This is a genomic window from Paenibacillus sp. HB172176 (genome assembly GCF_011947265.1).
In the GTDB taxonomy this organism is placed as follows: domain Bacteria; phylum Bacillota; class Bacilli; order Paenibacillales; family Paenibacillaceae; genus Pristimantibacillus.
This window is the reverse complement of record NZ_JAATHD010000004.1, coordinates 230,685-346,027: the sequence shown is the minus strand read 5'-3', so window position 1 is coordinate 346,027 and position 115,343 is coordinate 230,685. Positions and strand designations below refer to the sequence as shown.

The 115,343-nt window shown below is 51.8% G+C and carries 72 protein-coding genes, 1 pseudogene and 3 CRISPR repeat arrays (2 of these 76 cut by a window edge); of the genes and pseudogenes, 11 read left to right on the top strand and 62 right to left on the bottom strand.

Annotation, left to right across the window (positions count from 1 at the left end; translation table 11 throughout):
- The 3 genes from HFP08_RS08545 to HFP08_RS08535 form a co-directional block, all read right to left on the bottom strand.
- Positions 1-3,058 carry the 5' portion of an ATP-binding protein gene (locus tag HFP08_RS08545; RefSeq protein ID WP_168120162.1) on the bottom strand. 200 nt of this gene lie to the left of the window's left edge, so 3,058 of the gene's 3,258 nt are visible here — the first part of the coding sequence; its start codon is at positions 3,056-3,058; the stop codon falls past the left edge of the window.
- Between the two features lie 286 nt (positions 3,059-3,344).
- Positions 3,345-3,959, bottom strand: coding sequence for a hypothetical protein (locus tag HFP08_RS08540; RefSeq protein WP_168120161.1), 615 nt, complete (start codon positions 3,957-3,959; stop codon positions 3,345-3,347).
- Positions 3,960-4,100: 141 nt separating this feature from the next.
- Positions 4,101-4,799 carry a CTP synthase C-terminal region-related (seleno)protein gene (locus HFP08_RS08535; RefSeq protein WP_168120160.1) on the bottom strand — a complete coding sequence of 233 codons (699 nt, stop codon included), beginning with the start codon at positions 4,797-4,799 and terminating at the stop codon, positions 4,101-4,103.
- A 382-nt stretch (positions 4,800-5,181) separates the two neighbouring features.
- Here HFP08_RS08535 and HFP08_RS08530 point away from each other — a divergent pair, with 382 nt between their 5' ends.
- Positions 5,182-8,181: an S-layer homology domain-containing protein gene (locus HFP08_RS08530; RefSeq protein WP_168120159.1), complete on the top strand. Its 3,000-nt coding sequence runs from the start codon at positions 5,182-5,184 to the stop codon at positions 8,179-8,181.
- A gap of 76 nt (positions 8,182-8,257) precedes the next feature.
- Here the strand turns inward: HFP08_RS08530 and HFP08_RS08525 are convergent, their stop codons facing one another.
- Both HFP08_RS08525 and HFP08_RS08520 read right to left on the bottom strand, forming a co-directional pair.
- Positions 8,258-8,770 carry an acyl-CoA thioesterase gene (locus HFP08_RS08525; protein ID WP_168120158.1) on the bottom strand — a complete coding sequence of 171 codons (513 nt, stop codon included), beginning with the start codon at positions 8,768-8,770 and terminating at the stop codon, positions 8,258-8,260.
- A gap of 48 nt (positions 8,771-8,818) precedes the next feature.
- Entirely contained in the window at positions 8,819-9,313 is a 495-nt protein-coding gene (locus tag HFP08_RS08520) for a DUF1572 family protein (protein WP_240941195.1), read from the bottom strand.
- A gap of 167 nt (positions 9,314-9,480) precedes the next feature.
- Between HFP08_RS08520 and HFP08_RS08515 the strand changes: the two genes are divergently transcribed.
- From HFP08_RS08515 to HFP08_RS08490, 6 genes are all read left to right on the top strand, one after another.
- Entirely contained in the window at positions 9,481-10,479 is a 999-nt protein-coding gene (locus HFP08_RS08515) for a globin-coupled sensor protein (protein ID WP_168120157.1), read from the top strand.
- A 21-nt stretch (positions 10,480-10,500) separates the two neighbouring features.
- Positions 10,501-11,346, top strand: a complete 846-nt coding sequence (locus tag HFP08_RS08510; protein WP_168120156.1) for an AraC family transcriptional regulator — start codon at positions 10,501-10,503, stop codon at positions 11,344-11,346.
- 198 nt (positions 11,347-11,544) lie between these two features.
- Positions 11,545-12,696, top strand: a complete 1,152-nt coding sequence (locus HFP08_RS08505) for a Gfo/Idh/MocA family protein (protein WP_168120155.1) — start codon at positions 11,545-11,547, stop codon at positions 12,694-12,696.
- 15 nt (positions 12,697-12,711) lie between these two features.
- A complete protein-coding gene (locus tag HFP08_RS08500; RefSeq protein WP_168120154.1) occupies positions 12,712-13,884 on the top strand; it encodes a dihydrodipicolinate synthase family protein in 1,173 nt (390 codons plus the stop codon).
- Between the two features lie 35 nt (positions 13,885-13,919).
- Positions 13,920-14,741, top strand: a complete 822-nt coding sequence (locus HFP08_RS08495; protein WP_168120153.1) for a sugar phosphate isomerase/epimerase family protein — start codon at positions 13,920-13,922, stop codon at positions 14,739-14,741.
- An 82-nt stretch (positions 14,742-14,823) separates the two neighbouring features.
- Positions 14,824-16,050, top strand: coding sequence for a Gfo/Idh/MocA family protein (locus tag HFP08_RS08490; protein WP_168120152.1), 1,227 nt, complete (start codon positions 14,824-14,826; stop codon positions 16,048-16,050).
- A 679-nt stretch (positions 16,051-16,729) separates the two neighbouring features.
- Here HFP08_RS08490 and HFP08_RS08485 read toward each other — a convergent pair.
- From HFP08_RS08485 to HFP08_RS08410, 17 genes are all read right to left on the bottom strand, one after another.
- The gene (locus tag HFP08_RS08485) at positions 16,730-17,992 is read right to left on the bottom strand and encodes a sulfatase family protein (RefSeq protein WP_168120151.1); all 1,263 of its coding nucleotides are present in this window, start codon (positions 17,990-17,992) and stop codon (positions 16,730-16,732) included.
- 14 nt (positions 17,993-18,006) lie between these two features.
- Positions 18,007-19,512, bottom strand: a complete 1,506-nt coding sequence (locus HFP08_RS08480) for an extracellular solute-binding protein (protein ID WP_168120150.1) — start codon at positions 19,510-19,512, stop codon at positions 18,007-18,009.
- 22 nt (positions 19,513-19,534) lie between these two features.
- Positions 19,535-20,410, bottom strand: coding sequence for a carbohydrate ABC transporter permease (locus tag HFP08_RS08475; RefSeq protein ID WP_168120149.1), 876 nt, complete (start codon positions 20,408-20,410; stop codon positions 19,535-19,537).
- 1 nt (position 20,411) lies between these two features.
- Positions 20,412-21,335: an ABC transporter permease gene (locus HFP08_RS08470; protein ID WP_168120148.1), complete on the bottom strand. Its 924-nt coding sequence runs from the start codon at positions 21,333-21,335 to the stop codon at positions 20,412-20,414.
- Positions 21,336-21,649: 314 nt separating this feature from the next.
- A complete protein-coding gene (locus HFP08_RS08465) occupies positions 21,650-23,884 on the bottom strand; it encodes an AraC family transcriptional regulator (RefSeq protein WP_168120147.1) in 2,235 nt (744 codons plus the stop codon).
- 453 nt (positions 23,885-24,337) lie between these two features.
- Positions 24,338-24,406 carry a putative holin-like toxin gene (locus HFP08_RS29230; protein ID WP_240941226.1) on the bottom strand — a complete coding sequence of 23 codons (69 nt, stop codon included), beginning with the start codon at positions 24,404-24,406 and terminating at the stop codon, positions 24,338-24,340.
- A 273-nt stretch (positions 24,407-24,679) separates the two neighbouring features.
- Positions 24,680-25,303: a CRISPR direct-repeat array (repeat unit 32 nt; unit sequence ATTTCAATCCACGCATCCGCGAGGGATGCGAC).
- A gap of 230 nt (positions 25,304-25,533) precedes the next feature.
- Positions 25,534-25,824: a CRISPR-associated endonuclease Cas2 gene (gene cas2, locus HFP08_RS08460; RefSeq protein ID WP_168120261.1), complete on the bottom strand. Its 291-nt coding sequence runs from the start codon at positions 25,822-25,824 to the stop codon at positions 25,534-25,536.
- Between the two features lie 9 nt (positions 25,825-25,833).
- The gene (cas1c, locus tag HFP08_RS08455) at positions 25,834-26,865 is read right to left on the bottom strand and encodes a type I-C CRISPR-associated endonuclease Cas1c (RefSeq protein WP_168120146.1); all 1,032 of its coding nucleotides are present in this window, start codon (positions 26,863-26,865) and stop codon (positions 25,834-25,836) included.
- Positions 26,862-27,524 carry a CRISPR-associated protein Cas4 gene (gene cas4, locus HFP08_RS08450; protein WP_168120145.1) on the bottom strand — a complete coding sequence of 221 codons (663 nt, stop codon included), beginning with the start codon at positions 27,522-27,524 and terminating at the stop codon, positions 26,862-26,864. The genes cas1c and cas4 overlap by 4 nt, the downstream gene beginning before the upstream one ends.
- A 1-nt stretch (position 27,525) precedes the next feature.
- Entirely contained in the window at positions 27,526-28,389 is an 864-nt protein-coding gene (cas7c, locus tag HFP08_RS08445; RefSeq protein WP_168120144.1) for a type I-C CRISPR-associated protein Cas7/Csd2, read from the bottom strand.
- A 27-nt stretch (positions 28,390-28,416) separates the two neighbouring features.
- Positions 28,417-30,360, bottom strand: a complete 1,944-nt coding sequence (gene cas8c, locus HFP08_RS08440; protein ID WP_168120143.1) for a type I-C CRISPR-associated protein Cas8c/Csd1 — start codon at positions 30,358-30,360, stop codon at positions 28,417-28,419.
- The gene (cas5c, locus tag HFP08_RS08435; protein WP_168120142.1) at positions 30,357-31,082 is read right to left on the bottom strand and encodes a type I-C CRISPR-associated protein Cas5c; all 726 of its coding nucleotides are present in this window, start codon (positions 31,080-31,082) and stop codon (positions 30,357-30,359) included. The genes cas8c and cas5c overlap by 4 nt, the downstream gene beginning before the upstream one ends.
- 39 nt (positions 31,083-31,121) lie before the next feature.
- Positions 31,122-33,599: a CRISPR-associated helicase Cas3' gene (gene cas3 / locus HFP08_RS08430; protein WP_168120141.1), complete on the bottom strand. Its 2,478-nt coding sequence runs from the start codon at positions 33,597-33,599 to the stop codon at positions 31,122-31,124.
- A gap of 479 nt (positions 33,600-34,078) precedes the next feature.
- Positions 34,079-39,288: a CRISPR direct-repeat array (repeat unit 32 nt; unit sequence ATTTCAATCCACGCATCCGCGAGGGATGCGAC).
- Between the two features lie 242 nt (positions 39,289-39,530).
- On the bottom strand, positions 39,531-40,937 hold the full coding sequence (locus HFP08_RS08425; RefSeq protein WP_168120140.1) for a TIGR02679 domain-containing protein: 1,407 nt from the start codon (positions 40,935-40,937) through the stop codon (positions 39,531-39,533).
- Positions 40,934-45,121, bottom strand: coding sequence for a TIGR02680 family protein (locus HFP08_RS08420; protein ID WP_168120139.1), 4,188 nt, complete (start codon positions 45,119-45,121; stop codon positions 40,934-40,936). The genes HFP08_RS08425 and HFP08_RS08420 overlap by 4 nt, the downstream gene beginning before the upstream one ends.
- A gap of 6 nt (positions 45,122-45,127) precedes the next feature.
- Positions 45,128-46,363 carry a TIGR02678 family protein gene (locus HFP08_RS08415; RefSeq protein ID WP_168120138.1) on the bottom strand — a complete coding sequence of 412 codons (1,236 nt, stop codon included), beginning with the start codon at positions 46,361-46,363 and terminating at the stop codon, positions 45,128-45,130.
- Positions 46,356-47,861, bottom strand: coding sequence for a TIGR02677 family protein (locus HFP08_RS08410; RefSeq protein WP_168120137.1), 1,506 nt, complete (start codon positions 47,859-47,861; stop codon positions 46,356-46,358). Before HFP08_RS08410 ends, HFP08_RS08415 begins: the two co-directional genes overlap by 8 nt.
- A gap of 196 nt (positions 47,862-48,057) precedes the next feature.
- On the opposite strand from HFP08_RS08410, the gene HFP08_RS08405 reads away from it, so the two are divergent.
- Positions 48,058-48,459 (top strand): hypothetical protein, encoded by a 402-nt coding sequence (locus tag HFP08_RS08405; protein WP_168120136.1) that lies wholly within the window; start codon positions 48,058-48,060, stop codon positions 48,457-48,459.
- Between the two features lie 400 nt (positions 48,460-48,859).
- Positions 48,860-51,649: direct repeats of the CRISPR family, unit length 32 nt; unit sequence ATTTCAATCCACGCATCCGCGTAGGATGCGAC.
- Between the two features lie 199 nt (positions 51,650-51,848).
- Here HFP08_RS08405 and HFP08_RS08400 read toward each other — a convergent pair.
- From HFP08_RS08400 to HFP08_RS08320, 18 genes are all read right to left on the bottom strand, one after another.
- Positions 51,849-53,009 carry a UxaA family hydrolase gene (locus tag HFP08_RS08400; protein WP_168120135.1) on the bottom strand — a complete coding sequence of 387 codons (1,161 nt, stop codon included), beginning with the start codon at positions 53,007-53,009 and terminating at the stop codon, positions 51,849-51,851.
- A complete protein-coding gene (locus HFP08_RS08395; protein ID WP_240941193.1) occupies positions 53,006-53,335 on the bottom strand; it encodes a UxaA family hydrolase in 330 nt (109 codons plus the stop codon). Before HFP08_RS08395 ends, HFP08_RS08400 begins: the two co-directional genes overlap by 4 nt.
- Before the next feature lie 15 nt (positions 53,336-53,350).
- Positions 53,351-54,742 (bottom strand): HEAT repeat domain-containing protein, encoded by a 1,392-nt coding sequence (locus HFP08_RS08390; RefSeq protein ID WP_168120134.1) that lies wholly within the window; start codon positions 54,740-54,742, stop codon positions 53,351-53,353.
- 139 nt (positions 54,743-54,881) lie between these two features.
- Positions 54,882-55,400, bottom strand: a complete 519-nt coding sequence (locus HFP08_RS29225; RefSeq protein WP_240941190.1) for a sulfatase/phosphatase domain-containing protein — start codon at positions 55,398-55,400, stop codon at positions 54,882-54,884.
- A gap of 30 nt (positions 55,401-55,430) precedes the next feature.
- A complete protein-coding gene (locus HFP08_RS29220) occupies positions 55,431-56,342 on the bottom strand; it encodes a sulfatase (RefSeq protein ID WP_240941188.1) in 912 nt (303 codons plus the stop codon).
- 31 nt (positions 56,343-56,373) lie between these two features.
- The gene (locus HFP08_RS08380) at positions 56,374-57,807 is read right to left on the bottom strand and encodes a sulfatase family protein (protein WP_168120133.1); all 1,434 of its coding nucleotides are present in this window, start codon (positions 57,805-57,807) and stop codon (positions 56,374-56,376) included.
- An 18-nt stretch (positions 57,808-57,825) separates the two neighbouring features.
- The gene (locus HFP08_RS08375; RefSeq protein ID WP_240941224.1) at positions 57,826-59,334 is read right to left on the bottom strand and encodes an ABC transporter substrate-binding protein; all 1,509 of its coding nucleotides are present in this window, start codon (positions 59,332-59,334) and stop codon (positions 57,826-57,828) included.
- Between the two features lie 117 nt (positions 59,335-59,451).
- Positions 59,452-60,204 (bottom strand): response regulator transcription factor, encoded by a 753-nt coding sequence (locus HFP08_RS08370; RefSeq protein ID WP_168120131.1) that lies wholly within the window; start codon positions 60,202-60,204, stop codon positions 59,452-59,454.
- A 4-nt stretch (positions 60,205-60,208) separates the two neighbouring features.
- Positions 60,209-62,011, bottom strand: a complete 1,803-nt coding sequence (locus HFP08_RS08365; protein WP_168120130.1) for a sensor histidine kinase — start codon at positions 62,009-62,011, stop codon at positions 60,209-60,211.
- Positions 62,012-62,052: 41 nt separating this feature from the next.
- Positions 62,053-63,336, bottom strand: coding sequence for a sulfatase family protein (locus HFP08_RS08360; RefSeq protein ID WP_168120129.1), 1,284 nt, complete (start codon positions 63,334-63,336; stop codon positions 62,053-62,055).
- A 53-nt stretch (positions 63,337-63,389) separates the two neighbouring features.
- The gene (locus HFP08_RS08355; RefSeq protein WP_240941187.1) at positions 63,390-64,238 is read right to left on the bottom strand and encodes a carbohydrate ABC transporter permease; all 849 of its coding nucleotides are present in this window, start codon (positions 64,236-64,238) and stop codon (positions 63,390-63,392) included.
- Between the two features lie 15 nt (positions 64,239-64,253).
- Positions 64,254-65,231, bottom strand: a complete 978-nt coding sequence (locus tag HFP08_RS08350; protein ID WP_240941186.1) for a carbohydrate ABC transporter permease — start codon at positions 65,229-65,231, stop codon at positions 64,254-64,256.
- A 204-nt stretch (positions 65,232-65,435) separates the two neighbouring features.
- Positions 65,436-66,275 carry a hypothetical protein gene (locus HFP08_RS08345; protein ID WP_168120128.1) on the bottom strand — a complete coding sequence of 280 codons (840 nt, stop codon included), beginning with the start codon at positions 66,273-66,275 and terminating at the stop codon, positions 65,436-65,438.
- A 237-nt stretch (positions 66,276-66,512) separates the two neighbouring features.
- Entirely contained in the window at positions 66,513-67,664 is a 1,152-nt protein-coding gene (locus tag HFP08_RS08340) for a Gfo/Idh/MocA family protein (protein ID WP_168120127.1), read from the bottom strand.
- A complete protein-coding gene (locus HFP08_RS08335) occupies positions 67,661-68,506 on the bottom strand; it encodes a class I fructose-bisphosphate aldolase (protein WP_240941185.1) in 846 nt (281 codons plus the stop codon). Before HFP08_RS08335 ends, HFP08_RS08340 begins: the two co-directional genes overlap by 4 nt.
- A 44-nt stretch (positions 68,507-68,550) precedes the next feature.
- Positions 68,551-70,044 (bottom strand): L-arabinose isomerase, encoded by a 1,494-nt coding sequence (gene araA / locus HFP08_RS08330; RefSeq protein WP_168120126.1) that lies wholly within the window; start codon positions 70,042-70,044, stop codon positions 68,551-68,553.
- Positions 70,045-70,064: 20 nt separating this feature from the next.
- Positions 70,065-71,111 (bottom strand): aldose 1-epimerase family protein, encoded by a 1,047-nt coding sequence (locus HFP08_RS08325; RefSeq protein ID WP_168120125.1) that lies wholly within the window; start codon positions 71,109-71,111, stop codon positions 70,065-70,067.
- A gap of 24 nt (positions 71,112-71,135) precedes the next feature.
- On the bottom strand, positions 71,136-72,011 hold the full coding sequence (locus HFP08_RS08320) for a class II fructose-bisphosphate aldolase (RefSeq protein WP_168120124.1): 876 nt from the start codon (positions 72,009-72,011) through the stop codon (positions 71,136-71,138).
- 144 nt (positions 72,012-72,155) lie between these two features.
- Between HFP08_RS08320 and HFP08_RS08315 the strand changes: the two genes are divergently transcribed.
- On the top strand, positions 72,156-73,652 hold the full coding sequence (locus HFP08_RS08315; protein ID WP_168120123.1) for an FGGY-family carbohydrate kinase: 1,497 nt from the start codon (positions 72,156-72,158) through the stop codon (positions 73,650-73,652).
- 810 nt (positions 73,653-74,462) lie between these two features.
- Here HFP08_RS08315 and HFP08_RS08310 read toward each other — a convergent pair.
- The 17 genes and pseudogenes from HFP08_RS08310 to HFP08_RS08230 form a co-directional block, all read right to left on the bottom strand.
- Positions 74,463-75,218: a DeoR/GlpR family DNA-binding transcription regulator gene (locus HFP08_RS08310; protein ID WP_168120122.1), complete on the bottom strand. Its 756-nt coding sequence runs from the start codon at positions 75,216-75,218 to the stop codon at positions 74,463-74,465.
- 226 nt (positions 75,219-75,444) lie between these two features.
- Positions 75,445-77,277: an alpha-1,3-galactosidase-related protein gene (locus tag HFP08_RS08305; RefSeq protein ID WP_168120121.1), complete on the bottom strand. Its 1,833-nt coding sequence runs from the start codon at positions 77,275-77,277 to the stop codon at positions 75,445-75,447.
- The gene (locus tag HFP08_RS08300; protein ID WP_168120120.1) at positions 77,267-78,613 is read right to left on the bottom strand and encodes a sulfatase family protein; all 1,347 of its coding nucleotides are present in this window, start codon (positions 78,611-78,613) and stop codon (positions 77,267-77,269) included. The genes HFP08_RS08305 and HFP08_RS08300 overlap by 11 nt, the downstream gene beginning before the upstream one ends.
- Positions 78,610-80,775 (bottom strand): alpha-galactosidase, encoded by a 2,166-nt coding sequence (locus HFP08_RS08295; RefSeq protein ID WP_168120119.1) that lies wholly within the window; start codon positions 80,773-80,775, stop codon positions 78,610-78,612. The genes HFP08_RS08300 and HFP08_RS08295 overlap by 4 nt, the downstream gene beginning before the upstream one ends.
- Positions 80,776-80,806: 31 nt before the next feature.
- On the bottom strand, positions 80,807-84,229 hold the full coding sequence (locus HFP08_RS08290) for a right-handed parallel beta-helix repeat-containing protein (protein ID WP_168120118.1): 3,423 nt from the start codon (positions 84,227-84,229) through the stop codon (positions 80,807-80,809).
- A gap of 45 nt (positions 84,230-84,274) precedes the next feature.
- On the bottom strand, positions 84,275-85,240 hold the full coding sequence (locus tag HFP08_RS08285; protein ID WP_168120117.1) for an alpha/beta fold hydrolase: 966 nt from the start codon (positions 85,238-85,240) through the stop codon (positions 84,275-84,277).
- A 44-nt stretch (positions 85,241-85,284) separates the two neighbouring features.
- Positions 85,285-87,618, bottom strand: a complete 2,334-nt coding sequence (locus HFP08_RS08280) for an alpha-L-rhamnosidase-related protein (protein WP_168120116.1) — start codon at positions 87,616-87,618, stop codon at positions 85,285-85,287.
- Between the two features lie 22 nt (positions 87,619-87,640).
- On the bottom strand, positions 87,641-89,272 hold the full coding sequence (locus tag HFP08_RS08275; RefSeq protein ID WP_168120115.1) for an extracellular solute-binding protein: 1,632 nt from the start codon (positions 89,270-89,272) through the stop codon (positions 87,641-87,643).
- A gap of 107 nt (positions 89,273-89,379) precedes the next feature.
- Positions 89,380-90,273 (bottom strand): carbohydrate ABC transporter permease, encoded by an 894-nt coding sequence (locus tag HFP08_RS08270; protein ID WP_168120114.1) that lies wholly within the window; start codon positions 90,271-90,273, stop codon positions 89,380-89,382.
- Between the two features lie 18 nt (positions 90,274-90,291).
- Positions 90,292-91,155: an ABC transporter permease gene (locus HFP08_RS08265; RefSeq protein WP_168120256.1), complete on the bottom strand. Its 864-nt coding sequence runs from the start codon at positions 91,153-91,155 to the stop codon at positions 90,292-90,294.
- A 237-nt stretch (positions 91,156-91,392) separates the two neighbouring features.
- On the bottom strand, positions 91,393-93,645 hold the full coding sequence (locus HFP08_RS08260) for a helix-turn-helix domain-containing protein (protein WP_168120113.1): 2,253 nt from the start codon (positions 93,643-93,645) through the stop codon (positions 91,393-91,395).
- A gap of 517 nt (positions 93,646-94,162) precedes the next feature.
- Entirely contained in the window at positions 94,163-94,576 is a 414-nt protein-coding gene (locus tag HFP08_RS29585) for an S-layer homology domain-containing protein (protein WP_346768726.1), read from the bottom strand.
- A 36-nt stretch (positions 94,577-94,612) separates the two neighbouring features.
- Positions 94,613-99,838: pseudogene (locus HFP08_RS29210) on the bottom strand (polysaccharide lyase family 8 super-sandwich domain-containing protein); the annotation flags it as partial.
- A gap of 1,289 nt (positions 99,839-101,127) precedes the next feature.
- Positions 101,128-103,080, bottom strand: a complete 1,953-nt coding sequence (locus tag HFP08_RS08245; RefSeq protein ID WP_168120110.1) for a glycoside hydrolase family 66 protein — start codon at positions 103,078-103,080, stop codon at positions 101,128-101,130.
- Positions 103,077-103,901, bottom strand: coding sequence for a carbohydrate ABC transporter permease (locus HFP08_RS08240; protein ID WP_168120109.1), 825 nt, complete (start codon positions 103,899-103,901; stop codon positions 103,077-103,079). Before HFP08_RS08240 ends, HFP08_RS08245 begins: the two co-directional genes overlap by 4 nt.
- An 11-nt stretch (positions 103,902-103,912) precedes the next feature.
- Complete coding sequence (locus tag HFP08_RS08235; RefSeq protein WP_168120108.1) at positions 103,913-104,797, bottom strand: carbohydrate ABC transporter permease; 885 nt, start codon at positions 104,795-104,797, stop codon at positions 103,913-103,915.
- A 497-nt stretch (positions 104,798-105,294) separates the two neighbouring features.
- Positions 105,295-106,662, bottom strand: a complete 1,368-nt coding sequence (locus tag HFP08_RS08230; RefSeq protein ID WP_168120107.1) for an ABC transporter substrate-binding protein — start codon at positions 106,660-106,662, stop codon at positions 105,295-105,297.
- A 287-nt stretch (positions 106,663-106,949) separates the two neighbouring features.
- Between HFP08_RS08230 and HFP08_RS08225 the strand changes: the two genes are divergently transcribed.
- Together HFP08_RS08225 and HFP08_RS08220 are read left to right on the top strand one after the other, a co-directional pair.
- On the top strand, positions 106,950-108,815 hold the full coding sequence (locus HFP08_RS08225; protein ID WP_168120106.1) for a hypothetical protein: 1,866 nt from the start codon (positions 106,950-106,952) through the stop codon (positions 108,813-108,815).
- Positions 108,816-108,828: 13 nt separating this feature from the next.
- On the top strand, positions 108,829-109,896 hold the full coding sequence (locus tag HFP08_RS08220; RefSeq protein WP_168120105.1) for a glycoside hydrolase family 88/105 protein: 1,068 nt from the start codon (positions 108,829-108,831) through the stop codon (positions 109,894-109,896).
- A 35-nt stretch (positions 109,897-109,931) separates the two neighbouring features.
- On the opposite strand, the gene HFP08_RS08215 is transcribed toward HFP08_RS08220, so the two are convergent.
- The 5 genes in view from HFP08_RS08215 to HFP08_RS08195 are tightly spaced (at most 56 nt apart) and all read right to left on the bottom strand, a layout consistent with a single transcriptional unit that may run on beyond the window.
- Complete coding sequence (locus HFP08_RS08215; RefSeq protein WP_168120104.1) at positions 109,932-111,518, bottom strand: arylsulfatase; 1,587 nt, start codon at positions 111,516-111,518, stop codon at positions 109,932-109,934.
- Between the two features lie 17 nt (positions 111,519-111,535).
- The gene (locus HFP08_RS08210; RefSeq protein WP_168120255.1) at positions 111,536-112,792 is read right to left on the bottom strand and encodes an alpha-L-fucosidase; all 1,257 of its coding nucleotides are present in this window, start codon (positions 112,790-112,792) and stop codon (positions 111,536-111,538) included.
- 35 nt (positions 112,793-112,827) lie between these two features.
- A complete protein-coding gene (locus HFP08_RS08205; RefSeq protein WP_168120103.1) occupies positions 112,828-113,985 on the bottom strand; it encodes an SGNH/GDSL hydrolase family protein in 1,158 nt (385 codons plus the stop codon).
- Positions 113,986-114,041: 56 nt separating this feature from the next.
- Positions 114,042-114,863 (bottom strand): carbohydrate ABC transporter permease, encoded by an 822-nt coding sequence (locus HFP08_RS08200; protein ID WP_168120102.1) that lies wholly within the window; start codon positions 114,861-114,863, stop codon positions 114,042-114,044.
- 8 nt (positions 114,864-114,871) lie between these two features.
- Positions 114,872-115,343, bottom strand: the 3' portion of a protein-coding gene (locus HFP08_RS08195; RefSeq protein WP_168120101.1) for a carbohydrate ABC transporter permease. Its footprint extends 458 nt past the window's final position; 472 of the gene's 930 nt are visible here — the last part of the coding sequence; the start codon falls outside the window, past its right edge; its stop codon occupies positions 114,872-114,874.

The following is a 115,343-nucleotide window of genomic DNA, read 5'->3' as shown; positions in this document are numbered from 1 at the left end:
CCACCGTAATAATCGCCTCAGCCGCTCTCACGCGAACCGCGACCGCAATTCTTCCGCCGTCCTCCCGCTTCATAACGCCATGCCTTACCGCATTCTCGACTAGCGGCTGAAGCGTCATCGGCGGCAGCATGCAGGTTGCAGACTCCTCCACATCGAATGAAACGTTCAATCTGTCGCCGAATCTGGCTCGTTCAATATGCAAATACGCCTCCGTCAGCTCGAGCTCCTTCCGAAGCTCCACCAGCTTTCTTGCAGGACTGAAGTCGAAGCTTCTGCGCAGATAACGGCTGAGATGCAGAAGCAAATCATGAGAAATTTGCGGCTCGTCCAGCGACAGGGAAATGATTGTATTCAGAGCGTTGAATAGAAAGTGGGGCTTAATTTGCGCCTGCAGAAAAGCCATCTCTGAACGGACGGCCTCCTCGGCGGAGCGCCTCATCTCGATTAAAGTTCTCACCCTCGCTCGCAGCTCATGCGATTGAAAAGGCTTCGTCAGGAAATCATTCGCGCCGCATTCAAAGCCGTACAACAGATCCTCCGCATCGCTTCTTACCGTGGTCAGCAGCACGGGCAGCTCGATTATCGCATAGTTCTCCCTTATGCGTTTGGTCGTCTCATAACCGGACAAGCCCGGCATCATAACATCCAGTATCACCAAGCCGATCCGTCGCTTTCCATCCTCCAGCATCTCAAGAGCGGCTTCCCCGCTGGATGCCGTCCATATATCATAAGGCTCATCTGCCAGGACCGCCTTCAGAACGGATAAGTTTACCCCATCATCATCAACAGCGAGAATGATCGGCTCCAAGCTTGCTTGTCCTTCAGTTGAACCAGCCTTGCCGTCTGCATCTCGTATGAAGATTTTTTCCGTCGCAGCACGCCCTGTTCCCGTGACAACACTATTCCCGGCTTCGTCAACCGCCTTAATCGTTGCCTCCACCTCTCTCGTACCTGCCCGCAGATGTTGAAAGCTCAAACCGCTGATGACTTCAACCCGATTGCCAGCCGCATTCTCAATGCTGGAAAAGGCTTCAACGACAGGCAACGTGAAGGAGAATACCGAGCCCCTGCCCGCATCCGAGGACACCTGAATCTCACCTCCATGGAGTTCGACCAGGCGCTTCGTAATGGCGAGCCCCAGCCCCGATCCTCCATACTCCTTCGCAACGGCTGTGCCTGCCTGTTCGAAAGACTCGAAGATGGCATCGAGCTTATCCGAAGGAATGCCGATGCCGGTATCCGCAACCGCCACATGCACCCAGCCGCCTTGTGCCCATGCCGATACCGAGATGGTTCCGCTAGGCGTAAATTTAATAGCGTTTCCAATCAAGTTATAGAAGATCTGCAGCAACCGATTCTCGTCCGCCAGCACGTCCGGCAGCTTCTCCGGCCATTCCAACTGCAACTGAACCTGCTTCCCTCCGATGAAATGCCGGAAAACCTCCTCCTGCGCAGATAACGCCGCACGAATATCGACAGGCTTCAGCTTCAGTTGGATGCCGTTATGCCTGAGCAAAGATAAATCCAGAATATCGTTAATGAGGTTCGACATTCGACGCGCCACCGAAACAACGAGTTCCAGTTGTTCCCGTTGGGCAGTGTTGATCCGTCCGGACTTGCCTTCGGATAAAGACTGCGACAGATTCAGAATGCCATGCAACGGCGTCTTCAGCTCATGCGTTGTATTCGTCAGAAATTCATCCTTCAGCTCATTCATCGCGATCAGCTCCTTCGACAGCTTGCCGATCGTTCGATACGCGTTCGTGAATCTTCTTGCCAGTTCAAGCGCTTCAATAAAGACCAGGAGAATAAAGCCATACTGCACAAGCTGCATCCCCATCCCGATTCGATAACCGTCATTATACAGAATATCATGCACCGCCGTCATTACGAACAACAGCCAGCCTGTCAATTGCAGCAGGGCTCCGTCGCGGCCGCGCCACAGCGCAAGCGCGAAGCCGTAAATCATGTAGACGAACGCGAACAAAGCGATAAGCTGGAAGACGCCAAGAAACCTTGTAGAGATTTCAGCCGGAAGCAGCAGTGCCGACGCCATAAATCCACAGCCGATCCATACAAGCAGTCTGGTCAAGCGACGGCTGAACTCGAGGGGATAGAGCTCGCGAACAAAGAGCGTCGCCATCGTGACGCCGCCGTAAAAACTTAAATACTCGAGCCTAATAATTAGCCGGATAGAGATATCAGGAAAAATTTCGGCGATATAAATCCCGCCAACGACCCATTCGCGAACCGCGCCGAGCAGACAACAGATACCGAAATATAAGGTTGAACGCTCAGAGCGAAGCAGCAGGAAGACGGCGATCTGATAGAGACCGAGAAGCGCGCAGCCTCCGAACACAGCCAAATCAATATAGGTTTGCCGCTCTTTCATCTGCTGCATCGCCTGCTCGGTCCCCAGCGTCAGGCTGAACCAGATGCCGCCTTCGGGATAGAGCGTATTCGCAGCTTGAAGCGTCAAATCGAACTCTCGCGCCGGGGGCTCAAAGTAGATTGTTTGCGGATTATAGGCTGATTTCGTGAATGCCTTCTCCGCCGAAACATGGCCAGCGTCAGCGATCTCTTGACCGTTCACATAAATCCGGTAGGCAGGAGCAATGGCAGGGATTTGCAAACCCAGTTTGCCGCTTTCTCCGTCAGTCAGTACCTTAAGCCGGTAAGTGGCATAGCCTTTGCCCGACTTATCGTTCTGCGACCAGAGGCCGGGCATCTCCGCGAATTCCTCGAATTCGGACTCGTCGTCGAGCTCTGACGCACTGCCCTCGAATCCGGACTCTTCGCCGAGCTCTGGCGCACTGCCCTCGAAGTTGAACTCTTCGCCGCCAATCAGCAGCCTCTTCCAATAGAAGGACCAGAATCCGTTCAAGCGAATGGAACCGTCCTTCTCCAAGCTCCAGTTCCGCAAATCCAGCACGCCATTCTCCGCCTTAGGCTGTGAGTGCCCGGCGCCAGCGCCGAGTATCGGAAGTCCGATACCGATTATGAATAGAAGGAAGAAGGCTACCAATGTCGCCAGTCGTCGTTTTCTTTGTCGTTTCATCGTCAGTAAGCACCGCCATTGTTTGTCGAATGCACACATTTATTTGCTTATTTTCATCATAACATCAAATAGCCTGTACATCAGAATCAGATCGAGGGTCTACAGCGCATCTTGCATGAACAAGCACACACGAACTGGAATTTCTCCAGTATATAGTGGCCTTATCTCGTAATTAAAAACTTGTATGGGATTTTCTCCAGCATATTCGTCCACATTAAGCTGGAGCAATTCCAGTATATCCGGTACGGTATTCGAGGTTGTTCTTTCTCCAGAATGTTCGGTTCTCTCAGCTACTTGACTGCCTAGTCCACCTGTTCTCGTAGAGATTGGATACAGTCAATTGAACGACCCCCGTTTCTTCTGTAGTAACTTTTTTCGAATCATACGCTTCTGAGGGGAAGATGTAGAAGTAAAAATCATCTCCGTCCTTAAAGTTAATACCTCCGTACCCCATTACCGAGCATTCGTAGCTATTCCCGTTATATTCCGCAATCATCTTGGCAGACATTGTTGTTGTGAATCCATTATCCGAGTGGTCATGCTGTGCTCCTGATATTAATGATGCTCCTGAGAGAGAATAAGCGCCTTTGGAACGGAAGCCTATCCGATAGCCGCCGGTGCTGCGACTCCCCGTATTATCCACCGAACCCACTATAATCTGATGACTTCCATCATTAAGAAGTTCTTTCCCGATGTTACTCTTCAGATCAGACAAATCAATCAAAACAGAATATTCCCCAGCTACAATATGACTATTCTCATCGGTGAAATCCTGCGTATTATTCACTATCGAAGCCATACCAACCGTCCATAATGCGATATAACCCACTTGCCAAAGAACAAGCCAAGCCGCGACCAAAGTTGCAGCTAGAAGTACAAACAACCTTCCCCTTTTTGCCATTATAATTCTCCCCTCTTCTCAGAGATCGTTATATATAGTCTATTTCAAGACAACTTCCACTTTATCGCCAACCGCATTCGCCGCTTGAATGGCTATATTTCTTGACAGAACTAATTTGTTCTCCATTTTCTCCTCCAACTATTAGAATAGCCTGCTGCTATGCTGAACGAATGAAGTGATGATAGGATGCGGATGCTCTGAGTTGGATCTTGCTTGGGGTACGAAAAGCGTGCCGATAAAGAATGGATGCTTGGACAACTCGATAATTCGAGATTCGCCGGTATGGTCAACTCCGACTGTGCGGAGTCCTCTCTCCTCCAATAGCTTTTGATAGCCTGGCGTCAGTCCGAAATTGCAATAGTAGTTTTCGGTAATCGCTGCTTCTCCGATTGCGCGATAGACGGCAGAATGAGGGGCTATCAGCTTAATGTCCAGACGTTGCCCCGCCAGCGAGCAAGACAGCCTGCTCACGATGAGATTCGAAGCATAAGGATCGTATTCCGCATGCTCTGCATCCGCAATGCCGAGCACATTTCTGGCGAATTCGATTACGATATGCTGATATCCGCCGCAAGTCCCAAGAAGCGGCACTTTATGCTCTCTCGCATACCCGATAATTTTGAGAGCCGCCTCCATGCTCAGGTACGGACTGCCCGGCGCTATGAGATAACCCGTACACTCCAATGTAATTCTCTCGAATTCCTCTTCTATTCGCAAGGTCGAGATCCACTCGGTTTCAAGCGTCGCGTTCAGCCTGCGGCCTGAATGCTTAATTGCGTCATTCGTCGCGATATGATTGGGCGAATCCGCTTTGAACTCGCCAATGATTCCGATCTTCACTCTATCAGCCTCCTACATTGTCGTCGCGTAGCTTCCTATAGAATCACTTCTAATTCTCTTATATAATTATAACTTTAATAGGCATAATCAGGAAGCAGGACAGCCGATCAATGATGCATGCCAAGAAGAAAAAAGGACTAAAAATTCTGTCGAATTTAGGTAAAAAACACTATGTCATTTGACCCACAAATGCTATTATAAATAGTGATCAAATAAGCTAGTACATCTTTCAACTTACATGAGGGGGAACACGCCGAAATTCAATTAATCACATGAGAGAATTGCCCAATCGTAGAATGAGCAGCATGCAGCGAAGAAAGAATGATTGAAGCGTGAAGCAAGAAGATGTTCCTAATTTCATGAAGAAAAGAGGATTACAGCTATGAAGCACTCGTTTAAGTTTAAGACAGTTGCTGTATTTTTAAGTTTTTTGGTCGCTATTGTTACTTTAATGCCGGTAATGGGAAGCAATCGCGTTAGCGCGCAATCAGATCCCTACCAGCCGAAAACAGATGAGTCCCCTGCTTATACAGGGCCTTTGACATGGGTTGACTTTACGTCTCCTTATTACAATCCATATTCGAATTCGTATACGACTTTGAGCGTCAGCGAAAGCGTGTATGTGCCGTTTTCAATAACAATTGATGGTTCAAATAATATGTACATGGGAGAGCTTGGCTCACAATCAGATATGAATGTCGTAAACTACGGAAAAGTAGAAATGATGTCGCTTGATACCAAAGTGAAAACCGATCTTACCTATGACGGTGACTTTCATTACATATCCAGCATTGCCGTGGGTCCAGAGGGGAATGTCTATGTTACAGATAACACGCTATATTTCTTTGGTGAGTTAGGCTCCCAAAGCGATAATATTGCAAGCATATGGATGCTTGAACAAGGATCCGAGCAATGGACTAATATCACTTCGACACGAGATTTTAAATACGCAAGTGGTATCGCAACCGATAAATCGGGAAATGTTTATGTAATTGATAGTTACTTGAATATTGGTTTTAATTCAGATGAAAATACGCCGAACGAACCGATTGTGCCTGCCATTTTAAAACTGAACACAGCTAGTCAAGAATCGCCCTCATGGATTGATATTACAGGAAATCTGTTTCAGTCCAATACTGAAAATGATATCTCATCAGCAATAGATCTTGCCGTTGATGGAGCTGGAAACCTATTCGTCACGACATTCACTTATCATCCAAGCAACACTCAAGATCCGAACAACACCCAAGATCCTAGTAATACGCAAGATTCGGGAAATAGCGAGTTCCCTAGTAGAATTTTCAAACTGCCCGCTTACTCAAACTCTTGGACGAATATAAGTCCTACTACCACATTCGAAGTAACGGAGACGACTCAGCCCACGATGTTTATACCATTTGGCATCGAAGCGGATCCATATGATAATATTGTTGCAATGAACTTTTTTGACAACACCGTAATGAAACTGAATTATAACGGCGGTGAAGAGAATTGGGTAAACATGGATGTCCTTCCAACCGCCCCGTCGATCCCATACTTCAACTTTTCTCTCGCATCGGACAACAAAGGATATTTGTACCGGGTAGATCTAACCACCTTTACGATCAAAAAAATGTTGGCCACCTTGATCTATGATGGAAACGGAGCACTCGGAACACCTGAGGCTGTGGCAGGATATGAAGCTAATGCAACAGCTACAGCAGCAGGTCAAGGTAATTTGACGAACGGAGACCTCTCATTCAATGGCTGGAACACGGAGTTAGACGGCTCTGGCGATAATTATGCACCCAATGCTCCTATCACAATGACCGAAAACACAATCTTATACGCCCAATGGTTAGAAGGACCGACTGTGTCGGCAATCGATCTCGACAGCTCCGCCTACTCCCTATACATCGGCGGTACGCATCAGACTGCAGTGACAGCCCAGCTTTCGGATCAAAGCACAACAACTCCTGCCACTGGCGTAACTTACAATTCCAGCGACGCAGGTGTAGCAACAGTCGATACAACAGGGCTGGTAACGGCGGTTGCCACAGGCCAAACCGTTATTACCGCCACGTATCAAGGGCATGAGGCTCATGTGGATGTAACGGTGAAGCTGCGGAGCAGCGCACCTGTCGTGAATAACAGCGTGGAAATCATCGTAGACGGCGTGAAGCAGGAGCAGCTTGCTACAGCCAAGAATGAAACAGTCAACGGCGTAACCGTAACAACAATTCAGATCGACAGCCAGAAGGTTATCGACAAGCTGAACCGCGAGCAGAACAAGGTGCTGACCATTCCTGTGAAAAGCGACAGCAAGGTCATTGCCGGCCAATTGAACGGCAGCCTGGTCAAGGCGATGCAAGCTCATGAAGCGATTATCGAGATTGTAACCGACAACGCATCGTACTCGCTGCCCGCTTCGCAAATCGATATTGATGGTATTTCCGCGCAGATTGGCAAAAATGTGAGTCTCGACGACATGGTGATTACCATTCAATTGTCCGAGTCCTCCGATGATCAGAAGGCTCAAGTAGAGGCTTCAGCCGGCAGCAATAACTATCAAATCATTGGCGCTCCACTGAACTTTGAAGTGACGGCTTCCTACGGTACGCAATCCGTAGACGTGAATCGCTTCAACTCGTATGTCGAACGCACGATAGCTATTCCGGACGGCGTGGACCCAAGCCAGATTACAACAGGCGTTGTGCTTACGAATGACGGTGAACTGTTCCATGTTCCTACCTCCGTCGTAGACAAAGATGGCAAGTACTATGCGCAAATCAACAGCCTGACGAACAGCACGTACTCTGTCATCTATAATCCAAAAACTATGAAAGATGTTGAGGGGCATTGGGCGCAAGCTGCTGTGAATGACATGACTTCGCGCTTGATCATTCGCGGCGTAACGTCGACAGAGTTTGATCCCGACGCGGCAATTACAAGAGCCGAATTCGCAGCGATTCTGACTCGCGCGCTGGGCATTCAAGGCAAATCTTATGGGGGCGTCTTTACCGATGTTGACGCAAGCGCATCGCTTAGCGATGCCGTGCAAGCAGCGGTAGAATACCAGCTCATCAATGGATACGAGGATGCTTCGTTCCGTCCCGATCAGACAATTACCCGTCAGGAAGCGGCGGTTGTTCTGGCCCGCGCCTTGAGCATTGCTAATCTTGATGTGGAACTGTCCTCTGAAGAGGTTAGCACCCTACTAGCTGGTTTTGCAGATGACAACACCGTAGCAGGCTGGGCGCAAGAAAATGTAGCTGCGGCGATCAGCCTGAACCTTCTGAACGGCAGAAATGGCCAGCTTGATCTAGGCGCGAATCTGACTCGCGCAGAAGCCGCAACGCTCGTTTATCGTCTTCTGACAGAAGCAGGCCTCATTAACGAATAATGGAATCGCGCCTCTCGGCGCACCAGCAAGAAGCCCCGCAGCCACTTGGCTGCGGGGCTTCTCATTCGTTCCGAACCTATTCCCAAGGAAACTTGGTAAGAAGATAATCGGCGAACTTCTTGCTTTCCTCTCTGCGATGCTTCCTCATCCGCGTCCGATATTCAGCCGTCTCGAACAGCTTCCTCTCTTCCTCGGTTTCCGGGATAACCTGAGGCACGGGAGAAGGATGACCTTCATCATCCAGAGCAACGAAGGTCAGAAATGCCGTTGCGGCAATCTTGCGCTCTCCGCTGTTCATATCCTCGCAGATGACCTTCACGAATACCTCCATTGAGCTCGTCCCCGTGTGCGTGATGAACGATTCCATCGAAACGGAATCGCTTGGCCGGATGGGATACAGGAAGTCGACCGAATCTGTCGATGCCGTAACCGCTGAGCAACGGCATAGCTTGGCAACGGAGATGGATGCGATGTCGTCGATATAGGACATCAGCTTGCCGCCGAACAGCGTATTATGATTGTTCACGTCGGTTGGAAACACGCGAGATACCTTGAAGCAGCGCGTCTCTCGTATGAATTTTGGTTGCATGGATTCCCTTCTTTCGTCTGTGGATGAAAGGCCTGTTGCGGCTGATTATCAGATCGAAGTGGAGATATAATCTTCGTTCTTACACATCTTGGCTATGTACAAAATTTGCCCCATATGCTCCGAATAATGCGCCGCGCATTGATGCAGCATGTCGAGGTTTGTCCGCTCGCGCTTCCGCACCTGCTGCTTCTCTTCGAATTTTGCTGCTGACATGTTGTCAATTGTATGGATGGTCAGTTCCAGAGAGCCGGTTATCCTTTCTATTAATTGCGATTTGGTTATGAACTCATGCATCAGCTCTTCTTCTCTGTTTCGCTGAATTTCTCGTTTTAGAATTCCCTTTACGACTCGCTCCTGCACATTGCCCTCTATATGCTTCACCAGAGTTGCGATACTATGACTGTTATCATTCGGGCGCCAATTTAACTCCTCATCGTCTAGCTGCCGGATAGCCAATACTGTACGTCTGAGAATTTCTTCAAACTTCGCAATCAGCCACGCTCGATGAAATGCCAACACTAGGTCACTCACTCCTTCTTTCAAATGTCACTTCCATCTCAATTATCATTATCCAATATATTCTGTTCACTTGTATAGCTGATAGACAAAAATACCATATTGGGTGCAAGTCCAGGACCCAATCTGACACAGGATGTGATAATATTAAGTCATACATGCTCTTATTCTCAAATCACATTGGAGGATTCACGATGATTCAAGTAGATGCTGCCAGATCGAAACAATTGAAGTATATTGGATTGCAGGACGAAGACCTGATTTTCTTGAAGGAGCAACGGAAACATTTTGAAGCGATAACCGATATTGTCGTAGATCGCTTATATGAGAATGTGAACCATCAACCGGAATTGGCTGCCATTATCCAGAAGCACTCGACGATTGAACGGTTGAAGGAAACGCAGCGTTGGTACTTCATGACCATGACAGACGGCGTCATTGACACGGAGTTTATCGAGAAGCGCTTATACATAGGCAAGCTGCATTCGAAAATCGGCCTGACATCGAATTGGTACCTGGGTACGTATATGCTCTACTTGGACATAGCGACACAGCAATTGCAAGAGGTTGCTCCCGCAAACTGGATGAAAATCGTGCTTGCTCTCTCCAAGATGTTCAACTTCGATTCCCAGCTTGTGCTGGAAGCCTACGAGCAGGATGAACAGAAGAAGGTGCAGGATCTCTACGAAGAGAGACAAGAGACGCTTAGCAAGGTCAATCAAGCCGTTCAGGATCTCGCAGCTATGATCGTGGAATTGAGCGAAAGCAGTCAGACCGTTTCGGTTTCGGCGGTTCACACGTCGGAAATTCAAACCAGGGCGCATCATGAAGTAGAGAAGTTGCATGCCAAGATTGGAGATTTGCAGGATGTAGGCACAATTCTTCAAGGCATTTCGGATCAAACGCATTTGCTTGGTCTCAATGCCGCTATCGAAGCCGCCCATGCGGGAGACAACGGTCGCAGCTTCGGTATTGTTGCCAATGAGATTCGAAAGCTTGCCGCCCATTCCAAGGAATCGCTGGAGATGATCAAAGCAACCTTGCAGGAAATTTCGGCTTCTCTTCAAGAGGTGATGCAGGATTCTGCAGAAACCGTGTCGCTTGCCAAGCATCAAGCAGCCAGCTCTTCAGAGCTCGCCTCCTTCGTGCAAATGATCGAAACCGTCACCAACGAGCTTGAAAATATAAGATAATTCGGCGGAGGTTTTGCCGCGATGATTAAACAAATCGACTTAACCGGAAATGAAATCGACATCTACGAGCAAAAGCATATGGGCGGCCATCTTGTGTCCGAGCATTATCATCAGACCCATCAACTGCTGTTTGTGTTGGAGGGCGAAGGCGCAATTCGGCTGGATGGAACAGTTCAGCCGCTGACCGTTGACGATACAGCTCTAATCGTGCCTTTCTCTGTCCATTCGGTCATGTCCGACTCCAGGTTGACCTTGCTGGTGTTGGCGTTTGATGCAGAGGCGCTCGATCTAGATTTGAGAACGGAGCTGCTTACGGTCTATTTCCCGGCTTCCTGCCTGACAAGACCGGGCTTGTTCGTCGCGAGCGAGCTGCGTCAGCTGCTGAGGAAAATGCTGTTCGAGCAGTCAAGGGAGCATTCGCCTCTCGTTCGGCTGTCGCTCAAGGTCCAACTGTCTCAGCTATTGCTCTTGCTGGTCCGTTCGACCGGCACGGAGGCTGCCGGAGCCGGCGCCTATTCCAGCTCCAGCTCCAACAAGCTGCGCGCCGAGAAAATTCGCGGTTATATTGATTCGAAGTATTTTGATCCGCTGACCGCGGGAGATATCGCTTCCAGGCTTGGCATCAGCACGCGGCATGTCAACACGATTTTCAAAGAACGATACGACATGACGCCGATGCAATACCTGGCCGAGGTGCGCATTCGCGTCGCTCAGAAGCTGCTCGCGGAAACGGGCAAGGACATTATTTCGATCTGCTTCGAGGTCGGTTACGACTCCGTGTCCACGTTCTACCGGTCGTTCAAAGCCGTGACAAAGCTGTCTCCGAAATCGTACCGGGAGCTGAACGCTCAGGTTCAGGGCGAGTAGCCGAAGAAATTCCTCCGAATATACAATTGTTGAACTCATCGCCATGCATTCCCCTCCCCTTCGGCTTAACTCCGGAGGGGATTTTGCTTTGACCCCACATTCACTTCCGAAATTGAGAATCACGTTCCCGGAGTTGTAAGAAAAGCGCTTTCGCAGCGGCTACAATACAGATATACAATGCGAAGGGAGCAATGAATCATGACAGTTCGAACAATCGGCATTATTATGAACGGCGTTACCGGAAGAATGGGGACTAACCAGCATTTGATCCGTTCGATTCTCGCGATTAGAAAGCAAGGGGGAGTCGCGCTTCCAAATGGGGACGTCATTATGCCGGACCCGATTCTGGTCGGACGGCAGGAAAGCAAGCTGCAGGCGCTGGCATCCGCTCACGGCGTCGAGCGCTATAGCACGGATCTTGAGGCGTGCCTGGCGGATCCGTACAATGAAATTTATTTTGACAGCCAAACAACGCTGCGCCGCGCGGAAAGCATCAAGCAAGCGATTGCCGCGGGCAAGCATATTTACTGCGAGAAGCCTACGGCGGTCGATCTCGATGGCTCGCTCGAGCTGGCGCGCATTGCCACAGAGGCCGGCGTGAAGAACGGGGTCGTGCAGGATAAGCTGTTCTTGCCCGGCTTGCTCAAGCTGAAGCGCTTGATCGACTCCGGCTTCTTCGGTCGCATCCTGTCCGTTCGGATGGAGTTCGGCTACTGGGTGTTCGAGGGCGACTGGCAGCCGGGACAACGACCTTCATGGAATTACCGCAAGGAAGACGGCGGCGGCATTGTCGTCGATATGTTCGCGCATTGGCGGTATGTGCTCGAGAATTTGTTCGGGGGAGTGAAATCCGTTTCTTGTCTTGCCGCTACGCATATTCCGAAGCGTCTGGACGAGCAAGGCGTTCCTTACGATTGCACGGCGGATGATTCGGCTTACGCGATGTTCGAGCTGGAGGACGGCATTATCGTGCAGGCCAACTCATCATGGGCGGTGCGCGTCGACCGCGACGATCTGCTCACGGTGACGGTCGACGGCACGGAAGGCAGCGCAGTGGCGGGCTTGCGCGATTGCAAGACGCAGCACCGGGTCAACACGCCGAAGCCGGTATGGAATCCGGATATCCCGAATCCGTTCCAGTTCCGCGACCAATGGGTGGAGGTGCCGGACAACGCGACGTTCGACAATGCGTTCAAGATCCAATGGGAAATGTTCCTGAAGCATGTCGTCGTCGACGCTCCGTTCCCATGGGACCTGCTCGAAGGCGCGAAGGGAACCCAGCTTGCCGATCTTAGCTTGCAATCGTGGCAGGAGCGTCGCTGGATTGATGTGCCGCAGCTGAGCTTGTAAGGGAGGAGAACAGAGATGACCAAATCGCTGCTGCTCCCCCGCGCAGAGGGAGCTCTCTACGAATATACGCCAGGCAAAGCCTCTTCGTTCGCCGTCCCGGCCAAGCCGTTCACGAGCCGCATTGCCTTCTCGGCCGCCCATGTCGTCTGCGATCCGTTAGCAGACAGCGATCCGCTGCATAGCGCGAAGATCGATTGGGATGCGACGCTCGGTTACCGTCGCCACTTGTGGTCGCTCGGCTTTGCCGTGGCAGAGGCGATGGATACCGCCCAGCGGGGCATGGGCCTCGACTGGGAACGCTCGAAGGAGCTTATACGCGCTTCCATCAAGGAAGCGCGCTCGGTAGGCGGCAAGATCGCCTGCGGCGCGGGAACCGATCACCTACTCCCGAGTCCTTCTGTCACAATTAACGACGTGGAAGCCGCCTATGAGGAGCAGGTCAGCTTCGTCGAAGGCGAGGGCGGTCAAGTCATCCTGATGGCAAGCCGCGCGCTCGCTGCTTGCGCGACGGGGCCCGAGGATTACGAGCGGGTGTACGGGCGCATTCTGAGCCAGGTGAAACAGCCGGTCATTCTGCATTGGCTCGGCGACATGTTCGATCCCGCCTTGGCCGGGTATTGGGGCTGCAAGGACGATCTCGACGCAGCCATGGATGTTTGCTTGCGCGTCATTCGGGCCAACGCGGACAAGGTGGACGGAATCAAAATATCGCTGCTCGACGCCGGCAAAGAAATCAAAATGCGACGACTGCTGCCCCAAGGCGTCAAGATGTACACCGGCGACGATTTCAACTATCCGGAGCTGATCAAGGGCGACGAGCAAGGCAGCAGCCATGCGCTGCTCGGCATATTCGACGCGATCGCGCCGGCCGCCGCTCAGGCGCTTCATGCGCTCGACGCGGGCGACTTGGCCAGATACGAGACAATTATGGAGCCTACCGTCGCCTTGTCTCGCTATATTTTTCAGAAACCGACCTACGCCTACAAGACGGGAATCGTGTTCATGGCCTATTTGAACGGACATCAATCGCATTTCCGCATGATTGCCGGAGCGGAGGGCTCGCGCTCGATTATCCATCTCGCCGAGCTGTTCGTGCTTGCCGACCGGGCCGGGCTGCTGGCCGATCCGGAGCTTGCCATCGAAAGGATGAAGCCACTGCTCGCGCTCGCAGGCATTCGGCCGCAATAATCGTTAACCATGATGAATATTCGGGAGGGATCAGGATGGAACCGCTTCGTTCCATAGACAGACTCAGCTTGAACCAAATTACGACCGATCGGCTCAATATGCGCGAGGCAGTTGACGCTTGCGTACGCGCCGAAGTGCCATGGATTGCCCTGTGGCGGCATAAAGTCGCCGAGACCGGCCTCGCCGAAAGCAAGCGGCTTGTACGGGACGCGGGCCTCAGCGTCTCCAGCCTGTGCCGCGGCGGTTATTTTCCGGCGGCAACCGCTCCAGAGCGCAAAGAACGGATGGACGACAATCGCCGCGCTATCGAGGAAGCGGCCGAGCTTGGCGCGGACGTGCTTGTGCTCGTCTGCGGCCCGGCCCCGGACCGCGATATCGATTTCGCGCGCAAGACGGTCGAGGAGGCAATCGCAGAGCTTGCTCCTCTCGCCCGCTCGCATGGCATCAAGCTCGGCATCGAGCCTCTCCACCCGATGTACGCCGCCGAACGCTCCGTCATCAATACGCTGGCGCAAGCCAATACGCTGGCGGAACAGCATGACCCGCAGGATGTCGGCGTCGTCGTCGACGCGTTCCACGTCTGGTGGGATCCCGAGTTGTATACGCAAATCGAGCGCGCCAAGGGGCGGATACTCGGCTTCCACGTATCCGATTGGATCGTGCCAGTGCCCGACCTGTTGATGGGCAGAGGAATGATGGGAGAAGGCGTCATCGAGCTGCGCCGGATGCGTCATGCCGTCGAGTCGGCTGGTTACACGGGAGCGATCGAGGTGGAAATCTTCAATCGGCAAGTATGGGATATGCCGGGAGACAAAGCGCTCGCTCTCATCAAGGAACGTTATTTGCAGCATGTTTGAGCTTGCGGCTTGGGCGATTCGTTCGAATCTCCTTCTTGTCATCGCTTGGACAATGGCATAGGTTGTCACGGAGGGAAGCAAAATGAGAGTTTATCGCGCTGCGCTGATCGGAATCGGAGGATTTGGCGCTCAACATGTGAATATTCTGAAGCAGCTGGCTGATGAAGGCTCTCTGCGGATAGTCGCTTTCGCCGATCCGAATGTCGGCGCCAGTCAGAGATCCTTCGAAACGCTGACCGCAATTGGAGCCGTCCATTACACGGATTATGCCGAGATGCTCACGCTGCATCCGGACATTGATTTCGTGGCGATCGTCACACCGATCGCCACGCACAAGCCGATCTGCATCCAAGTAATGCGGATGGGCTTTCATGTGCTAGTGGAGAAGCCTCCGGCAGTCACGATTAACGACTTGGACGAGATGATCGCCGCCCAGCGGAAGACCGGTCGATTATGCCAGGTGAACTTCCAGAATACGTCGGGCCAGGCGTTCCAAACCTTGCTTGAGAGGCTCCGCTCCGGCTCGCTTGGCAAGGTGGAGCATGTGGTTGGCGTCGGCATGTGGAAGAGGCTCCGCTCGTACTACGACCGCACCCGATGGGCCGGGAAGCTGGTTAGCGACGGTCAGTATGTGCTGGACGGGACATTCAATAATCCCCTCGCTCATTTGCTGAACAATTGCTTGCTTGCCGCTGGCGTCGGTGACGGCCACGAATCGCTTCCGGAATCGGTGCAGGCCGAGCTTTACCATGTTAATGACATCGAGGGAGACGACGCCTCTTGTATTCGCACCGTGATGGCTAACGGCGCTCGCGTTCATTTCTACGCGATGCTGTGCCACGAAGCCAACGAACTGCCCTGCATTACCGTATACGGAACGCAAGGCGAGGCGCATTGGAATTACCGGAATGAGCTGACGATACGCGCGCGGAACGGCGAAGAAAAATGGGCGTATGGTTCGTCCGACTTAATGCGCAGCATGTATCTGAATCTCATGGAAGCAATCGAGTCCATGGATAAGCCGCTCTTCTCGCCAATCGAGGCATGCCGCAGCTTCGTGCTCGTATCTAACGGGGCCTATGAATCCGCCCGCGCCATTCACGCTATTCCAGGAGAATTCATAAACGAGCGGGAGGAAGGGAGCTCCACGGTAAGACTGCTGCCAGACCTGTCTGCGAATATGAAGTTCGCGGCAGCCAATCGCCAACTGTACAGCGAATACCCGTTTCCTTGGGCGGTGTCGACAGAACCATTCAGCTTAGAGGGCTATCGACGCTTCGAGCTGCCGGCCGGAATGGCGAGTAATTAGTGTTCGGATGTCCTCATCCTCAGGTCGAGCTCCCGGCCGGCATGGAGCCCTGCTAACGGTCGGCGACCCTCTGTCTGAGCAGGTATGGTATGGAACTTCCTGTGCACTACCCCGCGAGAATTCGCTCTTCGCACTGCACGCCGTCGGAAATGAGATGAGACGCCTAACGGCGTCTATTAAAAGCAGCGACCTGTTCTAACGGACTTTTTCTCCTCTTAGACAACCAAGCGAGCGAAAACACAACCAAATTAACCCGCTAAGAAGCGAAAATATCCGTTAAAAATCTGGGTTAGCTAAAAAGAGCCTCTAAGGGTCGAAAAGATCCGTTACAGTTGCAATCATAAATCCTTAGAATTTGAGAAGACGCCTAATGGCGTCTTTCTCAAAGGTAATCAGCTCAAACTTGTAGTACCGCGCTGTTTTGGAAGCTGTAACGCTGGTAATCAACGTTGCAGAGTGGAAGGCTGCCCAGCTCGGGACTGTAACGCTGCTCACCAGCGCTAGACGGGAATCCCCTACGGGAAATTTTATACGCTTATTTAGTTAAAAGCACCGCTTGCGACACCAGCCCCAAAAGGGCAAGTGCTCTAAGCGGTGCTTCCTTTTCTCAACAAATGTCAGTCATCGGCAGCCACAATTACTTGCGGCTCATTCTATTCCTAGTCTTGTTCGCCGGGGCTCAAAATGCAGGGTTGATTCGAGCGCCTGCCGGTTTCGGCACATGACCTGCAAGCAGAGGATCATCCGTCCGCTGCATCCAACTCGTCAGCCGAACTTGCAGCGATTGGCGAATTTCAGCATACTCAGCTCGTCCCGCAAGATTCACCCTCTCTACGGGGTCCAGATATAGATCAAACAGCATCTCCTGCTCGCGGGTTTCCTCCTGCAATCCATGCTCCATCAGGAAGGTCTTGCTTAACCCGTCATCGATATTCGCCGTTACATGCCGGCCATGCTCCTCGTACAGTCTGATGTACTTGTACCGCGAAGTTCGAATACAGCGCATAGGCTCATAAGCGGCATGATAGGATACCTCGGCGTAGACCTCCTCCCTCACCTGGTCTGCCTCGCCAGACAGCAACGGAAGCAGAGAGACACCTTGAAGCCAGTCCGGCTTATCCAGTTCGAGCAGCTCGCAGAGCGTGGGAAACACATCCACCTGTGAAACTAAGGCATCCACGGCTCCCTGCTGGGGAAATCCGCCGGGATGCTTCATAATGAGCGACACGCCAATGCCGGTATCATACAACTGGCACTTCATGTGCGGGAAGGCGATGCCGTGATCGGTCGTATACAGAATCAGGGTATTCTCAGCCTGACCCGATTGCTCCAAAGCCTTCAGGACGATCCCGATGCTGTCATCCATTACTCTTGCCGAGGTCATGTATCTGGCCATATCCTCACGGGTATCCGGATGATCGTAGAACATTGCGGGAGGCATGACATAATCCGCTCGAATATCGGGATCCGCTTGCGGATAGGTTCTGTGCGTGTTGAACATCCCGAATGATAGAAAGAAGGGCTGATCGGATCCATAGTCATTAATATAGTCGGCCGCAAGGGCGGCATTGCGCCGATCATCCGTGCCGGATTCAACTGGCAAGACATCCATGTAGCCAAGGTCGGCTGGATCTTTGGCTTCATGCTGGACGCCGCACAATACCGTCTTGAAGCCGTTCTCCCGCAAGTGCGTTGCCAGATGCCGCTCAGGGTTCGTAAGTGAAAACCCTCGATGCGTCAGGCCCAGCATCCCGCAGGAATGAGGCGACATCCCGGTTAACAGGGCAGCCCGGCTTGGCGAGCAAGTCGGAGCCGCGCAGTACGCTTGCCGGAACAGCACCCCCTCCTCGGCAAGCTTCATAAGATGAGGGGTCGGCGCCTGATAGCCGTAAGGCTGAATATATCGACCAGTATCATGGGAATGCAAATAGACAATATTCATGGAATGATCATCCTTTAAGATTGACTTTGTTCGTATGCGGCAGTTAATTCCTCAATGATATCCTGCCCGCCGTTCTTTTTCCAATCCTCTATCGCTTTCGCCCAACCTGCTTCATCGATATCGCCCATAATAAACTTGATTCGCGCATCCGCAATAATCTTGTCAAGCTGCGCCTTCTTTTCGTTACTGGTAGGGGAATCCAGGGTCAGAGCGGGATCGGCCACAGCCGCTTTCTCATTTTCCGCATTCATCTCCACCGCTTGTTCATGAAGCGGGTCGAGAACACCTGGCGTTGAATTTTTCACAATATCTCCTACAGCGAGTTGACCATAAGGCTGAATAAGCTTCGAGAAGGCATCTCCCTCTAAATATTTGGCCTTACCATTTTCAAGGGTATACGTCTTATCTTTAATGCCCCAATTGAACAGATCGGACATGTCTTTGTCCATTAATTGATTGAAGAAGGTCAACACCCTCTTTAGCTCCTCTTCCGTCTTGACTGCTTTTTTCGAGATGAGGAAGAAGCCGTTGCTTCCCCGTTCGGAATAGATCATTTTGCCGCGCGGTCCTTCGAGAAGGGAGACCATCCCGACTTCAGCTTCAGGATCTATCTTCTGTGCTTCCTGCTGCCTTACCAAGCCGTTAGCAGTAATTTGACGCATGGCTCCCGCTTTCCCCGATTTCCAGATATTGAACCAGAGATCGCGCGAAGTAATCGCAAAGTCTTGATTGATGAGCTTCTCGTCATACAGCTTGCGGTAGAATTGCAGCGCTTCCAAATAAGCGTCTGTTGTAAAGGAAGGGAATAGCTTGCCATCCTCCACTCCCCACTGATTAGGCGCTCCGAAATAGGCGGTGATCATATCCATATTGAACAAACCATCGTTCTCGATAAGCCCGTAGGTATCGTCCTTCCCATTGCCGTCAGGGTCCTCGGTAGCGAAGGCATGCACCATAGTATAGAAATCATCCAGGGTCTTGGGCTCCGGAAGTCCGAGTTTCTCCAGCCAGTCTTTGCGATACACAAATGTATTCCGCGCCAGATCCCGAACCGACGGAATTCCGTATACCTTCCCATCGACCTTCAGATTATCATAGACGAGATCGTTAATGGAAGACAGATTCGGATAGTCGTCCAGATAAGGACCGATTTCCCAGAAAAGCCCGTCTTTGATGGCGTTGACCTCGGCTGTCGAATAGAAGGATTTGATCGCGGTCGGCAAATCCCCCGAAGCGACCATAACATTGAATTTCTCCGCACGCGTGGAGTCAGGAACCGCCTGCAGATCCAGCTTCGTGTTAGTATAATTCTCAATGATTTTCACGACCTCGGAATTGTTCTCCGGCGGCGCAATATCATAGTTGAACATCAGGCTGATCTTGTAGGGCTTCTCTGCCCCACCCGTTTCGTTCCCTTGATTCTGATTAACGTCCTGCGTTGAACCGTTGTTGCTGCAGCCCACCATTCCAAGCAATGACAGACCTGCTATCGCGCCGATGAACCAATTTCTTATTCTCATATACATAACCTCCCCTTTTCATTTAACCTTTCACGGAGCCTAGAAGAACGCCTTTGGCAAAATGCTTCTGCAGAAATGGATAGACGAGCATGATCGGAACGGTGGCAAACACGATCACGGCCATCTTGATAGACTGCGGCGGCAGGACCGTCTCATCCGATATGGAAGAGCTGTCTCCGACAGTGCTCTGGGACAGGATGACGATCTGCCGCAGCAGCACCTGAATCGGCCATTTCGAATTGTCGTTGATATACATGATCGCTTGAAAGTACATATTCCAATGACCGACTGCGTAAAACAAAGCAAACGTCGCCATAGCCGGCAAGGATAACGGCAATACGATGCGAAGCAGAATGACCATGTCATTAGCGCCATCGATCTTGGCGGACTCCTCCAACCCCTCCGGAATTTGCTGAAAGAAGTTTTTGAGAATGATCAAATAAAACGCGCTGATCGAGGTTGGGATGATGACCGACCACATACTGTCAAGCAATCCCGTCCACTTCACGACGAGAAAGGTTGGAATGATCCCGCCGCTAAACAAAATGGTGAAAATTACAAACATAAGAAGACCTCTTCTTCCTAACAGGTGAGTCTTCGCCAAGGGATAAGCCATTAAACTGGTCATGACCAGATTGACAATTGTACCGCAAATCGTAATCAGAATCGAATTGTACAGACTTCTCATCAAGGTATCCGTGGAGAAGATATAGCGGTATGCCTCGAGTGACCAGCCCTTCGGGAAAAGAATCAACCCGCCTTCGGCGATCGTCTTCTCATCCGAGAAGGACAGCGCGATGATATAAATAAACGGAAATACCATAAGGATGGCGATTAATGCTAACACCGCGGCATTGATGACATCAAATCCCTTTAAGCCGAAGGAGCGCTTCTCCATATTAGAACACCCCCTCTTCGCCGGATTTCTTGGCCAAATAATTCGCAACCACCACAAGAATCAAGCCTACCAGCGACTTGAACATCCCTACCGCGGCGCTGTAGCTGAAATTCCCTTGCAGCAATCCTACCGTGTAGACATACGTATCGAATACCTCGCCAACCTCGCGATTCACCGCATTGAGCAGCAGCAGGATGTGTTCGACCCCTTGCTCCAATATGTCTCCCAGTCTCAGAATAAACAAAATCACAATCGTACTGCGCAGCGCGGGCAACGTAATATGCCATAGCTGCCGCCAGCGATTCGCCCCGTCAATTCTGGCTGCTTCATAGAGCTGTGGATCGACTCCGGCAAGCGCGGCAAGGAAGATAATCGTTCCCCAGCCCGCATCCTTCCAAATAACTTGCGTCACTTGCAGCGGTCTAAACCAGTCCGTGCTCATCAAAAAGTTGACTTTCTCCAGACCGAGCACTTCAAGAAATTCATTCATAAACCCGCCTTCCGGCGTCAGGAACAAATAACTGATGCCTGCGATGACGACCCATGAGACGAAATGCGGAATGTAGACCACCGTCTGAATGAATCTCTTGAATACCTGATGTCTCAGCTCGTTCAACATGATGGCGAGCACAATTGGAATCGGAAAAAAGAAAATGAGCTGATAAGCGGACAACAGAATCGTATTGCGGAACAGCATCCAGAAGGTCGGTTCTGAGAACAAGCGATCAAAATGCTTGAGCCCTACCCACTCGCTCTGGAACAAGCCCAGCCCGGGGGAATAATTTTGGAACGCAATCACGACACCCCACATTGGTAGATACTTGTATACCAGAAAAAAAATAATGCCCGGCAATAACATCAAATACAACCAACGATCTCGAAGCAATTGCCGTTTCCATCGACGAGCCGTTGACACGTGCTGCATGAGGTTTCCTCCTTCCCGTTTGTATTCTCACCTTAAGCCAGTTTCGCGCCGGGCGTCTATATGCACATCGCTCTCATATGAGGCGTCGCTTCTTGCATAGGTCGATGGTCTGCGCACGCCCATTGCCGCAGCATTGTGCGCCATGTTGCCCCAGCTTCAGGTCATTTGCTGCATATGGAGCCTTCCCCTTTTGACGAAGCAGCACGATGAGAAAAGGACTATCCTGAAAATCATCGCGAGATGAATTCCAGAATAGTCCTGACATCGCCCAGGCACAGCAATCGCTTCTTAGCCCGGTGGAGACGAAGCTACCGCTACCGCTTCCTCTCCCGGTAGATCGCAGGGGTCATGCCCTCCATCTTTCGAAAGTACCGAATAAAGGCCGCCGTGCTCTGATAATGCAGCTTTTCCGCGACCTGTTGAACCTTCATATCGCTCTCGATCAGCAATTGCTTGGCCATCTCCAGTTTCGTGTTCGCCATATAATCGCTGAAGCTCATGCCCATTTCCTTCTTGAACACTCTGCTTAAGTAATTGGCATTGAAATTCATGAAATCCGCAATCGCCTCAAGCGTAAGATTTTCCTCGAACCGGGTATGAACCGCCTCTTTGATTTTTTGAGCCATTTGACTTTGATGCGACTGTTCGCGGGCAAGCATTAGATCAAACAACGGTTCCAATCCCATATTCGTAAACCATTGCCCCAGTTCCTCGAAGCTTGCGGTTCGGAACAAGGATTGGACATGCTCCACATCCAGCAGCATTTTCTTCAAGGTTTGCTCGTCTCTTTGAAGCAAGCCGATTAACTTGACGAACAACTGATAAAATAACGCCTGCGCTTCGATCTGAGTAAACCGCCGTTTCTCAACTTCCTCCAGGATGCGGGCTGCGATCTCATTCGCCGCTTCCCGATCTCCGCTTTGAACCGCCTCCAACAATTCCTGCTCTTGACGCGCAGGGTACGTGATCTCCAGCAATCTGCCCGGATCCGCTTCCTCCGACCGCATGATTCCGCGATAACCGGTTCGCTGGCAGAAGCGCAGAGCGGCAGTCGAATCGGCGAACGCGACGGACGCTTGCTCCAGCTCCTCATGAAATCGACTGACGCCCATTTGAATCTCCAGACCAAGAAACGTATAAATCTTTTCTTTGATTTCCTCACAGATGCGCATGAATCGATCATCCGCCTGCGCTTTCCCCTGGGAAGAATCCACAACGATCGCCACGCAGCTCTCATTCATAATGACCGGATGAAACGGCTGCGCCGCTGTCAAAATCTCTTCCATCATGTTTTTCACGGCATACAGAATCAGTCCCAGGTCTCCCTCCTCAAACCGGGATCTATCGAGGGAATACACTCTAAGCGTCAGAACACTGAATCGTCTCCAGTCGCCAGTAATATCGAACATCTCGAGATGCCCATTGATTTCTTTGCCGCTTAGTTGACCGAGAAGGAGCTTGATGACGAACAGCTCATGCAAATAGGGATATTGTGTCTGCAGCTGCTTCTGAAGCTCCAATTTATTGCCAAGCAGCCCTTGAATACCTGTGCGGATATACTGAATCTCGTCTCTGGCGTCCGACGAGATCAGATCGTGATTGGAGCCTGCGACCATATCTCGCAATAATCGGATCGGAGAATAGAACATTTTCGAGCCTTGCCAAGCAAGACCGAGTGTAATCAACAAGATCGCTAAACAGACAAACAGCGTAACCCAGCCGATCGCTTTCGACTCCTTCGTAATGTCGGACAGATGAACCAGAGAAACATATTTCCAACCGTTATAAGCCGAATTCTGAACCGTAATCAACATTGGATCGCCGTTCAACGCGATGTCGATATCCTGCCCACTCGACTGGAGCCGCAATGCCTTCTCAAGCTTGTCTTGCTGCACCTCCGAGCTCAAAGTTTCCGAATTCCGAAAAATCATTTCCAGATTTTCATTGTAAATGACAGTGTCTCCGAAGCTTTCGCTTAGAACCAGCGAGTTAAACAATCGAGAGGAGAACTTCAGGACAAACGCCGCCCTGGGCGGAGATTGGCCTGACAGGAAAGGCAATGTCTTAATTAACTGGACCGCCCCTCCCTCCGATTCCGTGTCCCACTGCGTATGATTGGACAGAAAGTCGGACCACTCCGAAAGCTTGTCTGCATCGTCCAGCCGTTCTAGTCCCGTATAGCTGATGAGCCACTTTTTATCCAGATTGACGAAAGAGACGCTTTCCACAAAATCAAAGACCTGGAATCCCCGAATGGTCTTATTCAGTTCATTGACCACCTCGAATTGATGCCGATCCAGATCCAGCCCCAAGGCGGAGACGGCCAGCGTTGAATTGGCAAATTGGGTAGCCATAATATGCGCGGTTTCCAGCTTATGCTCGACGCTGTTCTCGGCCCGGCTCAAGATTTGCCGATTGGCCTCTTCCACCTTGTGCTGAACGACCGTCGAGGCGCGTTGATACGAGAACACACCCATTGCGATAACGGGAAGCGCTCCCAAAATCAAGCTGTATACAAATAGTTTTTTCAGGTAGCTGTACTTCATCATGCAAAGCATTCTCCCTATGCAAATGTAGTAGTCTCATTATAGGGACCCTGCATGTGATAAGCAATAAGCATCAGATGACCAAATAAGTAGTCGCTTGCTGCATATGGCATAGTGTAGGTGGGGAGGGCATGCGGGGCGTGGTTCGTGACGAGATGGCGGTCTGTTTATCAATAAATATGTTGCGGGAGATGATGTAACGATTGGCGCCAACGACATGCGTAATCCAAACTTTGGCGAGTATCTGAAACAAATGGAAGGTTGGGCCAATTCTGCGCTCAGTCAGCGCAAGGTTTTCCCATAAGTTCACTTCTTTTTCTAAATGTGTTATCATATCTTAAAAAGAGCCGAGTGCTAGTAACACTCGGCTAGACAAAAGGCTTGGATGGGGGTAATCCCTTCTAGTCTAAATCGGGAAAAGAACCCACCTTCGGCGGACAACCTTGGGGTGGGTTCTTACTTTTTCTTGAAGTTATTCGAGATGTATGTCAGTAGTGCAAGAATAAATGATCCGAATAATAACATGATCGTTATTGCTGCTTCTACCTTCATGGCATCACCTCCCCAACGTTTACGAAGTAAACGTACTTCGTAAGCATATTCTCGAAGGGATACCATGCCCACCCAAGATTCGATTGTCATAACCATATTGTACCATTATGAATTAAGATAATACAGAACACATATTCTTGTTTTTAATTGTTTTTGGTATCTATACGAATTTCGTTTATTTCCCCTACCTTGACATCCATATAGGATGCGACGTGCCGAACGCTAGTAAAAGCTGCGCATCGGACTATTTCAATCCACGCATCCGCGAGGGATGCGACTAGATGATTAAAATCGTCAATACGGTATCGACTGATTTCAATCCACGCATCCGCGAGGGATGCGACGCGGCTGCGCGTATGGCATTCGCGCTCGCATCGATTTCAATCCACGCATCCGCGAGGGATGCGACGCTATGTTGCACAGATCGTACGGGGTTATGTCGAGGATTTCAATCCACGCATCCGCGAGGGATGCGACCCTCCTTTGAAAATTTATCCATAGAAGTTTACAAATTTCAATCCACGCATCCGCGAGGGATGCGACTGACATTGGTCATATAGTCCATGACCAAGCCGCATTTCAATCCACGCATCCGCGAGGGATGCGACTCCGAGGAAGACGACTTTGCTCCATCCCCCGATATTTCAATCCACGCATCCGCGAGGGATGCGACATTCGATATTCATCACCGTCAATTGTTTCACGTGATTTCAATCCACGCATCCGCGAGGGATGCGACCGGGATCGGCATATTGTTTTTCGTCCGAAAGTGATTTCAATCCACGCATCCGCGAGGGATGCGACGCAAATGAAAAAGCTTCCCCAGCTAGTTTGTGGAATTTCAATCCACGCATCCGCGAGGGATGCGACAGCGAATTCAGCCTAAAAACCCTGCTTTTCGCTTCTTGCTCCATACAAACTGACTTAAAACAAGTGCAATTGTCTTTGTTTTCTTTTGTTTTGCCAAAAACCAAACAATATCAAAAATAAAATCCGGTACGAATCCCCCAGGAATTTCATGTTCGCTTCACATTCGCACCCGAGATTCGCACCACCTTGAACACTCAGATGACCACATATTCATGAGCGCTCCCACCTACTCAAAAAATCAAAGGCCCTTCCAAATCAAGCGAAGCCTTCGCGCCAATATGCTCCACCTTGCTCTGATAGTTATTGCCCAATTGATAGAATCGTAGGCTGTCTTGCTCTTCCTCAATAATATCCTTCAGCCTCAATTTCAACTGGGCAAACTGTGTGTTGTCCACAATACATTCGAATACAGAATTTTGCACGCGCTGACCATAAGCGAGACAGGTTTTCGCCACTTGGCGCAAGCGGCGCTGTCCGGCGCTGCTTGTCGTACTCACATCATATGTAATCAACACCAACAAACGCTTCACCTACTTCCACAGAAATGGCGGATACTCATCCAGATCTCCTCTGAGATACCTTGCAAGCAGCATCGCTTGAACATGTGGCACAAGCCCCCAACTAATCTTCTCGCTTAGAAAGGGATGCGTAATTTTCTCTTGCTTCTTCTCCTGCCAAGCTGCAAGGAATTTCTTCCTGGCCTCGTCGCTCATCAGGACGGCTCCATTCTCCTTCTGCTCGAAATCCTTCTGATCCACCAGCTTCTTATTTACCATTGTCAGGACAAACCTGTCAGCATACACCCCGCGCAGCTCTTCCATCACATCGAGAGCCAATGATGCGCGTCCCGGACGATCCCGATGCAGATAGCCTACATAAGCATCTAGCCCCACGCCTTCAAGCGCAGACCTCATATCATTAGCAAGAAGCGTATAAGCGAATGACAGCATCGCATTCATATTATCGAGCGGCGGTCTGCGAGATCGGGTGCGGAAATAAAAATGTTCCTTTTGCTGTAATATCATAGGGTCCAACAATCGATTGTAGCTAATCGCCGCCTGTCCTTCGAGACCGCGCAGCCTCTCCAGATCCTCACAAACTCGAATTTCCTGCATCAACTCCGACAACTGGCGGGAGGTTTCCTTGAAGCGGTCAACCTCAATTCGAAGCGGATAATCCCGGGTCATCCTCTCCAGCATCCACTTCTGATTATACACCTTGCCTGTAATGAAATTACGCGCGATTCGGGCCGATTCCGTCTCATCTTCTGACAGAGCATACTGCCGTTTGCGCAGAGTCACATTGCCATTGCTCTCTCCAATAACTCTTGCAAGGAACCTGCCGTTCATCGTCAGAAACACCATCGAAATATTACGTTCCGCGCAATAACCCATTAGCCCGGGGCTCGCTCCCGTATAACCGAAAGCCACGATCGACTCCAGATTATGGAGCGGTACTTGCCCCAGCTTCTCCTTGCTCTTCTGAAGCACAATGTTGTCTCCCTCAAGCGACATATACATATCCGGCTGGGTGACATACAGCGTATTCAACAGCTTCTTCATTCAGCGATTTTCCCTTCGAGATAGCCTTTGACCGAACGCTTGCTCATAAGCTCCGGCATACACAGATCTTCCAGCGAGCAGCTCCGGCAGAATGCCCCCGTTTTCACTTTTGGCGTATGCCTGCGGCGATAATACTCCTGCATTTCACAAGCAATGTCAACGACCTCCGACTTTAACGATTTAGAGATGTCCACCTCAACCCTGCGCTTGATTTCATGATAAAAGATATAGCCAGTACGCACCTCGCATAGCAGCATATCCTCCAGGCAAACGGCCTGTGCGGCAAGCTGAAGCACATCCTCCTCGCCGCGCTTCGGCTTGCCGCGTTTATATTCGACTGGCACAGCGCGATAGTTCCCTTCCTCGCCGCTTATAGGAACGCCGTCTTGATCGTGGACAAACTCGACCACATCGCAGCGACCGGAAAGACCAAGACGGGGAGACTTGATCGACATGGCTCTGACAATCAGCTTGTCCCCCCGTTTTTCCCGAATGGAAGGCTGGTCTGCTTTCTCGTGAAGATGCTGACCTTCAACTGTGAGCACATTTTCCTTCCATTGTTGTTCGATATGGATGAGCGCCCACTGCCGCTTGCAAAACTTGAAATGCTGAATGCCCGACAACATTAAATAGTCGTCCTCATTCTCGAACAGCTTCATTTTATTGACCGTCCAATTCTTCGACAGCGAGCCCCTCCAACGGCAGCACGCCAAAGGAGTAATCCTCGTAGCTCTTCGGCTCATGCTTAAGTCGCTCAACAAGAAGCGAACGATGCACCTTGGCCGAGGAATACTGCCCCAGCTTGGAGCTGTGCTTCCACCAATATACCTTGTTCACCTCCATGCTTCCTTCCGGCCGCGCCGAGGATACATCGTTCGCGAACAAGGTTTGCAGCGCCAGCTTGATTTGCTCCGCGTCCTCTTCCGTAAATCCCGTCTTCTCCGCAAGCTGGGTATTAATGCTGCCGTAGAATACATACACGCCAGACTCCACGCGATGCTTCATTCCCATTGTATCGGAGCCTCTGGAGGTGCCCGGCTCGGAGTTCACGCTCTTCGTGATCTGATTGCTGGCGATGTCGATCGGCTCCAGGCTGATTGCCGGATGGAGCGAGACAGGTCCTCTGACGCCAACAGACACACCCGATCCATTCTTGTCGCCTTTGAACGCAAACACCTGTCCGAAGCCTCGCACATCAATCCAATTCAAGCATGCAATGCGAGCGAATTCATCATTAGATGCATTTTTTGATGACAGTATTTTGGCTAAGTCCTCATTCCCCGCCGCCCGCTCCCGCAAGCTGCCGAAGCTGTCATCCTTCCTATCATTTGATTGCACGAAGATGCTCTCGCCCAGATCCTGCAGCCGATTGCGAATTTTGCGTTTGATCGCCACATCCGAAATTTCTCCATGACCATCATAGTTTTGCCGCGGGCGGTTGCCATTTAGAGGATCGCCGTTCGGATTGGCCTTTTTCACCGACAACACAACAGCAAAGTCAATTTTATTACTCAAAATACCCATGCTCATCTCTCCCATTCCTTATTAGGGTTAATCCATTGCCTCTTCACTGTCGTCTACATCCAACTCTGCGTTCCCGTCCTTTGACTTCTTCTGATACAGCTCATGACGTTGGCTATAATAGCCTAACAAATAAGGACCTTTCAGCGGCTCATCATTATAATCCTCAACCTTCATAAGCGCCCCGACCTCGTCCAGCTTGCCGGACAAATAGGCCGCCTTCGCTCCAAGCTTCGCCTGATAAGGCTGCAAGCATTGCTGAAGCGTATTCCATGTTCTCGCCGGATGATTGACGAACGCATTCATGTAGCGAACCGCATTCGTAGCCCGCTGCTCATCCCCAAGCGCCCTTCTCTCCAGCACATCCGCTATAGCGAGCAATCTGCCGAACAAGTAATCCCGGCTTGTGTTCTGTGTATCCAGCGCCAATTCCATTCCCTCCCCATGTTTTTGATCAATCAGCCGCTTATTAATTAGAGCGCAGGCAATGCTGAGCGTTTTCTCCCATTCCCACTTCTCAAGCGCTACTGGATTGGAAGCCTTCCTGAAAGCGTTATCTACAATATCATGCGGCATAGGTCGTCCATCCAAAATAACAGGCAACATTCGTTCCATTAGCCCTTTAACCAGCTTATCGTCCGCACGCGGTCCATAAGCGGCAAGTGCTATGTCTCGCACAGAAGGAGCGCCTCGAAACAGCACATAATCCTTCTGCTCATTTTTCCGATAACGATGCAACCAAGAGCATTCGACATGCCATTGCTTCAGCTTGTCGAAATAGTCGTCCTGCTCCATCATCCGATAATACAATACCGCCATGCGCCCCGTCGTTGCCGAATCCAGTACCAGAACGTTCACCTTGGCATCCTTGTGCGGCTCCTGCCCCAAGCGATGACGCAGTCCATTAATCGCCTTGCTTACTTCCTCCGCATATTCGCGATTGGTGAAAGCAGGCGTCGCCGCTTTCTCCGCTCGGTCTGCATCCAGATCAAACGTATCCTCCAACGGATCAATCATATCGGGATTACCATCCGACCATACCAGAAACACGCGCCCATCCAGCGTTTTACCTTGGCGGTTAATGAGCCATTTGAGCGCATTATGCGCCTTCTGCGACACATCGAATCCAATGCTCGCCGCATCTGCTGACTTCTCAAAGCGCCCCCGATAGGTGAAGCCGGTGGAATCATTGGAGGAGATCAGCTTGGCCTTGTCCGCCGCATGACGAATCTTGTTTGCATGCCGTTCCGTGCTTGGCAGCCGATCTCCCATCACATAGCAAATATCCTGACTGCCCAGCTTTTCGCTATAATAATTGATAAAGGATTGATACATCGCTTGATCCTGCCAGGTTTTCTCCAATATCTTGTGCGGGGAATATACGGTAAATCGGACAAAAGCATCCTCCTGATCGCCAGCCACAGCTCCGAATATATCCGGCCGCTGCTTGGACAAATGCTCAAAGGAATTGTCCCATTTTGCAATCAGCTTATTTTGACTGTCTACATACAACACACGCTCTCTTATCAGATCCGTAATCAAGGTCCCTTGGCTGAGATAGCGGTAAATACTCCTGACCGAATCGACAGCCGCCGGCGACTCCGCCCAGTCGCGAAGCTGTTCAATATAGGCCGCATAATGCTCGAATTTCTTACTATTCGTCCCAAACTGAGCATAATCTCCGGCAACATAGCTCAGCTTGTCATGCAGAGGGTACGGATAGACCGCGCTGCCGGATCGACTCGCCGCCTCTTCCGTAGCAGGAATGAGCGTACTCATCTCTTCCTTGCCGCTAATGACACTCGCTCGATGGAATTGTCCATTTCCCATAATCTGCACTTCAATATGAGCGTTCTGAGTCGTATGGCAAATCGGCAGCAGCGTGAATTCAGCTCCGTTTCGTTTTCTCTCGCTGACTCCCACCTGTTCCAGATTAGCTTCATAGGTCTTATACAATTGCAGCAGCCAGCTCATAGACTCTCCCCCTCCTCCATGACTTGTGCATACAGCGCATCTGCATCCTCAACATTGTTGCTGTCGAATACCTTTGCTTTCATATCTCCAATCGTTCGAACCCGTATACAGTCCTCGGGCCTGTCGAAGGTAATCACGCCATCCTTCATATTGGGCTGCCACAATCTGACCTCGAGTTGATCCCTTCCGGTTTCATCCGGATAGTTAATCCCGTGCACCATTGTACCGAGACTTAGCTGCCCATAATCGTCATAATAGCTCTCGCCCTCACCGAATTCGCAAGGCTCCACATAGGCTTGACATTCCCGCGTTCCGAGGAAAATATCTCGTCTGCCTCCAGCTTGCAGTGAGCGCTTCAAAATATTGTGATGCTTATGCTCATTGCGATCATGCGCCAATTCGGGACGGTGCTCGTTAAATTCAAAATACGCTCGCACTTGATACTCCACATCGCGCAGATAGGTATAGTTCGCAAGCGTATTGCCCCCACTGTACTCAATCGGCCTGACTCCTTTGGATTCCATGCGAATCTTCTTCATCAGTCGAACAGCATCAACCCTCATGAGCAGGGTTGGCTTCCAATAGATCGATTCAACAATCCCTTTAAGCGCCTGATAGGTTGGAACCTGATAGCTCAGCTTCTCGCCGCCCAGCTTGGTCAGCGGATCGGTGAACAAGGCGTATGGGCCGTAGACCTTAAACTCTATCGCGTTTCTTGGCAATCGATTCACCTCCTTTCGTGCATGAAATGTACGTTACTCTCAAAACATCGCCAGACCCAAAGCCCCATCACTATTAATATTCAGCCCATACTGATCGTCATAAGCATTTTCGCGCAAAGCAAGCATCTTTCCATCCAATAAAGGATAAATTCCGCCATTCCGATCAAGCGCCTTAAGCTCAGGCTGAAACACATTCACCGTGTAACTCTGTGCCTCGCGCAGAGCCTGCGACAGCTCCGCAATACTGCCTCCTCCATTCAGACGCGCAATCAAGTCACGTCCTTCCTCGCCATAAGGGGCAATAACAGAGGTCGTCTGATCACGAATAACCTCGAAATGCTCGGCTGCCGTCAAGAAACTGCTTGTCATATACAAGTCGAGCTTAGGGCGGTTCGATTGCTTATACTCGTAGCGGCAAGATTTCTTCTCTTGGTGTGCATTTAACATGAGCAAAGTCATCATATCGCGATTCGACTGCAGCACAGGATAATCCAACTCCTCTTTGAACTCATGATAAAACCGTTCATAGTACCATCTGATTGCATCCAGCGATAACAGATGACCGTCATGCATAAGAGCATCCTGTCGCAGATTAATTAGCACATCCAGCGTTAGTTCCTTTCCCTTATGAATTTCTTTTAATCCGCTCGTATTTTCACCTTCGACCTCAATCAGATAAGCCGTACTCATGCCAAATTCTCCATGACGATTGCAACGCCCCGCCGCCTGCGCAATAGAATCGATGCCGGATAAGGAACGAATCACACACTGAAAGCTGATGTCCACACCCGCCTCGATCAACTGCGTGCTGACGCATACGACTCTCTCCTTGCGCTTGAGCAACTCTCGAATTTCCTTCAGCTTTTCTTTTCGATGCGCTGCGCACATACCCGTACTAAGGTGAAACAGATAATATTCTTTGTCATCCGTTCTTTGCTCAATCAACGCTTCAAACGTTCGCCTCACAACCGATTTTGTGTTCAAAATAACCAGCACGCTGCCAACTTTATCTAGACGCTGATGAACGAACATAGCCACTTGTTCGGGATCCATCGGCCCATCTTGCGTCTTATCGCACATCTCTACTCGCTCGAAAGCTTTCGCAACCTCGAGGGGGTGTTCTATTATTTCAGGATTATCAGCAAGCGTAAGCCGTTGACGAACCGAATCCAGCGCAGGCTGCGTTGCAGTACAGAGCACCACACTAGAGCCCGCAGACTGAACAAGAAAATTCAGCGCGCTGTTGAACAAAGATACGCAATGAACCGGTACCTTCTGCACCTCGTCGAAAATAATTACCGCTTCGCTCAGATTATGCAATCTGCGAATATATCGGCTGCCTTTGGCATACCACGCATTCAGAAACTGCACCATGGTCGTCATCACAATTGGAGAATCCCAATTATCGCGAGCCAGCTTCAGCTTTTGGGCGGTCGTCATAGGTTCGTCCGTATCCGTAGCGTCATCTTCGATATCATTCACTACCGTAGAGTGATGCTCTAACAAATTTGTATCATCATGAATAATGTCGCGAAGCTCCTGAGCGTTTTGTTCAATAATTGTTGTGAATGGTATAACGTAAATTATTCGCTTCAGATTATGCTTCCTGGCATGCTTGAGCGCAAATCGGAAGCTGGCAAGCGTCTTGCCCCCGCCAGTGGGAATAGAGAGTGTGTAAATCCCTCTCTCCCTATCCGCCTGCGATTCACATCGCTCGGACATCTCTCTTCTGAGACGGTTTATTGTGCTGTCGGCCCCTGGCCGTTGCCGCAATCGATGCAGATGAGCCATAAGCTTCGCATCGTAATCCTCCCACAAATTCACATTTGCGTGAGCCTCGTTTACCTGCTCCGCTTCTTTGTATGGTTGGATCTCACAATTTTCTTCAAATTCTCTGCTATCGGTTCGGTCGGCATCAATAAGGATGCTAAACACAAACTTCGTCAACAAAGAAAGCCGGCCCTCAGTCGCTTCGTCCGATTTCTGAGCCAGAAACGCTTCCAGCTCCGTCGCAGCTAGATCGACATAAGCATCGAGTTTCTTTTCACTCATGACATGTTCGAAAAAATTCGCGCAAGCCTTATCATAATCCAGCTTCACGGCATTATCCGCATGGACCCGGCGCAAATAACCGGATTCCATATCAGGAGCAAGCATATCCTGCAAATAGGCATGATGCGAAATAATCGCATTTCCTACAATTTCCGCTACCAGCCAACGTGACGCCTTGGGAGCTCCCGTATGATAACGCTCGTACAGTAGCTTGCCTCCAGCAGTTGAATGATCGACGCTACCCCGCTTCACGGGCTTCTCGGGATGAAAGACAGCATTCCATATATATTCCCGGAAAGCCTCTGTAAACTTACCCATATCGTGCAGCAGTCCGGCAAGTCCAGCGACATGCGGAATTCCCAACTTCTCCCCATTCTTCTCTGCCAGTTCACGAACACTTGTCAAATGCTGCTCAACGGTTTGGATTTCCTTATCCGACTCTCTTATATGAGCGATATAGTCCACAGTTCCCAGCCTCCATCCGTACTAATCGAATGCACACCTTGAATATGGTTCCTAATACCTACATTTCGACATCCGTTTCCAGTATCCTTTATACTTATGAAATATTTTCTATCCCTCCCATTTCTCCCGTCGGGGATTTGTTCAGCAAAAAAAGCCATACCGAATCTTCTATGATCTCGGTGATAGCTACACTGGAACAACAGCTTTTAAAGTTCACTTCTTTTTCTAAATGTGTTATCATATTTTAAAAAGAGCCGAGTGCTAGTAACACTCAGCTAGACAAAAGGCTTGGATGGTATATCCCTTCAAGTTTTTATAGGAATAAGAACCCACCTTTGGCGCTAACCTTGGGGTGGGTTCTTACTTTTTCTTGAAGTTATTCGAGATGTATGTCAGTAGTGCAAAAATAAACTGGTTAATATCTACGTTTCTGTGTATGATGCAACCAACATGCTAGCTAATGTTGACACTTGGGATAAATTTCAACCCACGTATCCACGAGGGATGCGACCTCATCCATACTTTCAACCGTTTGTGGATTTGCATTTCAATCCACGCATCCGCGAGGGATGCGACGGCCGTGGAGAAGATGACGCGATGTCCGTCGAGATTTCAATCCACGCATCCGCGAGGGATGCGACCGGATGACAAGCTGCCGGTGCTGTTCGTTTTCGATTTCAATCCACGCATCCGCGAGGGATGCGACTCCTCGACTTGCTGAGCATAGGGGGCAAGCAGCCATTTCAATCCACGCATCCGCGAGGGATGCGACCTAGAGCCGGATACAGCGTCATAGGAACGTTTGATTTCAATCCACGCATCCGCGAGGGATGCGACTTATTAATCCCGACACTTCTCTGCCCGATACAGATTTCAATCCACGCATCCGCGAGGGATGCGACGTAGACCGCATAATGCGAAGTAAAGAGGTAACAATTTCAATCCACGCATCCGCGAGGGATGCGACTTTGGTACGAGGAGCTTGATGAATTTACGTCCATGATTTCAATCCACGCATCCGCGAGGGATGCGACCAAGTTTTTCTGTTGAATTTCCTGTATCCAGCGAAATTTCAATCCACGCATCCGCGAGGGATGCGACTCAAACGCTGAATCCGGCTACTTATGGATGGTGATTTCAATCCACGCATCCGCGAGGGATGCGACGAGGTAAGTGCGAAGCCTGCTACATCAGGGATAATTTCAATCCACGCATCCGCGAGGGATGCGACCAATGAGCTCCTGAAATTTGATGCTCTGGCAATATTTCAATCCACGCATCCGCGAGGGATGCGACGATCCAAAATCCCCGAGGTAAATATACCTTGGGAATTTCAATCCACGCATCCGCGAGGGATGCGACACGCCTCCGATTGATGTTACAAATTTGCAAGTAATTTCAATCCACGCATCCGCGAGGGATGCGACATTGATAGAGATTTTGCCCCCCCTACCCCTCCTGATTTCAATCCACGCATCCGCGAGGGATGCGACTCAAAAAACGGAAACAATATTATAGATGATGTGATTTCAATCCACGCATCCGCGAGGGATGCGACATACGAATACGAAAAGGACAGCAACGGCAATTGATTTCAATCCACGCATCCGCGAGGGATGCGACAAACCAATCTTAAAAGGTCAGGTCTACTATACCATTTCAATCCACGCATCCGCGAGGGATGCGACGGCACATAGCAGCAGAGAGGTACGCAAGTGGTTTATTTCAATCCACGCATCCGCGAGGGATGCGACGAGGATGATCTTGTTGGGCGATTGCTCAAAAAAATTTCAATCCACGCATCCGCGAGGGATGCGACGCGGCAGGCGCAGTCACTGAGAACCTATAAACCATTTCAATCCACGCATCCGCGAGGGATGCGACGAAACGTTCGGAATGGCGGCGCGCTCATGCAGGATTTCAATCCACGCATCCGCGAGGGATGCGACCAAGGGATTTTTCATATGCTCGATATGCTTCATTATTTCAATCCACGCATCCGCGAGGGATGCGACTCGCTTATCCAATATCAGTATCATATATACAGTCATTTCAATCCACGCATCCGCGAGGGATGCGACATGTGATCGGATCACCCATTTTGTACTTGGACTGATTTCAATCCACGCATCCGCGAGGGATGCGACTCTCCTGTATCGGTTTATCTCGATACGCTGCAAATTTCAATCCACGCATCCGCGAGGGATGCGACTCGCCACACCGTCCATTAACCGCCTTGATACGCATTTCAATCCACGCATCCGCGAGGGATGCGACGGATTTTAAAACACACATCCCGACCAAAAAAGCGATTTCAATCCACGCATCCGCGAAGGATGCGACTCAAGGATATCCGAGATTGGATATCTCGATGATGATTTCAATCCACGCATCCGCGAGGGATGCGACTCATCAATGTCTCCTTATTGTAACACCCCCAATAATTTCAATCCACGCATCCGCGAGGGATGCGACGCAACTCAAGCAATTCTTCCGCTGTATAGCTATATTTCAATCCACGCATCCGCGAGGGATGCGACTTTTTATTTCTTTCCCGATGCGAGGATTAGGGACCTATTTCAATCCACGCATCCGCGAGGGATGCGACCTACTACCTTCATATCCCCATCACCGCCAATAGAATTTCAATCCACGCATCCGCGAGGGATGCGACCTGCACGTTTTGACTTGACCAATCGACCAGCGCGGATTTCAATCCACGCATCCGCGAGGGATGCGACCTACTACCTTCATATCCCCATCACCGCCAATAGAATTTCAATCCACGCATCCGCGAGGGATGCGACCTGCACGTTTTGACTTGACCAATCGACCAGCGCGGATTTCAATCCACGCATCCGCGAGGGATGCGACTTAGAGATGGCCCAGCGTGCAGAGTTCGGTGTCATTTCAATCCACGCATCCGCGAGGGATGCGACCGCGTGCTTCATTTGCTGTTAATACCTTCTCAAGATTTCAATCCACGCATCCGCGAGGGATGCGACCGCTGCCGCTTCTATGGCTTAAAAATGGCGAGGATTTCAATCCACGCATCCGCGAGGGATGCGACATGTATAGTGCATCCGGCGTATTATTATTTAGTATTTCAATCCACGCATCCGCGAGGGATGCGACCGCCACAAAGGCGAATCAGACGAATTTGATTATATTTCAATCCACGCATCCGCGAGGGATGCGACCTAGTTCCGTGGTCAGCAACAAATGAGGCAGGAATTTCAATCCACGCATCCGCGAGGGATGCGACCCCCTCTCTCCGGCGTACAGATAGATTACTTCGCATTTCAATCCACGCATCCGCGAGGGATGCGACCTTTGTCCGAATTGACTATCCGCATGGATGAATATTTCAATCCACGCATCCGCGAGGGATGCGACTCATGCGAACACTTGTCAATTAACGGCGAGACTCATTTCAATCCACGCATCCGCGAGGGATGCGACTTACTGGTTCGGCGTAACCGCAAAAACGCAGATTGATTTCAATCCACGCATCCGCGAGGGATGCGACTCCCAGCAAGGAGGTGGGGGCAATGTCTGATTCATTTCAATCCACGCATCCGCGAGGGATGCGACCGCGATCACATCATCGAGCGAGCTTCCCGCGCTGATTTCAATCCACGCATCCGCGAGGGATGCGACGTTGCCGTTTCGTCCATCAAAATGTGATGGAGCGATTTCAATCCACGCATCCGCGAGGGATGCGACCGTGTACTTGGGCGACATCATCGAGACAGCGGGATTTCAATCCACGCATCCGCGAGGGATGCGACTCTTCCATTCTATGGGGTGCTACCTGTGATCCCATTTCAATCCACGCATCCGCGAGGGATGCGACGCATCGGCGTTCCACTTCATTCCAACAAAGTCGATTTCAATCCACGCATCCGCGAGGGATGCGACGAAACTGACTTGTAACCCGAGACGGACAAATCCATTTCAATCCACGCATCCGCGAGGGATGCGACTGCCCATACCGATAACCCAATCAGTAACGCTCCATTTCAATCCACGCATCCGCGAGGGATGCGACCTTTCGGACGAAAAACAATATGACGATCCCGCTTATTTCAATCCACGCATCCGCGAGGGATGCGACATAGTGATCGAGATTGCCCCAATGGGATCGGTGAATTTCAATCCACGCATCCGCGAGGGATGCGACTAAACAAGACTTGTGCAGCAGCAACAGTCTAGTATTTCAATCCACGCATCCGCGAGGGATGCGACGCTCTAATCGCTGAAAAGTTGTTCGGCTGGCGCAATTTCAATCCACGCATCCGCGAGGGATGCGACTCACGGGCGCAAACTTAACCTTGCATGGATCGGATTTCAATCCACGCATCCGCGAGGGATGCGACTTTGATAGATTCATATTGCGAAGGAGGATGGAGCATTTCAATCCACGCATCCGCGAGGGATGCGACCAACAAAGATCGCGGTGCTGGATCGGCAAAAGGATTTCAATCCACGCATCCGCGAGGGATGCGACTGGGACGCGATCCCCGAGGGCTACCGCATCGCAGATTTCAATCCACGCATCCGCGAGGGATGCGACCTAATAAGCACAGATGTAGGAATAACATGGATTATTTCAATCCACGCATCCGCGAGGGATGCGACATTCGCTTCTGCATAGCGGTTCTTGCCAATTTGTATTTCAATCCACGCATCCGCGAGGGATGCGACGGGGACGTTCCCATTCCTCTTCCGATGCGAGCGCATTTCAATCCACGCATCCGCGAGGGATGCGACACGTCCCACATCTCTTGCGACCATTTTTCAAGTGATTTCAATCCACGCATCCGCGAGGGATGCGACGCAACAAAGATCGCGGTGCTGGATCGGCAAAAGGATTTCAATCCACGCATCCGCGAGGGATGCGACTGCGCTCGGCTTTCTCCCACGCTTCCGTGTTGGATTTCAATCCACGCATCCGCGAGGGATGCGACATCGAGTTAAAATTTGCTTAAGGTATCAAAGGGAATTTCAATCCACGCATCCGCGAGGGATGCGACTATCAATATCAGTGTCACCAGTAGCAGGAGCAGCATTTCAATCCACGCATCCGCGAGGGATGCGACTCGTTTTTTATTTGAGCCAAATGAGTTTTTAAAAATTTCAATCCACGCATCCGCGAGGGATGCGACCAAGCTAAATCCCATAATTTAAAAAACAACCAAATATTTCAATCCACGCATCCGCGAGGGATGCGACGACAGTCGGACTTGTGGTGGGGGTTAGTCTTGGATTTCAATCCACGCATCCGCGAGGGATGCGACACATAGCAAAGCGAGGTCGCTTGCAGAAGCGAGATTTCAATCCACGCATCCGCGAGGGATGCGACCATTCCGAATCTCGTTGCAACGGCGGCAGACTGATTTCAATCCACGCATCCGCGAGGGATGCGACTGAGTCATTGCCCTACAGCCGCCAGCTTTACGAATTTCAATCCACGCATCCGCGAGGGATGCGACTCTTGAGCGAGTGGAGTTCCTCTGTCGTGCTGATTTCAATCCACGCATCCGCGAGGGATGCGACATGCCTTACTTAGTATAACGGAGGTGAGGACATATTTCAATCCACGCATCCGCGAGGGATGCGACAAACGAGTTGAGAATGAGCGCTTGGTACAGATTATTTCAATCCACGCATCCGCGAGGGATGCGACAGCGAATTTTGCATCAAAAAGCATTTATCCGCTCTTATCTCATTCGAAAAGATGTAAAAATACGCATTACAATCTTTGTTTATTCCCGTTTCATTAAAAATCAAATGAATTCGGAAGAAAAATGTGGTGCGAATCCCCCGGGAATTCCATGTTCGCTTCACATTCGCACCAGCATTTCGCACCTTTATCATTCAGTTTACCATACACACATGTATTGTGAAGATCCGTTTTAAAAGCTCCTTTTACCGCCTCTCACAACGCCTCTCCATATCTCTCACCAGTTCGTCAACCCACAGCTCCTGATGCAGCTTAACTCCGTGTTCATTCATTAATACCGGCAGCTGCGAGTCCCAAATGTCAACAAATTGCATCATTCTTCCGCGCTCCTCCGCTCCCATGCCAATACCTTGATCGACATATGACAGATAGGTTGAAGCGCTCATACACCAAGCGCGGAAATGCTCCGGATATCTCGAGCGCAAGCCCTGCGCAATACTTAGACCTGCCGCATCCAAATCGCCAGCATAATATAGCTCCCTATCCTCAGAGGCGAATCCCTCTCCCCTGCCAAGCAACCAATCCAGCAGCTTGATAACCGCCACCGACGGTTGACCATTCCCGCAGATAATGATGGGACTCCTTCGCGAATCAGCTTCGCCAAGCTTTCGATCCGCATCTATCAGTTCGGCGAAGACCGCCGGATTCTCGACCATATATACCGTTGGATGCGAAAAGAGAGCCGACTGACTGGCCGATAATTGCTCTACCTGCCTCAATGTCAAAATCCGCTCTTCGCATTGCGAGAACAGCGACGGCGCATACAGCATCACCTGCGAGGACAGATCGTCATCTGCAATCCCTCCTCTGCGATAGACCTCGCGAATAACGATTGCATTCGTGACAGATACGGCAAAGGCATCGACTTTCTCAATATGGGAAGTCTCCCTCTCTCCTACTTCCATATCGAATCCATTCTCATTTGATTGATCGCCCACAACGGTCAGTCCCCACCAGAACATTCTGCCAAGCGAGTTCTTCCAATCGAGAGCATGAGCGTCTCCCGTAACTCGCGCGGATAGTATCGGCAGTCGAAGCCATTCGCCACGCCCCCTCTCCTGAACAGCGAGTAACGCCTTCAAACAAACCCGAAGGCAACGCTCCGCCTCCTCGCTTGATCGGACAAATACATATCTTAGCGTGCGGGAGCCGGGCGAGGACTCGGCTTCGAGTCCCCTGGCCCAGATACACACAGGATCGCCTGTCTTGTCCGACAGCCCCGCTGCCGCAATGGCTCCGGCAATCATGCTCCGCCACTGCGCATCGGTTTCATTGCGCTGCTCCAGCTTTGTTCGCACATCATCACCGCTCAGCAGCATTAATAGGTCAGGAACCGTAAGGGCAAATCGACTTTCTTGCAAATATTTCTCGAACCTCCGAATGGAGAATCTCTTCGTTTCATTCGGAACGGGAGGACTGTACGTACGATAAAACTGGTTCAGCGTCTGACGTTCGTCATCCGATAGATTCGACAAGGTTACATAGCCTCTGGCTCCTGAGCTTGAAGCCTTATATTGCGCCATTAACCGTCTGAGAAACCGCTCGAAGCCCGCTTGTCCGAAGTATCGCCTGGCCTCATCCTCCAGGCTCATTGCTCTTCCTCTCCCTCCGCAACGACCGTCTCCAGTCTCCGGCCATTCCAGCGGTAACGGAACACCGTGACGAAATTCGCGTCCTTCGGCCTGTATATCTCGCTTATCCCAAGGCTAGGCACAGTATCGTAGCAGCCCCATAGCACCTGCGAGGTCATCATATAATCAAAGTCCATCTCCGTTAAAAGCCCGAACAAATCGCGAATATTCTCATCGTCAACGCCGGCAAACGCCTCGTCCAGCGAAATAATCTTCGGCGCATCCGGGCTCGCATCCGCATAGCGCGAATAAGTCGCGGCGAATAGCGGAATATACATGGACATTGCCTTCTCGCCTCCGCTGAGCACGTTGAACCTGGCATCCGTCAGCTCGCGGTACTGCGTCTCCTCCCCCTTCTTGTAGCGGAGAGAGAACTGGAACCAGGAACGATAATCCAGCATCTCATAGATATGCTTGCGCAGCGCCTCGCGTTCTTCCATGGCTCCCTGCTTGGCCCATTGCACCCGGGAACGGAAGTGGGCGACCAGACGCTCCACCTCATCATCGTGAAGCAGATGGGCGTCTCTGCGCAGCAATTCAACCAGATCGTCGCTGTTCAGCTCATTCTCGGACTGAGCCGCTTTCGGCAGCCATTGCAGTTGAAGCTTAAGCCCGCTCGATGTATCTCGCTCCGCCATCAGCTTATTCATCGTATTCATCCAAAGCTCGGCACGCTGAATGCGCTGCCTGATCGACTTGCCGACGCTTCGCAAAATAATTTCCTCGAACAGCTCCCTGTCCTTCTCGCTTAGCAAGCTCTCCTGCTCGGTTAACAGCTCGCCCATCTCCGCGAGCAGGGAGGCTGGCTTCTGCGGTCTGGTCCGATCGCGCATGGAGAGCAGAGTGATGCGGCCCTCCTCGCTGATTTCCGCTTCCAGCACATATTCGCCGAGCAGATGCTTGGCCGCATTGAATTGATCCTGCAGCACGCCGCTGAGTCGTTCCTTGTTCGCGCGAGCAACCATCGGCTCGAGCTGCGCCACAACGGTTTGACATGCTCCAAACATCACGGACTGCGCTTCTCCCTTGAGCTCCCGCTCGGCTGCTTCCGGCACAAGCTGCATCCGACATTCCTCGGCGAATGCCCGGGAACGATGCTTCATTTTATCCTCTGAATCCTGTTCTTGCTCAGCGAGCTGGGATTGTCGATCCTTCAGCACGGCAATGCGACTCTCCACTTTAATCATTGCTTCCGCCAGACGCTTCAACTCTTCTTGCTGATGAACCCGAATTCTCTTCAATTCGCTGATACGTTCATGCAAATCGCTAATGCCAAGCTCAGCCATCAGCTTGCGCAATTGCTCCGTCTTCACTCGCAACGATAATAGCTTATCCAGCAGCTTGTCGCGATTCTCCTCCTCAAGCTCGGCATCCTCCGTGTATTGCCGGGCTTCCGCTTCGTATTTATCAGCCTCCGCCGACTTCTGCCGGTATTCTCTCCAATCCGATTGCAGCTGCGAAATACCCTCCAGATAATCAGCGATGGCTCTTAACGCCTCTTGCATAACCGCGAGCGATTTCAGTCTCGTCCAGTTCGAGGTTGCCGCAATTAACGCTTGCTTCAATCCCGCGCGATGCTGTTCCTTCGCTCTCAACTGCTCCGACATCTTGTTCTCCTGCTCAAGCAACAACGCAAATCGCGTTGTTCGTTCATATTGTTCCTTCCATGCCGCAAGAAGCGCCTCATGATAGAATCCGTCATGAATCGGGAAGAGCGCGAGCTCGTTGTTAACAGCCTCGTTGGCTTGCTCCAGCTCCACGATTCGACCTCGCAGCTCCTCCAGCCTGTCTTCACATTGCTGCATCTCCTGCTCCAGCCGCGCAATCTCCGCCAGCTTGAATTGCTTCCGGGCTTCTATACCGATGAATTGCGCCCGGTGCCCTTCGCCGTTCACCTTTCCTACAACGGAGCCGAATTGATAGTAATCCCGGCCTATCACCATTGGATTCTGCTCCTCGTCAATCGAGGAAGGATCGAAAACCTCTCCCCACGCGAAGGAGCGCAGCACCCCATCGACAACCTGCTCTGTAAGTCCCGAATCCACAGAAGGAGCCGGCCGCAAAATATCTGCGAGCGTATATCCGTAATCAAGCGGTCTTGCGCTAATCCAGACCTCCTCGTCCTCAGTGTTCACTGTTCCGATTGCTCCGTCAGGGCGAATCCAGGCATCCAGCAATCCGCTGTTCAACAAGGAAAGCTCCACGCTGGCTTGTTGTTCAGCAGAGACATGAGGATGAAACTCGCATACCTCGTACAGCGAAGCGCCGGCAGCTTGACCGTACTTGCTGCGAGTCGCCGTCCTTGCTCCACTGCGGAGAGGCTCAGGCTCTCGCGATTGCTCCCAGGCGCGCTTCTCACCGGCTAACTGCTCCCAGTCCGCTTGCTCGCTGTCCACCTGCCGATCCAGCTCCAGCTTCTCTCGCCAGATCGTCTGTCTTTGCCGCTCAGCTTCGCTGCGAACGGGCTGAAGAACCGCCTCAACGGCTTGCCGCTCATACGACAGAGCACCGCTTGCGGCGAACATGGCCTGCGCCGTCGATTCATCCAGTCTGAGCGCCCTAAGCGATTGCTTCCATTCGAGCAGCCGCTCCTTCCATTCACTCAGCGCTTTCTCGGAACGTTCCTCAGCGCCTCGCATCTCATGCTCGGATTGATCCCGATCCGCGCGCAAAGCACCCAATTGGCGGTCCAGCTCCGCAACGAGCATCCCCGCTTCCCGCTCTTGCTCCGCAAGCTTCAACGCTTCGTTGATCTCGCTCCGATGCTCCTCGGTATCCCTTCTCCAGGCTGTGACGAAGGAGAGCTCCTCCGGCGGCTGCGGACTCCAGTATCTCGCATATACGCCATGATGCCGGAATTCCATCTCGCTCGCCAGCGCATCCAATTCCTCTAATCCTTCTTGCTGCATATCCAGCAATTCCTGCTGCAGTTTCTTCGCCTTCTCCTCATTCCAATGCGCCGTCTCGGCATTCCGCAGGGCAGCCGTTAACCGCTTCTGCGACTGCTCGCTATACTGCTCCGTCTCCTGCAAGGCTTGCTCCGTCTGCTCCAGCTCTTGCTGCTTCTCCATCGCTTCGCTGCGACCCAGCAGCTCCAGCTCCGTATCCGCCTCCAGCAGGCTCGCCTGCGCCGACTCCTGAGCAGCCTTTGTATCCGTTTTTTCCTGAACCTTCCCATGCAGCTCCTTCATTAAAGAAGCGAGCCGATCCCGAACATCCTCATGCTCGGCATGCGCGTCCATGAATTGCTTGCCGCTCTGATAAAGAATGAATCGATTATATTGCTCATAGCTGCGGCTGATCTTATCAAGCTCCGATTGATGCAGCTTCAGTTCCTCCAGGCGATCAGCCAGTTGATCCATATCCTCCATCACTTCCGACAACGGACGCAGCTCTTCCTCCTGAAGAGGCGGCAAGGCTTGTACGAGAATATCATAGATGGCTGTTGGCTTGACATCCTTGGACAGCTTGGGACTGCGCAGTTGAACGAGCAATTGCAGCAAGTCGGTATAGGCGTCCTTGTCATGGAAGCCGAACAAAGAGCGGTTCACAAGCTCGCGATACGCCCGCTGCTCCTGCACCACCTGGCCTCCGGCGCCAATGGCGAGCTCGAGCACCTTGCGATCAAGCGGGAACTTTCCTTGCCCTTCAAGCTCCAGCATTTGATCATACAGCCAGAAATCATGATTGATTCTTCTGCCGTCCTCCAGCACGAATCCCCAGAAATTCACCTGCGTCATTCCGCGCCTGGCTCTGAGACCGATACCGATCGTCTTGTAGATATTCTTAACAGGATGCTTGAATTCAAGCCATAGATAGCCTGTCCGGTCGCTATGCTCCTCCTTGTCCCCCAGCAGGTAATATTCGATTCTGCGATCCTTCGATCCGAACGGGTCCAGGCGATGAGGCCGTTTATCGCCATCCAGCACAAGCGGAACGAAGCTTTGCATCGTAACCGACTTGCCCGCTCCATTCGTCCCTCGCAGAACGATTCGTCCATCCTCCAGCTCAAACTCCTCTTCCTCGTAAAACCAAAAATTCAATATCCCCGCTCTGTTCATTTGCCAGCGATTGCGCTTCTGCCGCTCATTGCGCTCGGCATTCTCGTCATTCAAAGCTATATCCACATCCACTTCTGTCTGCATGAACCGCTAAACCTCCTCTTCATCCAATGAATAATCCGCGTTCCACCTGGATACGACCGAAGAAACCACGAATCGTTCTGCGGAGCTATCCTTGCTCTGCGCGTACCCTAAACCCCATTCCTGCATATGACGCGTCAGTGCGTCCGCCAATTCGCCAAGCCCCATCTCGCGATGCTCCTTGCTCCAGTACATGCCGTACCTCTGCTTCAGCTTATACAGCAGCGCTTCCAGATCCGTTCTGGACAGCTCCACCGTGCCTTGCTCGGTCAAATACCAATCCTGCTCATCCAATTGCCTTCGAAGCTCTCCGGCGAAGAGCAGCGCAAGATCAGACACGCCTGCCGCAGTAGGAAATAATGCGCACTCTCCGCTCAGCTCCGGATAGAAGAAGAACAAGCCCTCCCGATAGCGGCTGCCCTCCATGCCGAACATGAATTGCATCTGATTCATAATGGCCCGCCTCTGCGTCACAACATAGTACAGATCCTCCTTGCTCCAGTCCCGATCGGCGACAGCCGGCTCAAGCAGCAATCGGCGGTATACCCGATGCCTCCTCTTGCGCAATTCGCCCTCCGTCGTCTCCGAGTAGACGATTTGATCATTCATCTCCTCCAGGCTCCTGTATAGCTTCAATTCCTTGGGGAAATGCCGCAGCACATATCTGGCAACCGGCGCGCATTCGTAAAGCACATTCTTGCCCGTGTCATGCGCCCAATCCGTCTCTTCTCCATCAATATGAACAAGTACGCCAAGCACGCGCAGCTTCTTGAGCGCGCGGACCATCGATAGTCGATGCTGATAATTTTCCCAATCCATAGCTAGACCCGAGGCGGTTAATTGCTCGCTCACTTGCTCCACAATATCTGTCAGCACAAATTGATCGAGCTCCGATTTCGATTCGAGATACCACAGCGCATACGTAAACAACGCATAATCCCGCGGATCTCGAAATTCAGGAAAACCCATCCACGATTCAGCGACGAGCGGCGCCTTGTCCAGCTTCGCCATCGTTCTCGTCAGAATTAAGAGAAAGCCTGTAAATTCTGCGAACCAATCTCTCAGCTCCGTATATTGATCCTTGATCCAATAGAACAGCTCGGCATCCTTTTCTTTGGCAATCCAGGGCCTGTTCAGCAAAGCATGCGCACATATTCGTCTTCGTTCATTCCATTGCTCCGCATCCGCCTTCTTATTCGAGCGCATCCGCCTGATCGCATTGGAAGTCGTTCCTCCCCTAGCCATTCCGAGCTTCTCCTCCCGTTACGCTAATCCGGTAATTAGCCATGATCAACTCGCCATCCTCGCTGCGCAATACCGCATCCTCATCATGCTCCGGCCAGGCAATCGCCACCTTATAGCCATCCGATGTGACAAAGGATCGCGAAGCCGTCGCCGTGCATCGGCCAATCCATTGCAGAAGCCGCATACGATCCTTCGCCTTCAGAACCGGCAGCTCTATTATGCTGCGTTCTCCCGCCTCGCGCATCCATGTGACGAAAGCGCGTTCCTCTTCAAGCTGAGCCTCCACCTGCTTGCGATAGGCCTCACGCTTCGCGGTATGCGTACGCATCGGCTCGGATGCGGATTTGCTCGCTCGCTTCCGACTTCGCGTGCGAATCAGCCTCACATTCGGCGGCTCCTCCCATGTCGACGCATCCGCTCGCTCGGTCTCCCGGCGATCTTCACCTTGCAGATGCCTGCTGGGGAACAAGCCGAACGCATACGCGGCCAGCTTATGCGCCTCGTCAAGATTTTCGAGCTCGGCGAATCGTCTGCCCAAATTCTCAAGATCATTGCGCCTGCTAACGCCGCCGCGCCTTCGCTCCTGCAGGCGAACCGCGCTGCGCACCACCTTCGCGATTGTCTCCTTCGTCGCCTTCTCAAGCAAGGTCAACTCGCTTTGCTCCAATTCGTCCCCGATAAACCATCGCTTCAGATTCATCCAGCCTTGATGAAACTCCGCTCTCAGCTCTTCCGCGGATTTCCCCTCTTCCAACCTTGGCTTGCGAAGCTCATCCTCGAGCACCCTCTCAATATAGAGATCGCGCATGCCGTCGCGCACGCGCTGCAATTGCCCTTCAATGCGATACGCGCTTCGCTGGAGACTCTTCACAAAATGCTGCAAATAATTCACCAGATTATCCTTCAGCATGAGGAAACCATCCGTCGCCATCATCTCATCCGCTTGTATCGAATGGATGCTGGCAATGAAATCCGCAGCATTCTCGTGCATCGTTTTGAACGCCACATAAAGCTTCTCCCAATTCTGCAACGCCTCCCCTTCCTCGAAGAGGTCGCCCTTCTCCCTAATCTGATGCACGCATTCCGAAATCGTGTCGAAATAAGTCGTTTCGAGCGAACCGCCATACCCCTTCACCTTCTCAAGCGCCTCCAGCATCCTCTCGATTTCAATCGAATACGGCGTGAGCAGATACTGACTTTTCTTCCTCATATACTCTTCCAGCGACAAAGCCCGTCCGCCGTCATGGCGCGAGGCCAGGTTGCCCCAATTTTTCAGACTCTCCAGATCCGACACGCATTGCTCCATCGTGTAGCCCTCCAGCACGGACCAAGCTGTGACTCCCTCGTAAATTTCCTCCGGACGCAGCCAATACTTCAATCTCTGATACTCCAAATATACGAATTTCATAATCGCGCGATATCTAGCAACATTCGTCGCGGTCAAATAGCTTAATTCCGACACAGCCCGCAGCCCTGCCGGCGATAAATACGAATCCAATTGCTTGATCCTCCTTCTTGGGTCTCTTGCTTTATTCGATGTTAGTAGAGTAACGGCAATGCCCCTCTTCTTGCAACAGGTTGTCCCCTGTTCCGTCTTCATTATAACAATTAATGATTGATAGTTGTTGCTGCATCGCAAGCGTTTAAGTATACTTTGCATATCGATGCATGAATGGGACGGAGAGGTGAATGTAATGGCCATAATTCAACAAAATCGGGGCAGTCAGCAGAGTACTCAAGCGGAATTTGTCGAGGAGCTGCTGGAGGAAACGGAGCAACTGCTTCATATCGATTATGAGACTGTTCGCAGGGAACGATTCACGAGGGGCGTCTTCTGTCCGCATTGCTATACGAGGAGCGGCAAACGGATTTCCGATTATGTGAAATACGGCAATGTTCACGGAACCGGATGGCAAAGATATCGTTGCAACCATTGCAAGCGGGTATTCAGCGATCTAACGAATACCTTCTTCCATCGCAATCAATCGGGAGAATCCAAGCGAAGTGCTGCTTCGCGTGATTCATCAGCAGGATCAATTACCCTCTCATATTGCTGCCAATTCAACCGAAAACTCTCCGATTGCGATTGTTGCTAATAAGCTGCAGTCCTATTTCAAGATGAAACGCGGTATATCGGAGCGAAATCTTCCCCTTTATCTCATCTGGTTTCGTATGTTAGCCTTGTCGGATGCCATCCATCCTGATGTGTTGCCATTCGAAATTATCAAAATTTGCATTGATAAACAAAATCTTTCAATATCGAAAAGACTATTAAAAAGAATGATTTGATCATTGACGATCAATCGTTAATTGTGATTATGATTATAGCAAACACAGCCAGTACATCGAACATACAAAGGCTATCGAGAACGGCGCTGTAGCGTTGGAACGCAGTGTTACATCAATTGTCTGTAGTACCATCAATCCCAAAATGTGGGTAAAGTCGTTTTAGTTCAATCCTTGCATCGTCGGTCATGAATTGCCAATCAACGCCCTCCTTCAAGCCACGCATCCGTGGAGGATGCGACTACAATGCGGCACACCTTTGCAACGCTAACATTATTTCAATCCACGCATCCGCGTAGGATGCGACATGATTGGCACGAGGCGACGCCATGGGACATCTGATTTCAATCCACGCATCCGCGTAGGATGCGACGAAACTCGCGTCCGGTCGATGGACTGTAGCGACATTTCAATCCACGCATCCGCGTAGGATGCGACTAGCCATAGCTTTGTATCACCGTTTATCATGCCGATTTCAATCCACGCATCCGCGTAGGATGCGACTTTCACATAGCCTTAAGATAATCTCACGATGTATATTTCAATCCACGCATCCGCGTAGGATGCGACCCAACAGCATTGCGGAGCTGGCGGACCGGCAGCATTTCAATCCACGCATCCGCGTAGGATGCGACTCCACTGGTGCTTCGACTTCAAAACAGACCTGAATTTCAATCCACGCATCCGCGTAGGATGCGACTCCCGATTGATCCCACGCAGCTCCGTTTCGAGCCATTTCAATCCACGCATCCGCGTAGGATGCGACTCGGCTCAATCTTCTGTTCTTTCACGATCCAACATTTCAATCCACGCATCCGCGTAGGATGCGACCAAGCTTTACGGTTGGCGTTCCCGTCATCGGTCATTTCAATCCACGCATCCGCGTAGGATGCGACTAAACTTGATTTACGACATGCCCGAGTCAACAGATTTCAATCCACGCATCCGCGTAGGATGCGACGATTGGTTTGAATAACCTTGCTAACAACATTAACGATTTCAATCCACGCATCCGCGTAGGATGCGACTTTAACTTCGCCGGTGCTCTCGTTTTCCGTGCTCGATTTCAATCCACGCATCCGCGTAGGATGCGACGTTGTGGGCTACTCGTTCGATGCCAGGGCAAACATTTCAATCCACGCATCCGCGTAGGATGCGACACGACACAAGCGACATTCACCGGGTCGGCATGGATTTCAATCCACGCATCCGCGTAGGATGCGACGCGAGGCGATGGCGTATGCTGAGGTCGCTTTTAAATTTCAATCCACGCATCCGCGTAGGATGCGACAAAGCAGTCGCGCTCCTATCGGTACCAGCGGAGATTTCAATCCACGCATCCGCGTAGGATGCGACTCCCCCGCACGACCGTTCCGAAAAAGTACGTGGTATTTCAATCCACGCATCCGCGTAGGATGCGACAAGCCGAAAGGTGAGTCCAACGTAAGGCAAAACATTTCAATCCACGCATCCGCGTAGGATGCGACATTAATAAGCACGTTTCAAACAAAGAGTTGTACATTTCAATCCACGCATCCGCGTAGGATGCGACTTCGTATTGCTCCCTCGTCTCCCGACTGATGCGGATTTCAATCCACGCATCCGCGTAGGATGCGACTCAGCAAACTGCAGCTTAATCAAGCAATGGAGAGATTTCAATCCACGCATCCGCGTAGGATGCGACCGCTTTCGACTCGCTCCGCATCCCCAGCGATTCGATTTCAATCCACGCATCCGCGTAGGATGCGACGGCGAGGCCTTATCAGCCTTTAGTTCATTCAGAATTTCAATCCACGCATCCGCGTAGGATGCGACTTAAATGTATAAGTTACAAGTGTATCACTCAAATATTTCAATCCACGCATCCGCGTAGGATGCGACGATCACTCCCAACGAGCCAAGACCCCAATCAGGATTTCAATCCACGCATCCGCGTAGGATGCGACTTCATGTTCTTCAGCGACAACGCAACGTTGTCCATTTCAATCCACGCATCCGCGTAGGATGCGACGCATCGGCGTTCCACTTCATTCCAACAAAGTCGATTTCAATCCACGCATCCGCGTAGGATGCGACTCCAAATGCGTTTGCCCATGAGAAGCAGCAGCACCATTTCAATCCACGCATCCGCGTAGGATGCGACATAGGGATTCTGCAAGACGGTCGGAAACCGATGATTTCAATCCACGCATCCGCGTAGGATGCGACCCAGCATCAGATTGAGCGGCGAGGCTGCATCGCGATTTCAATCCACGCATCCGCGTAGGATGCGACGAGTAGTCCTTGTCGGTTAAATACCGCAAGGGAATTTCAATCCACGCATCCGCGTAGGATGCGACTTGCCCGGCTGCTCGATAATTTGAAACGAGTTGAATTTCAATCCACGCATCCGCGTAGGATGCGACATTGAGATGGTCGGCGGCAAGGGGTACATTGCGGATTTCAATCCACGCATCCGCGTAGGATGCGACGGTACGAACACCACGCTCAATCATGTCACAGGTATTTCAATCCACGCATCCGCGTAGGATGCGACTTTCGTACATAACAGCTATATTGAGCGCGAGCTTGCATTTCAATCCACGCATCCGCGTAGGATGCGACACACACACCTCCTTTGAAATTTTATCCATAGAAATTTCAATCCACGCATCCGCGTAGGATGCGACCAGTGTACGCGATCAAAACGACATGTCAGAGGAGATTTCAATCCACGCATCCGCGTAGGATGCGACTATTGGATACTGCAATAACCTGTAAATTGACCAAAATTTCAATCCACGCATCCGCGTAGGATGCGACTCGTTTTTTATTTGAGCCAAATGAGTTTTTAAAAATTTCAATCCACGCATCCGCGTAGGATGCGACGCATTATGACTGGCTTTCGAATTAGGCAATCAGATTTCAATCCACGCATCCGCGTAGGATGCGACCTTGATGCTGGAAGAAGGAAGAGGAATGATAGAGCATTTCAATCCACGCATCCGCGTAGGATGCGACAGCGAATTTTGAACAAATTGGAGCAAATTCGTCCATTTTGCATCAAAAAATCACTCAAAACACTAAAAAACTTTCATACACTAAAGCGAATTGTGCATAAATCGAACACAATTCGCTTTATTTCCGGTGCGAATCCCCCAGCATTTTCATGTGAGCTTGGCATTCGCACCGCTTTCTATCATTCTATCATTTCCCATAATTACAAGCTAGGACCAATACGGTTAATGCTAAACTCCTGATGCCCCAGCACCTCGGCCTTGGTCCACTTGCCACCCGCCACCTCAACGATTTCCTGCCAGATCGCCTCGCCTGCCGCGGCCAGGCTCTGCTCGCCGCTCAGCATGCCGCTGACATCGACGTCCATGTTGTCCTCCATCAGCTTGTAGGTTCGCGGATTGCCGGTGATCTTGATTACCGGCACGACTGCCGCTCCTGTGGGCGTGCCTCTTCCCGTCGTGAAGCATACGATATGTGCGCCGCCGGCAGCCATCCCCGAAACGCATTCGATGTCGTTGCCCGGCGAGTCCATGAAGTATAAGCCGCCATCGGGAATATCCTCGGCATATTCAATCACGCCCCGAATCGGCGCGGTGCCGCATTTGCTGATGCAGCCCAGCGATTTCTCTTCAATTGTAGAGAGACCTCCGGCAATATTGCCTGGACTAGGATTGCCGCCGCGCATATCTGCTCCCATCTGGCCGATCAGCTCCTCGAACCGATCGACGATCTCATACAGCTTATCTTTTGTCCCCCCATCCACGCAGCGCTCCGCCAGCACATGCTCGGCTCCAATAATCTCGGTTGTCTCTCCGATGACAACCGAGCCTCCTGCCGCTATGACCGCATCTGCGGCGCCGCCAAGCGCCGGATTCGACGACAAGCCGGAGGTTGCGTCGGAGCCGCCGCATTTTACGCCGATTTTCAGCTTGCTGAGCGGCACCTGCGCCTTCTCCTCGCGCTCAAGCTCCGCCAGCATGGACCGTGCCAGCTCGGTGCCATGCGTGATAGCCTTCACCGATCCGCCTGCCGATTGGATGTCGAAATGCTCTACTCTTTTGCCCGTCTTCCTGATCTCCTCCGCCAGCTCTACCGGATCCACAACCTCGCAGCCGAGCGAAATAATCAGCACGGCGCCAACATTCGGGTTTTTGCCCGTCCCAGCCAGCACGTCAAAGGTGCGCTTCTTGTCTGCGCCGATCTGACTGCAGCCATGCTGATGCGGAATCGAGACCGCCCCCGGCACCATCTGCATAATCCGATTGCATACCTGGTTCGAGCAAATGACGGTCGGAATGATGAGCAGATGATTGCGTATGCCGATGTCTCCATTTGCTCGCTGATAACCCGCTATCGTCTTCATGCTCTCACCCCTGTCTCCGCTTGATCCCCGCGCCCGCGGATGCCCTCCAAATTATGCACATGCACATGGCTTCCCGCCTCAATCGAAGTCGTCGACAAGCCGATGACTTCGCCGTATTTCAGCACCTTCACTCCTGCGGCTATGGGGGTTAGCGCTATTTTGTGACCGAAATCGATGTTCTCCTGCACCGCCACGCAGCGAAGCTCCGCGCCAACCAGAAATTGCACCTGTTCACCCTTCGCCAGATCGCGCAAGGCGGTCGCCACATGATCCTTCTCATTCATCACAATGGCATCAGCGCCGCTAGCTATTTCCTCTCCTGCCACTCCTTCACCGCCTCCTTAGAACGTGCTCGCTTTCGTCGTCGATACGCACCACCGGGATTGAATCAATTCATGCAGCAAAATATCTCTAGCCTCCGCTGTATCAATATAGCGCAAGGCTTCAACGGCATGGCCTCGAACATAACGGTTCTCGTCATCAAGCGCCTCGGCCAGAGCCGGAATCGCCTTCTCGGCCGCCTTGCCAAGCTGCGCAAGCGATAATCCCGCCGTGAACCTCACTTGCTCATCCTCGTCACGCAGACAGGCGATTAATCCATCAACGGATTGCTCGGAAGCACCTCCGATCAAACCCAGAGAATCCGCTGCTGTGCGGCGAAGCCTTGTCGGCAACTCAGCCAACAATGGAACAATCGCCGGCACCGCCGATGCGGCATAATGCCGTAGTTCTCCCAATGCGAACAGCGCATGGTTCACTGTATGCTCCTGCTTGGCATCAAGCGCCGCCGTCAAATCCGGCACCGCCGCCTCGCCGCAAGCAGTCAGGCCATAAGCAGCAGCCAAGGAAGCTCTGCGATCCTCGCTGCGAAGCGCCTCCAGCAAGACGGTCTTGCCGGCATCGCCGCAGGTTGCCAGCTCATAAGCGGCTTCCACCGCGACAGGCTCATCCTTGCCGTTCAATTGCTCGCTTAGCTGATGAATAGCCGCTGGATCTGCATCATGCGAGCCGTAGGAGCCGCCAATCTCCCCATGCAGCCAGTTCCATGCGTCGAGTGCTTGATAACCCGGCACCAGCTCTCCATCCTCGCCCCATTCTCTCGACTGACTATCCCATGACGGAACCGTTGGCGCGGTCGTTCTCATGAACTCGAATTTCAGCATATATCTCGGCTGACCCAGCGTGTTGCGCGTCGAGCGATGCCAGATATCATAGTGGATCAGCACGAAGGTGCCCGCTTCTCCCTTCGCCGTCACCTCCTCCGCAACATCATCCTCCAGGAAGGTGCGCGTCTCATGAATATGGCTGCCCGGCAGCACACCGGTAGGTCCAAGCTCCGTAGGTGTATCCTGCGGGAAGTACATGATCATCGCCCACCATGGACGGTGGTTGCGAATTTTTTGATAGCCCCAATAGCTGTCCTTATGCCAACTCCCCGGATCGGGAGCCGCGTTGAAATGACAATGGCGATGCGTATGGAGCACATAGTCCGGCCCCAGCACGCTGGTCAGCGCCCCTGTAATGACCGGATGGTCGAATACCTTCTGCATTTCGCGAATGCGCGGCAGAATGTTGTTGCCCGGATTGCCTTCCTCCGCATGCACCTTATCCAATTGCTCAATTAGCCTGGCATGGAATTCATTCGAGAAATCCGTCTTCAGCTTCAGCACGCCATCTGTAATAAACGCTTTCATTTGCTCATCTGTCAAAAGCTTCATTTCCCTGTTCGCCATTAGAAAAGCCTCCCTGTAACACAAGATTTAGCTTGAGTATATAGGGAGGCTCGCTTTCTGAATAGGAATGATATTAACTTGTGCGGGTAATCCTTTAACTCTCAAGGAACGAAAGAGATGTCCATTAAAATTCGCCTTTTTATATCATCCCTAATCTTTCATATTGCTCGGAGGGCGCATCTGCATCTTTCATTAACCGAGCCATTTCTTCCAACAATCCAACTTCAATATCCGAATCCTTGATTGGATACAATTGCCCCGGATCTCGTTCCAGATCAAACAGCAAAGTGCCAAAGGGATGGGCTTCGCTTCTGGCTTGAGCAGGTGTTTTCATAGTCTTAAATCCCTTTGTGAACGAGAACGGTTCAGCCAGCTCCATTGCAAGCAGCTCACTTTCTTTAAATAACCCTCTCATGTGAGCTGGCATTAATGTGTAATTATATAGCGGACGATTCTCAGGTTCAACAGGCGCTCTCATATAGACATACCGTCCGTCCGTCATGTTGACATGTCCGCCATGGATGCCAAACAAGGCATACTTCCGTATCGGTTCATCCTTCTCCACTGTCCCCTTCAACGATTTGCCTTGCATATCTTCAGGAATAACTACCTGAAAGTAGTCCAGCAGCGTCGGCGCCAAATCAATGGTTTGCACCAAGCTGTTTCTCCTAACGCCTCCCACTTGACATCATGGATCCCAAATAAATAAAGGAATATGTGCGATCTCATTATAAAAAGGCTGTATGCTCTTCCCCCACCAATCATGTTCACCAAGTAAAAATCCATGGTCCGTATTCACGATTAACAGAGTATCCTTCCACAAATCCAGTTCATCCATACTATCAAGCACCTTGCCGAGATAGGCATCGCACATACTGAGCAGCGCTGCGTACTCATATCGGCAATGCGCAACCTCTTCAGGGGTTTCGGAAACCCGCTTGTAGTCCGGGCGGTCGAAATGCTTGCCGTGGTATTCATGCGGATACAATTCCCTATATGCTTGCGGAGCGAAAAACGGCTCATGCGGATCAAACGTCTCAATTTGCAAAAACCAGTTATCTTCCTCTTTATTCGTGCGGATGAACTCCAAACCGCTCAAAAATGATTTGGCCTGAGGGAAGTCCTCTTCGTTCTGTATATACTTCCGATTAACCCAATCATTGCGGTTCATCTCACCTTTCACATTGCCTAACGCATCAGGAATTTCAGGCGCTTTCACTTCTCCTTTCCAAGGATCGCCTTGATTGCCTCGAACAAGCTCAAAAGAGCTGTACCTGGTATGGTATGTGGCGCCGCCGTCCTCCCAGTAATGCAAATGATCCGTAACCAGATGGGTATAGACCCCCTGCTTTCGCAAGAGCTCTGGCATCGAGTCGTCAAACGGCTCTATCGGCCCCCAGCTTCTGTGCAAAAAGTTATACCGACCGGTATGCAATTCTCTGCGCGCGGGCATACAAGGCATGCTTCCAATATAACAATTGTCGAAGGTAACCGTCTTCTCTGCCAACCTCTGAAAATTGGGGGTATGTGTCCAATCGCATCCATAAGCAGACAGCATATGCCTATTCAACGTATCGAACATAATCATGATGGCTTTCATAGTCTGGCTCTCTCTCCCTCGTAACGACTTGTCAAACCCATGTGTTTGGATACGGAACTGGCAATTCCTCTGCGGTGGCATGCCCTGGGTCAGCTTGATTGTACTCCGTCAAGCCCAATTGCTCACGAATCGCCTTCTGCGATTTCTTGGCCAACAGCCCAACCGCTTCCGGATCGCAAACACTTCTCAACCGGATTTCACACTGTCGCCTTGCTTCATTAACATTAGAAGAAGCTTCGCCCTTCAGCAAATTATTCTGTTCAGCAGGATCTTCTGCCAAGTGAAATAATTGATGTTCCTGTCCCTCTGTAAAATAAACATATTTCCACTGCTCCCACCTGATCATGTACATCCCTACCGGAACGCCATGAGCATGGTATTCGCTGAAGACGAAATCTTTTCGGCTACTTTCTCTTTCAAACGCCAGATCCAGCAATGACGATCCTTGGAGTCCTTCCGGTACGGGTACTTGCAGGGCATCGCAAACCGTCGGGAATAGATCGACCAACGAAGTAAGCTGATTCACTTCTTTCCCTTGTTTTGTGCCGGGCACTCGTAAAATCATGGGAATATGAGAGGCCTGCTCGAACATACAACATTTGAACCATAAACCATGGTATCCCAATTGCTCGCCATGATCGCTTGTATACAGGACAAGCGTATCCTCCTCTAGCCCTTGTTCTCTTAGCGCTTGCAGGATCATCCCCACATTATCATCCATTTCCGAGATTAACGCGTAATAGCCTACAAACATGCGGCGAATCGTTTCATCATCAATCTGATCTCCGCCGAAATGCACGCGTAAAGCTTGGAGAGGCTTATTCAATGAAGGAAAAGGAGGTTTGACCTCATCGGGTATGCTTGTCACTAAGCGGTCGTAATAGTCCCAGTACTTCTGCTTCACAAAAAACGGAAAATGAGGATGCATGAATCCCACATTCAAAACCCAAGGCTTGTCGCCTTTCTTTTTGCCTCGAAGCCATTCAATGGCGCCGTCTCTAACCTGATCATCTTGGCAAGAGTCTTCTCTGACTCTTATGTTCTTGAATCGTTCTACCACTTTAGGTCTAGGCTTCAACACCTCACGAAATAATGCTCCTGTATCCACCTTGCGACGATGTTGGACTAGAGGCGCATGAAGGCCTGGATAGCTCACATCCGGGTGGAAATCCAACTTTCCGAAGCTGGCGATTTCGTGACCATATTGGCTTAATTGTCCGCCTAGCCCCATCAGTCTCCCTTCATAAGGCGTTGCGTTATCCCAGGCCCCGATTTGATGAACATATTTGCCGGTATAAGCGCTGGCCCGGGACGGCGTACACAGCGGGGAGTTGCAGTAACAGTTTGAGAAATGTACGCCTTCTTGAGCCAACAAATCGAGATTCGGTGTATAGACAACCGGATTCCCGCTGCAGCCCATAGCTTGGAAGGAATGCTCATCAGACATAATCATTAATACATTCACAAAACCACCTCGAGAATCTTATTTGCTATTATAGTCTGCATCGGTATAATCCTTTGAAGCGTCCCAGTTTTGAAAAGCGAAATCCGTCAAATCTACATCCACACCGTTCGACTTTACTTTATTGATGGCATCCGATAAGCCTTTATTCATTTTATCGTTATATGATTTCATAGCATTCTCGATATCCTTTGTTTTTCCCGTGAGAATCATTTGTAGAATGGCAGTGAAATCAGGGGTGATTTTGGGTTGGCTAATTCCCCCAAGCTCGGTGATGACATCTGCTGTACCGGGATTCCCTATTGAAGGGTCGGGTCTGACTTTCAGATACTCGTTGTGCAATTCATAGAAGGTTTTGAATTCCGGCCAAGGATATAAGGATTCGTCTTTATTTAACGATTCGATAGGAGCCAATGAAACGCCGGATTGAATGGAACCTGAAAAATATTCCTTAGATGCGATCGCCTCAGTCAATGCTTTCCCGATCTCCTCAAGATGTACGGCGTTGTTGGCAACTACCATTGTCCGATTGGAGGTTGCAATCGTATAGTGCTGGTACGGCTGTTCGCCATTCTCCTTGGGCACAACCGCCAACCCCAAATTCAATTCTGGATAATCCCTCTTTATAGTCCACAATGAGTAACGTCCGGAAATCAGAAATGCGGATTTGCCGCTGCCGAATAATGCTTGCGCTTCCGGCTCCTTCAACGTATACGAAGCCGGTAGAATGACATTATCCTTTTTCAATTGGTTCATGAAATCGATCGCTTTGAGAATTTCGGGATTATCATAGTCATACTGACCCGTTTTGTAATTAAATCCCCAATCATCCTCCGGATTTGTACCGGTATCCACATTACTCAGACCGGCAATCGCGAAACGAGGGTTCTTGGCGGTGGCCATCCCCATAATGAATCCATAGACATCGCCTTTTCCCTGTTCTGTTACCTTCTGTGTAATGTCTTCAAATTCTGCCCAATCCTTAGGAGGCGCATCATATCCGACTTTCTCCAACAAATCTTTATTGTAATATAAAATACTGTTCATTTGAGGACCACGCAAGGGATAAGAATACGTCTTGCCATTGATGACATTAATTCCTTCGGCAAATGAACCCTGCATGAACTGGCTCTTCCAATCTTCTGTTATAAGATCGTCCAAAGGCCGAATCATCTTTTTATCTACGGCTTGTCGAATGTCCAAATTGGAAGGAAGCTGGTATATCTCCGGCAAATCATTGGAGGCAAACGCGGCTTGAATGGCGGTGTTATATTGATCCCATGGCATGTATTTCGTTTCAATTTTAATTTTGCCTTTGTTTTTTTCATTAAAATCGGCGATGATTTGACCTCCGGGACCGTCAGGCGTAAACGAGTCACTTGCGGTCCAGAATTGAAGCGTGACCTCCTTCTCCGAGTTGTCGCTAGATTGATCCTGAGAATTAGAGCTTGCTGAATCCGTACTTTCGTTGCTGCATGCGGAAATGAGCAAAATAAGCGCCAACAATGCAAAAATACATACCTTTTTCATCTTCAAGATGCACAACCTCCCTTTGCATGTTTTATATCCAACTCAATTGTAATCGCTATCATTATCTGTCGAAATCGTTTCTTTTTTACTTTGAATAGTCGATTTTTTACTACTCATTCATGATAGATTCAATTTTTCACGATATTCCCCCGGAGGAACTCCAACCTCTTTCTTAAACACTTTTCCAAAATGATTTTTATCCAAATACCCTACCCTCTCGCCTATTTCCCAGATCTGCAATTCAGATGAAGCAAGCAGTCTCTTGGCATGTTCGATGCGAATATCCGTCAAATAATGCACGAACCCTTTTCCAATCTCCATTTTAAATAATCGGCTTAAATATGAAGGATTGAAATCCATTTTTTCAGAAAAATAAGCAATAGATAATTTCTCATCCCTATAATGTTCCTGCATATATTCAGTCATGGAGGCAATCAATTTGACACCGCCGTTGATACGGTCCCAATCATTCGCAGCTTCCCTGCCGGAATCTTTGCGAATAAGCTCCGCGAGTTGGTTTAAAACCTCTTTGATTTCACCCTTGTCCAAGGGCTTTAATATATAATCAGTTGCGCCCAAACGAATGGCTTTGCGCGTATATTCAAACTCATTATGTCCTGTTATAATCACGACAGGTATCTGATTATTACGCTCACGAATCTTTCTCAAAAACTCTAAGCCATCCATTTTGGGCATGCGAATATCAGTCAATATCACATCATATCGATTGGTTTCCATCAGCTTCAAACCATCCAGTCCGTTATAGGAGATATCCTTCACTTCAAAATCGGGACAATGTGCTGTTATGATCCGCTGAAGCGCTTCGCACATCATCCATTCATCGTCCATGATCAAAGCTTGATACCTCACAACCTCACCCCCGATACCATTTAATTTCTACGATTGTTCCTTTACCCGGTTCACTTTGAATGCGAATGGAAGCTTGCTGATTATAATAAATGTTCAGACGTCTTTGGACATTTCGCAAGCCAATATGAGTCTCCAACGTTTTCTCAGTATGATCCTGATTCAAATAATCATTTATTTGTTCCAGTTGAGAAGAAGACATGCCAATCCCATCATCTGACACACTAAGAACCAGCCATTCTTCGATGTAATCCAGTTTAATTCGAATAGTCCCTTCAGCCTGCTTTGGTTCAAGGCCATGAATGACAGCATTCTCTACGATAGGCTGCAGAATTAACTTCATCATTGGCTCATCAAGCCATTCCTCCGAAATATCGGTTTGTAGATGGAGACGACTGGTATATCGGAGTCTCATTATTGTCATAAAGTGCATCACATGCGTTAATTCGTCCTCGAATGTTGTAATAGGATCCGCATTTATGCTGTATTTAAACATGCTTGCCAGAGATCTGCTCATGATCGAAACATCCTCTATGGCGTGAATCTCTCCAATGCATGTCATTGTATTCAAAGTATTGTATAGAAAATGCGGATTGATTTGAGCATGCAAGGCATTCAGTTCCGTGATTTTGTTCATAAGCTCCAATTGTATTTCCCTGCTTCTCGATTTATATACTCTTTCTGTTAATTCATCAAGCTCCTGGAGCATGATATTAAACCGATTGCTTAATCGGCCAATTTCATCATCGCGATTGACATGCAGCCTGAATTTCACATTGCCTGTGCCTACATGCTTCATAGAACGTTCCAATTTCAACAAAGGAGATGTTATTGTTTTGGACAAGGAGGTGGATAAAGCAAGAATAACGAGCAGGGAAATAGCGCCCATAATCCAAAGAATGGTTTGAATTTCCTGTATGCCAGTTGAAATTTCCCTAAATGGAACAACGCCGATGATAGTCCAGCCTGTCTTTGACGATGGGTAATACCCGACCAAATACTTAACACCTTCATACTGAAAATCAAAATGATCCTCTCTGGGAGGATCCGTTTTAAGCATAGGAAACAATTGATTTTTCAAACTAGGAGATACTCTTGAATCGGGAACGACAAAATCACCTTGTTGATCGACCATGAATACGATCCCGTGCTTCCCAAGTCGAATTTCTTCGCTAAATCCCGTAATGATGTCCGGCGAAAAGTCGATCAATAGATCGCCTCTTACGGCGAAATTGGAATCCGTTATCCGTGAAGTATAAGATACCACTGGCTTATTAGAGACATAGCTCTGGTTATGATAATACAATTGAATTTGTGAAAGCTGCGCGTTTTCCTTCTGAAACCATGGCTGTTTCTTGAACGGATAATCCAATTCAACCGTTTTGTCCGTAGATGAAGAAATCACTCTGCCGTAGTCGTTCATTATGAATATCCCCTTGATTCCCAAGTATATTTGCCCAACAGAATCAATTAGTTTCCTGGCATCCATAATGGTCTCTACATCTTCAGCATTCGAACTGTATCTCTGTATACTTAAGAACTCTTGAATACTGGTGTTGTAGCGAATGATATCCGATATCCTTCCGGTTTCCTCCAAATACGCATTCAAGCGGCTGTTAACTTGTTTCGTAATCTCAACCGTGTAAGAGCCGAGCTCTTTCTCCAACTCACTTTCCGCATGATGATAAATAATATAGACCGTAGTCAGCAGCGGAAGAAAGCTGACAGCAAGAAAGGAAATCAACATTTTCTTTCTCATGCTCATATTCTGAAAGACTTGATTAATAGAAGTCGTTAGCTTCTGAAACATGATTGCCTCCTTCTCTGCCGACCACGGAACGGCAGCTCCTGCTATACTGTCGCGCTATCAGGCTTTGGTACTTGGCCCTTCAACAAAGGATCATGTGTCTGCTCCATCCATTTCCTTAAACCCTGATCCAACTCATTCTGAATGCCGCCGATCTCTTCGCGCCCGTACAAATTCACTTTTTCAAGCGGATCCATATACAAATCAAACAGCAATTCCCTCGGTCTGTCCATTTCAAAAAAGCCGTTCTCCTCCACAAAGGATTTCAATGGGCTTTGATCCATATTCACATGCACGTATCGGTCATGTGTATCATAATAACGAATAAGCTTGTACCTCTCGGTTCGGATACAACGCATGGGTTCATATCCGGCATGATAGGTGACCTCGGCAAACAATTCATCCCGCACGCGGTCCGTTTGCTTGTTCAGTATCGGAAGCAAGGATTGGCCTTGAAGCCAATCAGGCTTGTTCATGCCCGCCAAATCGCAAATTGTAGGAAACAGGTCAAGATGAGACACCATCGCATCAACCACTTCCCCGCCAGCCAGCCCACTCGGCAACCTCATGATCAAGGAAACGCCGATTCCCGTATCATAAAGCGTGCATTTCATGCGAGGAAACGGCAAGCCATGATCGGTTGTAAAGATGATTAACGTTTCTTCTTCAATCCCTGCCTGTGCTACTGCATCCAGGACGAATCCTACGCAAGTATCTGCCGTTCGGACTGAGGTCATGTACTGGGCCATAAAGCTCCTGGCTTGCGCATTGTCATGAAGCGGGTAAGGAACGTCCAGATAATCCGGATTAATGTCCACCGCGGCATCCGGAAAATTCAGATGTGTATTAAACATGCCGAACGAAAGAAAGAATGGCTGCTCCTTATTCTCACGATCTTTAATAAAGTCTGCAGCTGCTCTTGCATTATTGGTGTCCCAATTGACAGAATCAAATTCAAACACTTTCATATCAAAGTTTTGATCTCCAATAATTTTTGAATAGCCTATCATTTCGGCCTGAGGGGCCTCGTGCTGAATGCCGCATAGAACGGTTTCATATCCGTTTCCGTTCAAAAATTGCGTCAGATGTCGACTATAGTCCTCCATTTGGAAGCCGCGATGCGCAAGTCCGATCATCCCCGCAGAATGGGGAGTCATTCCAGTCAACAACGCCGCTCTGCTCGGCGAACAAGTAGGCCCGGCACAGAATGCGTTTCGGAATAGTACGCCTTCTCTTGCGAACTTCATCAAGTTGGGAGTTGGCGCCGCCACGCCGTAGGGGGAGATGTATCTTCCCGTATCATGGGTATGCATGTATATGATGTTCATTTTTTCATCCTCCGAGGTTTTATTTTCACTTATCTCTATTTAATTAGCAAGTTCTATCCCTTAACCGCTCCTGCAACGCCCTCAACAAAATATTTCTGAAAGAAAATAAATACCAGAATAATCGGAATCAAAGAAATACAAGCCCCAGCAGCCATTCCAACCCAATCCACACTATTCTCTCCTACGAATTGGTACATGCCTACGCCTAGCGTGCGTATCTTCTCATTCTGAAGAGTGAATACCAGCGGGATCAGAAAGGAATTCCAGCTGTACATGAATTGCATGATTCCTGTAGTAGCAATGATCGGTTTAGATAATGGCAGCATAACGGAAAAGAACGTTCGTATAAATCCGTAACCATCCACTTCCGCAGCTTCCTCCAAGTCTCTGGGCAATCCGCGGAAATGAGCCGTAAAGAGAAGGATGAACAAGACATGGGCACTTCCGATTTCAGCTAATATGACACCTGATAATGAATTATTCAAACCCATTGAATTAATTAGCGTGTAAACCGGAATCAAGGTAAAGCCTTTTGGCATGAACATCGTTGCTGTAATCAACACGATAAACAGCATTTTCCCTGGAAAGGGATATCTCCCCAGAACGTATCCGGTTAATGAGCACACCACGATTACAGCCAGTACCGTGCATAACGTAACAATCACAGAATTAATGAAGTATACGGAGAAATTAGCCGTCTCCCATGCTCTGAAATAATTTCCAAATTGGATTTTGTGAGGAATTAATCCCGCCCCTTCCGAAATGTATTCCGCGTTGGTTTTAAATGAAGCTGTAATCATCCATATGAACGGATAAATCCATATCAAACCTGTTGCGATCATTACAAAATGGGTTAAATAGGCTCCAGGCGATTTTCTTATTAATTTCATGAGTACATGCATGATTTACAACTCCTTTTAGTGAGAGGTCGTTTTGCCGCCGGTCTTCTTGATCAATAAACCGAATACAAGGGATACTACTAGCACTGCCACTCCGTAAAAAACACCCGCCGCAGCCGCGAACCCTACTCTTGCTTGGCCGCTCTCAGGCGCGAAAGCGTTGCGATATACATAGACATCGACCATATCGGTGGCGTAGGCAGGGCCTCCCTCAGTCATAGATTTGACCAGATCGAACATATGGAGAGCGTTGACAGCAGCCAATAGAATAATCACACTGCCGATTGGCAATAACAAAGGGATGGTGATCTTTCGCAAGGTCTGAATGCTGCTGGCTCCATCCACCTTGGCGGCTTCGTACAGCTCCTTTGGCAATGACTGCAGTCCTGCCAGCCAATAAATCATTTTCATGCCCAGGGTTTTCCATATTCCAACGACCATGACAACCACTAACGCGGTATCAGACGATCCAACCCAATCAATCGGATGATCCAATAGATGCAGATTGATCAAGGCCTCATTCAGCGCTCCTTTGTAAGCCCCGAATATAAAGCGCATCACCAGACCGACAACCGCAGTGGTGGTAATAACAGGCAAGAAGAAGATCGTCCGGTAAAATGACTTCCCCTTCAACCAAGCCGCATTCAATAAAATGGCCAAAAGCAGCGCCAAGGGTACTTGCACCAACACCATTCCCAACATAAAAATAAAGCTGTGTTTAAATGCGTTCCAAAACAAAGGATCGTTGACCAGCATAGTGAAATTTTCGAATCCAATGAAATCTTTGAGAGGTCCGAACCCGTCATATTCGTAAAAACTGTAAACATAACTCATAACGATCGGATAGATCGTAAATACAGCAAACAAGATAAGCTGCGGAAAAATGAATAAATAGCACCATTTGAATCGTTTGCTTTCACGTCTTGTGTGTTTGCTTTGTCCTCTTTTCTTCGCAGCAGCAAGCGGGCTCTTTCCAACAGCTGTCGAGTTGTTCAATACAAGGCACCTCCGTTAAATATCAACTTGTATTGATAGTGTAACCGCTGCCATTCTTTCATTAAATCTGCCTTTTCTTACTTTTGATATCGCATTTTTTACTTGAAAATCATAATTCGATGGGACTGAAAATTGTTTAGTGAAATAGTAAAGCTCCCCTCACGAAAGCAAGGGGAGCTCCAATATTCTTGTACGGGTATACGATTAACTCCTCATACCCAACGGATCTGATGAGCGGATGTCGAATTCTTTTAACGAAATAAGGGGATGCGTCTCTCCTCTGCCGGTTTCCGTGGTCGTCTTGCCGTCATCGCCCATTCTTCTGATCGAGAAGTCCCCGGTCAGCAGATTATAATCCTCCTCATCCGAATTTTCGATGGTCGTTGCGCCAGTATTGTAGGATCCCGAGGTTGCGCCGATGAGATACCAGTCCTCATCCTGATAACGGAAGCGATAGCGGCTGTACCATCTCCAGTTGCTTCCGCCATAATGGCTGACGACAATCGAGCCTCTGTCAATCGCGATGCTCTCGAACGGATCGCCCCAGACGCCGCCTTCGTCCGCGCTCAGAATGGCGTTCTCCGCTATGACAGAGAGCTCATAGGTTTCAGCTGTCGTTCCAAGGGCGATTAGCAACGAACGAGATGGCGCCGCTCCTTCTTCGGACTCCAACTTCTCGATGACAGCCGCGATATCGTCAATGCCGTCTTTGTTCAAATCGCCTTCGATCATAACGGGCGTGCCCGGCGGCGATTCGAGCAGATGCCAGCCCTGCGGGAGGATGGCACTGAAGTCATCGCCTGCCGCCTCTTTCCCATCAGTGGAAGACTCCTCCGTTCCAGCGGATGCTGTTGGTTCTACAGATTCAACTGGTTTTACCGACTCGACTGGGACTGGATCGACTGACTCCTCCGCCTTCAAGGTCTCCGCCGTATTGGACGATGCATGGGGCTGTTTGTTGTCTGTCGCGCTGCTTGGCTGCTCGCTGCAGGCCGACATGAGAACGACTATGCCCAGGATTATGCCAATAAAAGTGATTCTCATCTTCTCTCTCCCCTCTAGTGCTTCGACTATAGCAAAGAGCCCGCTCCATCGTCAATGCGACGATGAAACCGGGCTCTCCATCCTCTTGTAACCGCCTTGTCCCAATCCCTCCCGTGCTGTAAACCCTTCAATCTTAATTATAAAAATAGCATAATGAAACCGGGTCTCCGAACAGGGACCCTTTTCCTGCGTTCCACCTAGCCCAACCCCAATCTACCAATCAATACCGATCCAAATCTACCAGTCGATAGAAATCGTCTGTCCAGTGCGTTCAGACTCAAGCGCAGCCGTGAAGACGCGATGGCTGGCGGCCGCTTCTTCCGGCAGCGCGCACTTAAACGGCTGACGCATCTTCTCGCCGTTCGCCACTTCGTCGCAGAAGGCGGCCCACATCTGCAGAATGGAATCGGAGAAGCCGAATTCGAAAATGCCGCCGGTAATGGTGTCATAGGCCGAACGATACGGAGCGTCAACGACATGCCATGCTTGCGGGCAGCCCGGCTCGTACGGCAGCGAAGCCGCCTGCTTGGGATTCTTAGTCGTGAACTCGGCGGAGAAGGCCGTGCCTTGAATGCGGATAAACCATGTATTGGCATGACCCGGAGCGATCCGCTTCATGGACAGTAGCATCGGAAAGCGCGAGCCGTTGCCCTCTACCTCGCAAGCGAGAATCGCGTTGTCCCATGTTTCGCACGGTGCGACGCCTCCTCTGCCGTCCGGACGCTCGTCGACGATCTTCGACAATAGCGAGCGAACGCTCGAAGGCTTCCAGCCGAAGCGAAGCGGAAGATGCAGCACATGAAGACCCAGGTCGCCCATGCAGCCGTATTCGCCGTTCGTCGCAATGCGGCGCTTCCAGTTGATCGGCTTGGTAGGATCGAGATCGCTCGAATGCCAGAATCCAGCTTCAACTTCGATGATCTTGCCGAAGCGCCCCTCCTTCACCCACTGCACGATTTGCTGGGCGCCGGGAAAGAACGGAAACTCGGACGAACTGCGGACGATGACATCCGGATTCACCTCCAGCGCCGCCTGAATGGCGGCGTTCGCTTCCAGATCCATGCCGAAAGGCTTCTCGCCAAGCAGATGCTTGCCTGCGTTAATAATGTCGACATAAATCTGCGCATGCAGATTATGGGGAACGGCGCAGTACACCGCATCGACAGCCGAATCCGCAAGCAGCTCGCGATAATCCGCATATGCCCGCTCCACGGAAGGAACCTGCTCCTTGAACCACTCGGCCGCCGCAGGATTCGCATCGCATACCGCTACGATGCTCGGCTCGAAGTTGACAGAGGTAAGATGGCACCATCTGGCCGCCGCGCTGGCGAATTCCTTGCCCATAAGACCGCAGCCGATTACGCCGAAGCGAATGATCCTCTTGCTCATCGGGCTTCGTCTCCCTTCAAGCTATCAAGCGCTTGTTCGGCCGAGGCGCCATGATGGACGATCTGCATCAACGCTTTCGTCATCCCTGCCGGATTCGGATGCTGAATCACATTCCGTCCATAGACGATGCCGGATGCGCCCTGATTCATAAGCTCGACCGTGCGTTCCATAATTTCCTCGTCGCTTGCTCTTCCGCCGCCGCGCACCAACACCGGAATGCCCGATGCCACCTCGATTACCCTGCCGTATTCCCGAACATCGTCGCAAGGATCGGCTTTAATGACATCGGCTCCAAGCTCGACGGCTTGCCGAACGAGCGGCATAATCTTCCGAATATCGCCATCCACCATGTAGCCTCCCTTGGCTTCGTTCGGCAGCATGACGAGCGGCTCGACCATCAGCGTCATGCCGTACTTGTCGCATTCAGTCTTCAGCGCTGCGATATTGCGGACGCATTGATGATGCAGCTCCGGCTGACCCGGAAGCAAGAGCAAATTCACGCATACCGCAACCGCATCGAGCTGAACGGCCTGCTCAACCGCACGATGGACCAATTCGCTGAATAAGAATCGTGGAAGCTCGGTACCGTATATATTTGCGGCATCCGTCCGCAGCACAAGTCCGGGCTTCTGCTTCCCTGGAATTTCCTGTAGCAATCGAGCCTGGCCCGAGCTGAGCTGAATGCAATCCGGACCCGCGTTCACAATCGTTTCAATGGCGTTCTTCATGTTTTCGATGCCGGCAAGGAACGTATATTCGTTGAAAAAGCCATGGTCAATCGCAACATCGAAGCATTTCCCCTGCGCGCTGAACATTCGGTTTTGACGTGGTTTTCGATTCAAAATAAATCCCCCCTGATTGTTGTTTCATCCCATTCTGCACATCATTAGCGATTAAAACGATAATAAAGCTCATTCCATCGCAATTCGTTGTCCAGGCTCTTCATCGTTGTCGACGAATCGATTACGACGCATTCCACGCCGGACATCTTCGCCCAATCCGCCAGCTGCTCACTTGTCACATGGTAAGAGAAGCCGAAATGATGGGCCCCTCCCGCAAGAATCCAGGCTTCGGCTGCCTCGGTCAAGGACGGCTCCGGCTTCCACAGCACGCTGGCAACCGGCAGATTCGGCATCTTGTTCGGATTGGCGACGGCATCGACTTTATTCACGATCAGTCGGAAGCGATCCCCAAGATCGACAACGGTCGCATTAATCGCTGCGCCGGTCGCTCCGTTGAAGATGAGACGGGCCGGATCGTCCTTCCCTCCGACGAATAGCGGATGAACTTCAATTCTTGGCTTGCTCGCGGCAAGGGTCGGACAGATCTCCAGCATATGCGAGCCGAGCACCATGTGATTGCCTTCTTGCATGTGGTACGTGTAATCTTCCATGAATGAGGTCCCTTTGTTTCCGGCCATTATTTTCATAAGCCGAACGAGCGCCGCCGTCTTCCAATCCCCTTCCGCGCCGAAGCCGTACCCCGCAGCCATCAGCCGCTGCGCCGCCAGTCCCGGCAGCTGCTTCAGCCCGTGCAAATCCTGAAAGCTGGTAACGAAGGCGCTGTAGCCGCCTTCCTCCAGGAACGCCTTCAGGCCAATCTCGATGCGCGCCTGTTCCCGGATAGCTTCCCGCACCGAACCCTCCGTCCTGCCATTCTCGGTAAACTCATAGCATTCCTCGTATTCGTCCACCAACTCGTTCACCCGCGCATCTGCGACATCCTGTACCCTTTCGGCCAGATCTCCTGCCGGGTAGCCGTTCACCGACCAGCCGAAACGAATCTGACCCTCGACCTTATCGCCTTCCGTAACGGCAACATAGCGCATGTTGTCCCCGAAGCGGGCAATCTTCATCGTCTGACTCTCCGTATAAGCGGCAGCCGTTCTCATCCACGAGCCGATTCTCTCTCTCGTGCCGGACTCCTGCCAATGGCCGGCGATGATCTTGCGGGCTATGCCGAGCCTGGCTCCGATGAAGCCGAATTCGCGATCCCCATGGGCTGCCTGATTCAGATTCATGAAGTCCATGTCGATCTTGTCCCACGGAATCTCGCGGTTGAACTGCGTATGAAAGTGCAATAGCGGCTTTCGGAGCTGCGTCAGGCCGGAAATCCACATCTTGGCCGGCGAGAACGTATGCATCCAGACGACGACGCCCGCGCAGTTCTCGTCCGAATTGGCATCCAGACAGACGCGGCGAATGGCATCGGGCGTCGTTACGACAGCCTTGAATTGAAGGGGATAGGTCAGTAGCTCATCCTGATCGAGTGCGGCAACCAATTCCTTCGAGTTAAGCTCTACCTGAGACAATACATCGTCGCCGTACAGTCCCTGACTGCCCGCGACGAACCAGAATGTTGATTGCTTGGGTTGAAGCATGATTGAATTCCTCCTTGTCATTATGATTGAAATCGCAATTCCAACCTGTAATCTATTGCATCGCCTGGCTCCAGCATGCGAAGCGTTCCACGCTCTCGCTCTGTCGAGCGTCCTCCCGTCCAGCAGTTCGAAGGCTCAAGGCCGAGCACATGCTCTCCCGCTCCCGGCATTCGCCACTGCACCAATCTGGGCAGCGAGGAGGCATCCCACTCCAGCTCAACCGCAAGCCCCGAAGCTCGGGAGGCTTCCGCCCCTCTGGCCGGGAATGATGGACTAACGATGCGAGCGCTCAAGCGTTCAATGCCGTCTGCGGGCTCATGATAGTATACTTGCTCCTTATGAGAGCAATCGGGCGCTTGCCAATCGTTAATCCTGCCAAGCTCCATGCCCGCATCTCGAGAGAAGCTCGTTCCTTTCGGAAGCTCCACCACCGTGTCTTCGGCCATGAGCGGAAATCCGAAATTGAAATGGTACAGCATCATGTGCGGCGCCGACCGGAATCCGTTATTGCTGACCGTATCTGCAATCGTGATACAGTTATGCCCGAGACGACTGACAATGGTCCTCGTCAGACGAAGAGAGGTCCCGAATATCGATGTTTCATCAACGACGCCTCGAAGCTTCATTACATAGTCGTCGCCCTCCCAATCAGTCCAACTGGATACCTGCCGGGCCGGGATATGATGAACGCGTCCGTGCAGACCGTATGCTCCTTCTCCATCCTCGCCCGGCGCGCCCACCTGGGATAAGCCGCATGTCATCAGCAATCCGCCGGAAGCGCTTCGTAGCCATTCGAATCCCCGCTGGTCGTAATAGGAAGGATGGGGTTCTCCGTTTCCCGAAGACCAACTGACCGGAACGCCGTGCATTTCGGCTAGCGAGATATCCATCCCTTTATCCGGCGTTACCCAGTAGGACAGGCCTGAACCGGTCCTCACCCGAATAGCTTGCGCGCCCGCTTCGGGGCCCTCCGCTCTGGCGAAGCGCTCGACGCCGCCAAGCTGCTCGATCCGACCTACTCGCGCTTCCAATTCGCGCCGGCTCCATTCTTTGCCATACAGCCTCACTTGCCGTCCCCTCCCTTACCATAATCAAGCCTGGCCGCTGCTGCGGAAGGTTCGCATAATCTGCCGAGCGTCTTCCTTGAAATCATGAATGATGTTCATCATGAATTCATGGTAGAAGACGTTGTCCTTCGATTGAGCGAGCCGCTCCTTCGCGTGATCCATCACCTTCAGCGCCATGCCCGTGTAATAGTTGATCTTCGCTACGCCTTTATCAATGGCGGCGATGAAATCGCTATCCGACAGTCCTGATCCCCCATGCATAACGATCGGAACGCCTGCGGCGTCGCGAATCTTCTCCAATCTCTGCAGATCAAGCTCAGGCTTCTTCAAGTACACCCCATGAACCGTCCCGAACGCTGCCGCAAGCGCATCGATGCCAGTCCGTTCGATAAACTCCCTTGCTTGCGCGGGATCCGTATATAAGGAAGTATCGTCAATGATGGAATCATCGTCCTCGCCCTCCGCGCCGCCGCTTCTGGGACGGGTAACGTAACCAAGCTCTCCTTCCACGGAAACGCCAAGCGTCTTAGCGATCTTGACAACTTCGGATGTCCGTCTGACATTCTCCTCATACTCGTATTCCGAGCCGTCGAACATGATCGCGTTAAAGCCAAGGTGCATCGCATTCGTAACGGCAGAGAAGCTCTTGCCGTGGTCCAACAAGATACTGACCGGCACCTTCGCGCGCGTCATCGCGTCTACCATGATGGGCGCAATCTGCTCAAGCGGTGTATACTTGAAATGAATTTCGGCGTGGCACAGGATGACGGGAGACCGCTCTTCCTCGGCCGCCTCGATAATTCCCCGAATCATGTCCAGATTAATGGCGTTAAAACAAGGAACGGCATACCCTCTGCGCGATGCGTCCCGCAGCATTTCGCTCATTGCTATTCTTGCCATATCTACTCCCCTTTTCATAAAATATAAAATAAAATGTTTGTTGTGAACATAATTATAGGTTTAAACAAAAAAAATATCAATATTTTAATTACATTTTCGCTAAAAATGTTTATAATGAACATGAAATCAACTTAGGAGGGATAAATGGTGTCACTAATGGGCCTAGACATAGGAACGACAGGCTGCAAGGCATCTCTGTTCAACGAAGAGGGAGCGCTTCTCTCAGCGGCATACATGGAGTATCCGACGGAACAACCGGGTGGCGGGACTTATGAATTAGATCCCGAGCGGGTCTGGGAAGCCGTTCGGCAAGTAATATCCGAAGCTCTGCTGAAGGTCCCCGGCGCAGAAATTCGCGCGCTTAGTTTGTCGTCGCTTGGCGAAGCCGTCGTTCCCGTAGATTCAGATGGACGAGCGCTCGGCCGGGCGATCTTATACATGGATCAGAGGGGAATAGAGCAAGCTGCGATACTCGAGCGGAAGGTCGGCAAGAACCGCACAATGGAGATTACCGGCGTGCCGCTGCATCCCATGTTCTCACTCCCTAAAGTGATGTGGATCAAGCAGCACCAGCCAGAGATTTACTCGAAGGTGTGGAAATTCATGCCGTTTGGCGATTATATCGCCTTTCTGCTCACAGGCAGATGCGCAACCGATTATACGATGGCTTCTCGTACGATGGGCCTGAACGTCTCCGCGAAGCAATGGGATACGGTCATGTTCGATGCGGCGGGCATCGAGATTGGCAAATTCCCGGAGCTTGTTCAATCCGGGACGCCTCTTGGCTGCATTCGCCAAGAGATTGCCGAAGCTCTGGGAATTAACGCTGACGCGCTGGTCGTCGCGGGCGGCCACGACCAGGCTTGCGCCGCTCTGGGAGCAGGGATTCTTTCCACTAACCAGGCGGTAGACGGCATTGGCACGGTGGAATGCATAACGCCCGCCTATTCTTCCCCGGTCCTTGGATCCAAGATGCTGGAGGGCCGGTACAACTGCGCGCCTCATATCATTGAAGGCTTGTACTTGACCTATGCGTTCAACTTCACGGGCGGGTCGCTCATCCGTTGGTACCGCGACAACTTTGGACACGCCGCGGAAACCGAAGCTCGAGCGCGAGGCGTGTCCGAGTATGATTACTTGAATTCTACCGCCGCTGTGGAGCCGACGGATCTGCTTGTCGTCCCGCATTTCGCCGGCTCAGGAACCCCGTACATGAATCCGGATGCCAAAGGAACGTTGTACGGCCTTACCTTAGGCACCAATGCCGCCCAGATCTATCGCGCGTTATTGGAAGGCGTTACCTATGAGATGCGTTACAATCTGGACTGCCTGAAGGAAGCCGGCATAGAGGTGCAGGCTTTGCGGGCGGTCGGAGGCGGAGCCAAATCTGACTTATGGCTTCAAATCAAAGCGGATATCATGAATGTTCCGATTGAGAGGCTGAGCGTAAGCGAGGCGGGAACGATGGGCAATATTATCTTGGCGGGAACGGCTTCGGGCGTTTACCGCAGCTACGAGGAAGCGGTGCGGGTGCTGGTCAAGCCGGTTGACATTTTTGAGCCTGAACAACCCAACCAATCCAGGTACGAGGAACGATATGAACGTTACAAGCGGCTTTCAAAAGCGGTAGCCGACCTGTGAGAGCAACGGGCCAGTGAGAGTTGCGGTGGGAAAACTTCCTCTCGGCGTCCTTAAAAGCAGCGATCTGCTCTAACGGACTTTTGGTCCTCTTAGACGGCGTTTTTCAATACTCATTTGCTCTAACGGACTTTTGGTCCTCTTAGCCAGCCAAACGAGCGAAAAAACAACGGGATTAACCCCCTAAGAGGCGAAATTGTCCGTTAAAAATCTGGGCTCGCTAAAAAGAGCTTCTAAGGGGCGAAAATGTCCGTTACATTTGCAAGCTGAGTAGCTTGCCGTTCATTCAGTTTCCTAAACGGCACTTGACGGTTAGCAGACCCCACGACTAGCAGATTCTAACGAAGACTCATAACGTTATACGCCCGAATCTCAGGCCTACATGAATTTAACGAAGAATGGTATCGTTATATCATCAAAACGAGCATGATTGCTGCCCGAAACCCTGAAATAAGACGATAGATCTTCGTTAGATTTGATTAGGATGCCTTTTTATGCTCTTAACGTTATCCAGTTTCGTTAGCGCTCCGCCTATCTCCGCGCCTAACTCCACACTTGTCTCCGCCTATCTCCACGCTTGTCTCCGCACTTGTCCCACGCTTATCTCCACACCTGTCTCCATCAGCGCCACTTTTAGATATTTCCGCTTTTCGAGGTCTTTCCTTGATGTTCGACCTGCAGCTTTCCAGAGCAAAGCTGCTTTGTAAGCATCATATAGCTAAATCGCCTAAAAAAGTACGTTACTCGAAATTTTATAAATTCTGTCAAGAAAGGCCCCCATACGCCGGTTGTGAGCGGATCGGGGGCCTTTCCTTATGGCATGATGACTCCAGTTTCATTTGCCAGCAAAGCAGCCAGCCACTCTTCTCCGGGTTGTTCATCCGTTATGATGGCATGAACTTCAGCTAGCGAGGCGAAGGAGAACAACGCGCTTTGATTAAATTTTGTTTGGTCCATGACAATGTAGGTTTCGGTTGCTCGCCCAATCGCAATGCGTTTGACATCCGCTTCCAGCATATTGGAGTTGCTGAAACCGTGAGGAATACTAAGACCGGTAGTGCCCAGGAACACTTTGTCAAAAGCCATTTTCGATATGGACTCGACCGCCGCCGTCCCGGCCATCGCGTCGGTGGTGTCAAGCAGTACGCCGCCAATGACAACGGTAGGAATCTTCTTTTCGGACAACTCGGCGGCTACATGAATGGCGTTAGTCACCACAGTAACGGGATGTTGGATCGGCAAAGCGCGAGCGATCTGCAGCGTCGTTGAACCGCTGTCGATAAAGACGGATTCTCCCGGCAAAATTAACTTTGCTGCCGTCTCGCCAATCCTCTCTTTCCCGATCCTGTTGACCGTTGCGCGTTCGGGAAGAGCAGCCTCTCTGGAATTAAGAATGGCGCCCCCGTACGTACGCCTCAGCATACCAAGCTGCTCGAGCTTTTCGAAGTCTCTTCTGAGCGTCATATCCGTGACCGAGAATAGGTCCTTTAATTCGCCAATCTTGATCTCTCCGCCCTTCTGCAACATGCTAATAATTTGTTTCTGTCGATCATTCAAACCTGTCGACATAGTATTCCCCCGCTCTTCAATGACATTTTTATTAATTATAGAATATATGTCGAACATTTTGAAGAACAAGATCGTTCGTTTGGAACATTACAGCCATGTGCGTTATCAGAAATAACGACAATCACCCCCAGCCGTTCAGATGGCTGGGGGTGAAGCAAGCAAGGGCTATGACCCGATTAGCTTAAACCTGTCACGATTGAAGTCATGCGTTTACGAAAACAGTTCATCAACTTTTGCAAACATTACCGTGTTGAACAATATCGCTGCTATCCTCTCCTGCGATCACGAGCTCCGACTCCCACTCCACGCGATTGTCGGCGATCAGCACATCCGAGCTTGCGGTGAAGGCGAAGTTCGGCTTATCCTTGGCCGCCTCCGTTCTCGATCCCGTCCGAACGTCATTGCCGACAAATCGAAATCCGTCGACGGCATGCGCGCGCACGAGCGTGCCATGGGCCGCCTCGATCTCATTCTGCTCGACCCTTATATTGCGATGATATCTGGCCTGCGGGTTGACGTTCGTATCGATTCGCGGAGCAATGTGAATAATCGGGCCATGGATATCCTTGAACATGTTGTGCCTGATAAGCACATCTTCTACCTTGTCGGCCTCCCACCATAAGCCGGCGTCTCCTCCGAAGGATAGGCCCGCAAACGATGAACATTCGAAATGATTATGCTCGATCAGAACCCGCCGACGCGTCTGCAACAGGATGCATCTCGCACGATTGTTCCGGACGGTGCAACGCCGCATCTCCACCTCCGGCTGCCACGTCAAATTATCCGCGACGGAATCGGGCTTCACCAGCTTGTCCACGGGCTGTCTGAACGCGACGGCGAAGCATTCGGCATTATACTCGCGAACCTCCTCCACGTCCAACATGGCGTAGACCTGCAGATCGTCCCTCGTGAACAGGCGAACCTGATCTCCCGCGTCCGCGAATCGGAGCCCAGCCTGCTGTTTGTGCATGAAGCGGCATAATAGCGTACGGGAATCCACCGCTCTGTCCACGCGCACATAGCTCCCGTGGATGTTGGTCAAATCGTCCAGCATGTTCTCGAAATAGCAATCCTCGAAAACGATGCTGCCCTTGCACATATTGAAGTGCGTGGCATCGGCGGTAGTCGAGCAGATTCGTTGGCTGTCCGGAGGAAGCCGCACCTCGAACTGCCGAAGCGTTACGTCTTCGCAGCGCTGTCCGATCAGGCCCATGCCTCCCGCATGATGGACCGTCACCCGTTCCACGCTAAGGTCGACGCTTTCCGACATGACGATCGCGGGCGACGCCCGATTCGGCTCTTTCTTGCCCTTGACCACCAGCGTCATGCCGGGCGAGGGCAACTCGGAGCAGGCATGATGGAAGCGGACGACGCCCGGCTGCAATTGTTCGACTCTGGGCTGCGGTTCGAGCTGGTATTTCCCTTCTTGGTAGAGGGGTCTGCCCGTTCGCTCGTCGAACCACATGTTCCAGTGCATATTCTGCTCCCACGTCGCGTCCGTCAGCAGCGGCGCGGGCCATTGCTTCCAATGATCTGCGCCGGGCGCCGGCTTGCCGCGAAAGATCAACTCTTCCTTGCGAATCTCATACGCGCATTCGTCCAGTACTCGAAGGTCGAAGCTGCCTTCTTCCGGATGCGAGGCCACGACTGTGCCTTGGAAGAAAAACGGCTTCTCCCAATCCAACCGAAAGTTGTGCAGCGCGATATGCCGGCATCGCGTAATGAAAAAGGGAACCATCATGCCTTCGCATACGAACAAAGAGCCGTTGGCATCCAATTCAAAATGATCGAATTCTTCGAGCAGGAAGGCGATCCGCTTCATGCCCGCGTCGTTGTTCGAAATGTAGCAATGCCTCTCCGACGCGAAGTCGGGCTTCAGCGCATAGGTGCCGGAGGCGATGTCGAGCCTTGCGGCTCCAAGCCGCTTCGCGTCGTCCAGCGCGCGCCGCAATGCCGGCACGGCGTCTTCGCCCTCCCTTAATCCATACGTTGCGGCGTTAACCTCTATCGTCGCCCGAGCCGCCTTGCATTCTCCCTCCGAACCTGTCTTATGCCTCATAAGGCACCGTCCCCGTATGGTCAAGCTCATATCCCCATTGTTCAATGTAGCGTTCTCCCTCGAGGAAGGCATCGCCATGCTGCGTCAGCATTCGCCGAAGCATGGCGTCAAGCTCTTCTTGCAGTGGCCGATGAGAAGCCTGGCGACATAGATTGTGCAATTGATAGGGATCGCGCTCATTGTCGTACAAGAGCCAAGGCCCTTCCCGATCGATGACATAGGTGTAGTGTTCCGTGCGAATCCCCCGATATTCCCGTCCTCCTTCGGCGCGGCTGAATTCGCCCGAGGGGTGAATGCACGCGATAAGCGCAGCTTCGGCGGGACGCCCCCGCTCGCCTCGCAAATACGGCGCATAATCGACGCCCTCGACCGACTCGGGGACGGGAAGCCGGCTAAGTCCAAGCAGCGTCGGCATCACATCGGGACTGTTGAAGGGTGCGGAAATCTCCTTGCCGCGATTCCCGAATTGCCTCGGATAACGAATGAGGAAAGGCACCCGTATCGACTCCTCCCACGGACGCTGCTTCCGGGCTTGCCCCTGGGATTCAATCATATCCCCGTGATCGGACGTATAGACGAAGATCGTGTCGTCCTCCAGATTCTGCTCGCGAAGCGTCGCCAGCAAGTCGCCGACATAGGCATCGAGCGCGCTGATATGAGCGTAGTAGCCCGCCAGATCTTGACGGGCGATCTCTGCATGCGAATCGGGCACGTTGGGACGCAGGGTCAGCTGCTTCGGATCGTACATATCCTTGTACGGCTGCGGAGCGGTATGATAAGGATTATGCGGCGGCCCCCAGGACAGCACGAGGAAGAATGGCTTATCCCGCCCCTCGCGCCCCCGAATATACCGCTGAGCGCTTCGCGTCTGGGCTTCCGCGTCATAGCCTTCCCACTTCAACATCGCCGGTTCGTCCTCGTAATAATAAGAGTCATTGTAGTGATGCGTACATTCCAGCGCCTGCCAGAAGTCGAAGCCCTGACGATCCTCCTTCGATATGAACCGGCTGCGGCCCCGGCCGTTCAAGTGCCACTTGCCGATATAGGCGGTGTCGTAGCCTCCTGCCGCGAACGCATCCGCGATTGAGGTCGCTTCCCGTCCCAGATGAACATCGTTGACGAACACGCCATGCGTAAGCGGATATTGCCCCGTCATCAGGGTGGCCCGGTATGGGCAGCAGCAAGGAACATTGGCTACCGCCGTCGTCAAGTTCAAGCTTCGTTCAGCGAGCGCGTCCAGGTTGGGCGTTCGCACATCCGGATTCCCCGCATACCCGGTCGCCTCTGCTCGATGTTGATCACTGAATACGAAGATTACATTTGGCTTCTTAGTCATGAGAGTCTCCTTTCGAACCCGTACAGAACGGCGCTATATTCCTCGTCGAGACGCATTTGAAATCCTTCCTGCAACTCGTCTCCATTGACGATTCGTTGATTTTTTCTTGGAAATGATGTGACTTCGTAAGAAGACTGCGTATCGATTCCCGATAATTTCACGCCATAATCACTTTGATCGCTCTGCAAACGCCAGGCTCCCAGCAACAGTTTCGTCGCGGCCGCATTATGCATTTGCAGAACGAGCCATCCTTCCGTATATTGAAGCGAGGCATTCGGCGTATGATGAACGACCTGGCAATCCTCCAATATCTCCCGCCATTTTTTATAGTAGTGAATCGCCTCCATGAGCAGCTCCCGCTGCGCGGACGACAGCTTCTCGATCTCGCCGCTGATATGCATCCGCCCCATCATGGAGTTGATCAACGCGAACGCGAATACCCGATCCTCCGCATCCGCGTTCAGAATAGACCAATTCCCCATCTGCGAGGGATGGATGAATCTGGAGACTCCGTAAAACACGCCGCTTAAGCGGAACCAGTCCGATTGGTCCGTGATCGAAGCCAGATCGGTATGCGACAGCATGCCATAGTCCAGACGATTGCCGCCGCTGGAGCAATTTTCGATAATGATGTCCGGATGGTTCCTTCTTAGCTCTTTCAGCCAGGCGTAATAACTTCTGACATTGTCCACCAATCCCTGACCCAAGCTGTCCCCGCTGTTGTTGCAGCCCAAGCCGCAATCGACGTTGTAATCGATTTTGAAGTAGCTGAACCCGGCCGCGATAAACCTCTCGAAGGCTTTCGTCGCATATTCCCGTGTGTCCGGGGAACCGAAGTATAAGAATCTTCTCCCATTGTCTTCCACATAACCCGTCTGGTGCGTCATGAACAAACGCTCATGATCCGTATAGGACTTGGAGCCGGCGCCCGCGACCTCGATTTCCAGCCAGATGCCGGGCATCATTCCCGCTTGCCTGATTTGGTCCGCAACAGTCTGAATGCCCTCGGGGAATCTGGATTCATGCGGTTCCCAGTCGCCTGCATGCAGGAACCAATCCTCTGGTTCCCTGTTGTCATTATAGGGGAGATACCATCCGGCATCGATGGCGTACACCTCCGCGCCCGTGCCCGACAAGGCCGCCAGATGGTGCTCGATCGTCTCCGCTCTAACCGCTCCCCGCGTCGAATTCCATTCGTTGAATATAATCGGAAAGCTTTTGTCGGCATGGCTTCGCTGAATAAGAACGGCGGCGCGATGGTTGTGCATCGCGTTCAACGCATCGTCTATTCCGCCTTGGATGCAGGAGAGAGACGCTTTTGCGGACGCAAACGCTTCTCCCGGCATCAACGTTTTCGACCAGTGCGCATACGTATAATTGCCGAGGCCTCCCTGTACATGCAGACCCGCTTCGCGGAATCCCGGAGCGCCGATCTCGAATCGCCATGACCCCGAATGCTCGATCTGCGCGCTCCAGAACATCCCGGAATCCGCCTCCTCCAGGACAAAGAAAGGAATGTATTCTTTGCTCGACCATGAACCTGTGCTTTCAACATGCCAGCATCCCAGGCTGAGCCGGTGAAATAAGCCTGCTTCCTCGGCAGTCATCGTTCTCATCTGCCCTTCCCAGCACCAGGAGGAAGGAAAAGAATAAATCCGTATCCGATCGCCGGGAATCTGGTTGGCCGATGAGGAGAAAGGCATGCCGTAAAGCGCGAATGAGCTCAGATGCTGCACCTCTATCGGCGTATCCGACCCGTTCCTCAGCGTCACATAGCGCGTCAAGGCGGACGAGCGCTTGTAAGCGATATAGTGGTGATGGATCTCAAGACCGGATTGTTCGTCCACAGACGTAATGACTAACGTTTGCGATCCCCCGCGTTCGTCTTCGCTTATCGCGTGACTCTTGTATTCCGCTCTGGCGCTGGCGCCGCAGCCGGTATAGCTTGCCCCGTGATGCTTGGTTCTTCCCTCGTAGTTAATCTGAACCTCGGCTTCCGGCTGAAGCTCTCTGCGCAGGATTCGCTCATCGTCCAATGATTCAATTTCGTCGTTAGGCAAGTAGCCAATATGATGAAGTTTACGGTCTTTCAATCCGATGAGGTAAGTTGCCCGTTCGTTGCGTATCGTCCATCTCATCTTCTGCGAATCGTACTGTATCACCGGATTCCCTCCGTCATTGCCCAAATTTTTACTATTCCAAAAGAATATAATCCACGTTAACCGTACCTGAAACGTACCCGTTTTCAGGATCAATTCTCAATTTTTTAATGGTGCCGGTCCAGGTGGGATCCGAGCTTAAATCCAGCACATACTCGACATATTCGGCATCGTTGGCGCTTGTCGTGAAATTCAGACGCTTCGCGCTGTTCCAATTCGGATCGGCGTCGGTGATCCAATAAAGCTGGGACAAGGTTGACGGCGTATTGTTCTTCATGCGAATCCTGACAATCGAATACGCGGAAGCGTCGATGCCAAGGTTGTCGGCCGAATGAATGTACGGATCAATGCCGTTCGCCGTTAGATTGAGCGCATCGCCGGAGACGTCGCCGGTCACCTGGTTCTGCATGACCCAGCCTTCGAAATCGCCATTCGTATGGAAGTGCCAGTCATAGGGACCGACAGGCATTGCCGAGCTCTGAGCCGATGGCGCCGACTCGAAATTCGATGCGTTAACGGCGGTCACCTTATAATAATAGGTCGTACCGGAGGTTAAGCCGGCATCCATATAGTCGCTGGAGGTCACGCCGGTCGCCGCTCGATTATGCCAGGATGGCGTGAATCCGCTCTCGACGCTTCGGTAAACATTGTATTTGGCCGCCCCCGCCGTGTCCGCCCAATCCAACTGCACAACCGAAGAGCCGCCCGGCGACGCCGTCAAGCCCGTCGGCGCGTCAGGCGAGATCTTGCTCACATCCGGAATGCCGGAAGCAAGCGTAAAGCTCAGGTTGCTCGTCTCGACATCCGCGAACGATCTCCATTCAATTCCGGCGTTCAGATCGGCGCGAGGATCGTTGATTGTCAAGCCGTCGATGGTTACGTTGGCGGCATTCTCCACCTTAACGCCTGTAATATTTCCGTCGAACGCATTGTCGCTTGCGTTCGATTCAATAGTATTCCCGCCGATAATCTGAACGTTGTCCGCGCTCCCGATATAGATCCCGTTGCGCGGCGGATGCGTGATGCTATTGTCGCTGATGACGATATTCTGCTGTCCCAATTCGTCGGACAGCGCGTTCCCCGACCGATTTCCCTTCACGATAATGGCCCCGGCATAGCTCAGATTCCCCTGAATGTTGTGGCGTGAAACGCCCGTCATCGTATTGCCGGAAATTTCGATATTCTGAGCGAACGGCCCTTCCGGCCAATCCGGTTCGTTGCCGACGACGACAGCCGCTCCGCCAAGATCGGTAAACGTATTGCCCGTTATGACCCCGTCGATCGCTTTGACATAGATGCCGTAACGTTTCGAATCCCGGAATACCGTATCCTCTACCCGAAAGCCTGCACCCGACGCGCTTAAGTTAAACAAGGAATCCGACGTTTTGTAGGTCGTTCCGGCAACCATGCCGGCAATCGGCGTATCCAGCGTCACGGCCGCGAATCCGGCATTCGATTCGACCTCGGCAACCTGCGCGGTTCCCCTGACCCGCCCCAGGACAGGATCGAAGATCTGAATTTCGTCGCCTGCCTCCGGAGCGCGTCCGTTGATGATGACCTCCGTGTCGGACAGTACGTCGACGACCGCGCCGGGTCTGCTGTAGATATTCATCGCATCGTCCAGCAAGCCTTCGAAGACGGAATCGGTGACGATCGGCCCCGTTCGCGCCGATTGGACATGCACGCCGTCCGCATTGGTCGAAGCGTATCGCCCGCTTCCGGGCCGACGCAGCACTTGCAGATGGTCTGCCGTAATCCCGTCCGTATTGGAGCCGACGATCGCAGCTCCCGGCGAAGCGTAGATCGTCACATCTTCTATCGAAATATTGGAGCTGTTGATGCTCCAGATGGCATGGTTGCCATGTCCCCGATTATTGATGATCAGCTTGTCTCCCGATTCCAGCTGTCCCGATGCTCCGATCAGAGGCTTGGAGCCGGCGGCAACGGTCATGCGATACGTCGTCGAATCGATCTTCTCCCAGGAATTGACGAAAACCAGACTCGCCGTTTTCTTCTCGAGAGCAGGATTGGATGAATCGCGAACCGTGCTCCAGTGCGTTGGAATGTCCGCCATTGCAGGATCGTCCAATAAGGAGTAACCGGCGTCCGGCAAGAAATCGAACGTGCCCGCTGAAGCGTCTACCGCCGTGATGCTCCCTTGTACGAATGGAGGCGTTGTATAATCGATCGTCAGCCCCAGGAAGGATACGTCCTCGGAGCCGTCGCGCAAGGCGAAGCCTCCGCTTAACCCGTCCGTGAACGCAATCTCCGTCTGATCGCCGACGAACGAGATTCCCTTCATCCCTTGATTGACGAAGTTGTAGTTGTTGGTCGCCAGAGGAGAAGCTTCCATGGCGACCGAATCGATGTCGATGGACCCGGAATCGTAGCCGCGCGCCGGATCTATCCGAATCTGCTTGATCTTCCCCGTCCAGAAAATATTGGGCGCCGCGTCGATTACGTACTCCGTATAGCCGCTGTCATTCGGCTTGGTCTGGAACTGAATCCTCTTCTTCGCATCGAAGACGGGATCCGACTCCGTCTTCCAGTACAAATAAGCCACGGTCGAAGGCGTGTTATTCTTCATACGAATCTTCACGTACCGATAAGCCGTCGGCATGCCCAGGTTGTCCGGGGAATTCAAATAAGGTGTGGAGCCAGTCAGGGACAAGCTCATGCTGCCCCCCGAGACGGAGCCCGATAAATCGTTGATCAGAGACCAATTCTCGAAATCGCCGTCCGTATCAAACCCCCATACCTTGTCCGGAAGCACGTCAACGCGTATGTCGTCGATTTCAACGGTTCCCGTCCCCGCTCCCTGCTCCGGATCAATCCGAATCTGCCGAATGACCCCGGTCCAGGAAGCGCTTCCACTTAGATTAAGCGCGTACTCCGTATAATTGGCGTCGTTCGCGACAACGGTAAAGTCCAATCGCTTGTCCGCATTCCAGGCCGGATCGTCATCCGTTATCCAGTACAATTGCGCGGCCGTCCCCGATGTAAGGTTCTTCATCTTAATCCTCAACGATTTGACGATTCTCGAATCGATATTCAGGTTATTCGGCGACAAGAGGTAGGGATCCGTGCCGCTCACCGTAAGAGTAAGGACGCCCCCCGAGACGGTGCCGGCGGACAGATCGTGCTGCAAGACCCAGCCGTCCAAACTGCCGTTCGTGTCGAAATCCCAGGCTTTCGGCGGCGGACTAACGACATATTTGCCTTGCGAGAACATCACCCGGGAACCTATGCCGGCGGCCTTGGCCGCCTGGATGGCCGCGCGGATGGCCGGACCGTCGTCGTCCGCATCATCCGGAACCGCTCCGTAATCGTCAACGTAAACATCGCTTCCGGTTGCATGAATCGTTGCGGGAAAATTGAAAATAGAGTAACAAGCTAACATGCAAAGCAAAAAGCGCACACTGAGAAACGTAAACCTGTTCGTCCTGTCATTTCCCATATACCTTGGCCTCCTTGAATTCACGCGCTCTACCTCCCATAATTATTATTTTCCTAGCAAAAATTGATAGATTTTCTCGTGCAAGCGAGGCAGGCCTTCATGTCCGAAATCCGGATAGATTTCTAGGCGCTTCTCGGAAGCGATCTTGTTATAGGCGGCGAATTGCGTAGACGGCGGGCAGACGGTATCCATCAAGCCGACTCCCATCAGCACCTCGCCCCTGATGCGATTCGCCAGGAATTGAAGATCGATGTAGCCCAGCTTGGTGAATATCTCGTTCTCACGCTCATGCTGAGGATCGAAGGATCTAAAATATTGACGAAGCTCCTCATAAGCGCCCTTGGCGAGGTCCATCTCCCATACCCGCTTATAGTCGCACAAAAACGGATAGACGGGAGCCAGCTTCTTGATTCTCGGCTCCAGCGAAGCGCAGGCAAGAGTCAAAGCTCCGCCTTGCGACCAGCCGGTGGCGTATACCTGCTCTGCATCTACCTCAGGCATTGACATGGCAATATCCGCTAGCTGGGCCGTATCGAGGAAGATATGGCGGAACAGCAGATCCTGAGGATCCTCGCTGTCGAGACCGCGGATGATGTGGCCTCGCAGCGTATTGCCCTTAACGCCTCCCATATCCTCGGAAGCGCCGCCTTGTCCGCGCGCGTCCATCGCGAACACCGAGGCTCCCGCCGCCGCATAATGGAGATAATCCGTCCAATCATGCGCTCTGCCCGAGTATCCGTGGAAGAATAATACAGCCGGCCCCCTTTCGTTTCCGAGATTCTTCGGACGAATATGCTTCACATGAATGCGGGCGCCTCGTACTCCGGTGAAATAGAGATCGCAGCATTCTGCGAAAGTAGTCGTGAATGCGCTTGGCTTCCGTTCCACATTGGCCTGAGCCGCTTTCATTTCTGTTAATGCAGCCTCCCAATAAGCATCGAAATCATCCGGACGCGGATTTCTTCCTTTGTAGCTCTTGAGCAGTTCCAAAGACATATCAGCTAGTGGCATGATGTACACTCCTTCTATTACGACGGCTTGGATTCCGACCTGTGTTAAATTCCCCTTGCTTCATACCCATCAGGCACCGAATACCGGACGGTCCATTCGCCGTCTGACAGCTCCCGCTTCAACCGAATCTCGCCTAGGCTCGTGCCCAGCCTAAGCTCGGCCTCGATGGGAACATCGGCGAAATCGAATACGATGACCCGGTCCTTCTCATTAATTTCCTGAATGCCAAGCAGCGCCTTCAGGATCACGACGCCGGCAAAGGAGGCGAAGCCGTGATTCAGACTTCCGTTCACGGAGCCGTGCTCCCACAGCGTGCCCGTTAATCGGCTCATATGATGGAAGTATCCCTTGACCTCGTTCAAGCTTTGCGCGTACCTTCGCCATCTCAGCAAGAGCTCCATCCGGAGGTAGTAGCCGATGAACGCATTGGCATACGCAACTTCGGGGAGCAGCCCCAGCTCCTTCCTTGCGGGACCGAACACATCCAATAGCGCAGCTTGCAGCGTCTTGAACCGCTCCTCCTTCTCGTCGGCAATGTCGAAGAAGAAGGCATAATATTGACATACTTCCGATGTATGGTCCGTCAGACGGAGGCTTCCATCCTCCTCGCGAACCGCATGATCGATGAAGTATTCCCCGTTGAAGGACTGCTCAATGATCGTATCCCTTACCCGGTCCGCTTCGGCCGACAATTCGTCGTCTTCGTACCACTGCCCGATGAGCCGAAGCATCTTGCTATACAGCATGTTCGTTGGATAGTTCACGTCTTGCACCCATTGGTTCGCCTTGGACCATTCGATGAAATTCCAGCTATCCAGCTTCTCCAACAAACCGTCTTCATTGCGGAACGGCCGGAAATAACGGATCAGACCGTAGCACAATTCCTTGAAGTCGCCGATATTCGCATCTCCATCCCGCTTCAAGTAACCCTCCAGCTCGATCACGTACCACATCGCCCATTGCGGGATGAATCGGCCGTTTACATGATCGGCCGGGTAACACATCGGAAGCATCCCCTTCGGAAGTTGCGGAAATTCCCTCGCCAGCACGAAGTTTTCCAGGAACACCTTCTCAGCGGCCGCATCCCCCGAGAAGTACTGAGCCGACTGACCCGTGAAGTAACTGTCGCACAGCCATCCCGCGCGCTCCCTCGTCGGGCAGTCCATGAATACGTCCAGCGTATTCTGCCGATAGGTTTCGAGCGCCGCCTGAAAGATGTCGTTCAATTGTTCGTCGCCGGAACGGAATACGGCGTTCGCACAATCCGGATATGCGTATTCGCGCAAGCCCGCTCTCCGCAGCGTAACGGCCCCCTTGGCGACATAGCACAACAGATAACGGAAGCCATAGCTCTCGAAGCTTTCCAGCGCGTAGGGCCGCTCGCTTTGCTTGAGCGAATATTTCAGCACATTGATCCAGTCCCAGGAATGAATCGCGATTCGGCCGTCGATCAGCTTCTCGTCGAACATGAAATACACTTCGCTGTCTTGCGCGGCCATGACTTCCGAGACGATGAAGCCGTTGAGGTTGAGTCCCATATCGAGCAAGACATATTGTCCCTCATGCAGGGATTGCTCCTTCGTTCCTCCGGCCAGATCGCGCTTGACCCGATCAATGGGCTTGAACGCCAAATCTTGCACAAGCTCGAACGCCCGCTCCTCGATGTCATCCAGCGGATAGCCCGTAATCGTATCCGAGATTTGATGAATGAATCGGTGCTCCGCATAAGCGGCCCCTTCGCGGTCTTGCTTGTCGGCCGAACCAGACTCAATCGCATGCTCGGCATAGCGGATATCATAATGCGGGATCGGCAATTCCCGAGGCAAGTAAGCAAGAGGAAGCGATACTTCCTCCAGCTCCTCTGCCGCGACTGCTTCTCCCGTCATCCAGTTCGTCAAGGGCTCCGCATGATCCAGATGATAGATTTCCGTGAACGTCCGCTGGAAGGAATACCTCATCGCCTTCTGAACTCTCATGGTCAGACGTACGGCGGAGAAATCCCCGCATACGTCCGAATATCCGATCACCCGATCGTCCTCATAGACCTCTGCTTGCAAGAATGACGGGATATTCAAGGTATAGTAGGAATAGCAGTTGTAGCCCGCAACCTCGATGGCCAGCGTGTTCAACCCGTCCGCAAGCAGGGAATCCAGCTCCAGCTCGTCAATTCTGACATAGCCATGGGGCCCTCTCGCAGGCCCGTAATGAAAGAATCGGCCATTGACATAAATGCGAAATAACGTAGAACCCGTAAGGTTCAGCTTGTAGACGCTGCCTTTTTTCCGGGTAAAGGTATAAAGGAAACCGGCGGAAACGTTCATCGTCCGCGCTTCACCTTTGAGCCATACCGGAACCGCCCGCTCAAAATTTCGACGCATGCTTTCACCTCGTTTCATCGACTCAGCCTTGATTCCAACGATCATAGGCAACCTGATGAATTTGCTGCACCTCTTCGGCGCCCATTTTCTTCAGCGTACTGGTAAATTCATCCCATTGGTCCATTCCGATATTGCCCGTAATGAACTTCGCGTTCATTTGGTCCACGTAGGTATTCAGATCCGTAAGCAGCACATTCAATCTCGCTTGCTCCTCCTCCGAGAAATACGTCATCGGGAAAGGCGTAACGCCGTAAGGCAAGTAAGCGTCGTTAGTTACCTGGTTAAAATAATTGCCTTGCGGATTGTTTTCCTTAGCGGCAAAGGCCATAGCTTCTTTGCTCCAAGTCCAGTAAGGGAGAATGGTTCCCCCTGCGTCAGGCGTAATCTTGCCGCCCCTGTACTCCTCGCGGTTATCGATGGGCGATACGAAGCTCCAACTGGTCTTGTCCGCGTTCCATTCCCAGCTTTCCCCCATCATGACAAGCTTCGCGCCTTCCTCCGAATACAGATAGTCGGCCAGACGGATCGAGGCCTCGGGATTTTTGTTCTCCTTCGTGATCGCGAACGCGCCTCTTGCAATACCCGTCGAAACCGGATAGATCTTGTGATCATTGACCGGGCTTGTCATTGGCGGCAGGTAGGGGTAACCCACGCTCTCGAGAGGCGTAATATCTACGTGGATGAATGGACCAGCCGCCACGAATACGCCGGTCTTGTTTTCCTTGCCCTTCGCCGTGTACTGCTGCTGCGTGTGCGAGAATATCTCGTTGTCCAGAAGCTTCTCCTCGTATAAGCGGCGAACATAAGTCAAGTAATCCTTGTACTTCGGATCCAGCGGAACATACTCCGCCTTGTCGTTGAACACGCCTATTTTATTGCCGTCTTCAACCAACCCGAATGCCGGAAGGATGATCGTGGTCAACATGCTCGGATTCTGAACCGAGAACGGAATTTCGTCCGCCTCTCCGTTGCCGTTGGGATCTCCCTCCTTGAATTGCTTCAGCAATTCATAGAACGCCTCTGTATCGGCAGGAATATCCGTCATATTCAATTTCTCAAGCCAAGATTGATTAATCCACGCCTTAAGGGCCAGCCCTCTGGGAATCGTTGAAATTTTCGGGAGGGCATAGATATGTCCGTCCGGAGCCGTTATCGTCTTCTTGACATCAGGCATTTCTTCGAACAGCTTCTGAATGTTCGGCGCGTACTTCTCGATCAATCCTTCCAACGGCACGAGAACCCCTTGGTTGCCGTATTCCACTTCATCCATGGGCGTAAGACTGCCCCCGAAGAAGATGTCCGGCAACGAATTCGTCGCAAACGCCAAATTTTTCTTCTCTGCATAATTTTGGCTGGCTGGTGTATCAAATTCAAATTTGATATTCGTCTTTTCACTGAGTACATTAAAGAATTGAAGATCCTCCCAAGCCCCTTGGATCGGGTATTTCATTCCCATCAGCTTCAAGGTGACGGGATTGTCGACAATAGGAAAGCCTTCCGCATGAAAGTTTTCCGGCAGTGCCTCTTCCTGATTGTTGACAGCGCTCTCATTTGGAGCGGTCTCGTTGTCGTTCGCATTATTCCCGTTGCTGCAACCGGCGCTCAAGGCTAACAGCAGTACCAAGACCATTGACCAGCACAGATATTTCTTCATTGTACAGTACCCCTTTTCGTTTTTTTCGAAATCCCTCTTCGACACCCTTAGCCTTATCCTGTCATCAAGCTCGAAATTCAGCCTCACCTCCCTTCGTACTCCGGCTATCAGCCCTTCAACGATCCAATTAGAAATCCTTTGACAAAGTAGCGTTGAAGAAAAGGATACGCGACCAACAGCGGCAGCATCGACACAATCATGACGGCATACTTAACAATATCCGCCACCCTCGCTTGCTCGGCCATCGCTTCGAGATCGCCGGAGCCGTTCATCAGCATGGACACGCTCATTTCTTCCAGAATTAATATTTCCCTGAGAATGAGCTGCAGAGGGAACAAATCCCGGTTAGACAAATAGAGCATCGCGTTGAAATACTGGTTCCAGTGTCCGACTCCGTAGAACAGAGCCATTACTGCGATAATCGGCTTTGACACCGGCAAGACGATGGAGAGAAACAAACGGAAGGGAGAGCCTCCGTCAATCTCTCCGGCTTCCAGCATTTCATTCGGAATGGAGATCTGGAAATAGGTTCGGGTCACGATAATGTTCCATACAGCTGCCGCGTTTGGAAGCAGCATCGCCCATATCGAGTCCAGAAGCCCCAAACTCTTGACCAACAAGAATGTTGGAATCAATCCGCCGGAGAAAAACATCGTAAACACCAAGAGCGCCATGACAGCATTGCGGCCGGCCACGCCTCTTCTGGACAACGCATACGCGCAGGGAAGCGTTATCAATAGATTTAGCAAGGTGCCCAGAACCGTATACATCACCGTGTTCAGATAGCCGCTCCAGATTTCCCGATTTTCAAATACGCGCATATAGCCTTCCATCGTCATCTTCTTGGGCAATAGCCACATTTTCCCCGAATTCACCATCACCGGATCGCTAATGGACGCGCTGATAATATAAATTAATGGATATAAGATCACAATCAACAACAAGCCTATAAATACATGATTGAAGAACGCAAACGCCCTATCCGACGCGGTTTCTCTCATATGATGTCAACTCCTTCTTTACCAGAGACTGGTTTCGGTTGTCTTCTTGGCAATTCGATTAAATACAATCAGCAGAATAAAATTAATGATGGAATTAAAGAAACCCACCGCGGAGGAGAAGCTGTACTGTGCGTTCAACAATCCGCTTCGGTACACATAAGTTTGAATCACGTCCGAAGAAGCAAGGTTCAAGTCGTTCTGCAGCAAGTAGATCTTCTCGAAACCGATCGCCATAAAGCTGCCAAAGTTCAAGATCAGCAAGATCGTGATGGTTGGCGCGATATGCGGAAGATTAATGTGCCATATTCTTCGCAAGCGATTCGCTCCATCGACTCTGGCCGCTTCATGCAGCTGGGGATCGACGCCCGACAAAGCCGCGAGATAAATGATTGCTCCCCAACCGAGCTGCTGCCATTCGCCTGACAACACGAAGATGCTTTTAAACCAAGCCGGATCAGTCATGAAGGCAATGGCCTTCCCGCCAAAAGCCTTGATAACGGTATTCACGATACCGGTTGACGGATTCAGGAAAGCAATGATCATGCCCGACATGACAACGACCGAAATAAAATGCGGGGCATAGGTGATCGTCTGCACCGAACGTTTGTACAGGCCGTCCTTCAATTCATTAAAGGACAGAGCTACGATAATCGAAACGGGGAATAGCATCAATTGATAGACATTGATCAACAATGTATTGCGAAGCAAATCCCAAAAATAAAAGGAATTCACGAATCGCTCAATATGCGCAAACCCAACCCAGGAACTGCCCCATATTCCCTTCGTTACTTTAAAATCCTTAAATGCGATCTGCAAGCCGTACATCGGGAGATAATGAAAGATGACATAATAGCTGACGGCCGGAAGCATGAACATGTACATTTGCCAATGCTTCAACCATTTCCTTGTGTTCAAGTAGAATCCCCTCTCTTTGTTGTCGAATGAAATTGCTCTTTCGACACTACAATAGCTTCATTTCGATCGCCCTGTATATATGCGCTTCATGCAGAGTATGTCCCCTGCCCATCCGAACAGAAAAAATATAGCGCTTCCATAAGGGAAGCGCTATAGCAGCGAGTTTGTCTGTACGAAATATGCGCATCATGCAACATATGCGAATCAGCCCATTTGATGCGATTTGCGGTATTGACCCGGAGTAACGCCTTCAATTCCCTTAAATTTCCTGATGAAGCTTGATACATCCAGATAACCGGCGTCAGCAATGATTGTCTTGATAGGCGTATCCGTCTCCTTCAATTGCTTCTTGATGTACTTTAGCCGCAAATTTCCGATATAGTCGGTGAAGGATTCGCCTGTCTGCTCTTTGATAAGCCGACTAAGATTGGAAGCCGACAAGTCGAAATGCTCGGCGATTCGGTCCAAGCTGATGTCGATAGAAGTGTACTGCTCGTGAATGAACGAAATGATGCCGTGCTTCAGGGATGCGCTTTGCTCTTCTTTCATGCGCGCTGCCTGATCGCATATTTGATCGACCAATCCGCGAAGCTCGTCATGCAGCTCTTGCAGCGAGTTGAAATGCACCAGCTTCTTCAAATCCATCACGTTGTCCGTGAGGTTGAGCTCATTAATCATCTTAAATACCGTGTTAATGACATCCATGCAGGTCAGCTTGATGAGAAGAAGAGACTGTACTTTCTCGTCAATGCTTCTCAGAATCGAGCTTAAAGTCTCCTGAGCCACCTCGCGGTCGCCTTGCCTCAGGCTCTGGGCGAGCTTGACTTGTTCCTGAATCGGATACCATAGATTGTTCTCTTCCCCTTCGGCGATTTCGTCAAAGAAGATCCAATTCCTGCTCTTGCCGGCCAAGCGGTAGCCGGCCGCTGCCGAGGCTTCGATGAAGGATTGGTTCATATCCGTCATATGTTCGTAGGCGCGGCCGATCCCGATCATGAAGGAAGCGCTCAACTCTTGCTTTAGCCTGTTCCGCACTTCGATCGCCGCAGCCTCCTGCTGCCGCTTTTCGCTCCCGCCGGTTGCCTTCGCCGATGCAATAAGAGCGATCGCGCGCTCTTCAATCAACTCGATGCCATATCCATGTCCGTCCGGCCATTGGAAGTCGGACACCAGGTTCAGCACATCGCTTTTTTTTCGGGGGGAGGCCTTTTCGTCCGTTCCTGCACCGAAGGTAATATACATGACGAAGCAGAAGCCCTCCGAGATTTGCATCTGCTGCGATTGAATAAACATATCGGCTTCATTGTGGTTCTTAAGACTGCCCCTCAGCAATCGATGCAGGAATTGTTCGATGAGAAGAGGACGATGCGTATCGATCTGCTTGACCAAGCCTTGATGCTCCCTCACGACATCGTCGATCGTATCCCTGATGCGCTCCAACTCGTTGCTTGGCTTGCCTCTCTGCGCGGTATGCGACCATACCCGTCTCACATGTTCCGTCAATTCCCGAATCGGTCGGTACTGATACCTGGATATATAGAGGATGACGGACAAGCCGACAACAAGTACGACGACGAAGCAGATGCCCATGATCCATTTCACATGGGACACTTCGCCCAGGAACTGGTCTGTCGGAATCAAGGTCACGAAGGTCCAGTGGCTTGCGTCCGACGTAACCTTCATCAACGAATAGTTATCGCCGTTAATCTTAAAGTATTGAACCTGCTTGGCTCCCCCGTCATCCCCTAGCCGGCTCCGAACCTCGTCAATCAGAATGCCGGCTTCCTTGTTTTTCGACACCAAGACATGGTTATCCGAGTCGAAGATATACACATTTCCTTTCAGGTTGCCCAAAATATCATCGATCAAGTTATTCAGCATCGACTCCTTGATAACATACATCACCGCTCCGTTCGTATACGAAACAGCGGGGGGAATCGGATACAAGTAGGTCAGCAACCTGGCTTCGGCATTCCCGACAACGACATTCTCATAGGACTTGATCACGGGACTCTCCACCGTGTCGAGCATCTGGAGAAATTGCCGTTCGTCCGCCCCGTCGAATTTATAGAAATACTTGGACAAAGTCGTCAGTTCATTCGAGCCTTCGGAAGAATAAATGTAGTTATCGCCGCGGAAATACAAATAGATTTCATCGATAATAATGCTGTTATCTTTATACTCGCCCAGTTTTCTCACGGCTTCTCTCGTGTGGAAGCCATCACTCTTGATCATGTAGGGGGATAGATCGGGATCAGCCGATATGCGCGCGGAGATATTCTTAAGCTCGCTCATGCGCATATCCGTCATGTTGCGGACTTGATTCAGACTTTGAATGCCGGTGTCTTCAATGACGTTCATCAAGCTGCTCAGAGCATACTGATACAATAGGACCCCGAACAAGAGAACAGGCAGCGCAAACACCAATAAATTGGAAAAAAGATATTTGTACCACATGCGAAGTCCTCCTCCAAGTCATTGGGTGAATACATTATTCAATTTGTTTGATATATTAATCATTCAAACATTTGGAAGCGCAATCATGTTTGTTTCACTCAAAATAATCTTCTTTCGTTCCATTATATATGCATTTCTCTAAAATTGTATAGCTTTGAGTCTATCAAATTATTGCAACAAGCTGCGAATACAATGGGCGGCCATACGCCCATCTCCTTGTCTTTCACTTCGGCATGATAGGCGCTAAAACAGATACATCATAATCCACGGAACAAGCTGGGGGCATGGACGTAATGAGCAAGAATGGCTTTCCCCACGGATATCACTGGCTCCAGGGCCGCCTCTTCCTTAAGCGATCTAGCAACCTCGTAGAACAGTTCCAGAAATTCATCCTTCATTGCGGGCTTGAGCAAATGAACCGAAAGGAGCCGAAACGGAAAGGAGAGCATGTGAAGGATCACATGCTCTTCCCTATTGTGTATTCCTGCATCAACGCAGCAATAAAAGGTACCCTTGATTATAAGAAGCCCAGCACCTCCAGCAAGCGGGTCACAGCAACCGCAGCTTGCGCCCTCGTCATTTCGCCTTGCGGATCAAATCCTCCGTCAGACATGCCGTTCAAAATACCGAGCGCTGCCAATTCAGACGCTTGCTGCTTCGCCCATGGCGAGATGCTCTCCCCATCGACGAATTCTGTCGCTCGACTTGCTTCCACGCCAGCCTCGGACGCATCAAAGCCTGCGAAAGCAAGCGCTCTTGCCAGCATTACGCTCATCTCTTCACGGCTAACCGTCTGATTCGGACGGATACTGCCGTCGACATAGCCGAATACGAGCTCTGCTTCGCGTGCCGCATCCAGCCAGCCCGCATACCAAGCTTCGGGAGCGGCGTCCATAAAGCCGGCTCCCTCGCCCGCCTTCCTCAAGCCCATTGCGCGCGCAAGAAGGCTGATCCACTCAGCGCGGGTCATTGGTTCTTCCGGGGCGAAGCGATTAGCCGATTGACCCAAAAGCAGCTTTTTCGAAGCCAGCCGTTCTACAGGGGCTTGAGCCCAATGCTGCCTGACATCCGGGAAACTCTCGTCACTCTCATTCTCCACAATGGCAAGCATATCCGTATAAGGACTAGTAATAATGGCAGTCTTCCTGCCGTTCTTCTCTTCAAACCGGGCTGGAACAAAGCTGAACTCTCCCGTAGAAGGCTCGTACATCATTACGGCAGCTCTGGAGATATCCACGCTCTCGTCGAGCTCAATCGAATAAATGACATAGGATGGATCGAACCTCTCAATCCCAAGAGCTTCCGTGCCGTTGCCAACCGTTACAGTAACGCTAATGACGTCTGATGACAACAGATAACCTGCCTGTACAAGTCGATCGGCGAACTTCTCGCTCCCTTGCCCTCTCTCTCGTTGAAGCACGACGTCAACCGTCAACTCAGACAGCTCGTAAGACAACAGTTCAGCCAATCTCTTCAGGTCCGACGCATGGATGGGAACAGTTGCGGAGAACCCTTCCGCTCCTACCGTCCAGTGCGTTCCCGTGCCATCCTGGGCTTCGTTAGAAGCAAGCTCGGACGCGCTGCGAGATGCGCCGTCAATTGTTTCGTAGTCCGGCGCTGCGCTGCTCGTCGTGGTTGGCGTGGGTGACGGCGTTGACGCAGACTCTGGTTCTACAGTTGGCGTCGGCCCCGACGTTGCTGTCGATGTTGGCACTGCCGTTGACGTCGGTGTCGATGTCGGCGCTGCCGTTGGTGTCGGTGTCGGTGTCGGCTCTGATGTTGCTGTCTGTGTCGGCGTTGGCGTCGGTGTCGGTGTCGGAGTTCCCCCCGGCTCCTCCGACGCTTCAGGCTCGGGTGACTCGCCGCCGTCTCCCTCCCAGGCCGGAACGTCTCCCGACAGGGAATACACGATGACATCGTCAACGAACAGCTTCGCATCGGCAGCCCCGTAGCCGGATCCGAACAGAATCGTATCAATGCTCTCCGCTTCCCCGAAGAACGGCAAGCCCTCCTCTGCCAGCTCTCCGTCAAAATACAAATCGAAGATTTGATTCGGAATATCGACGTCAACCTTGACGGTATGCCATTGCTTAAGCTTCGTCCGGGCAGCGTCGATGATTGTGCTGCTTGACGCGCCGAGGCCGTAATAGCGCAAATAGTTGTTGGAGCTTGAGGTTAATCGGACAGCCCTCGTCCCGTCCGACAGCAGCTGGAACTCCGGATATTTGCCTCCGGCAAGCTCCTTGTACGACCATTCCGCGATTAACCTTCCCGTTTGCGGAGTGAATGATCGGGATATCGAAGCCCTGAAGCCGGTATCATTGTCATCAAGCAGAACGCTGCTATTGCGCTCCGCTTCCTCGTAAACCACGGATACGGGAGCCGTCTCTCCGCGTTCAACGACAGTCCAATCGCCGGGCCAGTCGGCTCCGTCTCCATAAGATTCGAAGCCGTCCGCAGCGAGCCGTTCGGCTCCGGTGACGTATACGGTGACATCATCCACATAGACGACGCCTTCGTTCTCCTCTCCCGTGCGGAAGACGATGCCGTCAAGCGCCTCGGTCGGCTCAAGGAAGCTGAACACTCCCGGCACCTGACTGCCATCGACGAACAGCATCCATTCCTGCTCCTCGGTCTGAAGACGCAGCTCGATCCGGTGCCAGCGAGCAGTCTCCGCATCGGTCACAGCGACTGGATCTCCCCCGGAATCGATCCGGTACAGGACGCCATCGCTCGCAACCAGCTCGGCGGCAAGCTTGCCGCCTCCCGTGACGCGGAAGTTCAGTCCGCTATTGCCGTTTGGATCGGCGAATTGCCAGAGGAGCGACAAATACCCTTCTTGCTCATCGAAAGAAGCCGATGCGGACACCGAGCCGTCTGCATTCCGATCCGACAATCTCAGTGCGTAATCATCGTCTCCGTTCCTCGCCTCCACCGTCCCGAAGGTGTAGCCGCTCTCCGTTAACTGGAAGCCTGTTGGATGATTGCCCGGCTCCTCGCGATTGAAGTTTTCGTGCAGAAGAGCAATCGGCAGCTCCTCCGCTTCATCCTCCTTGTCCGCTGCGATGGACGGAAGCTCTGCCTCCCCGTCGCTTCGTTCCTTGTCCGGATCCATATCGAATACCGCATGGAAGGACTTGCTGAGCGAGCCTTCCACGCTGACCGTCAATTTGATCGTCGGATGCAATTGCGTAACGTACACGCCTTCGTCAGCCTCCAGAACTCCTGCGGCCGAACGATCTAGCTCAAGCTCGATGACACCCGTATTCGAGAACGTTGGGTCGGACACCGCCAGCTCCAGCGTGTCATCCTCATTATCTTTTACCATGACGGATGCTTGTCTGCTCGCTGTTACGCCTGCCGCTGAAGCGCCCCCGTTCGTCCAGAAATTCAGGCCAATCTCGCCGCTCGCCAAATCTTGCACCGCCTGAACCTCAGGCGTATTCGCCAGAATCTCCACTGATGGCGTCTCCGCGAATGCCGCCGTCTCCTCCGGTGTTCGATTCGGGAGCAGCACGTAGCTGTACGTCGCTTCATTCGGATTCATGCCATGATCGAACCATAGAGACATATAATTGCGGGTTCGCGTATCAATCGACGAGCCGTCATTCTGATTCACGTCGTGCCAGGAGCCGCTGTTAGCCATTCGGGATGCCTGAATTGTCGCCGATTCCGGAAAATAATAACCAATATCCGATCCAGGCTCATTCCCCTCCAGGTTCATCCAGCTGACATCGCTTAACGTATCGGACCATCCAAGCGCAGCCGACGCCTTCACGCCGTCCACGATCAGATCATTCGATCCATTCTCGTTAATTTTCCGTTACTCCACAATCGTCTCGATCGTTCTGTCGTCATTGCTGGTTATGCCCGAGCCAAGCGCCACAATAACATCCCCGAACATGAACCATGACTTATTGGCGACGAGAGAAGTGCCGGTCTGCTGCAGATTCATTCCCGATACACCATTCGTACCGAGCGTCGTTCCTCCGGCCCACTTGTTGTCCGGAGTTGTCTCGCCATCGCCGTACTGATACTGGTCGCTAGCTCTCGTCCGGGTATCCACCGTCGTTCCCGGAAGCTTGTACATATTGACCGTTGCCCAAAAATCTTCCGTATACTGCTTCCTGTCTCCATTGTACAAGTAGGTCATGCCGTCTCCCGTATACCAGCCTTTGCCGTTCTCCCCATTGGTCAGCTCGTAGGTGGAGATTCGCTCCGAGCTCTTGCTGATTCCGAAGGCAAAGTCGTCTCCGATATGAACCGTGCGGTTCATCGCGCCGAATTCCTTGTGAAACGCTTCGCTCTCCAAGGGAGAAATCGCTTCATCCTCCATGATCGTCTTAAGAGGAGCGATTAAGTCCAGACTTAATAATTCGTAGACGTCAAGCTCCGAATCCGCGGCCTGCACCCAGCTCTTGATCAATCCTTTCATCTGAACTGCCGTCTCCTCCGGAGCAGACATCGCCAGACGGAGCATGCCGGAGAGCATGCCGATCGCCGCGATATACCCGTTCTGCTCCTCCCGCGCAATCGCCCTGCCCCGCACCATGTCCATCATTTCCCCTTGGTAGACGAGCGGCGCGACCGATTCGAAGATCCAGCGATAGACATGAGCCGCATCAGGGTCGGTCACCTCCCATGGCGAACCGCCAAGCAGATACAGAAGCTGTCCTACTCCCCGCACCAGCACCTCGCCGTAGCTTCCTGTGTATGCGATTGACGAATGCTGGATAAAGGAGCCGTCCTCATAGAAGCCGTCGCCTTCAGAAACATAATCGAACAGCGGCTCAATCTGGACAAGCACGTCGTTCAGCCTTTCGGAATCTTTGGTCAGAATGCCCATAAGCGCTTCAATGGTCATAATATCAGAGCGATTGGCTCCTACCTGCGTGAAGGATTCGCTCCTGATATCGCCAATAAATTTATCCGCCGTTCGAACAAATCCCTCGATCTGATCGGATGACGCATCATCATACAGCATAACCAGAATGCTCATCAATCGAAGCGGAGCCCCGATATCGAAGTTCCACCAATTTCCGTACTCCTCGATTTGTTCATTGTAGGCATGCTCATAGATCCAGTCGAGCGCGGAGAGAATATCCTGTTCCAGGGTCACATTATGATACAGAACGCCGCCTTTCGTGGAATAAGCATACGCCATGTCCCGCAATCGAGTCAGATAGCTGTTAAAATAAGCCGAATCCGTCGTTGACGGCGTAATATCTTCCCATAGCGTCTCACGTTCTTCATCGAGAAGCATTGTTTCCCATCGGGAAAAAGCCAACTCGTTTATCCCGACGAGCTTCTCTGCTATCGCCGCGTCGCTGGCGTCGAGCTCGGGCCCGCCGTCAAGCGTCTCCTTCCATTTCAAGCGTAGCTGATCGAAGGCATCAAGCGACTCGGCCGGCTCCGTGACCTCCACCTCAATCATCGCGGAAGCCGGCTGCGCTTCATCCGCCGAAGCTACTGTGATGAGCGCAACGCCCGGCTCGCGCCCTTCGATTCTTCCATCGGAATCGACAATGGCAATCGATTCGTCGCCGCTCGTCCACCGGAATGAAGGATTGGTCGCATCGACGGGCAGAAACCGCGGCGTGACGCTGATTGTATCGCCCGCCTCAACCTTCGCCGTGGACGGAATCATAATCGTCTCGACGGGTGTGTTCCTTGGCACGACAGTCACGCTGCTTTGCGCCAAAGGTCCGTCCTGGCTCGTCGCCGTTATGAGTGCGCTCCCCTCCGCAATACCGCTCACGACACCACTGCTGTCAACCGTCGCGATCACCGGGTTATTGCTGGACCAGCTCAGTTCGGAGTTCGTTGCGCCTGATGGCGATACAAGAGCTGACAGCTCCGCCGATCGATCCTTCTCCACCTCCAGTGAGGACGGTGTCAGTTGCACGGACTCAACCGCCTGATAAGCCTCCACCGTCACTTCGGCCGAAGCCGAAATTGCCTCATTCTCCTTGCTTCTTGCCGTTATCGTCGCCGTACCGTTCGCGACGGCTGTAACGCTGCCGCGTTCGTCTACCGTCGCCACGTCAGGCTGATCCGATTCCCATATCAGATAGGGATTCGTACGATCCAAGGGAAGAAGCTCGGCTGAGAGCTCAAGCATATCCCCTGGCGCCATTTTCGCCACCGAGCGATTGAGCGTCAACGATTCAACGGGAATCCAGTCGCGCACCATAATATCGTCCATCGTCATCGTTCCGCTTGTATCCGCCGAGCCAATCTGCACGAAGCGGAAGGAACGGAGATTATCCCAGCCCCCCGACATCGCCAAGGTTGCCCGAAGCTCTCCATTCACGTAAGCCTGCAATTGCCTGCTGCCGAGATCCACGTACAATTGGATATGATACCAGACATCGCCCTCGTAGGTCCCGAGCTGATGCGAAGAATTGCCTCCGCCTTCCGAAGGATACAATAGCGTCATTTGCCCGTTCGCACCCATTGTCAAGCGGATTTCACCCAAGGTCGTCGTACTTGGCAAAGCCGTCACCGCAGCCGAAAACAGCCTTCTCTCCAACAGTGTGTTGTCAAAGCGAAAGCTGCCCTCCATGACGACAATCGCGTCCGTCGCTCCCGCGCCCGGTATCGTCATATTATTCTTCTGAATATTCGGATTGGCGGTGCTATGATCCGGCAACACTTGTGATACGATGCTCATACTTCTTCCCTCGCGATCCGGGAAGGATTCGCCAATGCCGTAGACCGAATTCGCCACCGTGCCGAAAAAGCTCCAGGATCCCCCTCCATCCGCCGTGCTGGTTGGATTAGATAATGAAGCTTCCACCGGATATTCGTCGAAATTCAAGTGAAGATATTTGCCAGATGCGGCATAGGCTTGGTTCCCGTCGCTTCCTCCCGCCGGAGCGAGCAGCGATATTAACAAAGCGATTACCAGCAATGAAGCGGTTTTTCTGCGAAACATAACAGGCCCCCCTTAAGAGTCGACAGAATCATTTCCTTAAGAAGGTACCATAGGTCCTCGAAACAGTAAGGTGAAAAAAACATTCCCCTCCCTTGCATGCCTGGCAAAACAGCAAATTCAGAATCCGCTTATGCCCCCTGAAAATAAGCAGACTTGGCCGCTGGGTTATGTAAACTCGGCTGCTGCGTGACGTCAAATATTAATTCAGCAGCAAAAGAGCCCGCTTCAGCGTCAATAAGACACTAGGACGGACTCCTTAGCTCATGCTAAACCCTATTATGTCAGCTCAGGGGATCTTCGATTCGGACAAGCAGGAACTATCCGCTAATTGGCGGACAGAGCGCAAAATGTGATTGGTTATACTGGAAAAAATCCAGTATATGTTGTCGCTACATCCCCTATTGGTTTCATAAACTGGAAATGATCCAGTATAAATCGAGCAGCATCGAGGTATTCGCTTCATTTCACGAAATATGCAGGAGAAATTCCAGTATATACGCTCGTCAGCTGCCAATTAGCTCCCCCTCATAAGCAACCATCACCAATTATATCTCCCTCTTCATCCGCACCATCAACACATCCCAATACATCAGCGGAGGCAGCTCGATGATCGCCGTCTTGCCGCGCGGCGTGTATTCGACTTCGTAAGGCAGCTCAATGGCCCGACCGACCTCCGCTCCCATACTCGCCGACACAGCCGCTCTGCCGACTTCCGCTTCCTGACTCGCCGACACAACCGCTCCACCGACTTCCGCTCTCATACTCGACGATTCAACCGCCTCTCCGCCAAACGCATCCGGACTCGCCGACCCGGCCGCTCCGCCGCCAAACGCATCCGGGCTCGCCAGCAGCACCGACTCGATCTCGCCGTCGAATGCAATCCTCGCCAATCTGCCTTCGACTGGAGCAGCCGCCTCCTTCTCTTCATTCCAATAGTCATCAGACGCAGACATCAGGTTGACGAAGCTGATCAGCTTCCACTCTGCCGACTCGCGAATGATCGTCCACACCTTGCCCGCCTCGCCATAAGTACTGTAAGCGAAGCCTTCGAAGGCATATTCGAGATTGTCGCCTTCCGCATGCGTCATCGACACATCACGAAGTTCCGGCGCATGCAGCACATGTCCGTAACGCACGCCGAAGTCGGCATAATCGCGCACCGTGCGAAGGAATGTCTCGCGAAGCTTCGAATGATCGACATAATAGCCCTGCGTAAGCGCGCCGCCCTCCTCGCCATGCAGCAGATGGTACCCGCCATGCGCGGTCACGACGGCGTTCAGCAGGCGAAAGCCATGCTCCGCCCCCTCCGCGCCCAAGCTTCCTGGCTCGCGGAACGACTTCAGATAAGCCGCGAGGATGACCGGTTTTCCTCCGCTCGAATGACGCGCCCAGCCTATAATATCCCGCAGATGGGCATAGCGCTCGTACGGCTTCCACACCTCCACGTAGATGGCATCCTGACTCGCGCGAGCTACGGTATCCAGGGGCCAATTGCCCACGTTATTGAAGATGAGGCAGATATCCTCTTTCACCGTCGTCAGCTCTTCCCGGGTCGCCTCGATCAGCGGAGCGAATTGCTCCTCCAGCCGCTCCAGCCGTTCCTTGCCGCCCAGTCTCGACCATCCTGTTTTCGGAAACCCGTACGTATCCATATGAATGCCGTCGAAGTCCAGCTTCTCCACCGTCCGCCGGTATTCCGCAACGATGTGCTCGGACCAGGGGCTGTCCGGCGCAATGTTCATAATGTTGAATATCCCGATAAAATCAAACGGGTCCCCCGCGCTCGTATACAGCCGCCAGTCGGGATGAAGCTCGGCAAAGCCTCTGCTCGCCGCATAAACGGCGCCATAGGCAATCGCCTTCATGCCATGCTCGTGGCAAAGCGCGATCTTCTCCGATACAACCCGACGACTGACCTCGCGTCCCATCAAATCCGTATAGACTTCCTCGTCGCTGACGAGATCGTCGTGCTTATACATCCAATCATAGAACTGCACGAGATTCAGATGAAGCTTGTTCATCCACTCAATATCGGCTCTATCCCCCGCTTCCTCGCTGCCAAATTCGCTTAAGAAGCCGTATCTGGGAGAGACGCGCCAATCCTTCACGACATCGAACGCGGTGCCAGCCGAATCGATTACCTCGCCATTCTCGCAAAGCTGCGCCTGAGCGCCGTATCCGGTGAAATCCGTCTCGAACGGACCGACCTCCACTTCGATAAGCGCGGAATTGTTGGCAGGCAGTACGAACGTCTCCAGCCTCTGCCTCTCCGCCTCCCGATCCAGCTCCCATATCGTCACGGTAAGCGAGACCTTCCTCTTCGCAGAGCCGGGATTCGCAAGCTGAACGGCAAGCCGCACCCTCTCCCCGCTGCGGAATTGCGCCTTCAGGGGATACACGTCCATGAGCCTGACTGCATCTGCGCTCCCCTTCACCGCTTTGCCCATCCTTCCATCTTCGTGCGCTAGTCCATGTTCATTCCTGTTCAACTCTCTCATCCTTTCAACGCCCCTGCCGTAATGCCCTTGATAAAATACCGCTGAAACACCACAAACGCCAGCACCGCCGGAGCGAGTCCGATCAAGGCCGCAGCCGCCATCAAATTCCACTTCGCGCCGTACGTCTGGAAGAACATGCTCACCGCGAGCGGAATCGTCCGCATCTCCTGGCTCTGCAGGAAAAACACGGCTTGACCGTAATTGTTCCAGATGCCGAGCCCCGTCAGAATAATGACCGCCGAGGTGACCGGCCGCAGGAAGTGGAACGTCACCCTCCAGAAGGCGGTGAAGAAGGTGCAGCCGTCCATCACCGCCGACTCCTCGACCTCCTTCGGCAGCGTCCGGATGAAGCTCGTATAGAGGAACACCGACAGAGGCAGCGAATTGGTCGCCGTCAGCAGAATCATCGCCCAATGCGTGTTGATGCCGTCGATCGACTTCATGAGTGTATAGAGCGGCACCGTAATGATAATCGCCGGAATCATCAGACAGGCGAGCAGCGTATTGAAGATCGCCACATTGCCCTTGCTGCGAAACCTTGCGATCGAATAACCCGCCGAGCTCGAGACAAAGACGAGCAGCGCGACCGCGCTAAAGGTAATGATCACGGAATTGATCATCGCTCTGCCGAGCTTCGAGCCCTCCCACGCCTCGGAGAAATTGGTCCAGTGGAATTCGGGCAGCAGCAGTATGCCTCCGAACGGGCTGCTGGACGGCGAATTCGTCGCGAGATAGATCAGCACATAGAACGGAATAATGGAGATCAGCACCATGATCGCGGCTGCCAGGTATTTTGCGCTAGTCTTCAATCCTCTGGTCATAACAAATCCCCTCATAGCTCATACTCGGATTTTCGGGTGAAGCGCAGGAAGAGCGCCACCGGAATAAGAATCATGACGAACAAGATAAGCGCGACGGCCGTGGAATAACCCGTGAAGCTGCCGTACAGCATGCGCAAAATGTAAATGCTGAGAGATTCCGTCGCATAACCGGGTCCGCCGTCCGTGAGCGCCACGATGATCTCGAACACGGACAGGGAGCCGATAATATTCGTCACCACATTAATCTTGATCGACGGATAGAGCAGCGGCAGCGTAATATACCGCAAGGAAGCCCATCTGCCCGCGCCGTCGATTCTGCCCGCTTCGTAGAGATCCGCCGGAATGCCCTGCAGACCGGCGAGGTACACAATCATCGTCATGCCGACGTATTGCCAGACATTCACGACAATCAGCACCACGAGCGCTGACGAGCTCTCGCCCAGCCAGTTGCCGTCGAAGCGCTCCAGTCCGAGCTCCTGCAGCACATGCGCCCAGTAGCCCCGGCCCGGCTGCAGGATGAAGTACCAGATATACCCCATAATGAGCGGCGAGATGACGGCAGGAAGATAGACCGCGGCGCGGATGAATCCTCTGCCCGCCAGCTTCCGATCGAGGAACAACGCGTACAGCAGTCCGAACAAATTAAGCAGCGGGGCGCTTCCGAGCGCGAAGTAGACGGTAATCATCACATCGCTGCGCGCCCGGTCGTCATGGAAGAAATCCTTGAAATTTTGCAATCCCACGAAGCTCGCGTCGGTCATGCCGTTGGAATCCGTGAGCGAGATGCCGACGCCCTGCGTGAGTGGATAGAGAAAGAACAGGCCAAACAGCAGGATCGCAGGAACCGCCATGAAATGGTGAAGATTCGAATTGAGTTTATGGAGCCATACACGCATGGTTTCTCTCTCCTGCCTTCTTTATTTGAAGTCAAAGTGATTCCCTTCGCTCAGATTTCACGTGCGAGGAAGGGGGGGAAAGAACTCTAACGAATCCTGATAGCGTTATTAATCATTTTTCAATAGGATTAGAAATCTAACGAATATCTATCGTCTTATTTACCGCTATTTAGCGGCAAAACGCCTTTCTATACTGCAATAGCGTTATGAGTCTTCGTTAGATTATGGCAACGGGTGGTAGGATGAGATTAACGCTGTGAGTCTTCGTTAGGTTCTGCGTTAGGTTCTGCGTTAGGTTCTGCGTTAGGTTCTGCCCGGCTTCTTCTTGAGCTTACTTGAAAGCCACATTTATGATTATTTGAAGCGCAATGGCGTCGAAAGCAACTCGGGACAGAGTGTCAGTTAATTGATAGCCTCACTCACAGCATTAATCTCCTTAAACGATTCGTCATATGAACCAATGCTAGAATTCGTTAGATTTTCAGTCCTGCTCGCGCTCAACCATTCGTCGCGTTCCAAGCCTTATCCCACGCGTCCTTGTAGGCCTTCGCGAAATCCAGCGACGTCTTGTATTTGCCCGCTAACAGCTCCTGCACCATGCGTCCCGCGTCGTCGCCCGAGAAGCCGGAAGGCGTGTCGGTGAACGCGATGTTCACGCCCGCTTTGAGAGCTGCGGCGGCTTGATCCTTCAGCGGTCCCCAATCTGCGTCCACATCGGTGAAGGCCGGCGGCGATTTCAGGAACTCGCTGTACGCCTTCAGATTTTCCGGCTTGAACAGGAACTCCAGGAATTTCTTCGCTTCCTCGGGATGCTTCGATTCCGAGGTAATCGCATAGACCGAATCCTCGGCCGACAAGGTGACCGGCTGTGTGCCGTCGACGATAGCCGGGAATGGCGAGAAGCCGATATTGGAAGCAAAATCAGGGTTCAACGTCAGCAAATCGCCGAGCACCCACATGCCTTGGCTGAACAACGCCGTCTGACCATTCACGAACGATTCCTTCTGATTGTCGTAGGTCGCCGTCAGCGCATCCTTGTTAATGAGTCCCGCTTCCTTCAGCTCCAGCAATCTGCCTGCGAAAGCGTCGATGCCGCCGCCAGCCGCGTCGAACTGCAGCTTGTCGGATTCGTTGTTGATGAAGGCCGCGCGTGCATCCGCCACGCCGTATTTCTGTTTAATGACGCCATGCGCCATAAATTCGATAAGATGACCGAGCGTCCAGGAATCCTTGCCCGCGAGGAACATCGGCGTCATATCGGGCTTTTTATCCTTAATCGTCTGCAGATTCGACTTGAATTCCTCCCACGTATGAGCTTCCTTCAGACCGAGCTCCTCGAATACCTGCTTGTTGTAGAAGATGCCCGCCATCGTGACGTTCGTCGCCACGCGGAATTGCTTGCCGGTCTTGATATCCGTGTTCAGATCCTTGATCGCAGGCAGCACTCTCGACCAGAACGCTTCGTTCGACAGATCGAGATATTTGCCCTGATCTACATAATCCTGCGCATACACCGTCGTAATATCGGGCACGTCGCCGGAAGCGAACTTGACCTTGATCACGTTGCTCGCGTCCTTCTGATATTCCTGCTCCACCTTGATGTTCGGATTCTCGTCCTCGAACTTCGCGATCATGTCGTTAATGAGATCCACCGTCTCGACCTTCCCCGTAAAAAACTTCAGCGTCACCTTCTCCTGAGGCTTATCCGTCGGCTTCTCTGTAGCAGGCTGCGCTGTCCCCGTGTCGGACGTTGGCGCCGTCGTCGCCTCGTTGTTGTTATTGTTGCCGTTCGAGCCGCATGCCGCGCACAGCATGACAATCAGCATGACGCTTAGAAACCAGATGAATTTATTTCTTGGATTCACTGTATTTCCTCCCCTTAATCTGTTTTGCTTACCTTCCTAGCTTAAAGCCCATCGCCCTTTCGCGAAATACCCCATATTTATGATTGGGGTGCGGATTTTTCAGATTCACCGCCGCTTTCAATCACATGACAAACAGAATGCTGTGCCACCAAGCATCAGGCTGTGGCCTAAAAACAACTGAAAATGATGTCACTGCTGAAATGTGTTTATTGCGAATGTCCCTCCGCTGCACTAAGATAACTGGCATGACGAAAACAGTTGCAGTCAGAATAAAGGGGGAATCCTGCATGTCCAATAAGGTTATGGATATTCAATCATCCGTACAAGCCAGAAAACAAGCCTATCTGTCCTATAGCTCCGAGCTCAAGGCATGGCCAAAGCAGAGGCATTATATCACCAACTGTTTGGCGCGCCTCGCTGTCGGTCAATCCTTTAACGAAGATCAGTTTACGCGAGCGCTCAATTATTTTGTCTTTCAACGGGATTGCTGGGATTTCAACGCGCAGATTCTGCTGCGCATGCTCTATCTGTACGGGGACAGCCCGTTATGGAGTCAGGATTTGAAGGATCAGGTGCATGAGCAATTGCTGGTTCGCGATTATTGGTTCACGGATCACAGCTCCAGGCTGCTCGGGGTGGCGATCATCTGGACGGAGAATCATGTCATGCTTCATCATTCGGCGGAATATTTGGCTGCCCAGCTGTATCCGGATGATCACTTCACGACTCGCAATCTAAAGGGCTCCGAGGTCCTTCCCATCGTCAAAGCGCAAATCGAGCATTGGATCCATGTCAAGAAGAGCGTAGGCTTCTCCGAATGGGACTCCAACTGTTATATGGTCGAAAATATCATGTCGCTGCTGAATCTGTATGATTTCGCCAAGGATGAGGAGCTGCGCGCCAAGGCCAAGGAGCTGCTGGATCTGATCTGCTTCAGCATGGCGGTCAATTCGTATAAGGGCGTGTACGGCTGTACGCACGGACGTACCTATACCGGTCACATCCTGAACCCGGAACAAGAAGGAACAAGCGCGGCTCAGTATATTCTATGGGGGCTCGGGAATCTCAAATCCAGCGCGAATAATCTCGGGGCCACCACGTTGGCGCTAAGCACGTATGAACCCGAACCGTTCACCGTTGCGATTGCCAGGGACACCGAATCGGTATACGCAAGCAAAGAGCAAATGAGCTTCGACGTCGAAGACGGCCCTCTTCTTGGCAAGGGCTATCATGAATTCGACGATCTTACCCTGTATTGGCATAATATGGGCTATACCCACCGTCTTATTATTGATCGCGTCAAGGATATGAGCGATAAGTATGGAAACTTCGTCAATGATATCGCCTACAGCGAGTGGAAGTACTATCAGGATTGCCGGGCGCGCGGCGAATCTGGAGAAGCGATTCGAATGCCGAATTACATGGGCCGCATCAACAAGCTTACGTATAAGACGCCCGACTATATGCTAAGCTGCGCCCAGGACTTCCGAAGAGGCGAAAAGGGCTTTCAGCAGCATATCTGGCAAGCCTGCATGGACGACGGAATCGCGGTTTTCGTCACTCATCCCGGCAAAGAAGGCGTGGGAACCGGAAGACCGGATCTATGGTCCGGCAATGACATCATGCCCCGAGCCGTTCAATACAAGGATACGCTGATCGGTTTGTATCATGTTCCCGAAGATTCGGAATGTCTGTATACGCACGCGTATATGCCGAGAGAGAAATTCGACGAATGCTGCGAAATTCCCGCATCGGACGAGGCAGGGCGTTGGGTTTTTGCCAAGAAAAACGAGGGATATGTTGCGCTTTATTCTCAGCATGGCTTTACGTGGCAGAGCAGCGGGCCGTATGCCGATCAAGAATTGATCTGCACGGCGAGAAGCAATGTGTGGATCTGTCAAATGGGACGAGCGGCCGAGCATGGATCTTTCGCCGCGTTCATCGCGTCCGTTCTTGCTTCGGACATCGCTTGCTCCGAGCTTGCGGCAACCTGTCATCGTCCTGACGGCACCCGTCTCGAGCTAGGCTGGAGCGGCGAGTTCCTGGTCAATGGCAAGGCGGAGAAGATTAGAGAGTACAAACGCTTCGACAATCCCTATTGCCAATCCGAATGGCTGTCGGGCGAGCATGACTTCACGAACAAATACGAATAGAGGTGAGACGGCTATGACACAAACGATTTCTACGGATACGCTTGAGCGTTTGGCAAGTCGCGTATTCGACTATATGGTCGCGGACCACTCCGCCCTTACGGACGATAAGTCGGGGATGGATTGCCATGGCAGCGACTGGGGAATGGACATCAACAAGTGGGACTGGAATCCGGGCGTTGGCGTCATCGCGATTTCCCATTATTATGGAGCAAGCAAACAACCCGAGGCGATCGCGTTTCTAACGCGCTGGATCGAGGCGAACAGAGAGAAAGCCTTGAAATTTCAGCATGTGAATAATATGGCGCCCTTTACGATCTTCCCTGACATGTTCGCCAGAACGGGAGACGAATTCTATCGCGATACAGCCCTGGAATACGGGGAATGGATCATCGACGAGCTTGTGAAGACAAGCTCCGGCGCCTTCCAGCATGGCGGACAATGGCATGAGCAGGTTTGGGCGGATACCATTTTCATGGTAATCTTATTTTTTGCCAAGCTTGCCAAAATGACCGGAAATGAGAAATATGCGGATGTCGCCCTCGAGCAATTGCTGCTTCATCTAAGGCTGTTGGAGGATACGGAAACAGGCGTGCTGTTCCACGGCTACCATTGCGACGGCCATCATCTGTCCGCTGCGCGATGGACGCGGGGCAATTCATGGATTGTCGTCGGTACGCCATTGGTCTTGGCGGAAATCGAAGGCATGCGGGCGGTTCCGGAGGAGCTGATCTCGCGTTACCGCAAGCTGGTGGATGCCATTATGAAGCACCAAGCGGAGAACGGCTTATGGTCAACGATACTGGATCGCCCCTCCTACTATCAGGAAACCTCGGGCAGCGCGGGCATCGGCTGCGGTCTTGCATGCGCTGTTCGCATCGGTCTGCTCCCTGCTTCCTATAGGGAGGCCACGCGTCATGTGCTTCAAGGCGTGATCGGGAAAATCAAGGAAAACGGCGAGGTAACGGGCGTTTCCGGAGGAACGCCCATTATGCCGACGATTGAAGCGTACAATGACTTGAGCTGCTACCCCACATTGTACGGGCAGGGCTTGACGTTGATGTTGCTCTCGGAGTTTTTGTAAAAACAAGGAAGCGGCATGCGCCGCTTCCAAAGCATTTATTGATGCGATTGGCTTTTCTTCAGCTTCAAGATTTGCTCTCTGGGAATGACGCCGCATCTCAGAGCCCACTCGTCATACAGCATTGACAATTCTGCGACGAAGTCGGGGTGCTGCTCAGCCAGATCGTTCTGCTCCGTCCGATCCTCATTCATATCGTAGAGCTCCCATGGCTGAGCATGCTTCTTCACCAGCTTCCAGTTCAACATTCGAACCGCGGCGTTCCCTTCATGCTCCCAGTACAAGGGTCCTCTGGCAAGCACATCGCCGTCAAAGAGTGACGCGAAGCTTTCTCCCTCTGGTGAAACCAAGGCGTTGCCCCGGTAAGCGTCCGGATAGCTCGTCCCGCTAACCTCGAGCACGGTCGGCAGCACATCGGTAAGCTGCCACGGTGTGTGAACGATGTCGCCCTTGCTTCGTATTCGTTCGGGCCAATGAGCAATGAACGGCGTGGCTATGCCGCCTTCATGCACCCAATGCTTATAAAGTCGAAACGGCGTGTTGGACAGGTTGGCCCAAGCGACGCCATAGCTCTGATAGCTGCCCTCTGCGCCAGGCATGACTGTCGGATCGTTTCCGAACGCCACCTCCTTGCCGTTTCTTGTCCGGGTCGGAGCCACCCCCTTCTTCTCCGCGCCGATTCTGGCTTCAGGCTGAATAACCTCGGCGCAGCCCCCATTATCCGAGAGGAAGAAAAGCAGCGTATTGTCGAGCTGTCCGGTTCTCTCCAACGTATCAACAAGCCTTCCGATTCCTTGATCCATAGCGTCGATTTGCGCGGCATAAGCCTCCATACAACGAAGCAGATATTCCTTATGCTCGGCACGCTCCCAATCCGGAAGCGAGGAATCCCTCTCGCTCAAGGCCGTTTCTTCGCTTATGATTCCCAAGCTCTTCAACCTGGCGAGACGCCTTTCTCTTAATGCATCCCATCCTGCGTCGAAGCGTCCCTTATATTTGGATATATCTTCTTCCTTGGCATGCAACGGCCAATGCGGAGCCGTATAGGCAACATACATAAAAAAAGGCCGATCGGGATAGACCGCATTGTGATCTTCAACGAAGGAAGCAGCCTGGGCGCTGATCGCATCGGTATAATAATAATTTTCCGGAAGCTCTTCCCCGTCGATATGCTCATTATCCCGCATTAAGGTCATGGGACGGAAATAGCTTCCCGCTCCTGCCAATGTTCCGTAGAAGCGGTCAAAGCCTCTTTGCAAAGGCCAGGTATGATTTTCATTATGAATGTCATTGGCCAAATGCCACTTCCCGCTCATGTACGTCCGATAGCCGCCTTGCTGCAGCAGCTCCGCTATCGTCACGCATTGACGATTCAAATTTCCCGGATAACCGTCCGGGCCATCGTCATCCGTCAAAATACCGATTCCAGTCTGATGGGGATGAAGCCCCGTCAACAAGGACGCTCTCGAAGGGCTGCAGCGGGCTGTATTATAAAACTGTGAAAACCGGATACCGCCAGCCGCCAGCCGATCCAGGTGAGGCGTTTCCACCTCGCCGCCATAGCAGCCTATATCGGAGTATCCCATGTCGTCGTTCAGAATAATGATTACATTGGGTCGACTCATTGCGGACAAACTCTCCTTTATATGCGCGGATTCAGGTCATCCCTGGCTGTGCAATACGCCGAGAATAGACGAATATGCGGCTCGGCCTCCCGCTTCAGTATGCGAAGCCGAAGCGCCGAAGTCTCAACAGGCTCGAACCGATCGATTTTTTTGTGACCAACCGCGCTGCCTCGCAGCAGCTCCATCCAGCCTCCATCGGCCGTTTCCGCCTCCAGAGCATAGGAGCGAATGCGTTCGCCATAAGCAATATCCTCCATAAGAACAACATGATCCACCCGCGTTGCCCTGGCAAAGGTCATTGTCATCGCATCGCCCCCGCCGGCAATCGTCTCCAGAGGAGCCTCGAATCTGTTGCGGATATCATCCATCATTCGGATTGCCGCACCGGCATCCGCTTCCGGAATAAGTCCCCTTGCGTCTGGAGCCAGATTCAGCAACAGATTGCAGCCTCGACCGACGGAGCCGTAGTAAATCTCGATCAGTCGCTCATGCGACAGGAGCTTCTCCTCTTCATTCGGGCGCCAGAACCACGATTGCTCCCGTATTGGAACATCGCATTCTGCCGGCACCCACCTGGGCGTTTCGGGCAGCCAGGTCAGCATGTTTTTCGTAAACAGGCTGACACGCGCCGATTCCGCTGTATTCCAGCAAGGATATGGCGCAATGCCATCCTCATTGCCAACCCAGCGTATCGTCGGAATTCCCATATTAAAGCGCATAGCATCGGGCTGGTACCGCTCCACGAGCGACATCATCCGCTTCCAGTCATACGTCCTCCCTTCGGAGCCGGCTCCGTCGAACCAAACCTCCACAAGAGGACCATAGCCCGTCAACAGCTCCGTTAGCTGCTCCGCGTAGAAATGATCATACGCCTCTTGCTCCGAATAGCAGGGCTCATGACGATCCCAAGGGGAGAGATAAACGCCGAATCCGATGCCATATGCCTCGCAAGCGCGTGCCGTCTCACCCACCACATCGCCTTGCCCGCCGCGCCAGGGACTTGAACGAACGCTGTAATCGGTCGTCGCCGTTGGCCACAGACAGAAGCCGTCATGATGCTTGGCCGTTAAGATCAAATAGGAAAATCCGGCTCTCTTGGCTATCCTCGCCCATTGATCGGCATCGAATGCAGTCGGATTGAAGCAGCTCGCCGGCTCTGTTCCCTCGCCCCATTCCTTTCCAGTAAACGTATTCATTCCGAAATGGCAAAACATGCCCAGCTCCATATCCTGCCATCGCCTCTGACTTGCGCTGGGCAAGGCTAATTCCTTCATCGTCAAGCGAACTCCTCCTCTTCCTCTTTCCTGAATCACGGGTCTGTCAATATGCCGTTAATCATGATGGAGCGCACATGCAGCGACCTCCCGGATGTCGTCCGGGATTGCGCGTCAACCAGACGAAGCTCCATCGTATGGCGTCCGTTTGGCAGGCCGTCTGCCAGCAGCATCGCCTTCGGTCGATAATATCGCGCGCAATGCGCGTCATAGACCTGTACATAGTCAAAGCTGCTCCCATCAACGGAGACCTCGATATCGGTTGTGTCCAGCCCCGCCAACAGGACCAGCCCCGCCGCCGTGCCCTCAAAGGCAAACCGCATCCCCGAGCCGACGGAATCAAGCCGCAGCAGATTCGCCGGCGGCGTCCAATTGCATACCTGCTCCGGCGACCATCCTCTGACAGCGGTGGCTCCCCACCTATCGAAGGAGCTGTCTGCGTCTGCAAGCCTTGCCCATTCATAGCAATCCTGCTCCAGTCGCATCTTGGGCGCGGCCCGCCCTTCAGCGGGGGTTACGGGACGGACTAGAGCGGCTTCGAACACGTCGCCCAGCAATTGCGCGTACAGCTTGTAGCCGAAATCATTCGGATGCACATTGTCTTCACTCAAGTCCTCCCAGCGTAGCTGTCCGCTGGCAATCATGTGATACAGACTCGTTGCCAGATGAATGGAGGGAAGGCCGTAATAGTCGGCCACTTCCTCATGATGCCGCACATTCACCTGCGGTTCGCCGCATTGCGCGAATCTCTCGCTCCCCTGCTTATCGGGCAGGTAGAGAAAGCAAATATCCGCATCGGGATACATCCGTTGCACCTGCCTTACGATCCCTTCCATGGCCCGAATCGACCGAACTCGATTGCCGTTGTCATTCACCGCGAATTCCACAATGAGCAAATCAACCGCCCCGTCCTTCAGCAAATGATCGCCAATTCGAAAAGCCCCGTAAGTCGAATCTGTCCCGCCTATCGCCGCATGACGAAAGCTGAATCCCGCTTCGTCAAACCTTCGTCTGAACCATTCCGAAATCCTTGCGCGCCAGCTCGTCTTCTCCGCATCGGATGCGCCCGCTCCGGCCGTAACCGAGCCGCCTATAAAACCGATATGAACGTGTTCTCCGGCCTGAATGCGCTTGATTGTGTTCCCAAGCCCTCCCCTTTCGCGGAGCATCCTATTCGGACTTCGCTCATGCATGCCTGATTCCCCTCTTCCACAAAATGCTTTTCTTCCTTGCGGGATGCGCGTTGTTGTTAAATCTTGATCGCGCCTGAAGTTAATCCCTGAACAAACTGCTTCATTCCGAATATAAACAACAGCAGCAAGGGCAAGGTCGCGATGGTGTATCCGGCCATTAACGCGCCATAATCACCGGGAAAGCTGGAGGTCAGATAGGCCAGCCCGACCGTAATCGGTCGTTTGTCGGGAGATGTCAGCGTCACCAGCGGCCAAATATAGTTGTTCCATTCGCTGATAAAGACGTTAATCATCAACAGCGTAATCATAGGCTTAAGCAAAGGAACCGCGATGAGCACGAAGGTCTGGATTTCGTTTGCTCCATCTATTTTCGCGCATTCGAACAGCTCCTGAGGCTGCTGCTGCACGAAGGTTCGCACCACGAATACCCAAAACGGCAGCACGGCGGATGCTCCGAAGAGAATAACCGCCCAATACGTATCGAGAAGCCCCATCTTCCAGGCCAGCACGAAAGCGGGCACCAAATTCAGCACGCCGGGCAAAAACAGCTTCGCGAAGATGATCCAGAATATCGACTCCTTCCCGGGAAAACGCAGCCTGCCGAACGCATATCCGGCAAGCGAAGCGATAACGACGGCCAAGAGCGCAGTTCCGCAAGAGATGATCAAGCTGTTGCCAATCATCGGATGCACCAGCTTCCATGCCCGCGAATAATTTTCCAGGTGGAAGGGCGGCTCGATTTTGAAGAAGGCATAAATGATTTGACCAACATCCTTGAAGGACATCTGAAGCATAATAAGAAGCGGATAGAAGACAAACAGGCAAACCACAATCAGAAATGCATGCTTGCCCATTTCCGCGGCTTTGGGTTTATTCATCGGTATCATCACTCGCTTTTTATAAATTTCATGGTGGCAATCGTAATGAGCAGCGCAATGGCAAACAAGAGCAAGCCGACCGCCGAAGCGTAGCCGAATTCCGTTCGTCCCCCGAACGCCCGCTGATACATGTAAAGTCCCGGAACAAGCGTTGAATTGCCCGGACCGCCGTTTGTCAGAACCAGCTGCACTCCGTAGCCGGTAATCGTTCCCGAAATAACGCCAATCAAATTAAGCTTGAATTGACCCTTGATTAGCGGCAGCTCGAGCTTCAGCGCCTGCTTCACAGGGCCTACGCCGTCTACCTTGGCCGCATCCCAGATGGAGCCGTCAACGCTTTGCAGCCCTCCCAAATAAATCAAGGCGGCGATTGTATTAATCCACGGGAAGCCCATGAAAACGAGCGCCCACAGGGCCAGATTCGGATCTCCCAGCCATAGCTGCTGGAATTGACCCAGTCCTACAGCATCAAGCAGTTGA

Bases quoted from the DNA above. Each gene is read 5' to 3' on its own strand.
- HFP08_RS08470 (WP_168120148.1), bottom strand. From the start codon at position 21,335: ATGCAGCACGTGTCAACGGCTCGTCGATGGAAACGGCAATTGCTTCGA.
- HFP08_RS08265 (WP_168120256.1), bottom strand. From the start codon at position 91,155: ATGTACATGTTCATGCTTCCGGCCGTCAGCTATTATGTCATCTTTCAT.
- HFP08_RS29220 (WP_240941188.1), bottom strand. From the start codon at position 56,342: ATGAAAGCCATCATGATTATGTTCGATACGTTGAATAGGCATATGCTG.
- HFP08_RS08210 (WP_168120255.1), bottom strand. From the start codon at position 112,792: ATGAAGGAATTAGCCTTGCCCAGCGCAAGTCAGAGGCGATGGCAGGAT.
- HFP08_RS08390 (WP_168120134.1), bottom strand. From the start codon at position 54,742: ATGGCGAACAGGGAAATGAAGCTTTTGACAGATGAGCAAATGAAAGCG.
- HFP08_RS08400 (WP_168120135.1), bottom strand. From the start codon at position 53,009: ATGAAGACGATAGCGGGTTATCAGCGAGCAAATGGAGACATCGGCATA.
- HFP08_RS08205 (WP_168120103.1), bottom strand. From the start codon at position 113,985: ATGCATGAGCGAAGTCCGAATAGGATGCTCCGCGAAAGGGGAGGGCTT.
- HFP08_RS08340 (WP_168120127.1), bottom strand. From the start codon at position 67,664: ATGAGCAAGAGGATCATTCGCTTCGGCGTAATCGGCTGCGGTCTTATG.
- HFP08_RS08405 (WP_168120136.1), top strand. From the start codon at position 48,058: ATGGCCATAATTCAACAAAATCGGGGCAGTCAGCAGAGTACTCAAGCG.
- HFP08_RS08465 (WP_168120147.1), bottom strand. From the start codon at position 23,884: ATGATGAAGTACAGCTACCTGAAAAAACTATTTGTATACAGCTTGATT.
- HFP08_RS08290 (WP_168120118.1), bottom strand. From the start codon at position 84,229: ATGGGAAATGACAGGACGAACAGGTTTACGTTTCTCAGTGTGCGCTTT.
- HFP08_RS08510 (WP_168120156.1), top strand. From the start codon at position 10,501: ATGATTAAACAAATCGACTTAACCGGAAATGAAATCGACATCTACGAG.
- HFP08_RS08425 (WP_168120140.1), bottom strand. From the start codon at position 40,937: ATGAGCCTGGAGGATGAGGCCAGGCGATACTTCGGACAAGCGGGCTTC.
- HFP08_RS08315 (WP_168120123.1), top strand. From the start codon at position 72,156: ATGGTGTCACTAATGGGCCTAGACATAGGAACGACAGGCTGCAAGGCA.
- HFP08_RS08225 (WP_168120106.1), top strand. From the start codon at position 106,950: ATGTCCAATAAGGTTATGGATATTCAATCATCCGTACAAGCCAGAAAA.
- HFP08_RS08480 (WP_168120150.1), bottom strand. From the start codon at position 19,512: ATGAGAATAAGAAATTGGTTCATCGGCGCGATAGCAGGTCTGTCATTG.
- cas8c (WP_168120143.1), bottom strand. From the start codon at position 30,360: ATGAGCTGGCTGCTGCAATTGTATAAGACCTATGAAGCTAATCTGGAA.
- HFP08_RS08235 (WP_168120108.1), bottom strand. From the start codon at position 104,797: ATGCGTGTATGGCTCCATAAACTCAATTCGAATCTTCACCATTTCATG.
- HFP08_RS08245 (WP_168120110.1), bottom strand. From the start codon at position 103,080: ATGAGAGAGTTGAACAGGAATGAACATGGACTAGCGCACGAAGATGGA.
- HFP08_RS29585 (WP_346768726.1), bottom strand. From the start codon at position 94,576: ATGGGCTTGAGGAAGGCGGGCGAGGGAGCCGGCTTTATGGACGCCGCT.
- HFP08_RS08355 (WP_240941187.1), bottom strand. From the start codon at position 64,238: ATGCATGTACTCATGAAATTAATAAGAAAATCGCCTGGAGCCTATTTA.
- HFP08_RS08525 (WP_168120158.1), bottom strand. From the start codon at position 8,770: ATGCAACCAAAATTCATACGAGAGACGCGCTGCTTCAAGGTATCTCGC.
- HFP08_RS08305 (WP_168120121.1), bottom strand. From the start codon at position 77,277: ATGAGGCATAAGACAGGTTCGGAGGGAGAATGCAAGGCGGCTCGGGCG.
- HFP08_RS08515 (WP_168120157.1), top strand. From the start codon at position 9,481: ATGATTCAAGTAGATGCTGCCAGATCGAAACAATTGAAGTATATTGGA.
- HFP08_RS08360 (WP_168120129.1), bottom strand. From the start codon at position 63,336: ATGAACATCATATACATGCATACCCATGATACGGGAAGATACATCTCC.
- cas1c (WP_168120146.1), bottom strand. From the start codon at position 26,865: ATGAAGAAGCTGTTGAATACGCTGTATGTCACCCAGCCGGATATGTAT.
- HFP08_RS08260 (WP_168120113.1), bottom strand. From the start codon at position 93,645: ATGTGGTACAAATATCTTTTTTCCAATTTATTGGTGTTTGCGCTGCCT.
- HFP08_RS08285 (WP_168120117.1), bottom strand. From the start codon at position 85,240: ATGCCACTAGCTGATATGTCTTTGGAACTGCTCAAGAGCTACAAAGGA.
- HFP08_RS08280 (WP_168120116.1), bottom strand. From the start codon at position 87,618: ATGCGTCGAAATTTTGAGCGGGCGGTTCCGGTATGGCTCAAAGGTGAA.
- HFP08_RS08540 (WP_168120161.1), bottom strand. From the start codon at position 3,959: ATGGCAAAAAGGGGAAGGTTGTTTGTACTTCTAGCTGCAACTTTGGTC.
- HFP08_RS08300 (WP_168120120.1), bottom strand. From the start codon at position 78,613: ATGACTAAGAAGCCAAATGTAATCTTCGTATTCAGTGATCAACATCGA.
- HFP08_RS08530 (WP_168120159.1), top strand. From the start codon at position 5,182: ATGAAGCACTCGTTTAAGTTTAAGACAGTTGCTGTATTTTTAAGTTTT.
- cas7c (WP_168120144.1), bottom strand. From the start codon at position 28,389: ATGGGTATTTTGAGTAATAAAATTGACTTTGCTGTTGTGTTGTCGGTG.
- HFP08_RS08375 (WP_240941224.1), bottom strand. From the start codon at position 59,334: ATGAAAAAGGTATGTATTTTTGCATTGTTGGCGCTTATTTTGCTCATT.
- HFP08_RS08270 (WP_168120114.1), bottom strand. From the start codon at position 90,273: ATGAGAGAAACCGCGTCGGATAGGGCGTTTGCGTTCTTCAATCATGTA.
- HFP08_RS08215 (WP_168120104.1), bottom strand. From the start codon at position 111,518: ATGAGTCGACCCAATGTAATCATTATTCTGAACGACGACATGGGATAC.
- HFP08_RS08420 (WP_168120139.1), bottom strand. From the start codon at position 45,121: ATGCAGACAGAAGTGGATGTGGATATAGCTTTGAATGACGAGAATGCC.
- araA (WP_168120126.1), bottom strand. From the start codon at position 70,044: ATGCTTCAACCCAAGCAATCAACATTCTGGTTCGTCGCGGGCAGTCAG.
- HFP08_RS08490 (WP_168120152.1), top strand. From the start codon at position 14,824: ATGAGAGTTTATCGCGCTGCGCTGATCGGAATCGGAGGATTTGGCGCT.
- HFP08_RS08365 (WP_168120130.1), bottom strand. From the start codon at position 62,011: ATGTTTCAGAAGCTAACGACTTCTATTAATCAAGTCTTTCAGAATATG.
- HFP08_RS08505 (WP_168120155.1), top strand. From the start codon at position 11,545: ATGACAGTTCGAACAATCGGCATTATTATGAACGGCGTTACCGGAAGA.
- HFP08_RS08275 (WP_168120115.1), bottom strand. From the start codon at position 89,272: ATGAAGAAATATCTGTGCTGGTCAATGGTCTTGGTACTGCTGTTAGCC.
- HFP08_RS08320 (WP_168120124.1), bottom strand. From the start codon at position 72,011: ATGGCAAGAATAGCAATGAGCGAAATGCTGCGGGACGCATCGCGCAGA.
- cas4 (WP_168120145.1), bottom strand. From the start codon at position 27,524: ATGAAGCTGTTCGAGAATGAGGACGACTATTTAATGTTGTCGGGCATT.
- HFP08_RS08415 (WP_168120138.1), bottom strand. From the start codon at position 46,363: ATGGCTAGGGGAGGAACGACTTCCAATGCGATCAGGCGGATGCGCTCG.
- HFP08_RS08485 (WP_168120151.1), bottom strand. From the start codon at position 17,992: ATGAATATTGTCTATTTGCATTCCCATGATACTGGTCGATATATTCAG.
- HFP08_RS08220 (WP_168120105.1), top strand. From the start codon at position 108,829: ATGACACAAACGATTTCTACGGATACGCTTGAGCGTTTGGCAAGTCGC.
- HFP08_RS08500 (WP_168120154.1), top strand. From the start codon at position 12,712: ATGACCAAATCGCTGCTGCTCCCCCGCGCAGAGGGAGCTCTCTACGAA.
- HFP08_RS08345 (WP_168120128.1), bottom strand. From the start codon at position 66,275: ATGAGAATCACTTTTATTGGCATAATCCTGGGCATAGTCGTTCTCATG.
- HFP08_RS08475 (WP_168120149.1), bottom strand. From the start codon at position 20,410: ATGGAGAAGCGCTCCTTCGGCTTAAAGGGATTTGATGTCATCAATGCC.
- HFP08_RS08310 (WP_168120122.1), bottom strand. From the start codon at position 75,218: ATGTCGACAGGTTTGAATGATCGACAGAAACAAATTATTAGCATGTTG.
- HFP08_RS08495 (WP_168120153.1), top strand. From the start codon at position 13,920: ATGGAACCGCTTCGTTCCATAGACAGACTCAGCTTGAACCAAATTACG.
- HFP08_RS08240 (WP_168120109.1), bottom strand. From the start codon at position 103,901: ATGACCAGAGGATTGAAGACTAGCGCAAAATACCTGGCAGCCGCGATC.
- HFP08_RS08200 (WP_168120102.1), bottom strand. From the start codon at position 114,863: ATGAATAAACCCAAAGCCGCGGAAATGGGCAAGCATGCATTTCTGATT.